This is a genomic window from Bacteroides caecicola (assembly GCF_023337095.1).
Lineage (GTDB): Bacteria > Bacteroidota > Bacteroidia > Bacteroidales > Bacteroidaceae > Phocaeicola > Phocaeicola gallinarum.
Genome location: NZ_JAMBLM010000010.1, coordinates 1 through 115343, shown reverse-complemented (window position 1 = coordinate 115343; position 115343 = coordinate 1). Strand labels below are relative to the sequence as shown.

Here is a 115343-nt window from a genome sequence, read left to right as displayed (position 1 = left end):
AAAAACTGAACAAAGAAGTAGATACACAGGGCAACCTTGAGAACGGTTCCGAACAAGAAACCGAGTAAAGAACCTATCCCGGATTTTAAAGCCTGTTTCAAGTCCTTGTCGCCCAGCAGTTCGCCGATAACCGCCCCGAGGAACGGACCCAATACGATTCCCCACGGCAGGAAGAACAGTCCGGCTATGCCTCCCCAAAACGAGCCCCAGCTTCCCCATTTCGAACCTCCGCTGTATTTGCTGCCCAGCATGGGGATGATGTAATCAATCAGTTGTGAAACCGCAACCAGTCCTAACCAAACCAACAGTTCGGTGGTAGTAAACTGTACGCGGTCGGTAAAATGAAGCAACAATAATCCTACGTACGAAATCGGAGTACCCGGAAGTGCCGGAAGTATACACCCGCCCAATCCGATGAGCAAACATAAAGCGGAAAGAATGATAAGAACGATATCCATAATGTATGTTTTAGCCTTTCATTTTAATGGTATTCGGACGTGCTTTAAAACCCCAAAAAATTCTACCCGAAGAGTGATTCATTTCTATGGGTAGAACCGCATGGTTTATCCCATAGCGTAAGGCAAAACTAACGGTAGCGTTTTGCAGCACAAAATCGTGATAAAAGTACTTCTTATTCTGATATGTTTTACCGCAAGAAAACATTTTTTAACCGGATGCGTCTTTTTCTCGAAACTTTACTCTATCTTTGAGGCAATGAAAAACCGCTAACAATAATTATTATGATTACATTTCCAAACGCAAAAATAAACCTCGGACTGAACGTTGTAGAAAAACGTCCGGATGGCTACCATAATTTAGAAACTATATTTTACCCGATAAACTTGCAGGATGCGCTTGAAGTTAACCGCTTGAAAGATACTGACCGCAGTTTTAATCTGAAAGTGAGTGGAACGACCCTTGAAGGAACGCCGGAAGATAATCTGGTGATTAAGGCGTATAATTTGTTGGGCAAAGATTATCAGCTTGCCCCGGTAGACATTCATCTGTTCAAACACATCCCGACGGGGGCAGGACTGGGAGGCGGCTCGGCAGACGGAGCGTTTATGATTAAACTGTTGAACGAAAAATTCAGTTTGCATTTAACCACAGAGCAAATGGAGATTTATGCGGCGCAATTAGGTGCCGACTGTGCATTCTTCATCCGTAACACCCCGGTATTTGCAACCGGTATCGGAAATATATTCGAGCCTGTCGAACTTTCTTTGAAAGGTTATCATATCGTACTGGTGAAGCCTGATACTTCTGTGTCTACGGGCGAAGCGTATGCCCATATCAAGCCTGCACGTCCGGCAATGTCGCTGAAAGAAATTGTAAAACAACCGATTGAAACATGGAAAGGAATCATGAAGAATGACTTTGAAGACAGCGTATTCCCCGAACATCCGGAGATAGCTGCCATTAAAGACAAGTTGTACGATTTGGGTGCACTGTATGCTTCCATGACAGGTTCCGGTTCTTCGGTGTTCGGCATCTTCCGTGAGCCGATAGCCAACGTAGATGAAAAGTTCGGCGAATGTTTTTGCCGCCAACGTGTGTTGGAGTAAAAACGGAATAGGTCTGTATGCAATTAAACGAAACCGAAAAGATTCATTATTTTACGTCGGTAGAAGGTATTACTCTGCCCGCACTGTTTACTTACCCGTTTCACTATACGCCCCATCCGCTGACGGAAAAGGCGGCACTCGAAGTGCAGCAATACCTGCGTACCCGTACCGATTGGGCGGACGAACTGAACGCCGGAAAGATGTTCGGGGTACTGATAGTCCGTACTTCGCAAGGACGCATCGGCTATCTGGCTGCTTTTTCCGGCAATCTGGCTGGGAGCAATAACCATGCTTTTTTTGTCCCTCCGGTGTACGATTTGCTCCGTCCCGACGGCTTTTTCAAACAAGAGGAAGCTGTCATATCGCGGCTCAATCACCGGATTAAAGAATTGGAAGAAAGCGACAGTTATCACCTGTTGAGGCTGAAGCAAGCCGATTCCGCCCGCCTGATGGAAGAACGTTTGTCTGCCGCACGTCAGGCTCTGAAAGAAGCCAAAAAGCAACGTGAGGAACGGCGAAAGAAAGGGATAGACGAGGAAGAAGAAGCCGCACTTATCCGCGAAAGCCAGTTTCAGAAGGCAGAGTACAAGCGGCTGGAACGGCTGTTGAAAGCGGAATTGGCAGAACAAGTGCGCCAGACGGAAGTGTTTGAGATGCAGATTCATCAACTGAAACAAGACAGAAAGTCCCGCTCCGCTGCCCTTCAGCAGAAACTGTTCGGAAAGTTCCGTATGCTGAACGCACGGGGCGAAGCGAAAGACCTCTGCGAACTGTTCCGCGACACGCCGCAAGGCATTCCTCCTGCGGGAGCAGGCGAATGCGCACTGCCCAAACTCCTGCAATACGCTTACCTTCATTCGTTACAGCCTTTGGCGATGGGCGAATTCTGGTGGGGGATGTCTCCTAAAAACGAACTGCGCAGACAGGGCGCGTTTTATCCCTCCTGCACAAGTAAATGCCGACCCATATTGCGTCACATGCTGGTAGGGCTGGAGGTGGAAAACAATCCTTTGGAAGAAGACATACACCGCGATACGGAATTGGCCATCGTGTATGAAGACGACTACTTGGTAGTAGTGGATAAGCCGGCAGGAATGCTTTCCGTTCCCGGCAAAAACGATTTGGATTCGGTGAGCCGGCGTTTGCGTCGGTTGTATCCGTCCGCCACCGGAACACTGGTAGTCCACCGCTTGGATATGGCAACGTCGGGTTTGCTGCTTGCTGCCAAAAACCTCGAAGTGCAACGTCAGTTGCAAGCATTGTTCGAAACGCGGGCGGTGAAGAAACGTTATACCGCACTGCTGGAAGGTGAACCTTTGCGTAACGAGGGGATTATCTCACTTCCGCTTATTCCCGATTTGTCTGACCGTCCCCGCCAAAGGGTAGATTACGAGCACGGAAAACCTGCCGTAACCCGTTATCAGGTAATCGGGCGGAGAGGGCAAAATGCACTGGTGTCTTTTTATCCTGAAACCGGACGCACCCATCAGTTGCGTGTACATGCTGCACATCCGGAAGGACTGAACTGCCCGATTGTAGGCGATATGCTGTATGGCACGAAAGCCGACCGTATGTATCTTCACGCTGCCGAACTTGTTTTCATCCATCCCGTAAGCGGAAAAGAGATACGTATCGTCCGCGAAGCCGATTTTTAGTCGAAACATGCAGCCGGAGTACAAAATTTAAATAGGCTCGATAAGGGTTTCGCTTTTTTGTATTACTTTTGCTGCTTGTAATAAAAATAAGCGAAATGGCAGAAACGAGAAGAACAACACGTGTCCCTAAGACTACAAAGACCAAACAAGTGGATGAGTACGGGCATCTGCAACCGCAAGCTCCCGAACTGGAAGAGGCGGTGCTGGGTGCATTGATGATTGAAAAAGACGCATATTCGCTGGTGAGTGAGATTCTCCGCCCGGAGTCTTTTTACGAACATAAGAACCAGTTGATTTATGCGGCGATAACCGATTTGGCTGTTCAGCAAAAACCGATAGACATATTGACGGTAACCGAACAGCTTCGTACGCGAGGTGATTTGGAGGAAGTAGGAGGACCGTTTTATATCACCCAACTTAGCGGCAAGGTGGCTTCGTCTGCCCATATCGAATACCATGCCCGGATTATTGCACAGAAGTTTCTGGCTCGCGAGCTGATTTCGTTTACCAGTGCCATTCAGACGAAAGCCTTCGATGCTACGCAGGATGTTGACGACCTGATGCAGGAAGCGGAAGGCAAGTTGTTCGAGATTTCCCAGCAGAACATGAAGAAAGATTATACGCAGATTAACCCCGTGATACAGGCTGCGTATGAGATGTTGCAGAAGGCAGCCGCCCGTACCGACGGATTGAGCGGACTGTCGAGCGGTTTCCATCAGTTGGATAAAATGACTTCCGGCTGGCAGAATTCCGACTTAATCATCATCGCTGCCCGTCCGGCGATGGGAAAAACGGCGTTCGTGCTTTCGATGGCAAAGAATATGGCGGTAAACAATCGCGTTCCGGTGGCACTGTTCTCGCTTGAAATGAGTAACGTCCAACTGGTAAACCGTCTGATAGTAAACGTATGCGAGATTCCGGGTGAAAAGATAAAAAGCGGTCAGTTAGCGCCTTACGAATGGGGGCAGCTCGACTACAAAATAAAAGAACTATACGATGCGCCCCTTTACGTAGACGATACGCCTTCATTGTCTGTATTCGAACTGCGAACCAAAGCTCGCCGTCTGGTGCGTGAGCATGGAGTGAAGATTATCATCATCGACTACCTTCAGTTGATGAACGCCAGCGGTATGTCGTTCGGCAGTCGGCAGGAAGAGGTCAGTACCATATCGCGTTCGCTGAAAGGACTGGCAAAAGAGTTGGACATCCCGATAGTGGCATTGAGCCAGTTGAACCGTGGCGTAGAGAACCGCGAAGGTATTGACGGAAAACGCCCGCAGTTGAGCGACCTCCGTGAGTCGGGAGCCATCGAGCAAGATGCCGATATGGTTTGCTTTATCCACCGTCCCGAATATTATAAGATTTATACCGACGAAAAGGGGAACGACCTTCACGGCATGGCGGAAATCATCATCGCCAAGCATCGTAACGGTGCGGTAGGCGACGTGTTGCTCCGATTCCGTGCCGAGTATGCCCGTTTCCAGAACCCCGATGACGATATGATAGTTCCGATGCCGGGCGAAGAGGCTTCAGCGCCTGTATTACGTTCGAGGATGAACAGCGGAGGCGGACAAGACTTTGTCCCGCCACCACCGGCGGATATGGCTCCTCAGCCTGAAAATCCGTTTGGCGCACCGGTACCGGATGTCCCTTTCTGATTAGAGTAAAATAAAATAGTTATGTTAGCCTATACTTATGTAAAGCGCGGAAAGTTCGAGTTGCTTGATAAACCCGTTCCGCAACTGATAGATTCGCAAGACGCGATAGTGCGTGTTACGTTGGGCAGTATTTGTACCAGCGACTTACACATCAAGCATGGAAGTGTTCCGCGTGCCGTACCCGGAATCACGGTTGGACACGAGATGGTAGGCGTGGTAGAGCAGGTAGGAGCGGATGTTACTTCGGTTCGTCCCGGCGACCGTGTGACTGTAAACGTGGAAACCTTTTGCGGAGAATGCTTTTTCTGTCGCCACGGCTATGTGAATAATTGTACTTTGCCCGACGGAGGCTGGGCATTGGGTTGCCGAATCGACGGCGGACAGGCTGAATACGTCAGAGTGCCGTATGCTAATCAGGGCTTGAACCGCATCCCGGATTCGGTGACCGATGAGCAGGCACTGTTCGTAGGCGATGTACTTGCTACCGGCTATTGGGCAGCAGACATTTCAGATATAACGGCAGCAGACACGGTATTGATTATCGGTGCAGGGCCTACGGGAATCTGTACCCTGCTGTGTGTGATGCTGAAACATCCCCGCCGCATCATTGTGTGCGAGAAGTCGCCCGAACGGATTCGTTTCGTTCGCGAGCATTATCCCAACGTCTTGGTGGTAACACCGGAAGAATGCAAGTCATTTGTAGAAGCAAACAGCAATCATGGCGGAGCAGACCGCGTGCTGGAAGTGGCGGGAACGGACGAAACCTTCCGTCTGGCGTGGGAATGTGCCCGCCCCAATGCCATCGTAACCATTGTTGCACTCTACGACCATCCGCAACAGCTTCCCCTTCCGGACATGTACGGAAAGAACCTTGTCTTTAAAACCGGAGGGGTAGACGGTTGCCGTTGCGATGAGATACTTCGTCTGATAGCGGCAGGAAAGATTGATACCCGTCCGCTCATCACCCACCGCTTTCCTTTGAACCGGATAGAAGAAGCCTATCGAATCTTTGAAAACAAACTCGACGGAGTGATTAAGATAGCAGTAACTGCGCCTTAACGTTTCGCGGGTAGAAAGATAGCTGAGGAGGAGGCTTCGGTACGGATAACTCTATTTGACAATCCGGATCGGGGCTTCCGTCTCCACTCCGTTCAGCCAGAAAGTATTTTCCGATTGCGGTTCATGGTTTTCCCACCAGAACCTGCGGCTGAATGTGATGGTATCTCGTTTGCTCCCGTCATTCCAATCCAATACAAGGGTTTCCCGCTCAAAATTAGTCTCTCCATTAAAGTCACCGAAACTCAATCCGTAAGTGTCGTTATACTCAAACGAGGCCAATCCGTAGAAGAAAGCAAGAATGGCCCTTGAATTACCGGCCACGGTCGAATCTTTTTCATACGTATTTCCCCGGAAGATAGCCTTGATACCATTGTCGGCAATGGAGTTTTCTGTTTCCGGATTCAACAAATCATTTCCCTGTTTGTCCGTTACGTAGATATTGATAGCGAACGGATAAATATCCCATATTGTATCCGGATCGGGACCGTCGCCGTCATCGCAACCTGTGAATCCCATAGCGGCACATAATAAGGACAGCATAAAAACTTTTTTGAACTTCATAGCTTCTTGGTCTTTGGTTGTGTCAAATGTAAGTATTTCTTCTTTAATAATCAAATGATTCTATCAGATATTCTGGGGCAATGGGATGTATTTCAATATCTATCTGGAAAAACTTAGGGTGATTGTCGCTACTTGGTGGTGCGTGAATTGTTAAATCTTTTATAGCCTGTTTTTCTTGTACTTAGCTTCATTCCGATTCCTGAAAAAACGCTACCCGTAGAACGGGTGTGTTCTACGGGTAGAAATGGTAAACGCTACCGCTTGAAATGGGTGATGCTAACGGTAGCGTTTTTACGCGGAGTTTGTCAGACTGATTTTCGGTTCATCCGGATAAAAACAGTCCGGCGCAAGTGTATCGAAAAGACTTGTATCCGGGCTGTCCTTTTTGTTAAAGTTTTTTATACTCTTCGTCGGTTACAGGCTCCAGCCATTCGTTGGAAGCATTCTCGCCCGGAATTTCGAAAGCGAGGTGAGCAAACCAACTGTCGGCTGCTGCCCCGTGCCAGTGTTTCACGTTGGCGGGGATGTGGATAACATCGCCCGGAAGCATCTGTACGGCAGGCTTTCCTTCTTCCTGATACCAACCCTTACCGGCTACGCATACCAGCATCTGACCTCCGCCTTTCGTGGCGTGATGGATGTGCCAGTTATTGCGGCAGCCCGGCTCGAAAGTAACGTTGGCAAACGGAATCTGTTCGCTCGATACGCGGGCAAGGTAACTGTTCCCGATGAAATATTGAGCGTATGCCGTGTTCGGTTCGCCGATGGGGAATATCATTTCGCGCTGGAAAGCAGCCTTTCCGTTATCTCCCGCGGCATCGTCTGCCCACACATCTTTAGCCAAGCGGAAAGCCCCCCATGCGTTAGGCCATCCGGCATAGAACGCGATGTGAGTCAATATCTCCGAAATCTCCGTGCGCGTAACGCCGTTCTGTTTTGCGAATTGCAAATGATGGGTCAGCGACGAATCAATAATTCCCTTTCCTATGAGGGTTGCGATGGTTACCATGCTGCGGTCGTGCGGACTCAGCCCCGGACGGTTCCATACTTCTCCAAATAATACATCATCATTCAGTTCGGCAAATTTAGGTGCGAACTCTCCCAACTGCACGTGTCCGGCAGTTTGTGTGATTTTTTCTTGTGCCATAATTCCTTGAATGTTAGTCATTGCTAAAATCAACAATAAAAATAATGTTTTTTTCATCTGTCTGTTCTTTTGGTTTTGTCACAAATGTAGCCGGTTTTCGGCAGATGGGATGTAGATATATTACAGATGTTTGTGTACGTTTTACAGATGTCGCTTCCGTGTGTCTGACGTTTCGCCCACATTTGTTTTATTTCACGCAGTTTGCCCGGCAAGTTTCACGAAAAACCTTTTTCCTTTCTCTTATATCCCAAATATTTATATTAACTTTGCGCATCATTCAGTAGAAATACATAAAAATATACATATATGAATATCTCTTATAATTGGCTGAAAGAGTATGTCAATTTTGATTTGACACCTGAAGAAACAGCAGCCGCACTTACTTCCATCGGTTTGGAAACAGGAAGCGTGGAAGAAGTTCAATCTATTAAAGGAGGTTTGGAAGGACTTGTGATTGGTAAAGTGCTGACGTGTGAACCTCACCCGAATTCAGACCACATGCACATTACTACCGTCGACTTGGGGCAGGGAGAGCCTGTACAGATAGTCTGCGGCGCGGCAAATGTGGCTGCGGGACAGAAAGTGGTAGTGGCTACGCTGGGCACGAAACTGTATGACGGTGATGAATGTTTTACGATTAAGAAATCAAAACTCCGGGGAGTAGAATCGAACGGAATGATTTGTGCAGAAGACGAAATCGGCGTGGGTACGAGTCACGAGGGGATTATCGTACTGCCGGACGATGTGACACCGGGTACGCTGGCGAAAGATTATTACAACATCAAGAGCGATTATGTACTGGAGGTAGACATCACACCGAACCGTGCAGATGCCTGTTCGCATTACGGAGTGGCGCGCGACTTATACGCTTGGCTTATCCAGAACGGCCGTCAGGCAGAACTGAAACGCCCTTCGGTAGATGCTTTCAAGGTGGATAATCACGACATGGACATCGACGTGGTGGTTGAAAATACGGAAGCATGTCCGCGCTATGCCGGAGTATCAATCAAGGGAGTAACGGTAAAAGAAAGTCCCGAATGGTTGCAAAACAAGTTGCGCCTTATCGGTGTGCGCCCCATTAATAATATTGTGGATATTACCAACTATATCCTTCACGCCTACGGTCAGCCGATGCACTGCTTCGATGCCGACAAGATTAAAGGCGGTAAAATCGTGGTAAGAACGTGTGAAGAAGGTACAAAATTCGTTACATTAGACGAAGTGGAACATAAATTGTCTGAACGCGATTTGATGATTTGCAACGCCGAAGAACCGATGTGTATCGGCGGTGTGTTCGGCGGATTGGATTCGGGTACTACCGAGGCAACGAAGGATGTATTCCTTGAAAGCGCATATTTCCATCCCACATGGGTGCGTAAAACGGCTCGCCGTCATGGCTTGAGCACAGATTCATCTTTCCGTTTCGAACGTGGTATCGACCCCAACGGCTGTATTTATGCTTTGAAAGAAGCAGCCTTGCTGGTGAAAGAACTTGCCGGAGGTGAAATCGCATCTGAAATAAAAGATAATTACCCCAACCCGATAGCCGACTTCGCGGTAGAACTTCCGTTTGAGTATGTGAACGGTTTGATAGGTAAGGAAATTCCGAAAGAAACGGTGAAAAGCATCGTGCGGAGTCTGGAAATGAAGATTGTAGAAGAAACAGAAAGCGGACTCTCATTGCTTGTTCCTCCTTATCGCGTTGACGTTCAGCGTCCGTGCGATGTAGTAGAAGACATTCTCCGTATCTATGGATATAATAATGTAGAGATTCCTACTACGTTGAAATCAAGTCTGAGCGTAAAGGGGGAAGTAGATAAGTCGGTAAAACTTCAGAACCTGGTATCCGAACAGTTGGTAGGTTGCGGGTTCAATGAAATATTGAATAACTCGCTGACAGCTGCTGCATACTATGAAGGTCTGGAGAGCTACAAACCGGAAAATCTGGTGAGACTGATGAACCCGTTGAGTAACGACCTGAATGTGATGCGTGCCACGTTGCTGTTTGGCGGACTTGAAAGTATCTGTCACAATGCCAATCGTAAAAATGCCGACCTGAAATTCTTCGAATTTGGTAACTGCTATCATTTCAATGCCGAAAAGAAGAATCCCGAAAAGGTATTGGCCGCTTACTCGGAAGAACTTCACATGGGACTTTGGGTTACCGGAAAACGTGTAAGTAACTCGTGGGCGCACGTGAATGAAGATTCTTCGGTATACGAATTGAAAGCATACGTGCTGAATATTTTCCGCCGTTTGGGAGTAAACTTCGGCGGACTGGTATTCGGAAACCTGACCAACGATATTTATTCGGTAGCCATTTCGGTTCATACGCGCGGTGGAAAACTTCTCGCCACGTTTGGTGTGGTAAGTAAGAAGATTCTGAAAGCATTCGACATTGATAACGAAGTTTATTATGCCGACCTGAACTGGAAGGAACTGATGAAAGCCATCAAGGGAAATGCGGTTTACTATAAGGAAATATCTAAATTCCCGGCTGTGAAACGCGATTTGGCATTGCTGATAGACAAAAACGTTCAGTTTGCCGAAATCGAAAAGATAGCCTACGAAACCGATAAGAAACTGTTGAAATCTGTTGAATTGTTCGACGTTTACGAAGGCAAAAACCTTGAAGCAGGCAAGAAGAGCTACGCAGTTAGCTTCATGCTGCAGGACGAAAACGCTACGCTGAACGACAAACAAATCGACAAGTTCATGCAAAAACTGATAACCAACCTGCAAAACAAGTTGGACGCAAAACTGAGATAAATATAATCAACAAGATAACTATTAAAACATAAATCCAATGGGAAGAGCGTTTGAATATAGAAAAGCTACTAAGTTGAAAAGATGGGGTCACATGGCAAAGACCTTTACACGTTTGGGTAAACAAATTGCAATAGCAGTGAAAGCCGGCGGACCGGAACCGGAAAACAATCCGACGCTGCGTTCGGTTATCGCAACCTGTAAGCGTGAAAACATGCCGAAGGATAACATCGAACGTGCCATCAAGAACGCAATGGGTAAAGACCAGAGCGAGTATAAAGGAATGACTTACGAAGGATACGGACCTCACGGTGTGGCTGTATTCGTAGATACATTGACTGATAACACAACACGTACCGTGGCAGATGTTCGTTCGGTATTCAACAAGTTCGGAGGCAACTTGGGTACTACGGGGTCATTGGCTTTCTTGTTCGACCACAAATGTGTATTTACCTTCAAGAAGAAAGAAGGAATCGACATGGAAGAACTGATTTTAGACCTGATTGACTACAACGTAGACGATGAATTCGACGAGGACACCGAAGAAGGAACAATCACTATTTACGGTGACCCGAAGAGTTATGCCGCTATTCAGAAACATTTGGAAGAATGTGGTTTCGAAGATGTAGGTGGTGAATTTACTTATATCCCCAACGACTTGAAAGATGTAACCGCAGAACAGCGCGAAACAATCAACAAGATGATTGAACGTTTAGAAGAATTTGATGACGTTCAAACGGTTTACACGAATATGAAGCCCGAAGGAGAGGAATAATCATCGTATTGAAATAATTATTCTCAGGCACGGATTTCGCGGATTCACACGGTTTCTTTTCAGAAAGATACGCTGTGAGGTGCGTAGTTCGTGCCTGATTTTTTATAAAACTATGAAGATAAATTATACTACTCAAGGAACGTGCAGCAAGAGCATTGAGGTGGAAGTTGAAAACGGTATAGTAAAGAATGTTTGTTTTACAGGCGGATGTAACGGAAACTTGCAGGGTATCGGAGCATTGGTAAAGGGTATGAAGGTAGATGAAGTGATAACCCGCCTTGAAGGAATCCGGTGCGGTTCTAAACTTACTTCGTGTCCCGATCAGCTCTGTAAGGCATTACATTCGTTAAAGGCATGAATATCCTGATACTGAACGGAAGTCCGCGCCGGAACGGTAATATAGCCCGCATGTTGAAGGCGATGCGCGAAGAAGCCGAGAGCCGTGGCATGAAGGTAACTTCAGTCTGCGTAGCCGATTTGCGCATAATGCCTTGTATGGGTTGCATGGTATGCCGTAAAAAGTTGGCTTGTGTTTTGCCGGACGATGATGCCCAACGGATGCTTGAATTGATACAGGGATGTGATGCATGGGTGATAGGTGCTCCCTGTTATTGGGGAAACATGCCCGGGCAACTGAAAGTGATGTTCGACCGCATTGTCTACGGCATGATGGGTGAAAGTCCGCGCGGAATCCCCATCCCTTTGCACAAGGGAAAGCGAGCCATATTAGTCAGCACTTGTACCACTCCGTTCCCCTTTAATATCCTTTTTAATCAGACGCGCGGCGTTATCAAAGCGTTAAAAGAAATCTTGAAGTGGAGCGGATTCAAGGTCATTTCCACCATCGAGGTAGGAGGCACAAAGCAACACGCCGTGAGCGATAAGGCATTGGAGCGTTGCCGCAAAGTTATCCGTAAACTATAATATGTCTATTTATGAAAAAAGCAAAACAACAAGCAAGCAAACAGTTGACTCCTGAACAGTATATCCGACAGAAAGCCCGTATGCTTCCAGTTGAAGATTGTTTCATGACTTCTGATTGGGAAAAAGTAGGAGAATCTATTGTGTTAGTAGTTCGTCGTCATGTGAAAGAAACTTATACCATAGGGGTATATTTGATTGATACGTTTTGTCTCGGATTGAAAGATTCGTATTATTATTTTAGTATAGATAAAATTGATTATGATAACCTTTTGGAAAGGTTCAGAAGAAACGAGTCTTTAGAAAAAATCTCTTATAATGAAGCTCACAATATGATATTCGGGGCAATAGCTTTTGCCGAAGAAGCAGGCATAACTCCTTCTAATTCATTTGAACTCACACAATATCTTTTGGAAGAAGATACAGAAGATGTTCCATTAATTGAATACGATTATGGTAAAAACGGTGAGCATTTCCTTTGTGCAAATAATCGTTTGGAATTGAATCGTTATCTGCCTTTGTTAGATAAGAATCTGGGTAAGGGGAATTATCATTATATAGTAAATGATGAGGATGCTGAATACAAAGATTCAATGGATTGGTTGGAGAATATGGAGAAAATGATGGAACGTACTGCTTCGATACCGGAAGAGAAATATTCTTATTGTCATCCTGAATATCCGGCGGTAATAAGGGTGAAAAACGATTGGCTGGTATCTTTGTTCTATGATCATAGAAACGCATGTAAGCTGTCCGAAGCAACTGTTCAGAAGATTTTGGCTTTGCCTCATGAAGAATTAAGAATAGATTTAGAACAGATTATACTGTATGAAACAGGATGTACTTGTGGTCAAATTTCCGAAAGCCAATGGAATACCGAATATGCTTCTGTGATCATTCACTGTTTGTTGTTGTTAGGTGCTTTGGGAGATGCGAGAAGTTTGCCTGTTGTTCTTGAAACGCTTTGTCAAAATGAAGATTATTATGACTATCATTTTGGTGACATCGCAGGTGAAATTTATACTTATGTTCTTTATCGGTTAGGAAAAGAACACCTTGATGAGCTGTTTGCTTATTTGCAGATACCGGGACTTTATTCGTATGCGCGTTACCATATCTTTCCTGCCGTGGCATTGATTCCTTTTTACCAGCCTGAACGCCGTGGCGAAGTGATTGATTGGTTTCGAAAAGTGCTTGTTTTTTATGCCGGCCGTTTGGAAAAGCAAGAGTGTTGCGATGGGATTCTTGTTGGATTGATGACTAAAGATTTGTTGGATTTGCAAGCGAAAGAATTGTTGCCCGAGTTGAAGGTTCTTTACGATACGGATTTGGTAGATACAGGATGTTGTGGAGAGTATTCGGAAATAGAAAAAGAAATGCTTCAAGGAGGAGATTCTGATTTTCGAGGTTCTGTCTTATTGGACATTAATGAAATCTATAAGAAGATAGGTTAATGATTGAATTATTATTGTAGGAATGTTCGCAGTTAACTTATGTAGGGGCGTATAGCATACGCCTGAAAACGTATTGTGGATAAATATTGTTTTTGTAATGTGTTGCTGTTATGAAAGATTACCTAACCTTAGCAAAAGAGAATCAGGAGAAGGCTTGGAGCATTATTCGGGATGCACAAATCATCGAGGCATGGCGAGGGGCGGGAGCGGAAATCAATCTTGTCGGGTCGCTCAAGCTCGGACTACTGATGAAGCATCGCGACATCGACTTTCATGTTTATTCGCAGGATTTGACACTCGAAAAGAGTTTCGCGGCGGTGATGCAGATTGCCGCTTGTCCGCGTATCCGGAAAATGGAATACACCAACCTGCTTGACACTTCCGAAGCCTGCATCGAGTGGCATCTGTGGTACGAGGACGATGAGGCGTTACTGTGGCAGATTGATATGATACACATGCCGAAAGGTTCGGCATACGACGGTTACTTTGAGAGGGTTGCCGAACGCATTGCTGCCGTGCTGACCGAAGAAACGCGCGATGCAATCCTACGCCTGAAGTACGAAACGCCCGACACCGAAAAGATTATGGGCATTGAATATTATCAGGCAGTGATAGAAGGCGGTGTGCGCACGTATGCCGAACTGACGGAATGGAGAAAGCAGCATCCCGTCGATGGCATCGTTACGTGGATGCCTTCCGAGACATTGCGCCACGCATCCGGAGCCGAGTTTTATGTGATAGACAAAAGCACGTGGGAGAGAGCCGTTTACTTCGACTATTATTATTCTCGGATAAAGTGTAAATATACGCTCAATGCGAATCTCGACATCACGCATCTGGTAGAAGGGCAGAGACAGCGCGGACTCAAGTTCTTCCCCGTAATGCTGTACGTTATCATGAGAGCCGTGAACCGCAACAAAGAGTTCCGCATGAGCTTTAATGAGAAAGGCGAATTGGGATATTGGGAGTATGTTGTCCCCAGCTACACGCTGTTCCATAATGAAACCAAAACCTTTACGGATGTATGGAGCGATTATTCGGACGATTTTGATACCTTTTATCAAACGGTTGTGGCGGACATCCGGACATACGGAAACATTACCGGCGTAATAAAAGCACGTCCCGACCAACCTCGTAATTTCTGCCCCGTATCCAGCCTGCCGTGGCTGAGCTTTACCGGATTTGCGCAAGATACGTATGCCGAGAGTTCCTTGCTGTTCCCGCTCATCAAGTTCGGGAAGTATTTCCAAGAAGGCGGGAAAATACTTTTACCTGTCGCCGTGTTTGTAAGCCATGCGGTGGCGGACGGATACCACACCTGTAAACTTATCAACGACATGCAGGAGATAGCACAAAGTTTGTGGAAAGAAGTATAGACTGCCGGAGGCGGATTCATGCAGATTATCCGCTGCGATAGCCTGCATGAACCGGTGTCCGTACGGTTAAAGTGCACAGGTTTCCTGCGTCCGCCGGAGCGCGGCGTTATAATCTTCCACCAACTCTTTCATCACCTCGTTTACGCTTTGCAGGCGGTGAATCATCGAAGCTCCCTGTCCGATTTCCAATTCCCCTTCAAAAATATCTCCTTCGAAGATACCTTTCTTGGCACGACCTTTGCCCAGCAGTTCGCGCAACTCGTCGGCAGAAGCCCCTTTGCGCTCGGCTTCTTCCACTTGCTTATAGAAATCATTCTTTATCAGGCGGGTGGGCGAGAGCTGTTTCAGCGTGAGTACCGTGTCGCCCTCGTTCAGCCGGAGGCAGCGGTCTTTAAACGTGAAGTGTGCCGAGCTTTCTTCGGTCAGTGCAAAGCGCGTGCCCATCTGTACGCCGTCGGCTCCTAACGTCATGGCGGCAAGGATTCCTTCGCCCGTCATGATGCCTCCCGCCGCAATCAGCGGAGCAGTACACATCCGTTTTACGGCAGGTATCAGGCAAAACGTGGTGGTTTCTTCGCGTCCGTTGTGCCCGCCGGCTTCAAACCCTTCGGCTACGATGGCATCAACTCCCGCCTCCTCGCACTTGGAGGCAAAACGGGTTGACGAAACCACATGCGCCACTTTTATTCCGGCGTTATGTAAATATTCTGTCCAAGTTTTAGGATTTCCTGCCGAAGTAAATACAATGGGCACTTCTTCCTCCACGATGATTTTCATGATGCTTTCTATTTCGGGATACATCAGCGGAACGTTTACCCCGAAAGGTTGGTCGGTGGCCTGCTTACATTTACGGATGTGTTCGCGCAGTGTTTCGGGATGCATCGACCCCGCACCCAGCAGTCCCAGTCCGCCCGCATTGCTTACTGCGGAAGCCAGCCGCCAACCGCTGCACCACACCATTCCGCCTTGTATAATCGGATAGCGGATTCCGAAAAGATGACATATTCTGTTCATGCGATGTTGTTTTTTTAAAAGATTCGTGGGGACAAGATACGAAAAAATCTGTGTCTGCGAAAGATTCTTCCGAAAAACTTGAGGCTGTTTCGGGCGGGTTTCGGGCGTGAAAAATTCTATTCGGAAGACCGGGTCGTTCTATGGGTAGAACAAGGCAGTTCTACCGCATGAAATAAGGAGCGCTACCCATAGCATTTTCGGGCTTGTCGATTCGTAAAATCAGGAAAAACACTTAAATGAAGGTATTCATTAAAATTTACATAAGCCATTATACGTATATTAAGTAAAAATTTCTATCTTTGTGGGGATACAAGGCGTGTGGTAGTTAAGAAACCCAAACGAAAGAAAAATGAAAGAAAAACGAAAAACATGTTTTAAGACATGGTTTTTTATTTGGTTGGGTGAAAAAAACGCCGCATCTTTGTGTCGTTATCCTGAAAACAATCTTTTTACCTTAAGAAAAAAAACTAATACCTATTGAAAACTTAAAAAAGGCTCTTTGTGAAAAGCGCCTTTTTTTATGCCTATACTTTTCCTTTTATTCCGATAGAAATGGTTATTTTTGTTCTCGTAATTACTAATCATTGAATCTATATGGCACAACCATTGGCAGAGCGAATGCGTCCGAAGACGCTGGATGATTATATCGGTCAGAAACATTTGGTGGGCGAGGGGGCTGTCTTGCGTAAGATGATTGACGCAGGGCGTATCTCTTCTTTTATTCTGTGGGGTCCGCCGGGCGTGGGTAAAACTACGCTTGCACAGATTATAGCCAATAAGTTGGAAACTCCTTTTTATACTTTAAGTGCGGTGACTTCGGGGGTCAAAGACGTGCGCGACGTGATAGAGAAAGCGCGTAACAGCCGCTTTTTTTCGCAGCAAAGCCCGATTCTGTTCATCGACGAAATTCATCGTTTCAGCAAATCGCAGCAAGACTCTTTGTTGGGGGCAGTGGAAACCGGGGTGGTAACGCTGATAGGTGCTACTACGGAGAATCCTTCGTTTGAGGTTATCCGCCCGTTGCTGTCGCGCTGCCAACTCTATGTGTTGAAGTCGTTAGAGAAAGATGATTTGCTGGAGTTGCTTCATCATGCCCTGACGCGCGACGCGGTGTTGAAAGAAAAAAACATCGAGTTGAAAGAAACCGACGCCATGCTCCGTTATTCGGGAGGCGATGCGCGGAAATTATTAAACATTCTGGAGCTGGTGGTTGAGGCAGACAGCGGCAATCCGATAGTGATAACCGATGAAAAGGTAGTAGACCGTTTGCAGCAAAATCCGTTGGCTTACGATAAAGACGGCGAAATGCACTACGATATTATTTCGGCATTCATAAAGTCTATTCGCGGAAGCGACCCCGATGGCGCACTTTACTGGCTGGCGCGCATGGTGGAGGGGGGAGAAGACCCTGCTTTCATAGCCCGGCGACTGGTGATTTCGGCATCGGAAGACATCGGACTTGCCAACCCGAACGCATTGTTGCTTGCCAATGCCGCCTTCGATGCTGTAATGAAAATCGGATGGCCCGAAGGAAGGATTCCTTTGGCTGAAGCTACGGTTTATCTGGCTACCAGCCCGAAGAGCAATTCGGCATACATGGGCATCGGTTCGGCACTGGAGAAGGTGCGGCAGACGGGAAATCTGCCCGTTCCGCTTCACCTGCGTAATGCTCCTACCAAGCTGATGAAGCAGTTGGGGTATGGAAATAACTATAAGTATGCACATGATTATAAAGGTAATTTCGTAAACCAACAGTTTTTGCCCGATGACATCCGTGAGGCTCGTTTCTGGCACGCACAAGACAATGCGGCAGAAGCCAAGCTGAAAGAACGGATGATAAACCTGTGGGGAGAGAGATTTAAAGAATAGAAAAACACAAATAGATATTGACATGAAGATAGTAGTTTTAGACGGATATACATTAAATCCGGGAGATTTATCTTGGCAGTCGCTTAAAGCGATGGGCGAAGTGATAGTATACGACCGTACGGCGGCAGAAGAAGTTGTAGAACGCTCTACAGGAGCTGAAGTTGTGTTGACTAACAAAGTGGTGTTAGATGCGAAAGCCATCCACGCACTTCCGATGCTGAAATATATTGGTGTATTGGCTACGGGCTATAACGTAGTGGATTTGGAAGCTGCACGCCAGCGCGGAATCGTGGTGACAAACATTCCGGCGTATAGCACCAATTCTGTGGCTCAGATGGTGTTTGCACACATCCTGAATATTACTCAGCGCGTGGGATATTATGCCCATGAAATCCGGAACGGAGCGTGGAGCGGACAAACCGATTTCTGTTACTGGAATACGCCCTTGCAAGAATTGGACGGAAAGAAAATAGGTTTGGTAGGTTTCGGAAATACGGGACAAGCTACGGCGCGCATTGCTTTGAGCTTTGGCATGGAGGTATCTGTTTATACCAGCAAGGAAGCCTCTCAGTTGCCTGCAGGGGTACGTAAGTGTGGTTCGGTTGATGAATTGTTCACCTCATGTGACATCGTGAGTCTCCATTGCCCCCTGACAGACGATACCCGGGAGATGGTAAATGCCCGTCGACTGAGCTTGATGAAGCGTACGGCGATTCTTATCAATACCGGGCGGGGTGGACTGGTTAATGAGCGCGACCTTGCTTATGCGCTCCGGAAAGGTACGTTGGCAGCAGCCGGAGTAGATGTACTTTCCAGCGAACCGCCCCGTGCGGATAATCCCTTGTTGAGGGTAGAGAACTGTTTCATTACGCCACATATTGCTTGGGCTACCTACGAAGCCCGCGTCCGCTTGATGAATCAGGCCATTGCAAATCTGAAAGCCTATCAGGAAGGAAATCCAATAAATAATGTAGCAAAATGACAAAAGAAGAATGTATTCAGCAAGCGGTAGCTTATTTTAAAGAAGGATATAATTGCTCACAGTCGGTAGTGCTTGCTTATGCCGATTTGTATGGGTTCTCAAAAGAGCAAGCCTGCCATATTTCAGCATCGTTTGGTGGAGGAATCGGACGTATGCGTGAAACGTGCGGAGCTGCATGTGGAATGTTTCTCTTGGCAGGATTGGAAAGATGTGCCCTTGAGGGTGCCGACCGTGCAAGCAAAGCCGCCAATTATGCATTGGTGCAAGAACTTGCGGGAAAGTTTAAGGCAGAAACCGGTTCGTTATGTTGCTCCGAACTGCTCGGACTTTCAAAAAAAGAACCTATCGTATCGACACCCGAAGCCCGTACACCCCAGTATTACGCCAAACGTCCTTGCCCGCGGATGGTAGAAACGGCAGCGCGGATTTTTGGCGATTTCTTAGAAAACGAAGGTAAATTGTAACAAGTAAAGGCTTTCTGCATAGGATAAAGAAAACTTTTTACGCTTTTTCGTCTTTCGGAATCTTTTTTTCTTTACTTTTGCAACGACACAAATATTTGATACTTAAAATAAAAGCAAAAGATTATGTTAGAAGAAAAAGCAGGTGTTATCGCCGGAAAAATCTGGGAAGCACTAAACGGAAACGAAGGCAAAACTCAAAAGCAGATTAAGAAAGCAGCTAAACTGAAAGCCGATAAAGACCTCTTTTTGGGATTAGGCTGGTTGTTGAGAGAAGACAAAATTGAAACAAGCGAAGTAGAAGGCGAACTTTTTGTAAAGTTGAAATAAAAAGAGCTTGGATAAACAGAAAAGAAGAGTGCAGAGACTTCCCGTCGCTGCACTCTTCTTTTGTTCTCTAACAGCATGATTCCTCCCGACACTTGCAGTCTTTCGTCTCACATTCTACGGTCACATGCCGGATACCCTTTTCACGTAATGCTTGTTTCAAAGCCTGTTTTACGTTTTCCATGTCTTTTAAATCCTTGATTACGGCATGTACGGTGGCTGCGTTTTCTGTTGTGCTGACTGCCCATACATGCAAATGATGCCATTCCTCTAATCCGGGAATGTCGGAAAGTGAACTCTCTATTTGTTTCATATTGATGTTCGAAGGTACGGCGTCTAAAGACAAGTACAGGCTTTCTTTTAGCAATTTCCATGTAGAAGCTAAAATGATGAGTGCAATGACCAGACTGATGAGCGTATCGATGATGACAAATCCGGTAAGTGTGATGATTATGCCCGATATCACTACGCCTACCGATACGAGTGTGTCCATAGCCATGTGAAGGAAAGCTCCTTTTACGTTCAGATCATGTCCCTGATTTTTCATAAGCAGCAAAGCGGTTATTCCGTTTACAATGATTCCTACTCCTGCCGTCCATGAGATGGCTTCTCCCGAAATTTCTTCCGGATGACGTAATTTGTAGATACTCTCGATAAGGATGGCTCCTACGGCAACGAGTAGTATAATTGCATTTGCCAACGAAACCAAGATGGTGCTTTTCTTATAGCCATACGTAAAGTGGATGTTTCCGTGGCGTTTTGCCATGCGGATGGCAAACAGTGAAAGCGTCAGGCTGAATACGTCGCTCAAATTATGTCCGGCATCGGATAGTAACCCTAACGAATTGTATGTCAGACCTACTCCGGCTTCAGTGAAGACAAATAAAAGGTTTAGTACAATGCAAAAAACGAATACTCCGCTCAGTGAGTTTGGAACAAAATTGTGTTCGTGTGTGTGATGATGAAGATGTGACATAATCAGATATTTTTTATAAGATTTGCTGCCAAAGATAGGTGATTTTTGATTTGGTTGAACCGCCTTCAGGATATTAACAACCGGGTTGCAAAAGTGGGGACGGGTGTAGAGGTGTGTTTGTTGCCAAGTATTGGAGCATAAAAAAGCGCGGAGATTACATCCCCACGCTTGATTATTCGGTATATGAAATATGTTTGTCAGAAACAGCTTGACCCGTCAAAACAGTGGGTGCACAGCTTGCATTTTGGAAGTCCGATGGATTCAACCAATATTTCCAGCGAATTAAAACGTAACGAGGTCAGTCCGAACCGAGCACGTATACGCTCAACCAGCTCCTTGTATTCAGGAGAATCAGTCGTGGCATATTTATCTAACTTGGCATTTTCATCGCCTTCTATTTCTTTGATAATGCGCCGTGTTATCAGTTCCATGTCGCTTTTTGAGGAGGTGAACCCGATAAACGGACATCCGTAAATCAGCGGCGGACAAGCTATACGCATGTGTACTTCTTTAGCACCGTAATCATAGAGAATCTTTACGTTGTCGCGCAACTGAGTTCCACGTACTATCGAGTCGTCGCAGAACAAAAGCCGTTTGCCTTGCAGCATTGCCCGGTTAGGTATCAGCTTCATCTTAGCCACGAGCGAGCGCATACTTTGATTGCTCGGCGTAAAGCTGCGCGGCCATGTAGGAGTATACTTGGCTATGGCGCGATGATAGGGGATGCCTTTTCCTTCGGCATATCCTAAAGCCATACCCACACCCGAATCGGGGATGCCACACGTGCAGTCTACTTCCGACTGGTCGGTCTGCCCCATTTTGTAACCGCTCAAGAAGCGTACTTCTTCTACGTTCCTGCCTTCGTAGCATGAAACGGGGAAACCGTAATACACCCATAAGAAAGAACAAATTTGCATCTTGTCGTTCGGTTTGCGAAGCTGTTCCAAGCCATCGGCACGCATACGGATGATTTCTCCGGGACCTACGTAGCGGTCTACCTCGTAATCCAAGTTCGGGAGGCTGCTTGATTCGCTGGTAGCAGCGTAAGCTCCTTCTTTTTTCCCGATGATGATAGGCGTGCGTCCCCATTTGTCGCGTGCCACGATGATTCCGTCTTCAGTAAGAATAAGCATCGAGCATGAACCCTTAATCTTGTTGAATACGTTTTCAATGCCGCTCACGAAATCTTTTCCCTGTACGATAAGTAGCGCGATAAGCTCCGTCTGGTTGGTTTTTCCCATGCTCATTTCCGAGAAGTGCATGTTGTTAGCCAACAGTTCCTTAACCAGTTCGTCTGTGTTGTTGATTTTTGCCACAGTAACAATGGCAAACTTACCCAAATGGGAGTTGATCATGATAGGTTGGGGGTCGGTATCACTTATAACGCCGATACCTGCCTTACCTTTGAAACCGGGGAGTTCATCTTCGAATTTTGTTCTGAAGTAAGAACTTTCCAGATTATGAATTTTGCGCATAAAGCCTTCGCCTTCGGCGTATGTTGCCATACCTGCGCGTTTCGTTCCCAGATGGGAATTGTAGTCTGTACCGTAGAATAAATCGGTTACGCATTCAGCTTTTGTAACTGTTCCGAAAAAACCACCCATTCTTTTTCTTTATTTATTATGTAATTTGAAATATGGTTGCAAAGTTACGAATAATTTTTGTACCTGAGAAGATGGAAAAACTAAGAACCTGTTTAATTTTTCCGATAAAGTAATTTGTTTGCCGTGATACACCCCTCGGTTTTTCCCTCAAAACGCTACCGTTAGTGTTGCTTGTTTCATGCGGATAAACCTCATGGTTCTATTCGGAAGGCTTGTCGGTTTATCGGGTAGTTTTCAGGGCTTGCAATCCGATGCTTCCAACCCGGATTATTCGAACCGGATGGATTTGGCAGGATGGATATGGCTTATCAGATAAGAGGGTGCGATAAGCATAGACACGGAAATCAGTAACGTGCCGATGTTTATCAGCAAATACCATCCTATATGCAATTCGATAGGCACGGTACTTACGTAGTATGTTGCCGGGTCGAGCCGGAAAGGATGGAAGTAATATTGGATGAGGCATACGGATATGCCGATGATGTTTCCCCATATCATGCCTCGTCCGATGAGAAATACCGATAGCGATAGGAAAATCTTGCGTATGGAAGCGTTGTCTGCACCTAACGCTTTTAATACACCTATCATGTTGGTACGCTCTAAAATGATGATTAGCAAGCCGGATATCATGGTAAATCCGGCTACCCCCGTCATGAGTATAAGGATTACCCATATATTAATGTCGAGTAAGTTGAGCCAATCGAATATTTGCGGATAGATTTCTTCCGACGTACGCGAGCAGTAGATTTCTCCGTATCGGTCTGTTTGGTCGTTTATCGACGAGCGGATGCAATCGTTCGCTTGGGTTAATTGACTATAATCTTTTACCGTTATTTCAATGCCGCCTACCTGTTCCGGTTTCCATCCGTTCAGCCGGTTTACAGTGTAAAGGTCGGTTATCAAGAAAAGGTCGTCGAAATAAGAGAAGTTTGTTTGATAAATTCCGCTTACCGTTAACCGGCGTGCCCGTATATTGTTTTCGATGTAATACGTATAGAGCTTATCGCCCACCTTGAGCGATAACTTGTCTGCCACGGAGCGTGAAACCAACACTCGGTTACTGGCGGCAGAATCAGTAAAAGTGGGTATTTCTCCCTCAAGTAAATGTTTCTGTAAGAATGTCCGGTCGTATTCCTGTGCCACTCCTTTCAGCATCATTCCTTGAAAATTGTCGGAAGTCATAATCATGCCCGGCTTGACGGAATACCGCTGCGTATGGGATATTTCGGGCATTCGGTTGATTACATCCATCAAGCTGTCGTTTCCTACGATAGGGGTCATTTGGTAAAGTTGGGCGCCGTCAATGCTGGATACGATGATATCGCCTCCCATTCCTACGACTTTATTACGCACTTGGTGCTTGAATCCGATGACTACCGAAACGGAGACAATCATTACCGCCAGTCCGATGGCAATACCTGCCGTGGCGATACGCACGGCAGGCTTTGATACTTTTCTCCCTCCTTCGTTACTTTTGTAGATGCGTCGGGCTATGAATAACTTCCAATTCATTGTTCAGCAGGTCAGTCGTCTACTCTTCCCGGATAGGCTTCGAGGGCTTTTCTTAATACGAAAAGAGCGCGAATCAAGTCTTCTTTCCGCAATACGTAAGCAAGGCGCACTTCATTTCGTCCGCCTCCGGGTGTGGTATAAAATCCGCTTGCAGGAGCCATCATGATTGTTTCTCCCTCGTAGTTGAAATCAGACAGGCACCATGCGCAGAACTTCTCGCAGTCATCTACCGGCAGTTTGGCCACGGTGTAAAAAGCTCCCATCGGGATAGGAGAATAAACGCCGGGAATACGGTTCAGCCCGTCTATCAAGCATTTACGCCGCTCTACATATTCATCGTACGTTTCGCGTGAGTATTCTGCCGGCTCGTCTAACGATGCTTCTGCCGCAATCTGTCCGATAAGGGGAGGACTCAACCGGGCTTGGCAGAACTTCATTACCGCTTTGCGTACTTCCAAGTTCTTTGTAATCAGCGCACCGATACGGATACCGCACTCCGAATAGCGTTTCGATACCGAGTCGATGAGCACAACGTTTTGTTCGATGCCTTCCAGATGGCAGGCAGATATATAGGGAGACCCTGTATAAATGAATTCACGGTATACTTCATCGGAGAAAAGGAACAAATCGTACTTCTTCACAAGGTCGCGGATTTGGTTCATTTCGCGGCGTGTATAAAGGTATCCCGTAGGGTTATTGGGGTTGCAGATTAAAATGCCTTTGGTCCGTTCGTTTATCAGTTCTTCAAATTTTTCAACCTTCGGCAGTGAGAATCCCTCTTCGATGGTTGTTGTTACGGTGCGAATCACAGCTCCTGCTGAAATGGCAAAAGCCATGTAGTTGGCGTAAGCCGGTTCGGGTACGATGATTTCATCTCCCGGGTTCAGGCAACTCAGGAACGCAAACAAGACGGCTTCCGAGCCGCCGGTGGTAATGATAATGTCATCGGCACTCAAATGGATATTGTATTTTTCGTAATAGCCTACCAGTTTTTCGCGGTAACTGCGGTAACCCTGACTTGGGCTGTATTCTAATACCGTGCGGTTTATATTGCGAATCGCATCAAGGGCCGCTCGCGGAGTAGGAAGGTCCGGCTGACCGATGTTGAGGTGATAAACATGGATTCCCCTTTCTTTTGCAGCTTCAGCAAGAGGCGCCAATTTCCGAATAGGCGACTCAGGCATTTCGTTTCCTCTGATGGATATTTGCGGCATAATTAAATTTTTAATTTTGTTTTCACTAATGTGTTTTAGTTGATAATGAGCTTATTATAAACTCTTTCGCTGTTTGGTCCGGAGCTTGAAAAACGCTTGCGGTAGAACCGGTCAGTCCTATGGGTAGAACCAGTCAACGCAACCGCATAGGATGAACAACACTAACGGTAGCGTTTTTCGGGGTATATGGCGGAGAATTTCTTCTTGTGCTTTCGCCGGACAAGAAAGTTCAAATAAGTTCACTGCAAATATAGCGCGAAACGATAAATCTGCCAACTTTTAGATGGAATAAAAACGCAAAGCGGGTGCATTCCCGAATCTTACAGAACGTAAATCTATGTTATCAAACTTCATTTTACGGAGATATTTAAGAAAAAAAACGTATGTTTGTTGGCGTAACCCTATAAGCAATCATCATGGAACTTTATTTAATTATATTTACATCGAAAAGTTACAAGGCGGAACAGATTTATGAAAGTCATAAAGCTCTTTTTGTAGAATTAGAGAAGCACTTCAGGCTTCACCTGATACATTATACAGAGGTAGACTCTATTCCGTCGAATGTATATAAAATGGCATTTATAGCAGATGGCTGTGTTTCTGATATCGTGATTCGTAATTTCAGCGTTTTCCCTTATCCCATTACTTTGTTAAGCGATGGACAGAACAACTCGCTTTCTGCTGCTCTTGAGATTGCGGCATGGGTAAAGTCGAAAGACATGCGTGCCCGGATTATCCACGGAACAGTATTCGAAATGGTAAAACAGGTATTGTTTCACCATAAGGCTTTTGCCGCCAAGCGTAAGTTGAAAGGAAAACGTATCGGGCTTATCGGAACGCCTGCTCCGTGGCTGGTGTCGAGCCATGCAGATTACTTGTTGGCGAACCGGAGATGGGGAGTGACGTATGTTGATATTCCGATGGAGGACGTATATAAATATTTTTACGAAATTACGGAGGAGGAAGTGGGGGTTGAGGCATCTCAGGTAGTTGCCCGTGCGCAGGCATGTCAAGACTCCACACCGGAAGATTTGCTGCGCGACATGCGGCTGTATCGTGCCGTAAGGCGGGTTTGCAAAGAACGTGATCTGGATGCACTGACGCTGTCCAGCTTTTCGCTCATCCAAGACTTGCACACCACCGGATGTCTGGCAGTATCGTTGCTGAACGATGACGGCATCCCTGCCGGAAGCGAGGGCGACTTGCAGGCGATTATGACCATGCTGATGGTGAAAGTGCTGACCGGGCAATACGGGTTTATAGCAAATCCGGCGTTTGTCGACGTTCAGAAAAACGAGATTCTGATAGCTCATGACACCATCGGCACGAAAATGGTAGACAGTTTCATCATCCGCAACCATTTTGATACCGAAGAGGGGATAGCCATTCAGGGAATCATGCACGAAGGAAATGTTACGCTGTTTAAGTGCGGAGGCGAGTGTTTAGACGAATATTACGTGTCGGGAGGATATCTTACAGAAAACACGAACTATGTTTCCACTTCGCGCACGCAGTTCCGTATAAAGCTCGATAAGCCTGCCGATTATTTTCTGCGGAATCCGCTGGGAAATCACCATATCCTCATCAAAGGAGATTACAGCGATATGATTCAAGAGTTTATGCAACAGAATCGGTGTAAATTGAGAGAGTAATTCAAAAAATCGTGTATCTTTGCATTAATAATTAATATATTTTTAATAAAAAGATTGTTTGACGATTATGATGCATAATTGGTTTGAATGTAAAATCCGTTACGAGAAAGTAGCAGAAAACGGAATGAATAAGAAAGTAACGGAACCCTATTTGGTGGATGCGCTTAGTTTTACCGAGGCAGAATCGCGTATAATCGAGGAGATTACCCCGTTTATCAGCGGAGAATTTACCGTGGCAGATATCAAGCGCGCCAATTACAGCGAGCTGTTTCCGTGTGAAGAAGATGCCGCCGACCGTTGGTTTAAATGTAAGCTGTATTTCATTACGCTCGACGAAAAGAGTGGTGCGGAAAAGAAAACGGCTACCAATGTGTTGGTACAGGCAGCCGACTTGCGCGATGCGGTTAAGAAGCTGGACGAAGGCATGAAAGGAACAATGGCAGATTACAGCATTGCTTCCATAGCCGAAACAGCAATTATGGATGTATATCCGTATTCGGCGGAGCCTGATGTGAAACCCGAATTTGCCGAAGCGGGTAACCGATAAATATAAAATTTATTATGGATATTGAAACTAACATTAAGGCTGTCCGGGCGGAACTTCCTGAGGGAGTACGCTTGGTTGCCGTATCCAAATTTCATCCTAACGAAGCCATCGAAGTTGCGTATGCTGCCGGGCAGCGCATTTTTGGTGAAAGCAAGGTGCAGGAACTGGTAGAGAAACACACCTCTCTGCCTGCGGATATCGAATGGCATTTTATCGGGCATTTACAGACTAATAAGGTGAAGTATATCGCCCCTTTTATTTCCATGATTCATGCCGTGGACTCTTATAAGCTGCTTGCCGAAATAAATAAGCAGGCGGCAAAAGTAGGGCGTATCATCCCTTGTCTGCTCGAAATTCATATCGCTCAGGAAGAAAGCAAATATGGCTTTACGTTTGATAGCTGTCGGGCTATGCTTGCTGAAGGAAGTTGGCAGACGTTAAGCCATGTTTCTATTCAAGGTGTTATGGGGATGGCTACGAATACGGAAGATGAACATCAGATTACTCGCGAGTTTGAATCGCTCCATCGCTTTTTCGGTGAATTGAAAGAGACCTATTTCAGCGGCAGCAGCGATTTTCGGGAAATCTCGATGGGAATGTCACACGATTATCCGTTGGCTGTGAAGGCAGGTAGCACACTGGTGCGTGTAGGCAGCAAGATTTTCGGGGAAAGGAACTATTAAATTTATAACTATGATACAAATTGCAACGAATTTCGCCGGACTGACTTTGGCGAACCCCATCATTGTAAGTAGTTCGGGGCTTACAGACAGCGTTGATAAAATCCGTCGACTGGAAGCTGCCGGAGCAGGAGCCGTGGTCTTGAAGTCTGTTTTTGAAGAACAGATTTCGATGCAAATAGGCAGTATGCAGGGATATGGGGCATCGGAAGCAGATGATTATCTCAGTGTGTATGTGCGTTCTCATGCGCTGAATGAGCATATTCATTTGATAAAGGAAGCAAAAAAGGTATGCCGTATTCCAGTCATTGCCAGCATTAATTGTTATACCGACAGCGAGTGGACTGACTTTGCGCAACTGATGGAACAGGCGGGTGCCGACGCTGTTGAGATAAACATACTGTCTTTGCAGACAGACAAAGATTATCAGTATGGAAGTTTTGAGCAGCGCCATGTCAATATTTTGCGCCGCGTAAAATCGGCAGTGAATATTCCGGTGATTATGAAGCTGGGTAGTAATTTCACTAATCCGGTAGCATTGATAGAGCAACTTCATGCAAACGGAGCAGACGGTATCGTTTTGTTTAATCGCCTTTATCGTCCGGATATTGATACGGAACATCTTTCGTTTACTACTTCCAATGTTATGAGTTCGCCTACCGAACTTGCCGACAAAATCCGGTGGACGGCTATCGCTTCGGCTAAAGTGCCGCAGGTTGACTATGCCGTTTCGGGAGGTGTGCATAGCGGGACGGATGTCGTCAAATCGATTTTGGCAGGAGCTGCTGCCGTAGAAGTGTGCAGCTTGATTTACGAACGCGGTGAACAGGAAATTGAGAAACTGAAGCAAGAACTCGGTTGCTGGATGGAGAGAAAAGGTTACGAATCGTTGTCTCAATTTAAAGGAAAACTGAATGCCAAAGAAGACGCTACACCGTTCGAGCGTACGCAGTTTATGAAGTATTACAGCAGCCACGAATAGCAGCCCGATTTTCTATGGGATGCGTTTACATAAACAAGCCCATGTGTTAGGTGAAACTACCAATAGTTTTCTCTAAGACATGGGCTTGCGTTTTATGGGTGTTCAGCCTTTATCTTATCTGAACATTTGTAATTTCTCCCATGTACATGGTGTACGATTTCGTTGTATCAATTGATTGGTTGAGCGACTTCAGTTCGTCGGCAGACATTTTTTGTGCCATCGACTTCTTACATTCGATAACCACGCCGGGCTGGGTGCTTCCTTCCGTGTAGAATGAAATCTGATAAGTATCGCTATGCTCCATAACGGCATTGATGGCTATACGGTTTTGGTCAACCAAGAGATAAGCTACGTTCTTGTTAAACAACTTTCCAAATCCTCCCCAGTTATCCGCTTTCAAGTCAATTTCTTCATCGTTTGCAGTAAGCGTGATTCTTCCCGAAGCGGCAATTTCGCTTAGGTTTTCAGGAAGTTGTTCAAATGTAATGTTTTTCAGTTCTCCTCCGGTCGACGGAACAACAGCAGGTGTTGCCGGTTGTAAAGTTGCGGCAGGAACCGTTTGGGGGGCATTTAAGGCATGAACACCTAAAGCTTCGGCTGCCGATTTGAACAGTTCATCCTTTAAGTCGATGGTTTCTCTGCGGAACTTGCCGCAAATAGGAGCCAGTTTGGTTTTCTTTTTGTTTAGCGCCATATCGTCGGTAATCCATTCCTCGGCTGTGTAACGTTCTCCGCCGTCTCGGTTCTCGTCATACCAGTAACGTATGCGCGTCATTTCCATGTTGCAAGCTCCCTGTTTGGGATAAATGAAAAGTTGATAATAGATGCGTGTACGGTCTAAAGAAAGAGCCGAAGAAGAAAACACGATATATTCTTCTGCCGTAGCTGCGATTTCGCCTTTTTCCTCATTCGAATACACTACCCGGCTTTGCAGGTCGCCTTCGGGTTTAAAGCGTTCGTTAGCCCAATTTAGCATCTGCGTATAGATTTCTTTTTGCGAAAGAGCCGGAGCTTTTAGCTCATAGTTGAAAGTTACTTTTCCATCGGTCAGCGTAACGGCTCCCGCCAAATATTTTGGATTGGAATTGTCTTTTTTATCCTTTGCAGAAAGGAAGAGGGGCATACATGCCAGTAAAATAAACAGAACTTTTTTCATGGTTTCTTATTTTATTAAATAGGTTTTTACTGTTTTCAGATAAATGACAGACAAATATAGCGATAAAAAAAGAGAAGCTCTTTTGAACTTCTCTTTTTTAAGTATTTTAAGATAGAATTTTATTTGACGGGAATCTTGTCGATACGCTTCTGATGGCGTCCGCCTTCAAACTGCGTATTAAAAAATTCTGTCATAATCTTGTCAGCCGTTTCGGTAGTGATGAAACGTCCCGGCATAACCAGTACGTTTGCATCGTTATGCTGGCGGGCAAGATGGGCTATTTCAGGCATCCAACATAATGCGGCGCGGATGCCCTGATGTTTGTTCAGTGTGATGCCGATACCTTCTCCGCTTCCGCAGATGGCAATACCGGGATAGCACTCTCCGGCTTCAACGGCGAGGGCCAGCGGATGAGCATAGTCGGGATAGTCGCAACTTTCGTTCGTATAAGTACCGAAGTCCTTATATTCCCATCCTTTTGCTTCCAGCCATTGTTTCACATACTGTTTCAGTTCAAATCCCGCGTGGTCGGATGCCAATCCTATCGTTTTCATTAGAGCATTGCTTTTACTTGGTTATACACATTTTCGGCAGTGAATCCTAATTTTTCGTCCAATACCTTGTACGGAGCAGAGAATCCGAACGATTCCAATCCCCATATCTTACCGTTAGCTCCTACCAGTCCCTGTAAGTTGACAGGCAGTCCGGCTGTCAGTCCGAAAACCTTTGCTCCGGCAGGGATGATGCTTTCTTGGTATTCCTTGCTTTGGTTGCGGAACAGTCCTTCCGACGGAACAGAAACGATGCGGGTCTTTATACCGTCTTTGTGGAGCAATTCGGCACCTGCGGCGAGGGTAGAAACTTCAGAACCGGAAGCAACCAGAATTACATCCGGATTTTCGTCAGAACCGGCTACGATGTAGGCACCTTTGGCAGCCTGACTGTAATCTGTTCCGGCGGGAAGCATGGTGATGTTCTGGCGAGACAAGATTAGAGCCGACGGAGTATCGACGTTCTCCATAGCCAGTTTCCAGCAAACCGTGGTTTCTTCAGCATCGGCAGGACGCAATACCAACATTGAGTTCTTTCCGTGATGGTTCTTCAGTTTTTCCATCAGTCGGATTTGTGCTTCCTGTTCTACCGGTTCGTGGGTAGGACCATCTTCGCCCACGCGGAACGCATCGTGAGTCCAAATGAACTTAACCGGAAGTTGCATCAACGCAGCCATACGTATGGCAGGTTTCATATAATCAGAGAATACGAAGAATGTACCGCAGGCAGCGATAACGCCTCCGTGGAGCGTCATACCGATGCAGCAGCAAGCCATAGTCAGTTCGGCTACTCCGGCTTGGAAGAATGCACCGCTGAAGTCTCCGTTTACAAACGCATGTGTCTTTTTCAAGAAACCGTCGGTCTTGTCTGAGTTCGACAAGTCTGCCGATGCACAAATCATGTTCGGAACCTGTTCTGCCAATACGCCGAGTACCGCTGCCGAAGCGTTACGGGTAGCATCGTTGGCTTTTTGTTGTACGCTTGTCCAGTCGATTTTCGGTGCAGCTCCGCTGAACCATTCTTTCAGTTGGGCTGCCTTTTCCGGATTGGCAGCAGCCCATGCGTTTTCTTCTTCATGGCGTGCGGCAACGATGGCTTTCAGCTCTTCGGCACGTTTCGCATACATTTCTTTTACGTCGTCGAAGATAACGAACGGGTTTTCGGGGTCTGCTCCCAAGTTAATCATGGTGTTCTTGTAAGCATCTCCTCCCAGCGGCGCACCGTGTGTCTTACAGTTGTGTTCGTAAGAGCTGTTGTCGTCTTTGCGAGCGCCTTTACCCATGATACATTTACCGATGATTAGCGTAGGACGTTTGCTTTCAGCTTTTGCTGCGTCTAACGCTTCGCGAATCTGCTGGCAGTCATTACCGTTGATTTCGATAACGTTCCATCCCCATGAACGATACTTCATGGCTGTATCTTCGGTAGTGACCGCACTGGTTTCGGTAGACAACTGAATGTCGTTTGAGTCGTAGAACATAACAAGGTTATCCAGTCCCAAGCATCCGGCAATACGTCCGCCACCCTGAGAAATTTCTTCTTGGATTCCTCCGTCGGAAATATATGCGTAGATGGTTTCTTTAGCAAATGTCGGGTTACCGGTACGCGCAGCTAAGAATTTTGCAGCGATAGCAGCTCCTACGGCAAAGATGTGTCCTTGTCCCAGCGGGCCGGAAGTATTTTCTATGCCGCGTTTTACGTCTACTTCAGGATGTCCCGGAGTAGGAGAGCCCCATTGACGTAATTGTTTTAATTCGTCAATGCTGAATTTGCCGATTAAGGCTAATTGCGAATATAACATCGGAGCCATGTGACCCGGGTCGAGGAAAAAACGGTCGCGTCCTTCCCATGTTGGATTTTGGGGATCGTATTGCAGGTATTCTGCATACAAGACGTTGATAAAGTCTGCACCGCCCATTGCACCGCCCGGATGTCCGGATTTCGCTTTTTCAACCATAGAAGCAGCCAAAATGCGGATGTTGTCAGCTGCGTGGTCCATTACTTGTTTGCTGTTCATATTGATAAAAATTGATTTTGAATGCTACATAAAGCGGACTAACGGCCGCTTGTTTTATTAAAAAATCGGACAAAGATAATTTATTATGCTTATAAAAGCAGCGTGAATGATGTATTTTCTTGTGTTTTTCATTCACTTGTGCCGTAAGAGCCTGTCTAAAGCCTTGCTGACCGCTTCTTTTCGGGGAGTTTCCGTCCGTCGGTTTCCTCCCGAAAACGCTACCGTTAGCGTTGGTCATCCCATGCGGTAGAATTGCCCGGTTCTACCCATAGAGTTGCCCGGTTCTATGGGTAGTGTTTTCAGGGGCTTCAGAAGCGGTTGTAGGCCGGATTTTAACGGCTCTCCGGGTGTCCTTTATTTTTTGTATTTAACGGCAGCTTCCTCGATGGGCAGACCTGCTTTATAGTGTTCTATATAAGCATTAAATCCAGCCACGTCTTCAGCCGTCGGCTTGATTTCAACGCCCACATCGCCGGCAAATACGTTCTCGTCCAAGAAGTCGGCAAGCGACAGTTTTTTCGGGTTGTTTACAAGGTAAGAACCCAGCAAGGCGATGCCCCATGCGCCGCCTTCACCTGCCGTCTCCATTACAGAGATGGGAGAGTCGATGGCTGCCGCCAAGATTCTCTGACCTACGCCTTTGGTCTTGAACAAACCTCCGTGTCCGGTAATTCTGTCTACTTTAATCTTTTCTTCTTTGAAAAGAATATCGTTTCCTATTTTCAGCACCCCAACCGAAGCATATAAGTGGGCGCGCATGAAGTTGGCGAGATTAAACTTGTCGTTAGCCGAGCGGATGAACAGCGGGCGTCCGTCTTCCAGTCCTGTCACCGGTTCTCCCGAAATGTAGTTGTACGAAATCAGTCCGCCGCAATCGGTATCTCCTTCGAGCGCATGGTTATAAAGTTTTCCGTATATTTCGTTCATGTCTACCGGAATGCCCAACAGTTCTTGGTATTCTTTGAACAGGTTCACCCACGCATTGAGGTCGGAAGTACAGTTATTGCAGTGTACCATTGCCACAAGGCTGCCGTCGGGGGTGGTAACCATATCTATCATTTCGTAAGGTTTCGACAGCTCTTTCTCCAGTACAATCATAGAGAATGAAGACGTTCCGGCAGAAACATTACCCGTACGCTGTTTTACGGCATTGGTTGCCACCATTCCGGTTCCGGCGTCTCCTTCGGGCGGACAAACCGGTACGCCGGCTTTCAAATGACCCGATACGTCCAGTTTCTTGGCTCCTTCAGCAGTAAGCGATCCGGCGTTTTCGCCTGCCAGCAAAACTTTCGGCAGAATGTCTGTCAGCGTCCAGCTGTATCCTTTCGGCGCGATTAGCTTGTCAAACTTGGCAACCATTTCGGCAGAATAGTTCTTCGTGTTGGGGTCGATGGGAAGCATACCCGATGCGTCGCCGATGCCCAATACCTTTTCGCCTGTTATTTGCCAGTGAACATATCCGGCAAGTGTGGTCAGGAAAGTGATGTCTTTTACGTGTTCTTCATTGTTCAAGATAGCCTGATAAAGATGAGAAATGCTCCATCTTAGAGGAATATTGTAAACAAATAGTTCGGATAGTTCGGCAGCGGCCTGAGCCGTATTGGTGTTTCTCCATGTACGGAACGGAATCAGAATTTCTTCTTTGTCGTTGAAAGCCATGTAACCATGCATCATGGCACTGATGCCGATGGCCGAGAGCGTTTCTATTTCAGTGTCGTACTGTTGTTTTACGTTAGCGCGGAGGTCGGCGTAGCAGTCTTGCAGCCCGTGCCAGATAGCGTCGATACTATACGTCCAAAGTCCATCGACCAACTGGTTTTCCCAGTTGTGGCTTCCTTGCGCTATCGGTTTGTTTTCTTGGTCAATCAAAACAGCCTTGATTCGGGTAGAGCCGAACTCAATACCAAGAATGGCTTTTCCTGTTTCGATGGTTGACTTTGCATCTAATTTCATGTTAAAACGGTAATTTAAGGTATGATATAAAGAATGGAAAAGAGAGGAAATTAAAAGTGCTGCCGGCGATAGGCTCGCCGGGCACTTTTAATCTTCAGACAGAAGCTAATAAATTAAAATTAGCAAAGAGCCTTATTCAGCATGTAGTAAACTTCGTTCATGCGGAGTTCTTTCTTAAACTCGCCGATAGTGGTATCTTTGTTGATGTGTACCATTTCGATTCCGGCAATTTCGGCATAGTCTTCCCAGTATTCAGCCGTCAAGTCATAAGAGAAACAAGAGTGGTGAGTACCTCCGGCAAGAATCCATGCTCCGGCACCGACTTCGAAGTTAGGCATCGGAATCCACAAAGCTGAAGCCACAGGCAGTTTGGGCAGCGGTTTCGGTTCAATACATTCTACGTCGTTTACAATCAGGCGGAAGCGATTACCCAAGTCGACCACCGTAGCTGTACATCCTTTTCCGGTCTTAGATGTAAATACAAGGCGTGCGGTCTGGCTCTTGCGGATACCGATTCCGAGGAAGTGAACCTCCAAGCGAGGCTTCTTGGCTGCGATAAGCGGACATACTTCCAACATGTGAGCTTGAAGAATGGCACTCTGTTCGCCGTTGAAATTCAAAGTATAGTCTTCCAAGAATGAACATCCATTGGGCAAACCTTGATTCATGACCCATACCGAGCGGTAGAGAGCAGCCGATTTCCAGTCGCCTTCTGCGCCAAATCCGTAACCGTCTGCCATCAGACGTTGAGAAGCCAATCCCGGAATCTGGTCGAAGTGGCTGCCGTCTGTCTGTCCGAGGTCGTCGAAGTTGGTAGTAAATCCTTTCGCACCTTTAGCTTTCAGAATGGCACGCAGAGCAAGTTCGGCTTTGGCTGCATTCCAAATCTTCTGATAAGCTTCGGTTGATTTGTCTTCTACCTCCGCGTCGTGGTCATATTCGTTGAAGTAAGTCTGAACCAAAGCGTCTACTTCTTCATCTTTCACCTGTTTGTGATATTCCATCAGTTCGCTTACCGGACAGTAGTCAACGTGGTATCCCATACGCTGTTCAGCTTCCACTTTGTCGCCATCGGTTACGGCTACGTTGTTCATCTGGTCGCCGAAGCGGATGATTAACATGTCTTGAGCGTCTGCCCAAGCTGCACAAACACGCATCCATACCGCAATCTTGTGTTGGGTATCTGCATCCTGCCAGTAACCTACCACTACTTTACGACGGATACGCATACGGGTACAGATATGTCCGAATTCGCGGTCGCCATGAGCCGACTGGTTCAGGTTCATGAAGTCCATGTCCATTGTATCCCATGGAATTTCTTTGTTGAATTGAGTGTGGAGGTGGAGCAACGGCTTTTTCAACTGTTGTAATCCGTGAATCCACATTTTGGCAGGTGAGAAAGTGTGCATCCATGTGATGACACCGATACATTTCTCGTCATTGTTTGCAGCTTTGAATACAGCTTCTACTTCTTTCGAAGAGTTTGCAGTACCTTTATATACAACTTTTACAGGCAGATTGCCGCTGGCGTTCAAGCCTGCTACCATTTCATTACTATGTGCGTCTACCGCGATGACAGCATCGCCTCCGTAAAGGAGCTGTGCTCCGGTTACGAACCAAACTTCATACTGATTGAATGTGTTCATGGTTGTTTAATTTTTGATGGGTTGATAATTATAAGAGTTATTTCTTTTGTCCGTAATAAGCATTAGGACCATGTTTGCGGCTGAAGTGTTTCTCAATCAGCAGCGGATTCATGGTGAGATGCGGATTAACAGTGTATGCAATGCTTGCCATCTTGGCAACCTGTTCCATGACAACGGCATTGTGAACAGCGTCGTGAGCATCTTTTCCCCAAGCGAAAGGACCGTGGTTCTTTACTAAAACCCCCGGCGTATGTACCGGATTGATACCTTCGAAACGTTTTACGATTACGTTTCCGGTTTCTAATTCGTATTCGCCTTTTACTTCAGCTTCGGTCATGTCTGCCGTGCAGGGGATGGCTTCGTGGAAATAATCGGCATGTGTAGTACCGATGTTAGGCAAATCGATTCCTGCCTGAGCCCAAGCCGTGGCGTAAGTTGAGTGAGTATGAACAACGCCTCCTATTTCGGGGAAAGCCTTGTAGAGTACCAAGTGGGTGGGGGTGTCGCTTGACGGGCGCAGGTTACCCTCTACTACATTTCCTTCAAGGTCCACTACTACCATATCTTCTGCCTTCATCTCGTCGTAAGATACACCACTGGGCTTGATTACCACCAAACCACTTTCGCGGTCAATGCCGGAAACGTTTCCCCACGTGAAAATCACCAGTCCATGCTTAACCAAATCCAAGTTGGCATGGAATACTTTTTCTTTCAATGCTTCTAACATACTCTTCTAAAGTTTGAATTTCGGGTCTTTTTGATAAGACTTATCATTGAATTTATAAAGATAAGCTCCTCTGCGAGATCCTGTTTTATCTATTTTATCTGTTTTTTCAATGAATCCCATGTCGGCGATTCGTTTGCGGAAATTCCGCTTGTCCATTGGCTCGCCATATATGGCTTCATACAAGCTTTGCAGTTGCGACAGGGTAAATAACTCAGGCAGCAAGTTGAAGCCAATGGGCGCTCTCGATGCTTTGTGTTTCATGCGCGTCCGGGCTTTTGCCACCATCTCCGAATGGTCGAATATCAAGTCAGGAAGTTCGTTTATATTTACCCAATAGGCATTATGCTGCTGAACTAATTCACGGTCGTATTCATTGATGTTTATCAGCGCATAATATGCCAGTGAGATTACTCGTTCTCCCGGGTCGCGATCTACTTCACCGAATGCGCCGATTTGTTCCATGTAAACATTCTCCAGACCGGTCAATTCACTTAATACACGTTTGGCTGCATCGTCCGCACTTTCGTTTTCTTGTATGAAGCCGCCCATGAGCGACCATTTCCCTTTTGCCGGCTCAAAGTTCCGTTTCAATAAAAGCAGGTTGAGTTCTCCTTTATCGAAGCCGAAAATGATGCAATCGATTCCGACATAAAATTTCGGATTTTGTTTATAATATGCAGTCATATAGTGTAATTGTTTTTCAGTACAGATTTTTATTTCTCTACACCGAATTTAAAGATACAGTGGCTGTGGTACGTTTGTCCCGGTTCTAACACAACTGAAGGCCAGTGTGCTTTGTTGGGGCTGTCAGGATAGTGCTGCGTTTCCAAACAAACGGATGCACGTTGCGGATAAGCGATGCCTTTCTTTCCTTTTACAGTACCGTTGAGGAAGTTGCCGGTGTAAACTTGGATACCCGGTTCGTCGGTATATACTTCCAGTGTGATGCCCGTAGTCAGACCCGTCAGTTTGGCTGCCACCTTATTAATGTCGCCTTTGGTATTTAGTACCCAGTTATGGTCGAAACCATTTCCGAATTTCACCTGTTCGTTGTCAAAGTTAGTCACGTCGGGAGCAATCGGTTTGGGAGTATTGAAGTCGAACGGAGTACCTTTAACAGCCATCATAGTGCCGTCGGTCATAAACGTGCTGTCTACCGGAGTGATGCTGTCGGCTGCAATGTATAAAACATGGTCGATTGCCGGTACCGACGGGTTGCCGTTCAGGTTGAAATAAGAGTGGTTGGTCATGTTGATAACCGTTTTCTTATCCGTTGTGGCATCGTATTTGATGTCGATGGCATTATCGGCCGTAAGCGTATAGGTTACGTTTGCCGTAACGTTTCCGGGGAAGTTGTTGTCTCCGTCCGGCGATTTCATGGTCAGTATGATGGTGCTGTCATTGGTCTGGTTGGCTTCATATACCTGATATTGCCATCCCGTAGGACCACCGTGCAGGCAGTGACCGTAGTTGTTCTGCGGAAGCTGATAAGTAGTACCGTCTATCGTAATTCTTCCTTGATTGATTCGGTTGGCATAGCGCCCGATGGCTGCACCGAAATCACTTGGTATGTTTTGGTAATCAGCTATGCTGTCGAAGCCTAAAACCACATCGGTCATGTTCCCATTTCTGTCGGGAACCATGATTGAAACCAAGCGTCCTCCGAAGTTTGTCACACACACTTCCATTCCTTGATGATTCTTCAGCGTATAGAGCTTTACCGGTTTCGTGCCATCTACCATTGTTTCAAAATTGGCGGGATTCAAGCCCGATAAAGTCAGCGTAGATTGTTCTTGCTTTTGCGCACATCCGCTAAATAAGATGAGAGCTGCGCTCATACCCAAAAGTGATTTTCTCATGTTTTCCATAACTTGTATTTTTCTTTGTTTTACTTGTTTTTTTTATTTATGGTGTAAAAGTAACACTTAAAATAATTCGTTGTGTATTCCCCGGTTATGTTATGCAACATAAATGTATATTTTTTATTCTGTATGCCCTGCAAAAAGTGTCGGATTAACAGGAAGATAGAGTAAATGGTGTATGGCTGGGGAGGGGATTGCCTGAGCTTTGTCCGGCTTTATGGAAGACTTGAAAAACGCTTGCGGTAAGACCGACTGACGCTATGGGTAGAAATGGTCAACGCTTCCGCATGGACAGGGCAACGCTAACGGTAGCGTTTTCCGGGTATGTCAGGAGGACTTTTCTTCTGCTTTCATAAGCTGTGAAAGTCTGAGCAAATCTAAAAATAAAGGGAGAACGTTACACAAAGTTCTCCCTTCGAAAATTTAGGCATATATAAATATTTAGGAATATTTACCAGAAATATGCATAGAAAGCGGCACAAAGTGCAACAACGCCTAACGTTGAAATAATATCCCACTTGTTCCAGCTTCTGAAAATTTCTTTTTTGTATTCCGGCGTGAATGTGATAGCTTCTACCTGAGCTTTTGACGGAGCAGGAGTGAAGAAAGAAACAACCACCATCAGCAGGATGATGAATACGAGCAGCCAGATTTCGAAAACAAGCCAGTTGGTTTGCCAGAACCATGTAGTGTTTTCCCAGAACGCTCCTTCCATCACAGCGTTTCCGTTTTTGGTAATCACATTGGTTATCAAGCGAATCATACCAATGATGAAACCTCCGATTAATCCCCACTGGCCGGCAAGCGGAGTGATTTTCTTAGAGAAAATACCCATTGTAAATACTGCCACCATCGCCGGAGCCAGCAGTGATTGGATATTCTGCAAATAGCTGTACAGTGTATCCATGCTCATCATGACCGGCATCCACGCCAATCCCAGCAATACTACGATTACGGTAGCGATACGTCCTACCAATACATAGTGAGCTTCACTCATGCCTCTTTTCATCGGCTTATAGAAGTCTTCGGTAAAGAGGGTTGCGCAAGAGTTGAAGAATGCAGCCAAAGAAGCTACAAGGGCGCAGATGAAACCAATGGTAACGATACCTTTCACGCCGGCAGGCAGGATGAATTTTACCATTTGGGCGAAAGCAGCATCGGTATCCGGGATGTTGGTTCCGGCTTTCATTGAGAAAGAGAATCCGCTTTCAGGGTCTTGTGCCAATGCTGCAGCAATCATACCGGGGATAAGGAACATAAACACCGGGAACAGTTTGAAATAACCGGCAGCAATCGTACCACGGCGTGCACGCTTCATCACTTCTTCGTTTGCCTCGCCTTTGGTCTGTCCTAACACACGCTGTACGATGTGTTGGTCGGTACACCAGTACCAGAAGCCGATGATACTTGCTCCGATGAATACAACGAATCCGGGATATTCTTTATACATAGGGTCGCCTTCTTCCCAGTGGAACATGTGGGTTGTTCCGTAGCCGTCATGCAACTGTCCGCAGAAGTCCATCATGGTAGTCCATCCGTCGGCAATGTTTCCTCCACCCAATGTGGCAAGACCGAGGAACAGCACGAGGAACGAACCGACGATAAGAATCGGGGTCTGGATAGCAGAAAGCGTCATTACCCCCTTCATACCTCCGAATACGGTAAAGATGGCAGTGATGGCAATCAGTCCGATGGCTCCGTACCAGAAAGAAATACCCAGCAGGTATTCAAAGAAGATACCGCCCGTAAACGCTGTAACACTCACTTTTGTCAGCACATAAGCCACAAGCGTAATAATAGACAGCCATGAGCCGGTGGTTTTCGTGTAACGGAATTTCAAGAAATCGGGCATGGTGATAATCTTACCCAGTTTGTTATTAAGTAATTGGTAAAACGGAACGAAGAGCCAGCCTAAGATAAGAATCATCCATCCTTGCATTTCCCAGTGAGCCATTCCCACGCCGTCTTTCGCTCCGGTTCCGGCAAGTCCTACCAAGTGTTCAGACCCGATGTTGGCAGCAAAGATAGCTGCACCGATGATGTACCACGGTTCGCCTTTACCAAACAGATAATCTTCACTGTTTGCCCCTTGTTGCAAACGTTTGTCCTTTTGTACAGAGCGATATACCGCCCATCCTACTAATATGACTCCCACTGCGATGATTAGCCAGTCGAGCCATACAAATTCTTGTGAATTCCAGTTCATGATTTTAAGTATTTAAATTATTTAATGTATCTGATTTCTTGGCTGTCAGAAGGTTTTGGTTATTCTTCCTATTGAGTGTATTTCTAACACTAATTCGACTGCAATATTAGGCATTATGTAGATAAGTTGTTTCATAAAAGCTTATGTTATAAAGCAGGTTTCTTGTTTTTTTTAATATCGTAAGTAGATTCTTGGTTTTCGGACGCACGTGTTATACAGTATGTCACCCGATTTAATGAATACGGATGGGATTTTTTGCTAAATGGATTTTTTTATTCGGATAATTGATTATCTTTGCGATATCCATGTTAAAAACATTGTACTTATGAATCCGAATAATAATCATTTGGTCATTATGGCAGGCGGTGTAGGAAGCCGTTTCTGGCCGATGAGTAGCACGCAGATGCCCAAACAATTTATAGATGTGTTGGGATGTGGACGTACGCTTATTCAACTCACTGTAGACCGTTTTAAAGATATTTGTCCGCCGGAAAATGTTTGGGTGGTTACATCTGCCGCTTATGCAGATATAGTAGAAGAACAGTTGCCTGAAATAGCAAAAGACCATGTATTGTTAGAACCCTGCCGGCGTAATACGGCTCCGTGTATTGCTTACGTAAGTTGGAAAATCAAGGCGAAAAATCCGAAAGCGAATATTGTGGTTACACCGAGCGACCATATTGTGATAGACGGACGTGAGTTTACCCGCGTAGTGACTTCTGCCATGAAATTTACGGCAGATTCGGATGCCATTGTTACATTAGGGATGAAAGCTACCCGTCCGGAAACGGGGTATGGTTACATTGAAGCTGATCTTTCGATGGCGTGTCCTTCGAACAAGGAGATTTATCGTGTAGATGCTTTTAAAGAAAAACCCGACTTGGAAACTGCCGAGCGCTATCTGCGCCGTAACAACTATTTTTGGAACGCAGGTATCTTTGTGTGGAATGTTAATACGATAGTAAATGCCATCCGTGTTTACCAGCCGCCGATGGCAAAGATATTCGAACGCTTGCTACCTTATTATTATACAGATAAGGAACAGGAATTGATAGATGAGGCTTTCCCGGCATGTGAGAATATTTCAATAGACTATGCCGTGATGGAGAAAGCTGATGAGATTTATGTGTTCCCGGCTTCTTTCGGATGGAGCGATTTGGGGACATGGGGGTCGTTGCATGAGAACTTAAAGAAAGATGCCCATAACAACGTGTGTATCGGTCAGAATATAAAGGTATACGAATCACGGAACTGCGTAATTCACACCACGCAAGAAAAGAAAGTGGTAGTTCAGGGATTGGATGAGTATATCGTGGCGGAGAAGAACGACATGCTGCTGATTTGCCGTTTGAGCGAGGAGCAGCGCATCCGCGAGTTCTCAGAAGATTAAGACCTGCTTGATATAAAAAAGGCACGTATTTCAACAAACGTAAACTGTGTGCGTTTGTATGAAATACGTGCCTGATTGGTTTATAAATTATCCTTTTTACTTAATAGCTGCCAAAGCTGACTCGTAATCGGGTTCTTGCGTGATTTCAGGAACCAGTTCGGTATAAACAACCTTACCCTCAGGATTAATAATTACTACGGCGCGTGCCAGTAAACCACACAACGGGCCATCGGTCATTAAAACACCATATTTTTCTCCGAAGTCTGACGTATATCGGTAGTCCGACAGTGGAACTACGTTTTCAATGCCTTCGGTAGTACAGAAACGTCCTTGTGCGAAAGGCAGGTCTTTTGATATAGCCAGAACTATCGTATTAGGCATCTCGGATGCCAGCTTATTGAATTTGCGTACCGATGCTGCGCATACACCCGTATCCATGCTCGGAAAGATGTTCAGCAAAATATTTTTGCCGGCGGCATCGGCTAAAGTAAAGTTTCCTAAATCGCCTTTTACCAATGAAAATTGCGGAGCTTGACTCCCAACTTTTACGAAGTCACCTGCCAATGTAACAGGAGCTCCCTTAAACGCAGTTGTTGCCATAATTGTTTTAACTTTTAGTTTGATTTATAGAAAGAAAACAAGTAAACCTCTTGTTTTGTTCAACCCTCATCGGAGATTTGTGAACTTAATGAGCGGTTTACTGATTCAATGTAATTCAGGATTTCATCGCGTCCTGTTTTCTTTTCAGAAGAAGAAATGAAATAAGGCGGCAGTTCCTCCCATTGTTCTTGCAGTGTTTTCAGATACAGCTCTACGTTTCTGTTTGTTTTCGATGTGCTTTGTTTGTCAGCTTTTGTAAAGATGATAGCAAAAGGAATGCCGTTTTCTCCCAGCCATTCAATGAATTTCAAGTCATTGTTTTGCGGGGATAATCTGCTGTCTACAAGTACGAACAGACAAGTCATTTGCTCACGTGTCAGAACGTAATCCTCTATCATCTTTTTGATTTTATCCATCATTTTCTTGCCGCGCTGCGCATAACCATATCCCGGCAGGTCCACCAAATACCATTCTTTGTTGACCAAAAAATGATTGATGAGCAACGTCTTGCCCGGAGTAGAGGAGGTCATTGCTAATTTAGAGCGTTGGGTAAGCATATTGATGAGGCTTGATTTCCCTACGTTCGACCGTCCGATAAAAGCATATTCGGGCAGGTTGGTTTTCGGACACATGTCGGCTCGCGAGTTACTTATAACAAATTCTGCACTGGTTATTTCCATATATCTTATTTTATTGTGATACAAACATACGCAAAATCTATGGAATATCCGCCGATTTTCAGCAGATTAACGCAATATAATCTGTGAATTAAGTAGTTAAGAAAGAATCACGGAAGTTGGACTAAGGACTGAAATCCGTTTCAAAGCGGATTAAATGAAGAAGAGCAGTTCCCAAGTCATTACTTGATGAAGGTGCCGATTTAACAGACCCGTTCCGCTTGCTCTGCTCTGCGTAGGTTTGCTTATCAAGGGTTAACTCGTTAATTTATAGTTTTGCAACCCCAAAAGGACGAGTATGACAAGAAGTACATTTTGTGTGCTTTACATGGGCAAACGCACCTACCGCAAGAAAGCCAACGCCGTGCGTCTGTGTGCCGATGACCTTATGAGTCGTGAACGGCACTCGTGTCGAAGGTAGGTTCTCTTTGGGGCAGCAATAAGTTTCTACAAGACAGGATAAAGGGCTGAAAATATAGAATGCACTCTAAAATCCATTTCCCAAGTAAAAAAGTACTATAAGATAGGGGATTATCGGAAAAATCTCCTACTTTTGTAAGCGGATTGAGGCAACTCTCTCCGGAATATACGGGAATAAAGAAGAAGCGTTATGCGCATCAAGTATTTGGGAACGTAGGAAATTTTCAAATTGCATACTCAGATGGCATAGTGGTTCTTACGCCATAGCGTGGGCTGCTATAACTACATCTGTATGCAAGGTTTCCTACGACCTCCAAATAAAGACGTGGCATAGTTGGCTCACGTTTTCTGTAACATCTAAATTAATATTCTTAGAGAGTCAATGAGAATTTTATAACGATGAGAATGAAAAAATATTTAAGGATGCTCTCTATGTTCATTGGCACTTTCCTGCTGATGTCTTTAACGAATTGTACCACATCTAAATCTGTTGTCTCGCAAAGTGCTGATTTGTCTAAGTACAAATATGTAGCACTCATAGATAATGATACGTATAGAATTCCACCTGAACTTATACAATATCAAATACAATTATACGATGCGGTTGAACAGTCTGGGTTAACATTGATAAATCAATATCGTATCAACGAATTGACACGGAACGAACAATCGGCATTATTGCTTGCAACTATTGGCGTTACTGCAAGTCAGGAAGAAACTGTTATCACCGTCAACTTTATTGACTTCGACAGCGACCGTCCCTTAGCATCTTGTCGAGGTGCTTATACTACGTTGGGCCTCAGTTCGAATGCCGATATTAAAGGTGCTATTAAACGTGTTGGCGAACAAATCTCAAAAACTTTTAAATAAACAGTCATGACTATCAAAAATCTTTCTCTCATTTTATTGGCAGCCTTAAGTTTTATATGGGGTGGTTGTGACAATGACGATACATTGGGTGATACCTATGCGGATATAATCATGTTGGTGTCCGAAACAACTGTTTATGAACCCGTATGGGGTTGTGACACTCCGGTGGAACATATGCTGGTGAAAGAACAATCTGCTACGGAATGGCAACCGCTTGTTATGGGTAGCATTGAAGGCTTTGAATACGTGCAAGGACATGCCTATGAGTTGAAGGTGCGAAAAACTACTCTTGCCAATCCACCACAGGACGGAGCGAGTTACACTTATCGGTTGCTTGAGGTAATAAGCGATACGCAACCCGACACTCCTGTTTCACCTGAAGAGTGGCCAGAAGAAGCAAAGTTCAAGTTTAAAATGGTGCAACTGAACCCGTTTATGAATTTAGACACGCCGTTAGCAGCACCTTTTGACCTTTTGACCTTTAGGATATTTGACCATCAAGACGAATATACTCCTTTGGGCTATCCCGAGTTCCTGCAATATTACGATTCGATTGTGATGTCAACTGCGGTCATGCCCGATACCTATTGTGTCTATCAAAAGAAAACGGATGAGAGTAGTACGTCCGAAAAATTCACATCTCAATGGAGTTCCTATTTCTTTGAGAAAAACGATTTCCCGATAATTCTAAAAGGATACAAAGACGGTGCTGTGAAATATGCATTTCAGATGAAACAAATCATGCGTGAAAGGGATTTCCTAGGGATCGATTGGAAAGATGGAGGCATTACGCTTGCCAATCCGCAATCCCATGTCGTTTATTGCGTACTTGATACTCGTTATGAGTTCCTGTTGACCGACACCCAACTACGGAACAACATCCCTTTCGTGAAAATCAAAGTGGCATTTGCATCTGACCTTACTGATGCAGAAAATCTGAAAAGGCAAGAAAACGGACTGCGCTGGTTGCTGGAAAAACATTTGGGATATAAAACTTTCGAGACTATTGCCGACTTCAAAACATTACCAGAAGATGCAAGCATCGTGGAAACTTATGGTAATGAGACTACACGTGCTGCGCTTCTTCATTTTAAGGATAATGATTTTCATGAAGAATGCTATTACATAATCGCCGAACCGAAATAATATCTCAAGTTTCGGATGACGATTTGTTAAGTCAATAGAATATCACAAGCAGGCAAAAAGAAAAATGAAGCCATTTTCTTTTTGCCTGTTATATTTCACTATATTTGCATCCGTAAGAGTTACCCCAATAAGCAAAGCGATGCAGACCACGGCAATTAGAACGGTTGCCAACTCATTACCCCAAATCGAGGTAATTCTTCTAACTCTCTTGATTTCAGAGAGGTTTATTCCTTATACAGATTTACATAAATCTGTGAGATAACAGCAGAAAAGGTGCAGGTTTGAGCAAATATTCTCTTTACGGCAAACGCTTAATCTAAACTTTTCTGGTGTAGCCACATTGACAAATGTTCTGCCACTTCTGCATTGTTTAAGTCGGACATGGGGAAATGCGTATTGCCATGTAACCCGATTTCAGGTAAATGAATAACTGTAACATCGCCACCTCGCTTCCAGTTCTTTTATCTCGTCTGCTGTGAATATTTCATTCCGATAAATTGGCTGCCGATGGTTTGCCTTCCGTACAGTATTGTGCCGATCAGCTCTGTCTTTCGCCAAACTATTTGGGCGATTTGCTGCGGAAAGAAACGGGGCTTTCTGCCTTGAAACATATTCAGCAGAAGACGTTGGAAGTGGCAAAAGAACGCTTGTTTGGTACGTCGAAAAGCATCAGTGAAATAGCTCACGAGTTGGGCTTCGCTTACCCGCAACATTTCAGCCGGTGGTTTAAGAAATATACCGGATGTACGCCAAACGAATATCGAGGGCAGACATCAATGGAATGATGGATAAACCTGTCTCTCTGATTGACATAAAGCAAAAAACGCTTGTATATTCTGTTATTAATGAATGCAGGCTGCAAATTGTTCAAACTTTATCGTATTTTTGCGCGAATTTTTTGGAGAAAGCTGTTCCGGAGCGGTTCTGAACGGGGTGGAATCCGTCGAAAAACGCTACCCATAGAACGGGTGAACGCTATGGGTAGCGTAAGGCAATTCTACCGCATGGGATGACTGACGCTAACGGTAGCGTTTTACCGGTGAACAGCCCGTCAGAAAAACAGGAAAAATATGGCACAATCAAAAGAAATGACATCGGGCGCATGTTTGCCGCTGATTCTTAATTTTGCGATTCCCCTGCTGTTAGGAAACCTCCTGCAACAGGCTTATTACTTGGTCGATTCGGCTATCGTGGGAAAGTTTTTGGGCATTGACGCGCTTGCTTCGGTGGGAGCCAGCACCTCGGTGGTATTTCTTATTTTAGGATTTTGTAACGGCTGTTGCGGCGGATTCGGCATCCCTGTGGCACAGAAGTTTGGTGCGCGCGATTACGTTACGATGCGCCGTTACGTGTCGGTCAGTCTGAAACTGGCAGGAGTGATGTCGGTAGTTATTGCCATTATCACCTCGTTGCTGTGCGGATACATCCTGCGCTGTATGCAAACGCCGGAAACGATATTTCAAGATGCATATTACTATCTGCTGATTACGTTTATCGGAGTTCCTTGCACATTTTTTTATAATCTGCTTTCCAGCATCATTCGTGCTTTGGGAGACAGTAAAACTCCTTTTTGGTTTCTGCTGTTTTCTGCCCTGTTAAATATCATCTTGGATTTGGTTTGTATCCTCCTGTTTGGTTGGGGAGTAGCTGGAGCGGCAATAGCTACTGTGTTTTCTCAAGGCGTATCCGCGTGGTTGTGTTATCATTATATGTATCGTAAGTTCGACATCCTGAGAGCCACGGCTTCCGACCGCCGTTTTCGTCCCGAACTGGCCCGGCAACTGTTGGCAATAGGCGTACCGATGGGACTTCAGTTTTCCATTACCGCTATCGGCAGCATTATGTTGCAGAGCGCGAATAACGCATTGGGTACGGCGTGTGTGGCAGCTTTTACCGCAGCCATGCGCATTAAGATGTTCTTTATGTGTCCGCTGGAGAGTTTGGGTATTGCGATGGCTACGTTCAGCGGACAAAACTACGGTGCCGGACGTCCGGAACGAATCTGGACGGGTGTAAAATCGGCAGCGGTTATCATGCTTAGTTACGTGGCGGTGGTAGCCGTTATCCTGTGGACACTTTCCGATAAGTTTGCGCTGCTCTTCATCTCTCCGTCGGAACACGAAATTATCTACGATACAGCGTTGTTTCTTCATGTGTCGGTATCGTTTTTCCCTGTGCTGGGACTGCTTTGCATCTTGCGTTATACGATTCAGGGAGCAGGTTATACACGGCTCGCCCTCTTTTCGGGAGTGTCTGAAATGATAGCCCGCATACTGGTCAGCGTGATAGCCGTTCCGTTATGGGGATATTGGGCTGTCTGTTTCGGTGACCCTACGGCTTGGGTGTTTGCCGACGCTTTCCTGATACCGGCCTTTATTTATGTCTACCGCCGGCTTTGTGCCATCGTGAAACGTGAGCGTGCTGTTGCCGCTTCCGCCTGAGGGTGAAGTTAGTTGCGGATGTTCAGACGTTTCCACAGCGGACGCGGAATCAGCCTCCAAAAGAATACCAGCAAGCAGTAACGCCAGTCGATGACCGCAATGCGCTTACGGCGTTTCAGCGCGCGGACGATGTGTTGCGCCACTTTCTGCGGGCTCATCATCAGCGGATAATGTTTGCCGTCGTTTAATAATCCGGTAGCAACGAAGCCGGGGCGTATGTCGGTAAAACGGATGTCGGCGTGGTGCATACGTGCCGATTGTTCCAACGCATCGAGGTAGATGTTTTGAAACCGTTTGGTGGCGGAGTAGGCAGGTGCGATACCCAGTCCCTTTGTTCCGGCAATGGAACTGATGACGGCAATATGTCCTTTCGGTTGTTGGCAGAAATAACGGAACGCCGCGGTAGTCAGTCGGACGAATCCGGCGGCGTTGGTTTCCACCGTATCCAGTTCGATGTCGGGGTTGAGGCTGAAATTCTGATGCCCTATGCCGGAACTGTGAAAGTATAAATCCATACCTCCCAAGTCGTCGATAAGATTGCGTAGTGCCTGTTCCGCCTCCGGCTGACGGACATCAAGTACACGGTAACAAATACGGTCGGGCGATAGCGACTGTAACATCTTCAGTTTCTCTTCGCGGCGTCCGGCGATGCCGATGCGCCATCCCTCGCTCACTAACAGCTTTGCTACCTCGTAGCCGATACCCGAAGTAGCGCCGACGATAACGGCACGTTTATTGGTTTCACTCATGGTAGGTTCGTATTTCATATAAAAATTCTTCAAAGTCGGGTGTCTGCGGGTTGTTCTTCTTATAATAAAACCGTTCGCAGTAAGGCATCTGCTCGTTCAGTGGTTTCATCTCCCTTGTCAGTCGGTTACAGAAAGCCAAGTATGCGTGTGGGTTGGCGCGCTGTCCGCTATCGTCACGATAAAACGTAACATATCGGTTGTACGGATACGCCTTGACCAAATGATTGACCCACTGTGCAAGGCTACATGCTTCACCGATTGAGATGCGGTCGAACAGATTGGAGAAATTCAGTACAATCAGTTCGGAACGTGCGGCATGGTTTGGCCAAAGACCGGAAGGCACTTCGTCGGGGTGCGCATAAAAGAAGGTCTTTGTGCGGCGGTATTCATCCGTGCGGAAAAAAGTGTCGGCAGTTTCCTGCAAACACTTCTCCGGACAAACTCCGAGGTAAGTCAGTCCGGTGTGCGGCAGATTCCGGCAAACATCGGCAAAAGCCAAGCCCGATGCCCCCGACTCATACGCAAAGTCGCAGAAAACAATGTGTTCCGAAGTGTTACGCAGCAGTTCTCGTAACCGACTTCCGAACACTTCGTACAGCGAGCGGGCAGCAGCGTATTGCTTGCACATATAATAATAATTGTACAGATGAACGTAGGCTGCGGTATCTTCTCCGCCGGCAGTGCGGAAATCGGAACGTCCGTAAGCGATGGCTTCCAACTGGGATGCGCGAGACTCTGGAGCAGGAGGCGGAACTGTTTCCCGGAACGTCCTCTGGAAATGTTCCGGAACAGGATAAACTTCGCTTTGCGTATACCATCCTTCTGCGTATTCAGGCAGTGTGAACGAAGCCCGGCAAAAATCAGAGGTAGTAGACTCTACGTACCCGTTGTTCAGCCGGATGTATTCCATCAACTTATAAAAGGTAAGGTTTGCACCGAGAATATTCGGATTGCCGGTCAGCAGAAGTTGTTTCCGTGCACGGGTTATAGCAACGTTCAGCTTGCGGTCGATGGTAAAACGCCCTTCCTGAAACGAATTAGCCGTAAGAAAATTCAGTTGGCTCAGGTTGCGCACTGTGAAAGAGTAAATGATAACATCGCACTGGCTTCCCTGATAACGCTCTACGGTGTCGATGGATATATCGTTTAACGCAGGGATTCCGAGGCGGGTCACTTCCTTGCGTATCATGGCAATCTGGTTGCGGTAAGGGACAATCACCCCTACGGTTTTGTGAGCATCGAAATATTTTTCCGTCAGTCGGTAAACCCGTTGCAGCAAAACGCTGACGATACGTGCCTCATTGAGGTTCGTCTTGTCGGACAAAGCTGTATCATCCGGAGCTTCGGCAGGAATGAAAACCATGCGTCGGGTAAGCAGCAGGCGGTCGATGTCATCGTGAGGCGTATGGGTATCAGGGTAGGGGTATATCTCTTCCTGATGAGGCAATGGCACCGGCTCTAACCGCTCGTTATAGTAAAAAGCATTGTTCGGAAATTCGGAAATGGCGGGGTGCATACGTCCCTGCTTGCGTAAGACACTGCGAAACGCTTCGCCGCTTTGCTTGTATAAACGTTCGAAGAGCGAGTTCCGGCAGTCGTCTAATCCGATAGACTGAAGAAGCGGGTCGGTAACGGAGGCTTCTTCTGCCTGCTGGAGCGCAACGGCAGGCAACTGCTTGTAATCGCCGACAAGAATAAACTTCCCGATGGCATTGGTTTGTTCATGCCGGGCAGCAAGGATGCCTATCAAGTCAGGTTCCAAGATTTGCGAAGCCTCGTCGATAATGGCAAGTTCGAAACGCTTTAGGTTAAACAAATACGAACGGCTGTTGAGAGCGGTCGTCGTCCCTACAAAAATGCGGGTTTGGTTTATCTTTCGGCGGATGTCTGTCAGTTTGGGGCAGTCTTTCAGACTGTTTTTCAGTAAATAGGGCAAATATCGCTTGTCGCACGAAAATTCATGTCCGATACGAATGAACGGGGTTTGCAGGGCGATGCCGGAGTCGACCAGCATACTGCAAATTTCGTCCACGGCGCGATTGGTGTACGAGAGTAGCAAGATGGAAACCGCCGGGTCAGTCAGCGCCTCTTCTACCATATATCGTAAGGCACACGAAGTTTTCCCCGTGCCGGGAGGTCCTACGAGAAGGAAATAATCGTCCGCCTGTTTCTCTTTTAAAATCAGTTCGTCAAACCGCCCGTAAGAACCGTTCAGTCGGCGTTCGGGTGTTCTCGATGGTGCACGCTGGCACAGCAGTAATGCCTTGCGCTCCTGCTGTGCATTGAGAAAAGCATATAAACCGCGTATGCTACCCGACGTTGATACGTCTGAAGTATCGTGTTCCACGGCAAAAGTTTCCCCGTTTGCACCGATAATATCTTTGTTCTGTTGCCCGTTGCGTAACAGCAGAGTTAGTCGGTCAGGCTGTATTTCTACGATGCTTCCTTTCAACAAGATCTGTTGGCGTACGTCAGGTTCTCCGTCATAAGCATAAAAAATGACAATATCTCCCGTACGGAAATTAGGCAAGAAATCTTCTCCCTGTTGCGGAATATTCAGTTCGATAAGGTCGTAACCTTTATCGGGCGAGCTTTTACGCTTGTCAAGAATCGTCAGTCCGAGCAAGATATTCCCGGCTTCTATTTTCTCGTGAAGCGGGATGTGCCATGTTCCGGCGAAACCATTAGCCGGGTCGTTTCTGCCTCCCGTCTTGCTCAAAACAGATTCTTTAGAGATGAATGTAAAGAAGCACTGGAAGTAGGCACGTTCCAGTTCCGTACCTCCCTTCAGTGTGTTGATAATTTTTTGCAGTTCCGGCTTTTGGAAATCGTTCCACAGTCTGCCGCCGAAATGAAACTCATTCAAGGTTTCTGTGTCAATATTTTTGATAACCGATTCAATGCTTCCTTCGGCAAAAGCCATCTCGTTGGCTACGATACGGTTTCGAAGACAGATACTTTCGCGGAACAGATTTTCGGCAAAGTGTTCCATCATCAAACCGTCGCTATACTTTGAATAAAGCAAGAACGTCTGTATGTTTTCAGGGTTGCATCCGAAGTTGTACATCAGCACACCCTGATACAGCATCATCTGTACGAAATGGTCTTCCTTGTGGCTATGATGGTTATACTCGTCTCGTTTGCCCGACTTCTGTTCTACCAGTACGTTAAAATCTTTCTGCAACATATCCGTTCGTCCCTGCAACCCCAGACGCTCGCATATAAAAGAGGCTTCGAGCAGGATGTTATGTTTGTTGAAGGTGCGGATGTTTCGGGGAAATACTTCATGGACAAACGAGCGGATGTTACTCATTTGTGTTTGAGCCTGCGCATGAAAGTTGTCGGGAAGTTGACACGTACAAAACTCCAGCGCCGAAGAAGCGAAAAACTTTTTTACCGTGTTCGGGTAACTTACCGGGGCGTCTTCGCGTTCGTTGATATAGTCGTCCAGAAACTGGCTGGCGAGGTTACCTAACAGGATGGGTGCAGTGTTGGCTCTGGGTTTCAGCTTGTTGATGAAGTAATTGAGCGGATGTCTGCCATATTCTCGAAAACATACGGCAAGCGAGCTGATGTCTATCAGGTAGTCGGGGTGGACGATAACGAGACCGGGGATATACTGACGTTCATCATCAATCCGCACATCGAGCAGGTTGATGGGCATATTCTCGGTAAGGATGTCTTTCAGGTAAAGCAAATCGCCATTGTAACCGCCTTTGGCATAGTTGATTATAATGAACGGACTTTCATCGTCATCGGTTGCCGCAAAGATATGTGTGTCGTCCCAGCTTGTAACAGATGCGCGCAGATAGGGAAGCTGGGTTTGGCGACTCTCCCTGTACGGGCGGTTGGAAGCAGGTATTTCGGCAAGCAACGATGATGGTATGGGAGTGTCGAAACTTGCCGAAACAAACTGTGCGATGGCGCGCAAATCGTAACGGTATTCAGAAAGGTCGGTTTGGTAGTTGCCTTGTAAGGCAGCCTTGCAATTTCTGCGCATGGTCTGGATGGCATACCGGTCAGAAGGAGTCATCTTTTTTGCCTTGCATATATAATCCAACCGCGAGAAGAGATTGGCAAAAGCAAGTGTGGTTTCGGCAGTCAGTTCGTAGCAGGCTTGCTCTAATACTTTGTAAAGTTTTATGTACTTATCTTGCAGGTTTTCGAGCGAAGCCGGCGGGTGGCTGTGAATTGACTCGATGCGTTTAAACCAGTCGAAAGACTGGAGTTCGATACGCGATGTTTCCGGAACAGACATCATACAATATTAAGGTTGAGTAATAACCGTAAAAATGAGTCGGGCACTCTCTAAGTCCGGATAAGTGGTTTGGTAAGTGGCAGTTACATCTTCTACCATGCTCATCGGAACGAGCGGACTCTCACGTGTGATATCAGTTTGAGACATTAACATCATAACGTGGCTTTCGTTTCCGGCAAGGGTAATCGCGTACTCAATGTAAGACGTGCCTGTATCTTGCGTGTATTTCAGTTCTTGAGTGAAAATGCCGTTCGAACTTTGTCCCGCTCTGTTGGGCGCAATCGTTACACTGCCTTCCGTCTGCTCCTTGTTGGTGTAAGTAAAAGTGAAAATACTTTCCACCGCAACCGGGCTGTCTGCTATGATTTGTTCTTCCAACAGTTTGATGCTCGCTTGTGTCATGTTGGGAGCTTCTATATCGGTTGTTATGCTTGTTGTTTGAAAAGATACCGAAGTATATTCCACAATAATCTTCAGGGTATAGCTGTTACCCGAATTGTCATGGATGGCAATAGTGGCTTCGCCTAAGGTAGAAGGCTTGATAATCAGCGTTTCACCATCGTAATCAAAGTCTACCACCTCTTGGTTGGAATTGCGGATGATGTATCTGCCTCCATCTCCTCCGCTGATATGGAAACTTACTCCGTCATTAAACGGATTAAACGTAAGGGTGTTGGTCTCCTCATTGATGGAAGGAGCTTGCTCAGATATGCTGATTAACGTAATGGGCGAATAGTCATCGTCAGAGCAAGATGTTGAAATAAATGTACATGCTGCTAAAGTAATGCCTGCTAAAAAGTGTTTGAGTTTCATATCTCTGGTAGTTTAATGATGTAATTAAACAAAGTTAGAATAAAAATCTTACAGTTAAAACAGTATTAACCATAATTTAAGAAATTAAGGTAATGAAGATTACTTTCTTGCTGTACTGTGTGGTAGGGATGTTATATGAGGAAGAGGGAAATTTTGTGTCTGAAAGGACATTGAAATTCTACCCATAGCGTAAACCCTTCCATGCGGATAGGATGTCTGTTTCATCCGCATGAAAGGGTTTACGCTACGGGTAGAAAAATGTGGGGGTATGAACTATTCTTCGTCTTCGTCGTCGAAATCAAAGTCGAAGTCATCCAGATATTCGGGCGTGAAAAATTCATCCAAGTCGCGCCGTTCCTTCTTGGTCGGGCGTCCCGTTCCACGAGCCCGGTCTATAAATCCGCTGATTTTACTCATTTCCAACAATTCATATTGGTCGGGGGTGGTGACGTTTTCCATGATTTCGGGCACTAACTTGGCTCCTACACGCTTCTCGATAGCCTGTAACACCTTGAAAGAATAAGTAACGGGAGGCTTTCTCACCTGAATAACATCGCCCGGTTTCACCATGCGGGCGGGTTTCGCCTGTGCACCGTTGATTGATATTCTACCTTTTTTGCAGGCCTCGGCAGCAATTGTGCGAGTCTTGAATATGCGGGCAGCCCACATCCATTTGTCTATTCTTGCTTCGGGCATAGTCTTTTAGTTATTTGTTGTTATACAGATTCATCGTATTGTTCAGTCCTGCCAAGCAAAAACTTTTTACGATTTCTCCTGCCGTTTCCAAACGTTCTGGCATCAGTTTCATGTCTTCTTCGCCGAAATGTCCCAACACATAATCAATCTGTCCGCCCCGTGGAAAATCATTCCCGATGCCGAAACGCAGTCGGGCATAATTTTGTGTGCCGAGGGTGGTAGCAATGTGTTTCAGTCCGTTGTGTCCGGCATCGCTTCCTTTTCCTTTCAGCCGCAGGCTACCGAAAGGTAGGGCAAGGTCATCTACCACGATTAATACATTCTCAAGGGGGATTTTTTCTTGTTGCATCCAATAACGTACAGCGTTCCCGCTCAGATTCATGTAGGTAGACGGCTTGAGCAATATCAGTTGGCGACCTTTTAATGACAATGTGCTGACAGCTCCGTAACGCTTATCGCTAAAAACAATATTGGACGCCTTTGCAAGAGCGTCCAATACCATAAATCCTATGTTATGACGGGTATCTCGGTATTCATCACCGATATTTCCCAGTCCTACAATCAAATATTTCATTGACAGAGGGATTTTTGTTTAAAAGCGTTGGAAATTATTTTCCGGCAGCAGCCTGCGCGCCACGTGCGGCACGAGTCAACTTAACAGCGCAAACAACGGCGTCTTTTGCGTTTTGGATTTCCAAGCCTTCGTAGCTCAATTCGCCCACCTTGATAGTTTTTCCTAAGCCCAAAGAGCTAACGTTGATAACCATACGTTCGGGGATTACGTTGTAAAGAGCTTTCACTTTCAGCTTACGCATCTGAAGAACTAACTTACCACCGGCTTTAACACCTTCAGCCAAGCCTTCCAACTGTACAGGAACTTCCATTACAATCGGGTTGTTTTCATCGATTTGGTAGAAGTCTACATGCAGGATAGCATCGGTTACCGGGTGGAACTGGATATCTTTCATTACGGCGTTTACGATCTTTCCGTCAATGTTCAGATCTACTACATAAATGTGCGGAGTATATACCAACTTGCGCAAACCATCTACTGTAACTGAGAAGTGAGTAGCGATTTGTTTGCCGTTCTCATCTTTTTGAGATCCGTACAATACGCATGGAACACTGTCATTTCTGCGCAAGTCGCGCGTGGCCTTTTTGCCTGTTTCGGTTCTTGCAGAACCCTGAATTTGGATTGATTTCATTTCTTTAATTTTTTGTGTTACTCTAAATTAAGTTTGTTGTTTTGCTTAATTCGCCATCACACGATGCAAATATGTCACACGATAGCTTAAAAAAGCGCGGCAAAGATAGATATTTTCTTTGATGTGACCAACAGATTCGACTAAAAATCAATATCTATTTTGATTTCGTCGGATTTTAATGGTTCATCATACCCTGCGTTTTTCTCTCTTTTTTGTGAAGATTCGGACTGAGTTTTTGGAGAGTTTTCCTCTATATAATTAATAGTTTGCTGAAGACTGTTCATAAATTTGTCAAAATCTTCTCTATATAAAAAGATTTTATGTTTCTCAAAACTAACCTGCGGTTCATTGCCTTCTTCCAAGAATACTTTCTTGCTTTCCGTTATGGCAAGAAACATTTCGTCTTTACGGCTTTTCTTTACATCAAGGTAGTAAATACGTTTGCCCGCTTTTACAGTTTTTGAAAAAACGATTTCTTTATCCTCCGCTTTGTTCTTTTTATTCAAATCTTCCATAATAGCTCGTTTGTTTCGTTAAAAAAATGCCCTCAAATTTGAAGATTTTTTCGGAATACGCAAAGAAATGGGTTGATAAAAAACTATAATCGCTAAAAAAATAGAAAAAATATCTTGCTACTATAGGCTGTATGAGGGATTTTGTTTACTTTTGCAGCCTGAAAATTTATGTTTATCTTTTATTGTTGTTATGATTAACAGAGTTCTTATTCGTCTTAAGATAGTTCAGATAATCTACGCTTATTATCAGAACGGAGGTAAAAACTTGGATACTGCAGAAAAAGAGTTGTTCTTTAGTTTATCCAAAGCGTATGATTTGTATAACTATCTTCTTCTTCTCATGGTGGAAGTTACAAAGTATGCTGCAAGGCGTTTGGAGGCAGGAAAAAACAAACTTGCACCTTCTAAAGAAGAGTTGTTCCCGAATACCAAGTTTGTAGAAAATCAGTTTATTGCCCAGCTGGAAGTAAACCGTCAGTTGAATGAGTTTGTTTCCGGTCAGAAAAAGACGTGGGAAAATGAAGCCGAGTTTATAAAATCACTTTGTGAACAAATCATGCAGAGTGATATCTATAAGGAATACATGGCAAGTGAAACTTCTTCGTATGAGGAAGATCGCGAAGTGTGGAGAAAGATTTACAAAAAAATCATATTCAACAACGCGGCTCTTGACGACGTGCTTGAAGACCAAAGTTTGTATTGGAACGATGATAAAGAAATAGTAGATACCTTTGTATTGAAAACCATAAAACGTTTCGATCCGAAAAACGGAGATAAGCAAGAGTTGTTGCCGGAATTTAAAGATGAAGAAGATCAGGATTTCGCACGCCGCTTATTCCGTCGCGCCATTTTGAATGCCGATTATTATCGCCATCTGATTAGCGAGAATTCCAAGAATTGGGATTTGAGCCGTGTTGCGGTGATGGATGTAGTCATCATGCAGATAGCTTTGGCTGAGATTCTGAGTTTCCCGAATATTCCTATTAATGTTTCATTGAATGAATACGTTGAAATAGCCAAATTGTATAGCACTCCCAAGAGTGGCGGATTTATCAACGGAACACTGGATGGAATTGTTAATCAATTAAAAAAGGAAAATAAACTGACTAAAAATTAATATATTTGCTGAGGTTTAATATTAATTTGATAAAAAGTAAAAACGTATGAATTTGTTAACTGTACCTTTGCAGGCACAAGGCGGTGCTGATTATTCTTTCTTGATTATGATGGTAGCTATCTTTGCTATCATGTATTTCTTCATGATTCGTCCTCAGAACAAAAAACAGAAGGAAATAGCTAATTTCCGTAAAAACTTGGAGGTTGGTCAATCTATTGTTACTGCGGGTGGAATTTACGGGAAAATCAAATCTATCGAAGATAATGCCGTTATCATTGAAATAGCACCGAGCGTAAAGATTAAAGTAGACAAGAACTCTATTTATGCAGATGCGCAAGCTCCTTCGGCGCAGTCAAAATAAAAATATGTGATGATTATGTTCGCTCGAAAGAACATAAAAAGATATTATTTAATAGGTTTAAGAAAAATCAGAAGTTTCCTGCTCAGTGCAAAGAGTAGGGAACTTCTGATTTTTTTGTTTTTCGTCATCGTATCGTTTTGCTTTTGGTTGCTTCAAACGATGAACGACACTTATCAAACCGAGTTTAAGATTCCGGTGCGTTTGAAGAATGTACCGAAGGAGGTTGTCATGACTTCCGAAATACCGAATGAGATACGGGTTAGCGTAGAAGACCGCGGAACGGTTCTGCTTAATTATATGCTTGGACGCACATTTTTCCCTATATCTTTCGATTTTCAGGACTATCAGGACAAAGGAGCTAAAGTAACCATACCTTTGGCGGAGTTTAACAAGAAAATCACTTCTCAGCTTGCCAGCTCTACCAAGCTACTGTCTGTTCGTCCTAATGTGATTGAATTTATTTATACGAGGGGAAACGCCAAGAAAGTTCCTGTTGCAGCGAAAGGACGTATGGTGGCAGGGCGGCAATACTATATTTCCAATATTTTGCTTGCTCCTGACTCGGTGGTAGTATATGCACCCAAAGATGTGCTTAATTCGATTACTACCGCATATACAGAGCCTCTTGATTTAGAGAATATAACAGATACGGTGGTTCAGCGCATTCATTTACAGGAAGTAAAAGGAGCGAAGTTTGCTCCTGCCTTTACAGATGTTACCATCTGCGTAGATATGTACTCTGAGAAAACGGTGGAAGTACCGGTTGTGGGATTGAATTTCCCGGCAGGAAAAGTGTTGCGTACTTTCCCTTCGCGTGTGCAAGTTGCCTTTCAGGTAGGATTGAAAAATTTCAAGCGCGTTTCTGAAAATGATTTCTTTATCGGTGTTTCTTACGAAGACTTATTAAATAACAAGAGCAGCAAAATTCCGCTTACCCTGCGTAGTAAGCCCGATTTTGTAAACCATGTCCGTATTGTTCCGGAGGAGGTTGATTACCTCATTGAACAGCAGCCGGTAGAAGAAGGAACAGAATAATCAAAATGATAAAGTTAGGTATTACAGGCGGGATAGGAAGTGGCAAATCTTATGTCTCGCGCTTGTTGAGAGCGAAAGGTATCGAAGTGTATGATACCGATAGCGAAGCGAAACGGCTGACGTTGTCTCATCCGCAGATTCGGCAGGAGCTGACTGCCTTGCTGGGAGAGGATGTTTATCAAAATAACATTCTTAACAAGCCTCTTTTGGCGAACTATCTGTTTGCATGTAAAGAAAACGCACAGCGCATCAATGCAATAATCCACCCGCGCGTTTACGATGATTTTGTCAGTTGGGCAAGGATGAAGGAAAAGGCTGGAGCCTCAATGGTAGGGATGGAGAGCGCCATTCTCTTTGAATCAGGTTTTAATCGTGCGGTCGACAAGGTATTATTCGTATATGCGCCTTTAGACGTACGTATCCGTCGGGCAATGGAGCGCGATAAGTCGACGGAAGAACAAGTGCGTGTCCGGATACTTGCTCAAGCCTCTGATGAAGAAAACCGCCGGAAGTCCGATTTCTTGCTCATAAACGATGGAGTTCGTCCGTTAGAATCCCAGTTAGAGCAACTGCTTCAGGCGTTAATACAGCGAAAACCTATCCGATAGCTTGTGTATGTCATTCGTGTATTGTATTTTTGCCCCCTGAATAATAAAATAATACTAAATACCTTAATACGATAAACATTATGTTGAAGACTATTTTAGCCATCTCTGGGAAACCGGGGCTGTATAAACTGATTTCTCAAGCAAAAAATATGCTGATTGTAGAAGCTGTTAGTGCCGATCGAAAAAGAATGCCGGTTTACGCAAGCGACAAAGTGATTTCTTTGGGCGATATCGCAATGTATACCGATGGCGATGAAGTGCCTTTGGGCGAAGTGTTGGAGTCTGTAAAGACAAAAGAAAACGGTGCCGTTACTTCTATCGACTATAAAAAGGCATCTTCTGAAGAATTACATCAGTTCATGGCAGAAGTGCTGCCTAATTACGATCGCGACCGCGTTCATACCGGCGATATCAAAAAACTGATTCAGTGGTATAACCTGTTGATTTCAAACGGAGAAACCGATTTCGTAGAAACACCTAAGAAAGCAGCCGAAGCCTGACAGCCGACATTCGGTAAGACTACTTTTAGAAAACATGCCTGTATCCTGATAGGGGATATGGGCATGTTTTTTTATCGGGTTGGGTTAAGAGCGTTTAAATTTTGCTCTGCCTGCGGTTTGAGAATTGTTTTCGGGGAAACAGACCGGAAACAAACTCAAAAAGGAGCAGATAAAAATACTTAATCGGAAAATTTAAATGAACAGGCTCTAAACTTTATTGGGCTTTTTCAGGGACTGAAAACACTACCCATAGCGCAGGTTAACGCTACGGGTAGAAATGGTGAACGCTACCGCATGGAATAATCAACGCTAACGGTAGCGTTTTCTGGGGGCATAACGGTGGAAATTTTTCTCATCAGAAAAAAATAATCGGTTTATTATGAACCTTTTTCAGACATGAGTTGTTATTATATCAAACTAAACAAAGGACTATCATATATAGGATTTATTGAATTGAGGGTTAACACACACAGATCACGTGGGCAAAGTGCGAATGAATCAAACGTGAAGTTTGCACTTGCCTGCGTGTAAGTGTGTGCCGTTGGGTGAAGGTATCTCTTTTTTTGAGCGTAGAGACGTTCTGAATGTCACAATAAATCCTTATTTTTGCATCATTCAATTCGATTATAAACAATACACTATATGAAATACGGTTTTGTGAAAGTGGCGGCGGCTGTTCCGGCGGTGAAAGTTGCCGACTGTAAATTTAACGCACAGCAAACTGAAACCCAAATTGTGGTGGCAGATGGAAAAGGCGTACAAATCTTGATTTTCCCGGAGTTGAATCTTACCGGCTATTCGTGCGGCGATTTGTTCGGCCAGCAAATCCTGTTGGAAGAGGCTGAGCTTGCCCTGATGCAGATTATGAATAACACGCGCCAGTTTGACATCATATCTATTGTGGGTATGCCGGTAGTGGTAAACTCTACGCTTTTAAATTGTGCGGTAGTCTTTCAGAAGGGCAAAATATTGGGGGTAGTGCCTAAAACCTATTTGCCTAATTACAAAGAATTTTATGAGCAGCGCTGGTTCGCTTCGGCAGACGCTCATCCTGATACTACGATGGTTCGTCTCTGCGGCCAGTTGGTTAAAGTTAGCAGGAATTTACTGTTTGATACCCCCGACGTCTGTTTCGGAGTTGAAATATGCGAAGATGTATGGGCGCCCATACCTCCCAGTTCGGAGCTGGTACTTAAAGGAGCCGAGATTATCTTCAACATGTCTGCCGATACGGAAAACATTTGCAAACACCAATATTTGCGCTCGCTGTTGAGCCAGCAGTCGGCACGCTGTCTTGCGGGGTATGTTTTTGCCTCTTCGGGTTTCGGCGAATCGACCACCGATGTGGTGTTTGCCGGCAATGCGCTGATTTATGAAAACGGTACATTGTTGGCTGCCTCTGAACGTTTTTCGTTCGAAGAGCAACTGGTTTCCACCGAAATAGACGTTGAGCGTTTGCGTGGAGAACGTCTGACGAATACCACTTTTGCTGCCGCCGTGCGTAAATATTCCCAGTTGGGCGGGCAGCATATATCCACCGAACTTGTTCCGTCGCGCGGGCTGATACTTACCCGTCCGATAGATGCGCATCCGTTTGTTCCTGCCGGTGGCAAACTGTTGGACGAACGTTGCGAGGAAATATTCTCGATACAGGTGGCAGGACTGGCAAAACGGTTGGTGCATACGAATTGCAGAAACGTGGTGGTAGGCATATCCGGCGGGTTAGATTCGACGTTGGCTCTGCTGGTTTGTGTGAAAACATTTGACAAATTGGGCTTGCCTCGCAAGGGAATTACCGGCATCACGATGCCGGGCTTCGGAACAACCGACCGTACGTATAACAATGCGATTGCGCTGATGGGTTCGTTGCAGGTAACCACGAAAGAAATCAGCATAAAAGATGCCTGTATCCAGCATTTCCAAGACATCGAACAAGATATGTCCGTTCATGATGTGACATACGAAAACGGGCAGGCGCGCGAACGTACCCAAATTTTGATGGACTATGCCAATAAAGTGGGCGGACTTGTTATCGGGACGGGCGACCTTTCGGAGCTGGCTTTGGGATGGGCAACCTACAACGGTGACCACATGTCAATGTATGGCGTAAATGTAAGTATTCCTAAAACGTTGGTGCGTTACTTGGTTAATTGGGTGGCACAGACGGGAGTGGATGTGCTTTCGCGAAACACGTTGCTTGATATCATCGACACGCCGATAAGTCCCGAACTGATTCCGGCAGACGAAAATGGAAACATTAAGCAGAAAACAGAAGACCTTGTAGGTCCATACGAGCTGCATGATTTCTTCTTGTTCCATTTCCTGCGCTTCGGTTCGCGTCCGGCAAAGATTTTCTACTTGGCAGAAATAGCTTTCAAAGGCGTGTACGACAGTACGACGATAAAAAAATGGCTGACCACTTTCTTCCGCCGTTTCTTCTCGCAGCAGTTTAAGCGCTCTTGTCTGCCCGACGGTCCGAAAGTAGGTTCGGTTTCTTTAAGTCCGCGTGGCGACTGGCGTATGCCGAGCGACGCAAGTGCGGCTTTATGGTTAAAAGAGTGTGAAGAATTACAGGCATAATCATTTTGATTATGCCTGATAAAAAGATAGGACAGGCTCTCTTTAGGGCCTGTCGTTTAAATTATCTTCAACAAAGCGTTTTACACGCTGTGTGTATTCCTCGGGATAAAGCAGGTAAGAGGTGGCATGTCCGGCATTGGGGACAATCCATAAGGCTTTCGGATCAGGTTTGGCTTTATATACTTCGTATACCATCCATGTAGGAACAAAGTCGTCTTTGTCGCCGTGGATGAAAAGCATGGGCTTATGGCAGCGAGCTATTTGTTTCTCAGCCGATGCTTCGTGAAAATTCCATCCGTTTTTCCATTGGCAGAGCCAGCTTGCCGTGTAAAGCAATGGGAAAGGAGGCAGCCCGAACCGCTCTTTCAGTTCTTTGCTGAACTGTTCCCATACGCTGGTATATCCGCAATCCTCTACAAAACAACGAACATACGCCGGAAGTTGCTCACCTGAGAGCATCATGGTAGTAGCCGCTCCCATCGAAATGCCATGCACCACAGCTTCTATCGAATCCCCAAAAAGGGCAGGAGCAGTATCGATCCACTGCATAACATCTTTGCGGTCGAGCCATCCCATTTGGAGGGCATTGCCTCCGCTTAAACCTGAGTAGCGCAAGTCCGGTAAAAGGATATTGTAATCAAGCGAACGATTATACATGTACCCGATGTGGAACATGCGAATAGCATTATCCGTATACCCGTGGACGATAACCGCAGTTTCTTTCCGCGGGCGTGAAGCACGAGCATAAAAGGCATGGAGGCGTGTTCCGTCGGGTGCAGTAATAAACGTATCGCGAAGCGCATGAGCATTTTGCAGGCTGTCTACCCACGGTGTTATCTGTGGGTACATCTCTTCCATATAGGTAAGAGAACCTGCCATATCCTTCCCCCGGTTTTCAGGGCTCAAGGCGTATTTAAGCATATAAAAACTGCCTCCCACAGTTCCGGCAATCAAGACCAGTAGCGTAATGCCTAAGCTAAGAGCGGTAGTTCGTTTGTTCATACACATTTACTCATTGATTCCAAATATCCCATGCACTGAACGCCTGAAGTAAAAGCATCTCAAGTCCGTTTTTAACCGTAGCTCCACGGTCTTCACCTTTTTTCATAAAAAGAGTAGTGTCGGGGTTATACAGCAAATCGTAAAGCAGATGTTGTGAAGTGAGGCAATCATAAGGAATATCCGGACAAACATCGGCTTGCGGATACATGCCCACGGGCGTGCAGTTGACGATAACTTTATATTCGTCCATGATTTCCGGCGTCAGTTCGGTATACGTAACCGTATTGTCATTATGCCGGCTCCGCGAAACGAACAGGGTTTGCAGGCCTAAATGCTTCAGTCCGCAATCGACAGCTTTCGATGAGCCTCCGGTACCTAAAATCAATGCTTTCTGATGGCAAGGTTCCAGAAGCGGCTCGATAGAGCGTGTAAATCCGATGACATCAGAGTTATATCCTACAAGTTTGATTTTGTTTTTCGAGTTGCGTACCAGCTTGATAACGTTCACAGCTCCAATAGCGGCAGCATCTTTGTCCAGTTCGTCAAGGTAAGAGATAACCTTTTCTTTATACGGTATCGTAACGTTTATTCCGGCAAGATTAGGTGTCGAATTAATAATCTTGGGAAACTCTTCGATAGTAGGGATTTCAAAATTAACGTATTCGGCGTCGATATTTTCGGAACGGAACTTCTCATTAAAGAAGTTCTTTGAAAAAGAATGTCCGAGCGGATATCCGATTAAGCCATATTTTTTCATCTGTGTAAAGGGTTAAAAAGATTATTTAGTAGCAAAATAGAGCGTACAAATCCCCAACGTGAGGCGTTCGAATTTAACTTGGCTGAACCCTGCCTTGCGTATGATTTCTGTCATTATTTCTCCTTGCGGAAAGGCTTTGATTGATTGGGGCAGGTATGTGTAGGCACTTCGGTCTTTCGAAAGCATTTTTCCCAATGTGGGGATAACTATTTTAGAGTAGAGTGCATAGAGTTGTTTCATGGGAAACTTCTCCGGCGTGGATAGTTCAAGTATAACTAAATGTCCGCCCGGTATGAGTACGCGGTACATTTCTTTCAATCCTCGGTCTAAATCTTCAAAGTTTCTTACTCCAAATGCCACGGTGATGGCGTCGAAGCGGTTTTCCTGAAAAGAGAGTGAGGTACAGTCTTCTTTTGCAAAAGAAATCCGGTTGCTTAGTCCGGCTTGTTTTACTTTTTCCCTTCCTATATTCATCATTCCTTCCGAGATGTCAGTTCCAATAAGCTCTTTGGGCTGGAGTACCCGACATGCTTGGATAGCGAAGTCGCCGGTTCCCGTGGCTACATCCATAATGTGTTGCGGGTGGAAAGGCTTTAACAGATTGATGGCTTTACGTCGCCAGCACTTGTCTATGTTCCATGACAACGCATGATTGAGCGTGTCGTATGCCGGAGCGATATGGTCGAACATCTTTTCCACTTGTGCGGCTTTACTTTCGCTTTTGTTATAGGGTTTGATGTTTTCTTGAGGGTAGTTCATGTTATGGAAGATTGAAGAAATTATAATTTCGGGGCGTGTATCGAAACACGTCCCGAAACGTATGTCGTAAGGTTGGATGGTATTGTTATTTCTCTAAAAAGTCGAGAACATTCTTTTCAATACGCTCTGCCAAATGTGCTGTATCAGCTTTTACGAATGTTTCGCCTGTGATATGTTCGTATAATTCGATATATCTGTCGCTGATAGAAGTTACGATTTGCGGAGTCATTTCGGGCACTTGTTGTCCTTCCCGTCCTTGAAATCCGTTAGCCATCAACCACTCGCGGACAAATTCTTTTGAAAGCTGTTTCTGAGGTTCTTCTTTTTCGAATCGTTCCTGATAGCCTTCCAGATAGAAGTAGCGGCTTGAGTCCGGAGTATGGATTTCATCCATCAGATAAATTTGTCCGTTATGCTTGCCAAATTCGTATTTGGTATCTACAAGGATAAGACCACGTTCGGCAGCCATTTGCGTACCGCGTTCGAATAAGGCGAGGGTGTATTTTTCTAAAGTGGCATATTCTTCGGGAGTAGCCAGTCCGCGTGCCAAGATTTCTTCTTTCGAGATATCTTCATCGTGCATACCCATTTCGGCTTTTGTAGTCGGAGTAATAATGGGGTGGGGGAATTTTTCGTTTTCACGCATTCCTTCCGGCAAGCGTACGCCGCAAATCTCACGGGCACCGGCTTTGTAAGCACGCCATGCGCTTCCGCACAAGTATCCGCGTACGATCATTTCTACCGGGAATCCTTCACACATAACGCCTACGGTCACCATTGGGTCAGGTGTAGCAAGTTTCCAGTTCGGGCAGATGTCTTGTGTAGCATCAAGAAATTTGGCAGCAATCTGATTCAGCATTTGTCCTTTGTAAGGAATACCTTCGGGCAATACTACATCGAATGCCGATATACGGTCTGTTGCAACCATTACTAACTTCTCATTATTGATGTTATATACATCACGTACTTTCCCGTGATACACGTTTACTTGTCCCGGAAAGTGATAATCTGTTTTTGTTAATGCTTGACTCATTTCTCTATTTGTTTTTTAGTGAAAGAATTTTCTTCGTATTTTTCGTACGCTTCTACGATGCGTGTTACCAGCTTGTGGCGTACAATGTCTTTTTTGTTCATTTCCACGAAACTGATGCCTTTTACATCTTTAAGTATCTTCATCGCTTGTTTCAGTCCCGATGTTTGTGACGCCGGAAGGTCTATTTGAGTCATGTCGCCCGTCACAATCATTTTAGTGTTTGTACCCATGCGGGTAAGAAACATTTTTATTTGTTGCGTGGTTGTATTCTGGGCTTCATCGAGGATGACCACCGCGTCGTTCAGCGTCCGTCCTCTCATGAATGCAAGTGGAGCTATTTGAATCACATTCAGTTCCATGTATTCTTTCAGCTTGGCAGCGGGAATCATGTCTTGCAGGGCGTCATAGAGCGGCTGTAAGTAAGGGTCTATTTTGTCTTTCATGTCGCCCGGAAGAAATCCCAGCTTTTCGCCGGCTTCTACGGCAGGGCGGCTCAAGATGATTTTGCGTATTTCTTTGTTCTTGAGTGCGCGTACCGCAAGGGCTATGGCGGTATAGGTTTTTCCCGACCCTGCCGGACCGATAGCGAATACCATATCGTTTTTTTCGAACTCTTTTACCAGTTTCTGTTGATTTTCACTGCGCGGAGTTATTGGTTTTCCGGTTACGCTAAATACGATGGCATCTCCTTTCCTTTCTATTTCGGGCGAATTGCCTTTGACGATATCTAACAATGCCTCTTCATTAAGCGAATTGTAAGCCACGCAATGTTTTTCCAAAGCAGTAATGGCATCTTCGAATGCACACATTTCTTCTTCATCTCCCATTACTTTGATAACGTTTCCGCGTGCTACGATTCGTAATTTTGGAAATAATGCCTTTATCATTTGTATATTAGCATTATTCACTCCGTAAAAAACAACCGGGTCTACGTCTTCTAAAACTATATGTTTCTCTATCATTTACCTATTTTGCTATGCTTGTCTCTGTTTCAATTTTCTGCAAATTTAATCATTACTTTTGATTGTTGGACGATTGCGAGTTTATATTTTGAAACATTTCTGCATATCGTGAATGTTTTCACCGGCGTTCCGCAGTACGATGTATAGTTAAAGTCGGCAAAAGAGAGATACGAAAAATGGCACGGAGAGGTCGATAAGGATACCGTGGAAAATAGCCACGGGTATCATTTCTTTCCCTGAAAAGCGTGAAATCATGGGTAGTACCACGTCCATCGAGTTGACTCCTGCTGCCGAGATGGGCGCAAGTTTACCGAAGTAGCGCACCAGCAGGGGTGTACCCAGCAGTGCCATCATTTCGCGGAAAATATTGGCGAGCAGGGCTATCGTACCCAGTTCCGTGGCAAGCTGGATGCCCAGCGATGCCTCTTTAAACTGTGTGATGAGGATGGACGACAGTGAGTAATAGGCAAATCCGCTGCCCACCGCCATGCAGTCGAACACGCTCCATTTCGTCAGCAAAAAGCTGGCACATGCCGAAAACAGCAGCGTGCCGCTTATTGTCGCAAGGGGGATGAGCAAAAACTTCCACCGGATTTCTTTCACAAGATTTTTAAGGTTAGGATTTGAACCGATATTCAGCCCCACTTGCAACATTAATGCGTAAAGTACATACGTAGAAAGATGGGAGTTTTGCCAATCGGCAGGAAGTATGCCGGTTGTACCCAATACACAACCTACTATGAAAACGCACAAAACTATTAAGCTACCTTTCATTGTTTGCCTCCTTTCTTGAAAAACAGTTTCAGTACCATCCACGATGCGAGGATACTACCACACGTTGCCGAAACAGCAATGATTGCCGCCTGCCACCCAAACGTGCCAAGATTGTCAATTATTTGTTTATTTGAGCCTATTGAAATACCTAAAATAAAAAGTAAAAGCACGATGGTACATGAGATGGTTTTTTCTGTTTTCTTTAAAAAAGAGATATTCTTGAACAGGTAGCCGATAGCCACACCTGTAAACATGATTCCTATGATGGTAAACATAACACAAACGTTTTTAAGTTTATACTTGCTTTTTACACGAAACAACACCGCGCCGGAAGTCTGTATGAGCTTTCGCGTGTGATACATAGTAATTATATGTGCAGAGAAACTTAGCGGAAACCGCTTACCCAGTGAATGCACGCAATGCGGTAACCGTGCGCCTCTGGTAAAGGCGTCATGTTTCGCAGACTTTTATATGTTAGCATTCTTTTCATGGGTTTAATCAGATTGTGTTATTTGGGTTTTGTGAGTGCAAAGATAAATACTTTCTGTATATTTCCCAAATATTTATAAGATTTAAGTGGCAAAAGAAAGCATTCAAGAGGGTATTCGTTTCTTGAATGCTTTTTAAGGTTGTGAGTTCTCGGTAGTGAAACTCGAAATATTATTTTACTTTTCTATTTGTCTCTTTTACGAACAAGCTTTAGCGATTCCAAAAAAGCGGAACTGTCTTGGGGGTGTAACACGATTTTTTCTTGTGCGTTGTAATAGATAATAACGCGATTGAACAGGAAACCTTTTTCCAAAATGATGTTATCTATTTCCAGAATATGAATGGTTTCATAAAAGAGGCTATATGAAAGTTTGTAGACCAGCTTTTTTTCATCGGTAATCATAATTTTCATTCTATGAATAAAGATATAATAGATGAATATGCAAGGAATCCCCCACGTTGGCACGTTATATAGTGTTTCGGTAATGTTCCGCGTGACTGCGTAATAAACCGAAAGAAGCAGGAGGAAGACAGCGAATAAGCCGAATGCATACCACAATTTATATTTGGGGTTGACCTGTATCACTTTCATAATATATGCTATGTGAGTTGTACATATTTCAAATATAAGAAGAAGTAAGTAAATAAGCAAAGCAGCTTTTTGATTTTTTTGTTTTTACTTTATTAATAAATAAATTCACTTTCTTCTATGACTATTGGGCAATTCGGTTATCGGCTGTAATAGTATACATGAATGATTTTTTCTGCTGGTTTACAGTTCTGATATATAACCCATTTTTGCCACGTTGCCCGATAAGTTTAAAATGCTACCGCAAGAAATTAAAGTTTATATGGTCAGAATCTGAAAAATTCTAAGTATCTTTGCACACATATATTATTTTACTTAGAACATATATGCAGGAAAAAATCATTATTCTTGATTTCGGCTCGCAGACTACACAGCTTATCGGGCGTAGGGTCCGCGAACTGAACATGTATTGCGAGATTGTTCCCTACAACAAGTTCCCCCACGATGACCCGTCGGTAATCGGTGTAATTCTTTCGGGAAGTCCTTTCTCGGTGTACGATGAGAAGGCTTTCAAGGTAGACCTTACCAGTATCCGCGGCAAATATCCCATCTTGGGCATTTGTTATGGCGCACAGTTCATGGCATATACCAACGGCGGTAAAGTAGAACCTGCCAACACACGCGAGTACGGACGTGCGCGGCTGACGAAATTCGACAACCAGAACCCGCTGTTGAAGGGTGTCCGTGAAAATTCGCAGGTATGGATGAGCCACGGAGATACCATCACTGCCGTTCCCGAAAACTTCGAGATTATCGCGTCGACCGACAAGGTTGCCGTAGCTGCTTATCAGGCAAAGGGAGAGAAATTATGGGGCGTACAGTTCCATCCCGAAGTATTTCATAGCGAAGACGGAACGCTGCTGCTGAAAAACTTCGTGGTTGACATCTGCGGAGGCAAACAAGACTGGAGTGCAGCTTCGTTCATCGAAACTACCGTGGCCGAACTGAAAGAACAGTTGGGCGACGACAAGGTGGTGTTGGGACTGAGCGGCGGTGTTGACTCATCGGTGGCTGCCGTGTTGCTGAACAAAGCTATCGGCAAGAATCTGACGTGTATCTTTGTCGACCACGGTATGTTGCGCAAAAACGAGTTTAAGAACGTACTCCATGACTATGAATGTTTGGGACTGAACGTGATAGGTGTAGACGCCAGCAGCAAGTTCTTTGCTGAACTGGCAGGAGTAACCGAACCCGAACGCAAGCGTAAGATTATCGGTAAAGGGTTTATCGACGTATTCGATGAGGAAGCTCATAAGATTAAAGATGTGAAGTGGCTGGCTCAAGGAACCATCTATCCCGACTGCATCGAGTCTCTTTCCATTACCGGAACCGTAATCAAGAGCCATCATAACGTAGGCGGTCTGCCCGAAAAGATGAACCTGAAACTTTGCGAACCGTTGCGTTTGCTGTTTAAGGATGAAGTTCGCCGCGTAGGTCGCGAATTGGGTATGCCTGAACACCTGATAACCCGCCATCCGTTCCCCGGACCGGGATTGGCAGTGCGTATCTTGGGTGACATTACTCCCGAAAAAGTGCGCGTGCTTCAAGATGCCGACGATATTTTCATTCAAGGTCTGCGTGACTGGAAGGTGAAAGATGCCGACGGAAACGAAACCTCGCTTTACCATCAGGTATGGCAGGCAGGAGTTATTCTGCTTCCGGTACAGAGCGTAGGCGTGATGGGCGACGAGCGTACCTACGAACGTGCGGTAGCTTTGCGTGCCGTAACCAGCACCGATGCCATGACTGCCGACTGGGCACACCTGCCTTACGAGTTTATGGCAAAAGTATCTAACGATATTATCAATAAGGTGAAAGGCGTAAACCGCGTTTGCTATGACATTTCGTCAAAACCGCCTGCAACAATCGAATGGGAATAAGATTAAGTTTTTATTTTATATTATCGGCATGTATCTGCGAGTGGGATACATGCCGTTTTTTTGTAAAACGGGCGAGTAGGAATGAGGGTGAAAAACGCTACCGCTTGCGTTGTATAACGGATGCGGTAGAACAAGAGAACGCAAGCCGATAGGCAGTCCGGTCTATCGGCTTGCGTTTCAGGACTGATTTTTAGTCTGCCTGATACTCCTCTTCATAGTTCAGATACGGAAGCGCATTTAGCTTATAATCAAATATTTCTTCGGGTTTGAAGAAACGCGCCACTTCCACTTTCGCATTCTCCGGCGAATCGGAGGTATGCACGATGTTTTCTTGTGCGCTGACGCTGTAATCGCCGCGGATTGTACCCGGAACGGCAACCCGTCCGTTTGTAGCTCCCGTCATCGAGCGGACTACCTGTACGGCATCTACTCCCTCAAAGCAGCAGGCAATGATGGGCGAAGCCATCATCGAATTTTTTATACGTTGAAAGAAAGGCTTGCCGGCAAGGTGGGCATAGTGTTCGTTCAGAATTTCGTCGGTAAGCTGCATCATTTTCATTCCGGCGAGACGTAAACCTTTGCGTTCGAAACGGTGGAGGATTTCTCCGATAAGTCCGCGCTGTACTGCGCTGGGCTTTAAAAGCACTAATGTTTTTTCAAGGCTCATAGTTGTATAAATTAGTAAGGTTGATACAAAAGAAATTGTTGGATTATCTGTTTTCAAATATACGCTTTATATTTTAAAAAACGCTATCTTTCAGTAATTTTCTTTTCCACTGCTTGCCTGAACAGGTCGGTTTGTGGTGTTTGTCCGGTTCTTTTCCGGACATGAGCCAAACCATGCAACTCCCTGTCGGGGAGAGTGGCAACTGTAAGATTTACAGTGTTATATAAATTCATTCTATATAAAGCCCGTAAGAGAAAGAAAATAGGGAGCGGAAGAAACAAGTAATTTTCAATCCTGCTATATTTGTTCAGAGAAATTTAAAAATAGCTATGTTACGTAAAATCAGACAGACACTCGCCATTGTGTTTTTTGCGATGGTTACGCTTTTGTTCCTTGACTTTACCGGTACGCTGCATGTTTGGTTTGGCTGGATGGCTGAAATCCAGTTCCTTCCCGCACTACTTGCTTTGAATATTGGTGTTGTGGTTTTCCTCTTGTTGCTCACTTTATTATTCGGCCGTATTTATTGTTCCATTATCTGTCCGCTGGGAGTTTTCCAAGACGTAGTTTCTTGGATCAGCGGAAAGCGGAAAGGGAAAAAACATCGTTTTGCGTATTCACCGGCACTCACGTGGTTGCGTTACGCAGTATTGGTGTTGTTTGTAATAGCTTGTATAGCCGGAATCAATTCTTTTGTGGCACTGCTTGCTCCGTACAGTTCTTACGGGCGCATGGCTTCCAATCTGTTTGCTCCGCTTTGGCAATGGGGGAATAATGTTTTAGCATATTTGGCTGAGCGTGTGGGCAGTTATGCTTTTTACGAAACAGAGGTCTGGATAAAAAGTCTTCCTACTTTCATTCTTGCTCTTATAACGTTTGTTGTAATAGGGGTGTTGGCTTGGCATAACGGACGCACATATTGTAATACCGTTTGCCCGGTAGGAACGCTGTTGGGTGTGGTATCCCGCTTTTCGCTCTATCGTCCGGTCATTGATGTGGAGCAGTGTAAAAACTGCCGGTTGTGTGCGAAAAAGTGTAAATCAGCTTGTATTGACCTTGAAAAACACCAGATAGATTATAGTCGTTGCGTGGCGTGTATGGATTGCTTGGATGCTTGCAAGCACGGTGCAATACATTACGAGAACCGTTTTCGGCAAGAAAGAGAGACGAATACGGGTAATTCTAAAGAAGCATCCGACTCTTCCCGCCGATCGTTTCTTACGCTGGCGACAACGCTTACGGTAGGTTCAGTGCTGAAGGCGAAGGAAAAGAAAGTAGATGGGGGATTGGCGCCGATTATTGATAAAAAGAAACCGGAGCGGCAGACACCGATATTGCCTCCGGGAGCAGGAGACAAGCGGCATTTTGCGCAGCATTGTACTGCCTGCCAACTTTGTGTTTCCGAATGTCCGAACGGCGTGTTGCGTCCTTCTGCCAACCTGACCACGTTCATGCAGCCCCAAATGTCTTACGAGCGCGGTTACTGTCGTCCGGAGTGTATGCGTTGTGCTGAAGTCTGTCCTACGGGGGCCATCAGCCTGAACACACTGGCAGATAAAGTTTCTACCCAAGTGGGACATGCGGTGTTTGTAAAAGAGCTTTGCGTGGTGCAGCGCGACGGAGTATCGTGCGGAAACTGTGCGCGCCATTGTCCCACAGGTTCGATACAGATGGTTGCCGAAAATCCCGACGACCCGGAATCGCCCCGATATCCGGTGGTAAATGTTGAGACGTGTATCGGCTGTGGAGCGTGTGAAAACTTGTGTCCGTCTCGTCCGTACAGTGCCATTTATGTAGAAGGTCACGAAAGACAACGTTTGGTTTAAAATGTTAATGAAAATGATTTATGGAGAAGAATAATAACCCGATAAACCGCAGAAAGTTTATCAAGATAGTAGGCATCAGTACGGCTGCATTGAGCGGGGTGTTGCCGGGATGTACTTCTGAGAAAAAAGAAACAGCGGGAAACAGTTCCGCTCCTCAGGCGAGCGGGGAAATGACGTATCGCACGGCTGCATGTGGAGATAAAGTTTCGCTGTTAGGATATGGCTGTATGCGCTGGCCTACGCTTCCTTCGCCTGCTCAAGACGGAAATGTTATCGATCAAGCGGCTGTAAACGACTTGGTGGACTATGCCATCGCTCACGGCGTGACTTACTTTGACACGTCGCCGGTTTACATGCAGGGATGGTCGGAAAAGTCGACCGGAATCGCCTTGAAACGTCATCCGCGCGAAAAGTGGCAGATAGCCACCAAACTGTCGAACTTCTCGAACTACACGCGCGAAAATTCGATAGCAATGTATAAGAAGTCGTTTGAAGATTTGCAGGTCGATTACATTGATTATTACTTGCTGCACTCCATCGGCAACGGAGGCATCGAGACTTTCCGCGGACGCTACATTGATAATGGCATGATAGACTACCTGATGGAAGAACGCAAGGCAGGACGTATCCGCAATTTGGGCTTTTCATTTCATGGGACGCAGGCGGTTTTCGATGAGGTTTTGGCAATGCACGACAAAGTGCATTGGGACTTCGTTCAGATTCAGTTGAACTATTCCGACTGGCGACATGCCACGGGAAGCAACGTAAATGCCGAATACCTTTACGGGGAATTGGAAAAGTGTAACATCCAAGCCATTATCATGGAACCGCTGTTGGGCGGACGACTGTCGAAACTGCCCGAACATATTATCGCGCGGTTAAAGCAGCGCCGTCCGGAAGATAGTGTTGCGTCGTGGGCATTTCGTTTTGCCGGTTCGCCGGAAAAGGTGCTTACCGTATTAAGCGGGATGACCTATAAAGAGCATCTGATAGACAACCTGCGTACATATTCGCCTTTGATTCCGTTGTCGGACGAAGATTATAAGTTCTTGGAAGAAACCGCCCAGTTGATTATGAAATATCCTACCGTGCCGTGTAACGACTGTAAGTATTGTATGCCTTGTCCGTATGGCATTGATATTCCGGGGGTATTGTTGCATTATAATAAATGTGTGAACGAAGGAAACATACCCAAAAGCCGGCAAGATGAGAATTATCGGCAGGCGCGCCGTGCGTTTTTGGTAGGGTACGACCGGAGTGTCCCTAAGCTGCGTCAGGCAAGCCACTGCATCGGTTGTGAAACGTGTAATCCGCATTGCCCGCAGAGTATTGACATCCCGAAAGAGCTTCATCGCATCGACGCATTTGTAGAACAGTTGAAGCAGGAAACTCTTTGACGGTGGGGAAGGTTGAAATAAAAAATGCTGCCCATACTGTCAGCGATTACTGGCGGTATGGGTAGCATTTTTTTGCCGATGCCGGCGGAATTATAATTTATTCAGTATCTTATCCATTACCCAGTTGGTAGGTGTGGCACTGATACCGTCGCATGTGCAGATCGCTTTCCCTTGCAGGTGCTCTACGACCGCCTGAATAAGCGGAAGCTGTACGTGGGGAGGATTCGGCGGAAGAATCTCTTCGCGTCCCCGTTCGGTATGAAGTCCGATAGGCTCGTACGTAAATACCGAGAAACAGAGCATTCCCTTATCGCCGATAATCTCAATACGGTCTTCTTTCGCCGATTCGTGTGCAACGAAACACCACGACCCGGAACCCGGCAATCCGGACTCGAACTTGAAGCAGGCACTGATGGTATCCTCCGCTTCGTAAAGTCCGCCCCGGTTGCTCTTATAACCTTCAGCCTCCAAAATACATCCGAACATGTCCTGTAAGAGGTCGAGCTGATGAGGAGCAAGGTCGTAGAAATACCCTCCTCCGGCAATGTCCGGTTGTACACGCCACGGCAAATTCTTGGAATTATAATCCAAATTACGCGGCGGCTGGGCAAAACGGATTTGGATATTGATAACGTTTCCTATCTCTCCTTCTTCAACTAATTGACGCACCTTCTGAAAATAAGGAAGATACCGGCGGTAATATGCCACGAAACAGGGAACGCCCGTTTCGCGTGAGATGCGGTTGATACGGGCACAGTCCTCGTAGCTGGCAGCCATTGGCTTTTCTATGTAAACGGGTTTGCCCGCTTTCATGGCCATGATAGCAAACGTAGCGTGCGAAGACGGAGGAGTAGCTATGTATATGGCGTTTACATCCTCATCGCCTATCAGTTCTTGAGCATCGGTGTACCAGCGCGGTATGTGATGGCGCATGGCATACGACTTGACTTTTTCTTCGTCGCGGCTCATAACGGCAACCACTTCCGAACCTTCAATCATATTAAATGCCGGGCCGCTTTTCTTTTCGGTTACTTCACCACAACCGATGAATCCCCATTTTACTTTATCTAATTTCATCTGAAGTATTTTTTATAGAGTTTGTGATATTTGTCGCTTTTCATGAATCCATCCAGCCAGACGTTCAGCGTATCTCTGAGCGCAGGCGAATGCTTGTTTACGCCCCACGCATAAAACTGGGTGAAACTGATGTCGGTATCTATATCCAAGTTGGGATAGTTGTCGATGGAAGCCCGTACGATGTTTTCATCGCACACGGCATAGTCGATATCTCCTCCTGCCACCATCGCAATCAGTTGCTCAGCCCCGTATAAATCCACTTCACGGATATAGATGGTATCTGCTATTTCATTGATCAGATTATGGATGCGTAATAGTGAAGGGGAGTTCTTGATAACATGCAACGTTTTGTTGGCAAGGTCGAGCTGGCTTCGGATATACAGACTGTCGGTTTCAGAGCTCGGTTTGCGTTGCACCAGTACCTGTTTTCCCAATAATAGGGTATGAGTGAAAAGCAATGAGTCTTTCAGACGGGTGGTAACTGCCGTTTCGGTGGCAAGAATATCATACCGTCCTTCGGTAATGCCTTCCAGTCGTTTTTCAAAACTCATTTCAGGTGTAAGCTCCAAACGCAAGTTCTGGTCTTTGGCAAACTCATTCAGCAGCTCATAGTCGAATCCCTGAACCGTATCGTTACTTGCGTAGTAACTTACGGCATTGTATTCCGTTACGGCACGCAATACGCCCGATTCTGCAATGGCGGGGTAATCTCTTGGTTCATAGGTTGGGAGTGTTTCCTCTCTCGAATTGAACACAATGATTCCTATTGCGAGAACAATGCCTATACAGGCGTAACGGAACAGTTGTTTTTTCATAAGCAATTCAATAAGATTAATAATATCAAGTCAACCGAGCCGCAATGGAAGCTATGTCACGCTTCTTTAAAAGAACATCAGTCAAAGAAGTTCCACGACAAGCCAAGTTTCAGGATGCGCGGATTAAGCGGGTAGTGCGGAGCAAGGAAGTAACCGTTTCCTCCTGTTCCCTGTACCAAATTATACATCTGAACAAAAATGCGCGTACGCTTTAAGTGAAGGTTTATGTATCCGTTAACCAATGGATATCCGCCCACTTTATAACGTGTTTCCGGGTTTTGCAGATAGAATTGTCCGATGGCAGGAGCATAATCGGGGGCATAATACTCTGTGAAGTAACGAATATCGGCACCCATTTCGATGCTTAACACCTTCTTAGCCAGTCCGAACTTAAGATAAAGATTGTGGTATAAAGTCAGTTTGGGTAAAGGCAGTATGTCTTGATTGCTCGAAGTCTGGTACGTAACCTCATTGTCAAGATGGAGTATACCTAATTTGAAATCCTGACGCAAAGAGGCACTGAACACTTGAATACTTCCTGAGTGCTGACGGACAGCCACGTTGTTTTTATAGCTGGTTGTAGCAGTTTCTCCTTCGCCCGTAGTATAACCTACCGAAGCATTATCTAAATACGTATAGTTCGTAATATTTTCTACTCCGGCTTTTAATCGGGTACGCCAACGGTCAATGCTGAGCTGTCCTTCGATGCGAGTACGCATGATTTTCGAAAGGTCTTCGTTATCCCACCAATAATGTTTGGAGTGGAAATGCCGATAATAAAATACCGGATTCAGGTTTTTAATGTATGCGTTAGCCTCTAAGCGTACCGTGTCATTGAATAATCGGAAGTTCAAGTCGCCCCGGCCTTCTATACTGAACTGGCCTGCATCTTCGCCTATCAGGGCTACCTCTCCCAATACGTTGTAATGGAATGTTTTCCCTTGTTCTTTTATAAGCTGTCCACCCACCGAAAGAATGTTTTCTTTATGGTCGGTAAGAATTCGCCTTCCCGCTGTTCCGTCAAGCGTATCAGTCAGTGTAAAGCGTCGGTGTTCGAAACTCATAAAAGCCGTAAGTCCCGCTTTGGCCCATTTGTTGAATCCTTCCCGCAAAGATATTCCGACTGTATTTTTTATAGAGAAATGTTTGGTAATGTCGGTAGAGTCATTGCCCAGATAGTTATGTTCAAAGTATTCCTGATTTTGATTGGTATCGTATGAAATGTACTTACGGCGGTTGATGTCGACTTTTAGCGTATGTATAAAGCTCGTAACAGGAACAAATACGGTTTTTGTGATTGTATCGTTTTCCTCTGTTACATCGCGATAGAAACCTAAGTTATAGCGGTGAGTTAGAAACGCATGATACCCTGTATTGTTATTCCATACATCCGAGAGGTTTACAGGCATGTCGTATGTATTATACGTTCTTCCGCCTTCCGCCATTCCTATGGGGTCGGTGATGTAACGGTCGTCTGTGATACCACCGTTTTCTGCAACTTTTAAGTTTTCATTGATAAAATTAAAGTGCATGTCGTACTTGTCTCCCCGATAATAGGCAAAAAGATTCCCGTTGAAGAGAGCGGTCGACTGGTTCATGTATTTTCCTCGCCCGTAAGTATAGTCAATATCGAACCCGAATCCCAAACGCTTGGTGGCATTTACGGCGAAATATGCCTTGAAACGTTCCTCTCCGTACCGTCCGTCTCCCTGTTTGTAATAGGTAAGATTGGTAAAAGGCGATTTTGTATTCGTGTATATTACATCTTGCGAACGGCGTACAGTGAAATCGTAAGGGTCGGTAAAGAAAAACTGGCTGGCTTCCCTTCTTTCGAAAAATACATGGGAGATACGCGGCGCTCCTAAGTTTCCTAAATAAGTGTAATGTCCTGTGGGGCCTCCTGTATCGTTTGTATTTTGAAAATTATGTTGTAACGTATCCACCGGAACTTGGGTTATCGTACCTAACCGGTCATCTACCGTCCACGAAAAGAGTCCGATAGGGATGGTGCTTGCGTCTATTACGGCTGTCGTATCGATAGGATTACCGTTACGGTCGTACCGGTTTGCGTCCAACCCGGAAGCCGAAGTACCGAATTGGCTGTATTGGTTAGATATGTTGGTTTGGGCGTATATACTCCCACATAATAAGAGGGATAACGCAACAAGAAGTATCTTTTTCATAATGCGGCAAAGATACTATTTTTAGTTGTAAGTACAAAAATGCTCCGTTACAGAACGTGAAAATTCATATAATGTAACGGAGCATTGATAATGGTTAAATGGGTTTGATGATATCCATGCCTATTTTGATGGCTTCTTCATTCATCGGGATAAGATGATGGTGGCGTTCCGGCAATGTTTTGCGCAATGCTTTGACGACACTTTCTATCGAAACCACGGGACGTATTTTCAGCAATCCTCCCAATACAATCATGTTGAAAGTTTTTGCCATCTTGCGTTCGTTGGCTTCATCCATAGCATCGATGCGATAGATGTGGATGTCTTTTCGCGTTGGCGGGTTGATGATTCCATATCCATCATAAATAAGTACGCCTCCGGGCTTTACTTTATCCTCGAATTTTGCAAGTGAAGGCTGGTTTAGGATTATAGCCGTATCGTATTTGCTTAAAATGGGAGAGGATATGCGTTCATCGCTTACGATAACCGTAACGTTGGCTGTTCCACCTCTTTGCTCAGGTCCGTAAGCAGGCATCCATGTTACCTCTTTTCCTTCCATCAGTCCGGAATATGCTAAAATTTTTCCCATTGAAAGTACACCTTGCCCACCAAAGCCTGCAATGATTATTTCTTGTTTCATGTTTTTTGTTTTTTACTTTCAATTTAAATATCTTTCAAGTCTCCTAACGGATAGAAAGGGAACATGTGTTCTTCCATCCATTTGTTAGCGGCATCCGGTGTCATTTTCCAGCCCGAGCTACATGTAGAAACAATTTCCACCAAGTTAGAACCTTTTCCCTGCATGGAGTTTTCAAAGGCTTTGCGGATGGCTTTCTTTGCTTTGCGGATAGCGGCAACCGTATGTACAGATTGGCGCGTTACGTAACATGTACCCTGAAGCGTTGCTGCTATTTCGGTCATTTTAAGCGGATAACCGTGGATTTCAGGGATACGTCCGTACGGACACGTTGCGGTTTTCATGCCCAATAGCGTGGTGGGAGCCATTTGTCCGCCCGTCATGCCGTAGATGGCGTTGTTAATGAAAATGATGGTGATGTTTTCGCCACGGTTTAATGCGTGGATGGTTTCTGCCGTACCGATACATGCCAAATCGCCGTCGCCCTGATAAGTGAACACCAATCGGTCGGGCCACAAACGTTTGATGGCTGATGCCAGTGCCGGAGCACGTCCGTGGGCAGCTTCTTGGCAGTCTATGTCAAGATAATTATACATAAATACGGCGCAACCTACGGGACTGATGCCTATGGCTTTTTCGCTCATGTTCATTTCGTTGATGACTTCGGCTATCAGTTTATGCACCACTCCGTGGCTGCATCCCGGACAGTAGTGCATGGGATTATCGTTAAGCAGGCGAGGTTTCTGGTAAACCAGATTCTCAGGCTTCATTATATCTTCTTTTGTCATAAGTCTTTTTTATTAGCGTAAAAGGAAACGTAAGACATATTCTACCATCTTGAGGAAGAGTGCCACGCAGCAGACGTAGAAAAACACCACACGGTCTACACCCGGTGAGAAATAGAGAATGACTGCCGCTAATGCCCCAATCATGAAAAGAATATTAAGTATGGTTCTTATCCGGTTGATATTCATAATTCTTTATTTGTTTATAAGTTTTTCTTTGATGGCTTCAATCACCTCGTCCGGATCGGGGACAATGCCACCTAACCGTCCGAAATGTTCAACCGGAATACTGCATTCTACGGCGAGACGGACATCCTCTATCATTTGTCCGCTGTTAAGTTCTACGGTCAATATTCCTTTGATGCGGGAAGCGCGCTCGCGCAACGCTTTAGTGGGGAACGGCCATAGCGTAATGGGGCGGAACAAACCTACCTTGATGCCTTCTTCGCGGGCATGTTCCATTGCTTTCTGGGCGATACGGGCGCATGAGCCGAAAGCTACGATGAGGTATTCGGCATCTTCACACTGTAACTCTTCGTAACGCACTTCGTTGGCTTCGATTTCTGCATATTTTTGTTGCAGATGTATGTTGCGCTGCTCCATAATCGCAGGGTCAAGTTCCAGTGAGGTAATGATGTTGGGCTTGCGTCCGTTTTTGCGTCCCGTCGTAGCCCACGGACATTGTGCAATGACCTCTTCATCAGTGCGGCGCGGACGGGGAGCGGGCAATACCACTTTTTCCATCATTTGTCCGATAACACCATCGGCAAGAATGATTGCCGGGTTGCGGTATTTGAAAGCCAGTTGGAAACCTAAGTCAACGAAATCTGCCATTTCCTGTACCGATGCAGGAGCGAGGGCTATCAGGTGATAATCGCCGTGTCCGCCGCCTTTGGTTGTTTGGAAATAATCGGCTTGGCTGGGTTGGATGGTTCCCAATCCGGGACCTCCGCGCATTACGTTCACGATGAGACAAGGCAATTCTGCTCCCGCGATATATGAGATTCCTTCTTGTTTCAGGCTGACTCCGGGGCTGGAAGAGGAGGTCATAACCATTTTTCCACTTCCGGCGCCTCCGTATACCATATTGATTGCCGCCACCTCGCTTTCAGCCTGAAGAACTACCATACCGGTTGTTTCCCACGGCTTTTGTTCGGCAAGTGTTTCCAATACTTCAGATTGGGGCGTAATAGGATAACCGAAGTATCCGTCTACGCCGATACGGATGGCGGCGTGGGCGATGGCTTCGTTTCCTTTCATAAGAACTACTTCTTCTGCCATATCGAATTTTAATTTTGTTTTATACTTTATTATTCCTCACATTTTGCCCTGTATACTGTCAGGCATCCGTCGGGACACACAATAGCACACGAGGAGCATCCGTTACAAGTGTCTTCTTTCACTTGCTGTACATAATTATATCCTTTTTGGTTTACTTTAGGGGTGAGCGAAAGCACGTGAAGAGGGCAGGCTACTACGCATAAATTGCAGCCCTTACACCGCTCGGTGTTCACCACTACCACACCTTTCATTTTAGCCATATCGTTACGTTTTTCTTTTAGTTATTGATTATACATGTCTTTATTGTAAAATTCCAATATGTCCATAATCATTTTTCGGGCTTCTGCTGCCGGACTTTCGGCATCAAGGTTTACTGCTTCCTGATAATTGTTCAATGCGCCTTGCCAGTCGCCTTGTTTGCGACATACGTTTCCCATTAAATAATAGGTATCCGCTTTGTTTACCCCGGGCAAATCTGTTAGCTGGTTGAGCTGCTCAAGGGCTATATGTATGTGTCCGTCTCTGATGAGCCGGTCGATGCTTTTTAGTCTATTATCCATAAGGCAATAGTTAAGTTTGTATACGGGCAAAGATAGTCTTTAATTTCATACCAAAGTTGTTTTTAGGCGACAAAAAACAAAGATTTTGCTGAAATATTTTTGAAAGATAAAAATAAACCGCTGATAATTAGTCTGTTTTTATAAGCCTCAAAAAGTATTGATTGAAAAAGTTGTCTTTTTAATTAATTACTTCTTCCGTTATGAAAAGTACGTTTTTAAGTGATAAATCTGTCAAAATCTGCATCGCAAAACTTTCGGATGTGATATTTTATGCTAACTTTGCGCGAGGCTATCGAATAACATGAAAATGAGGCTGTTTTAAACTTTCTCCGGTTTTGCCGGAAGACCGGAAAAACGCTACCCATAGAACCGGGGTGTCTTTCGAGTAGAACCGGGCAACGCATCCGCATGGAATGGACAACGCTAACGGTTGCGTTTTCGGGGTATGTACTTCCGGCAGAAGAGAAAGTATAATTGGCTAAAAATAACTAACTTACAATATTAAACGAACACAGAATGAATAAAATTCTTTCTAAAGAACATTTTTCAGAAAAGGTCTTCAAACTGGTGGTTGAAGCTCCTTTGATTGCAAAGTCTCGCAAAGCGGGACATTTTGTCATTGTCAGGGTAGGAGAAAAGGGCGAGCGTATGCCTTTAACAATAGCCGAAGCCGACCCCGTAAAAGGAACGATTACTTTGGTGGTACAGGAAGTCGGACTTTCGTCTACACGCTTATGCGAGCTGAACGAGGGCGATTACATTACCGATGTGGTGGGACCGCTGGGAAAAGCTACGCATATTGAAAACTTCGGTACGGTGGTTTGTGCCGGAGGGGGTGTGGGCGTTGCGCCGATGTTGCCTATCGTGCAGGCACTGAAAGCTGCCGGAAACCGTGTGATTACCGTGCTTGCCGGACGAACCAAAGAACTGATTATCCTTGAAAAAGAGATGCGCGAAAGCTCCGACGAGGTAATTATCATGACCGACGACGGTTCTTATGGGCAGAAAGGTCTGGTAACTCAGGGAGTGGAAGAGGTTATCAAGCGCGAAAAGGTAGACAAATGTTTTGCCATCGGTCCTGCCATCATGATGAAATTCGTGTGTCTGCTTACCAAGAAATACGATATTCCTACCGATGTGTCGCTTAATACGATTATGGTAGACGGTACGGGCATGTGTGGCGCGTGCCGAATCACCGTGGGCGGAAAGACACGTTTCGTATGTGTCGACGGACCGGAGTTCGACGGACATCAGGTAGACTTTGATGAGATGTTGAAACGCATGGGAGCGTTTAAGGACATCGAGCGGGAGGAAATCCACAAGTTGGATGAAAAACCGGAGACTTGCGAGGTTGACAAGCAGGCTGAGGACGGCAGGAATGCTCCGTGGCGCGAGGCGTTGCGCAAGAGCATGAAACCGAAAGAACGTACTGCCATCCCGCGTGTGAAGATGAATGAGCTTGACCCCGAATACCGTTCGCACAGCCGCAAAGAGGAAGTAAACTTGGGCTTGAACGAAGAGCAGGCGCTGACGGAAGCAAAGCGTTGTCTGGACTGTGCCAACCCTTCGTGTATGAACGGCTGTCCGGTAGGTATCAATATTCCGGGATTCATTAAAAACATTGAGCGCGGAGAGTTCCTCGAAGCAGCCCGCGTATTGAAGCAAACCAGTGCACTGCCTGCCGTATGCGGCCGTGTATGCCCTCAGGAAAAACAGTGCGAATCGCAGTGTATTCACCTGAAGATGGGACACGAAGCCGTTGCCATCGGTTACTTGGAACGTTTTGCTGCCGATTACGAACGCGAAAGCGGACAGATTTCCGTGCCCGAAGTGGCTGAGAAGAACGGCATCAAAGTAGCCGTGGTGGGTTCAGGACCTGCCGGATTGTCGTTTGCAGGCGATATGGCGAAATTGGGTTACAGCGTAACCGTGTTCGAAGCCCTGCATGAAATCGGCGGTGTATTGAAATACGGTATACCGGAGTTCCGTCTGCCCAACAAGATAGTAGACGTGGAAATCGAAAACCTGTCGAAGATGGGGGTTGAGTTCGTTAAAGATTGCATCATCGGAAAAACCGTCAGCGTAGACGATTTGGAACAAGCCGGCTATAAAGGAATCTTCGTGGCTTCGGGAGCAGGTCTGCCGAATTTCATGAACATTCCGGGCGAGAACTCCATCAACATCATGTCGTCTAACGAATACCTGACGCGCGTCAACCTGATGGATGCGGCAAGCGAAGATTCGGATACTCCCGTAACCTTCGGTAAACGTGTAGCCGTTATCGGTGGCGGAAACACAGCGATGGATTCCGTCCGTACGGCACGTCGCTTGGGTGCAGAGAGAGCCATGATTATCTACCGCCGCTCGGAAGCTGAGATGCCCGCCCGTATCGAGGAAGTAAAACATGCGAAAGAGGAAGGCGTGGAGTTCCTCACTTTGCATAATCCGATAGAATACATAGCCGATGAACAGGGAAAAGTGAAACAAGTCGTTCTTCAGAAGATGGAATTGGGTGAGCCGGATGCTTCAGGTCGCCGCAGCCCCGTACCCATCCCCGGTGCAGTAGAAACGATAGACATCGACATGGCGATTGTCAGCGTAGGTGTATCGCCCAACCCGATTGTCCCCAATTCAATTCCCGGATTGGAGTTGGGACGCAAGGGAACGATTGCCGTAAACGACAATATGCAGTCGTCCATCCCCACGATTTATGCCGGTGGTGACATCGTTCGTGGCGGTGCTACCGTAATCTTGGCAATGGGAGACGGCCGCCGCGCCGCAGCAGCTATGGATAAGCAGTTGCGTGGTTGATTCTGCGTTTCCGGATAAGCGATAATATAATAGGGACTATGTATGTTGGCTGTACATAAAAAGCAAATTCAGCCCAATATACATAGTCCCTTTCGTTTTACTGTTTTGATGCTACATTCTTGTAAAGAAAAATTTTATCGCACAGACCGGGTGGTTTATCCGTATATATGTATCTGAGTCTTTCGTAATCTATTGCTTGGCTTGGTCTTTCCATATTTTACGCTGGACTATCAGAAACAAGGTGATACTTACGCTGATTTACGTAGGTCAGCGCCGGATGCTTCAGTCGATAAACCGTTTGGTCAGCTCGCCGAACTCATCAATACGGCGGTCGCGGAGGAAAGGCCACCAGCGGCGCACGTTCTCGCTGCGGTTCATGTCGATTTCCACTACCAAGTTTTCTTCTTTCAGGTTACTTGCCTGTGCGATGATTTCGCCCTGCGGACCTGCTACGAAACTGTTTCCCCAAAACTGGATGCCGTTGGTTTGACCGGATGGATCAGGCTCATGGCCTACACGGTTTACGGCGATTACCGGCAGTCCGTTAGCTACGGCGTGACCGCGCTGTACAGTAACCCATGCACCTAATTGCCGCATTTTCTCCTCCTGCGTGTCGGTGCTTTCCCATCCGATGGCGGTGGGGTAAATCAGCAATTCAGCTCCCTTGAGTGCCATCAGGCGCGCACCTTCCGGATACCATTGGTCCCAGCAAACTTGCACGCCGAGTTTGCCTATTGAGGTTTCTATCGGATTAAAACCAATGTCTCCCGGTGTGAAGTAGAACTTTTCGTAATAGGCAGGGTCATCGGGAATGTGCATTTTGCGATACTTTCCGGCGATGCTTCCGTCGGCATTGAATACCACGGCGGTGTTGTGGTAAAGCCCTGCCGCACGGCGTTCGAAGAGCGATGTAACCAATACCACACGGTAGGCGGCAGCCAGTTCGCTGTAAAATCCGGTAGATGGACCGGGAATCGGTTCGGCAAGGTCGAACATGGCAGTGTCTTCCGTCTGACAGAAGTAAGGGGTATTATGAAGCTCTTGTAAGACTACTAATTCAGCTCCTGCTTGCGCCACGGTAGCGATGTTACGGTGGAGTTTTTCAAGATTCAGTTTGATATCGTTCGTACACGATTGCTGAACGATACCTACGCGGATAGTTCTTTTCATGAGTGTTTGTTATTTGGTTTTAATAGAGTCGGGATATTGCATGGTAACACAGTGAAGCGAACCGTGTTGCTTGATGAGAGCGCAACAGTCTACGCCTACGATTTCACGTCCGGGGAACGCCTCCGCCAACACTTGGGCAGCACGTGCGTCGTTTTCCGGTTGGGCATACGTAGGATAGAGTACGGCTTTGTTCATTATCAAGAAATTGGCATACGTAGCAGGCAGGCGTTCGCCATCCTCGTCGTATACGGCATCTGCCATCGGAAGCGGGAGCAAACGGTAGGGGTCTCCGTCGAGTGTGCGGAAGGTTTTCAACTGTTCTTCCATCGTGCGGAGCGCGCCGTAATGCTCATCGTTCTTGTCCGTACATTGTACGTAAGTGATGGTGTTGTCCGGACAAAGCCGAGCCAGCGTGTCTACATGGCTGTCGGTATCGTCTCCGGCAAGGTATCCGTAATCCAACCACAACACTTGTCGCAGGTTAAACTGTTCCATCAGGTACAGTTCGATGTCTTTGCGTGTCATCGTATCGTTCCGGTTCGGAGCCAGCAGACAGGTAGATGTGGTAAGCAGCGTGCCGTTTCCGTCGCTTTCGATAGAACCTCCCTCTAAAACAAAATTCCGGCAGTTGATGTAATCGCCGTTCAGCAGTCCGCTTTTAAAGACATGGCTGTTAATCAGATTATCTTTACATGCAGCAAACTTCATTCCCCAGCCGTTGAAACAGAAGTCGAGCAGCAAAGGGTCGGCATGTTGTTCCAACAAAGTAATGAACGCATGGTCGCGTGCCCACGTATCGTTAGTAGGACATGCAATAAAATGAATGTTTGTACGGAACGGAGCATCCTTCAGCTTGTCGGGAAACTCCGGTGCAACCAACAGCAGTGGCTGGCGCGTGGCGATTTCTCGTGCAAGATTGAAAAAACATTCTTCCACTTCATCAAGCATATATGCCCAGTCTGTTTCAGCATGAGGCCACGTTAATTGGATATAACTTTGCCGATGCCATTCGGCAGGTAAATAATACGTTTTTTCCATATTCTGTTATTCTTTTTTTGTTCTTTTCTTTTGAGCGGCAGGAAGCGCCTCTTTTTGCGATTTTTCGTAATTCATTTCATCTTCTTTCTTCTTCTTTGAAGTGCGCAGGCGTCGTCGGTGCAAGAATTGGTCTACCAGTTCTTTCCAATTGGTGAAATCCTTTTTATACATCAGGCCGATACCCTGTGTAGTGAGTGTCGATTTGGTGAAATAACGGTCGTTAGTCTGATTATATCCCCTCAGTCGCAAATCTCCGTTTTTGGTCAGCAGCCAGATGGCTTCAAAGTCCCCCACGAAATTGGTGTTACGCATCGTATTCTCCCGGTAACCGAAGTTTCCGTTGATGATAAGTCGGTTATTCAGCAAACGTCCCGACAAGATAGCTTCGGCCTCCACATCGCTCCATCCCTTTTCACCCGTACTGAGGTTTGTACCCACGTTCCAGTTTCCGTTGTTGATTACCTGCGAAAGCATGTTGTTCAATTGCCCGGACAAGGTACTGAATGCCAGCGAGCTGGTTGCATCAGACTGCGTAGAGTTATTTGCGTAATCATACGTGTAGAATTTGCCTACTCCTAACAGATAAATAATTTGAGTGTTCATCTGCTCTTCGGTACTTGTCAGACTTCGAACCAGTTCACGGTCTTCCTCATTCACCGTTGGCAGTTCAAGGTCGAACTTCAGATTCGGAGAAGTCAGGTTTCCGGTCAGATTCAGCAAACAGTTTACACGGACATTCCCTCTCGATGAGGCCGCATCAGCAATCAAGTCGTTCAGCGAAGCTGAATTGACCGTATACACCGCCTGCACATCGAGGTTAGCCTCACGCGGGTTTCCGTTGAAGCTGACCGTTCCTCCCGGTTGCAACACGAAATCTTTGCGGATAACATTCTGCATACTCATCTTGTAAATTCCCTCGGCTATGTTATACGTGCCGAAAATCTGGAAATCACCTTTATTGAAGAAATTGATACGCAAGTTCCCCGTTCCTTTTGCCGAGATATTATCTCCGGCGAGCGGGTCCATGATAATTTTCATGTTGGCCTGTTCAGTCGGTTCTATTTGTAAGTTGATACGTACATCGGCCGGCGTATCATCTTCATCTTTCTTATCCGGTTGGTTTAAGTAATGATACACCTCTGTTTCTATATCTTCTTGTTGACGGCGTGGCGTACGGTCGACAAAAGTGATAAACTGATTGCTGACAGCCTCTGATGTTCCTCCCAATACGTAAGCAAACGTTGTACGGTTATCAGCCCGCAGTGTGCCGTCGACGTTCAGCATATTGTCTCCTCCGCGCAGCCGGACATTGCCTGTGGTGTAAATCCGTCCGTAGAAAGGAAAGTCGGGAGTCTCACGTGCAGTGTTATATACCAGCATGTTATTCATATCAAAGCGGAATTGGTAAGAAAGGTTTTTCAGTTTTGTATGATGAAGCTCCCCATTAGCTGTTCCTAAATGCCCTTCAGGGTCGTTCAACTGTACGTTTTCGAAGTGGAAATTTCCCGATGTAATCCGCACAGAGTCGGCACTCGCTTCGAAACGTGTATTCAGGATATTGACCTTCATACCCATGTTTGCCTGTACAGACCCTTCCAAGTCAAGCCCGGAGAACGGTCCGAAAAGGCGCACGTTCCCGTATGCCCGTCCCCTTACGTCACTGAATATGTTTTTGATAAAAGGCTGCAAGAACGACATATCGGTTCCGCCCGCCTGAATATGCAGGTCCAATCCTTTCAGTTTGGGAGATACATATCCGTTGACGCGCGTAAACCGCGATTCATTTTCTCGTATGTCGGCAAGCAGACGGATACCGCCTATCTCCTTATCCCAACTGCCGGTTATGTCAGCCTGCCCCAACAGTGCATCGTTCAAAGAGAAATTGCCTACATCGAGCCGTGCCTGTATCACCGGGTCGTCCATTACATGATGCAAATGCACCTTGCCGCTGATGAGTCCGTAGAACTTCACGGCGTGGAATTGAATCATGTCCATGATGTATAGCAGATTGATGTTACGTAAGTCCACCAAGCAAGAGTCTGAAGCCTTTTTCCCGATTCTTCCATTTGCTTTCAGGTGCTGGTCGGCATGTTCGAACAAGAAATTCTGTATTTCAATGCTGTCTTTGGCGACGGTTATAGTAGCCGGATGCACATTCCACACCGTATCGTTTAAAACAATCTGACTGGGGCGCAAATCTATTTTCGTAAGTAATTGCTTCGTGTTTTCCATTTTGCTGAATCCTGCCACGGCATCCACTTTCCCGCTATACGTAATATTGGTATTGTTTCCCCAGTAGAGCGTAGTCTGCAAATGGTCGTTTTTAGCCCGTGTGTGCAAGGTAAAATTAAACATTGCACCTTTTTTCATCAGCGTACCTACCCTGACGCGGCATTGAAGTTCGTTGGAAGGGTTTTCGCAGATAATGTTTCCCGATTCATATTCTTTTCCATTGTAGCTGAATTGAGGGAAATACGCATTGATGCCCATCCGCGCAAGGCTGTCGTTAAAATATCCTTTGATTGTTGCCGGCATTTTTAACGTCAGCGGAATGTCGAATACTTTTGAAGCGAAGTCGCTGTTTTCAACATATAAATCGAAATTGAAATTGTTGTTTGGGGTGTCTGTCTGTGCCTTTTCCGGTAAAATAGATGGCAAATATTGGCGTATTACTCGCTGGATACTTGCCCAAATACTGCGGTATGAATAGTTCCCTTTTACGGTTCCTCTCATAAATGGCGAGTGAATGCGGATTTCTTTTTCTCCATCCGTATTTCCGGCTGTGATGTTCAGATTCTGTAAGAAATAGTCGCGTTCATTATCTGGAGCATCAACGGAAAGGCTGTCAAGATTGATTTCTCCTTTCATGTCGTCGACCGAATGTCCGGAGAAGTCGGCTGTCAGGTTCAGTGAAATATCTGTATCTTGATATTTTTTGGTCAGATTCAGATTGTTGGGACGTAAATTGCGGACAATGGCACGTAAGTTGAAGTCCGGAGTCTGTTGTTTGGTGACGAACTGTCCGTTGACTTCAATCGTTCCGTTTTCATCATTCAATGCTATTTTTCCCTGAAAACCTCCCGGCTGATATTGCCCGTCAAGTAAAATGTTCTGGTAATTGTATTGATTGTATTCTAACGATGAAATAACTCCTTTTACGTATGATTCCGGTCGGTCGTTCTGATATCTCAACCCTTTTAGTTCGATGTCAAACGCCGCTTTTCCCAATGTATTCTCCTTGTTTAGCAGTTTCCCGATGTTAAAGTCTTCGCTTAAAATCTTTCCGGAGTAGCTGTTCAGGTTGGTTATCGTGTCTTTGTGCATTGTGACGTTTGCTTTCAAGCTGCCTATTGCCGAACGGAAATTGCCATACACCGTAAGTTGGTGCATGAATCCTGATATATCTCCTTCGAAGTCTAAAAACTCCACCTGCTTCAGCACATTAGGCATTTCGTCTTTTCCTGTCAGGTTGCGGAACAGCCAGCCGATACCCTGCTCACTGAAGGCTGCCTGTGAGATTTTTCCGAACAAATAGGGTGGGCGTGACGCTCCTTCGGCATTCACCATAGCCTCTGCTTTGATGCGCAACAGGTGGCGGACGTCGGAAAGAGAAAAGTTGGTACAGCGTATATGCTTCCCTTTGCCTTCAATGGCTAATTGCAGTGTAAGCGGTTCTTTGAAATGGCGGAAAGCAGGTACAAACGGAGACAGGTCGGCAAGAGTAACCGAAGCATTTATATTTCCCTGATAAGTGATGGGGTTTTCAATCGAGAACGGCTTGCTCATGTCTTCTGCCGAAGCAGCCAGTGTGTCGATGACAATCTCTGTATCGGGAAGCCCGATAGAGAAGTTGGCAAGTTGGACTCCCTTATTGTTCGCCGCCAGTTTTGCTGAGAATCGTTTCAACTGGAAACCGCTCTGTTCACTGAAACTCATGCGCCGGATCTGGGCATTCAGCGAATCTTTCTGCAATGTTTTTAGCGCAAGGGTTGCCGACAGGTTCTTGATTTTTATATGCGAAGGGTTGAACTTTTCGGGAGTCTGCTCCTCCGAGCGAACGTCATAAGCGAGCTGTCCGCGCCGGATAAGTATCGTATTGATACGTAAATCAATGTTATTTTCTTTTTTTACCGTATCTTTCGGGGCAAAAGTATCAATGATAAACTGGAAGTTTGGTTTACTTTCGGGGGTCTCTTTCTTTAATTGCGCATTGAGTCCGAATAGCTGTATGCTGCTGATGCGTATCTGTCCGTGTAGCAAGGGCGAGATGTCAAACTTAGCCGAGAAACGTGAAATCTTCAGCATTTCTTCTCCTTCGCGGTCTTTCAGCGATACGTTTTGAATAATGATGCGGTTCAACAGTCCCAAATTGATATTTCCGATGCTGACCTCCGTTTGAAACAGTTGGCTGAGTTCTCGCGTAGCGTATGCAGACAGTTGTTTCTGAATGAACGGAACATTCAGAAAGGCAATTATTCCGAAATAAAATACAAGTATCAGAATAATAAAGAAGCGTGTACTATGTTTGATACGGTTTAGCTTACCCATGCAGATTTAAAAATTGAACAAATTTACGAAGTTTGCCGGAACTAACCGATAATTCAACCGCTTATTTCAAAATTTTTAAAGGAAGAACTTTAAATTCCGATACCCTGAAAACGCTACCCGTAGCGTTGGTTATCCCATGCGGTAGAATGACCTGTTTCTACCCATAGAAATGACCGACGCTATGGGTAGCGTTTTTCCGGCTTCCGACCGTGCCGTAAAAGGGCATAAAAAGGCATGGAAACACGGGGTTCGCAGGTCGGTTTACGGTAGAAGGATACTAAAAAAATAAAAAAGAAGCGGAAGGTTAGACTGTATGTGGAAATTTATTCAGACCTTTGCAGCCGTTTTTGAAAGTTTTTGCAGCAACGGCTGTACGTATGCTATTGAATCAATAATAATGTATAATTATACACCGATAAACGAATGACTAAAGTTACTAAGTATCCTTCGCCTCTTGTTTCATTACTGCCCATTTTTGTTTTAATCATCCTTTTGTTTTTTACGATACGCTTGTTCGGAAGTGATGCGTTGGGCGGCGGAAGCCAGATTTGTCTGCTGACGTCTACCGCCTTGTGTGCCGCTATCGGGATGGCAGGCTACGGCATACCGTGGGGAGACATCGAGCGTGCCATAGTCAATAACATAGCCGGAGTGGGCAATGCAGTCATCATCCTGCTGATCATCGGTGCGCTTTCGGCGGTATGGATGTTGAGCGGTGTGGTACCTACGTTAATTTATTACGGAGTACAGATTATCCATCCCAGTATCTTCTTGGTTTCTTGCTGTTTGATTTGTGCCGCAGTGTCGGTAATGACCGGAAGCTCATGGACTACGATTGCTACCATTGGCATCGCACTGATGGGTATCGGGAAAGCGCAGGGGTTTGCCGACGGATGGACGGCTGGTGCCATTATTTCGGGAGCTTATTTCGGCGATAAAATTTCACCCTTGTCGGATACCACTATATTGGCTTCTTCGGTTACCGAAACACCCTTGTTCAAGCATGTACGTTACATGATGTATACTACGGTTCCTTCGATGGTGCTTGCATTGATTGTATTTACGATAGCCGGTTTTGTCTATGTATCGGATGCAAACATCCACTTTTCTTTATTTACGGATGCACTTGCCGAGCGTTTTCATATCTCATTATGGTTGTTGATAGTGCCGGTCATAACAGGAATCTTGATAGCCCGTAAGGTTTCTTCCATTGTAACCTTGTTTGTTTCCACGCTGCTGGCTGTGGTTTTCATGCTGTTATTCCAAGCCGATATTGTTCGCGAGGTGGCAGGCGAGGGGGTGTCAGGCAGTGAAGCCTTGTTTAAAGGGACATGGATGATTCTGTATGGCGGAACAACGTTAGAGACGGAAACAGAGGTTTTAAGCGAACTGATAGCAACAAACGGAATGGCGGGAATGATGGATACCATTTGGCTGATTATATGTGCCATGTGCTTTGGTGGAGCTATGACGGCGTGTGGCATGTTGGGAAGCATCACTTCGTTGTTTATCCGTTTCACTCACCGCCTTACAGGTATGGTGGCATCTACAGTTGGAGCCGGCCTTTTTTTGAATCTTGCTACAGCCGACCAGTACATCTCTATCATTTTGACGGGAAATATGTTTAAAGATATTTATAAGGGAAATGGTTACGAAAGTCGCCTGTTAAGCCGTACTACCGAAGATGCCGTGACTGTTACTTCGGTACTGATTCCGTGGAACACGTGCGGAATGACTCAGGCAACTATTTTAAATGTTCCTACGCTTGTGTATCTACCCTATTGTTTTTTTAACTATATTAGTCCGCTGATGAGCATACTGATTGCTTCCATCGGATATAAGATTGTAAAACTTAAAAAGTAACTATATTTATATTATGAGAAGACATATTACATTTGCTTGCCTGTTTGCTTTGGCATTAGGCGTACAGGCTCAAGAGGGGGGAATAACACCCGAAATGCTTACCCAAATCAAGGGTGCGTATAAACATACTTCTGCAGACAAGGCGATTCATAACGCAATGGCAGGGACGAGCATCGCTGTATTGGCACGTAATCAGGAGCGTCTCGCCAATTTCGACACGAACTTCTCCGACAAGGTAGTTTCGCATGGCATTACCGACCAAAAGCAGTCGGGCAGATGCTGGCTCTTTACGGGGCTGAACGTGCTGCGCGCTCAGATGATGGCGAAGTACGGACTGAGTGAACTGACGTTCTCGCAGAATTATTGTTTCTTCTACGATCAGTTAGAGAAAGCAAACCTTTTCCTGCAAGGCATCATCGACACCCGCATGAAGCCGAAAGATGACAAGATGGTGGAATGGCTCTTTAAGAACCCTATTAACGACGGCGGGCAGTTTACCGGAGTGTCCGATCTGATTCTGAAATACGGGTTGGTTCCCTCATCGGTTATGCCCGAAACATATAGCAGTGAAAATACTTCCCAGCTTAGCAACCTGATTGCCCTGAAGCTGCGCGAGTTCGGATTGCAGTTGCGCGACGACGCTGCTGCCGGGGCAACCGTGGCTGCGCTCGAAGCTAAAAAAACAGATATGCTTGCCACCGTATACCGTATGTTGGCTTTGGCGCTGGGAGAGCCGGTACAGAATTTTAAGTGGACGATGAACGGGGTGGAGAAAGAATACACGCCTCTGTCTTTTTACCGCGAGTTCCTCGGAAACGACCTCGATAATAATTACGTGATGCTGATGAACGACCCCAGCCGCGAATATTACAAGTGTTACGAGATAGATTACGATCGTCACGTATACGACGGAAAGAACTGGACGTATGTCAACTTGCCGGTAGAAGATATCAAACAGATGGCTATCGCTTCCATCAAAGACAGTACCATGATGTATTTCTCATGCGATGTAGGTAAGTTTATGGACAGCCAGCGCGGAATGCTCGATGTTAATAATTACGATTATGCTTCACTTATGGGAACTGAGTTCGGTATGGATAAGAAACAGCGTATCCAGACTTTTGCCAGCGGTTCTACCCATGCTATGACGCTGATGGCGGTAGACCTTGATGCGAACGGGCGTCCCAAGAAATGGATGGTGGAAAACAGTTGGGGACAAGATGCCGGATTCCGTGGTCACATGATTATGACCGACGAATGGTTCAATGAATACATGTTCCGCCTCGCAGTAGAAAAGAAATACGTTCCGAAAAAAGTTCTTGACATATTGAAGCAAAAGCCGGTACGTTTGCCTGCATGGGACCCTATGTTTGCACCCGAAGAATAACCGCATAAATACATAAAGCTATGAATACATTGTGTATAAAAAAAATTCAGGCGGTGGCAGATATTTCTGCTTCGCAAGTTCCTGCGTTGCTTGATAAGGCACAGGCAGAATGGCATCGGATAGATACCGTAAATTGGGACGCCTATCCGTATAAACCCGAAGTGAGTTTCCGCATCGTACATACGGGAGACAAACTGTTGGTTCATTACCGGGTGACAGAAGAAAGTGTACGTGCCGTTGCTGCGCATGACGACGGCCGTGTATGGGAAGACTCCTGCTGCGAGTTCTTCGTAAGTCCCGACGGTAATGATGTGTATTATAATTTGGAATGTAACTGTGGCGGAACGCTTCTGCTTCACGGCGGACAGAAAGGCGGTGAGCGTCCTTCGGCACCGGTTTCTGTACTGGAAAGCATAGACAGATGGGCCTCATTGGGCCGTACTCCTTTCGAAGAGCAGGTAGGAGAGCGCACGTGGGAACTTGCATTGGTAGTTCCCGCTTCGGCATTCTTTTTACATGCAATAACAGATTTCAGCGGTCTGGTGATGCGTGCCAATTTCTACAAGTGCGGTGACCTGTTGCGTACGCCCCATTTCCTTTCATGGAGCTCTATCGACTTGCCGCGTCCCCAGTTCCATTGTCCGCAATACTTTGGTGAAATACGTTTTGCCGAAGATTGATTCCCGCTAAAAAACATCTCATAGTTTCTTATAATCCATTGGGTAGAATCAGGTTATTCTTCCCAATGGATTTTTTATTCGCATGAGTTCAGGCTCTAAAGCGCGCTGATTATTAGTTCTCCTTTATCTTTCCATTTGCCAATCCGGTTCTTTTTGTTGTTTGTCGCATTCTGTTGTGATGTAATACTTTTGAAAACATTTCAACAATTAGTAACTGAATGTTCATTAATATTCTTTCTTATATTTTTACAATATGCGGCTTAAATCGTGCGAACCAAACGCTCTTTTTTCTTGTTGGTAATAATCGGATAACACAGAAGTCACCTTTGGAGTGATAAACAGGTATTTTGAATTATTGTTTCTTTGTGTGAAATATTATTGAAGTATTAGTTTTTTTAATGTAAAGATTGTGAACACCCGATTTTTATTTAACCAGATGTTCTTTTTGTTGTTTTCAGTGATAATGATGGCATGTTCCGATTCGGGAACCGAAGTAACAGGCGATGTCGAAGTTGCCGCTGTAACCGTATCGCCTGCTACTCTTAATTTAAATATAGGAGAGACACAACGTCTGACACTTACCATACAGCCCGAAAATGCGAGTGCAAAGAGCGGCGTGTGGAGTTCGTCGGATGAAAGTGTGGCAACCGTGTCGGATGATGGAACAGTGACGGCACAAGCCGAAGGAAATGTTACGATAACCGTAAAGGTTGGCGATAAAAGCGCAACGTGTGAGGTTACGGTGGCTGCTTCTGCTTCCGAAGAGGAGGATAACAACGATGCAACCCTTTTCGATTTGACAAAGTTGACGGGAGCAGAGCTTGCAAAAGCTATTGCCGATGCTTCGGCTGCGGGGATAACTCGCTTCACGCTGAAAGGTGATTATGCGGCTTTAAATCTCGTAGAGAATAATCCTTTTGTAGGTATTTATATGGAATCACTCGATTTGAGTGGTGTAACAGGCTGGCCGGAAGTGAGCAACGGGCAAGCCGGAGTGCCTCGTCATGCTTTTTATGACAAAGATATCCGGATACAAGAACTCGTACTCCCTGAAGCGGTAAAAGCGGTAGGCAGTTATGCTTTCAGCCAATGTGTGATGTTGACAAGCGTAACAGCGCCGGGTTTGCAAACAGTAGAGCCGTATGCTTTCCAATATTGTTCGGCATTAAAGAAGGTGAGTATGCCTCAGGTCACTTCGATAGGGGAATCTGCATTCTTTAATTCGGCATTAGTTGAAGCCGATTTCCCCGTACTGACATCTGTGGGCAATCTGGCGTTTCACCAATGCGCTTCGCTGGTTTCGGTCAATATGCCTCAACTTACCGCATTAGGAGAAATCGCACCATTGTATGCTGACCAACCAATTGAAGCATCTGTGTTTGGCAAATGCAGTGCGCTTGTGTCAATTTCACTACCTAAAATGACTGTTGTAGGCGACATGGTATTTGAATCTTGCAAGTCATTGATGAAAATCGAATTGCCTGAAGCTACGGATATTGGCATTTTCTCTTTCCGTGGTTGCAGTGCTTTGCAGGAGGTTTCACTCCCGAAGGCTGTAAACATAAACGATTATGCTTTTGCCGATTGTCCGGCGTTGCGAACTATTCAGTTGGTAACTCCGAATAACATTGCTGTGTATAGCTCGGCTTTCGGTGAATCTAACTCACAAACGCAGAATATAACTCTTACCCTTGCTTCGCAGAACAGTTCGCAGGTAGACCAAGTGGAAACTCCCGATGGTAAGATTACTTATACGTGGAACGGTTACGAATGGAAACATATTTCTTATAAATAACCCAAAAACACTCTGAAAGCAAAACACTTATCACGTTGTGTGCTCGTGTGTTGCCGACAGCGGGAAGATAAGAGATTCGGGATGGTGAGCGCCACAGTAACGCTCACCATCATTTTTTTATAGGCAAGAAAGCTATTTCAACAGTGGCAACCGGCTGAGCATATTTTTGAGCCGGATAGCAATACGCGGCATTGGCTCGGCGATGGTCAGTCCTACGATTTCTTTTTCTTGGGCGATATCGTTTATCACCCGCACCACTTCTGCCATTTTCATTCCGTCGGGAACCACTCCTACGGCTGCGATGATTTCGTTTGGGTCGAGTACATCCATATCGAAGTGAACCACCACTTTAGATGCTCTACAGGCTCTCAGCCACTCACGTACAGGGTTGCTGTTTTCCCTTACCTCCTCCGGAGACAGGTGCTTGATTCCGTATTCTTGTTGGCGTATTTTGATTTCTTCCCGTTCCCAGTCTCTGATTCCTACCATCAAGATTTTGTCCGGCGAGATGGTAGCCGGGAGTTCGTCCATGATTTTCCGGTCGCCCACTCCCATGCAGGCAGTAACAGCCATTGCGTGATAACCCGTATACACATCGCCGGGCAGGGTAATATCGGGGTGTGCATCAATCCAGACCATAGCCACGTCGCCATTATATTTATGGGCGAGGTACGTAAACGGGACAACGCTGGTCGAGCATTCTCCGCCCAGTGTCACTATCCGGTCTGGATTTTCTGTGTTCAGAATATCTAACGCAGCTTTTGACTGTCGGTAGATAACCTCACGGTCGAGCACTCCACCGGCACATTCGCGCTTGGAGATATCCGTTGAAACGGGAACGGTCACGGTTTTCTGTCCGCTGTCGGGAGCCAGAAAATTCAGCAGTTGTGCACCTAAGTAATATCCTCTTGCCGCATCGTCGGGATTCGGAATTTCAGGCAGCCAATGATTAATGTCTCCACCCTGCCATTGAGGATAAATCAATCGGATTGTAGTCTTTGCTTGTTTCATAATCTTTACAAATTGTAGGTTGTTAATCTTGTTCTGGTTTTTCCGGATTATGTTGCCGGTATGTCCCGAAAAACGCTTCCGTTAGTGTTTGTAGTTTTTAGCCGATAAGTTCCCCGGTTCTACCCATAGAACACCTTCATCCTTCGGGTAGCGTTTTGTCAGGTTCCGGATTAAAGCCGGGAAAACCGATGCAGATTTTTGTTCTTTTTGTTAATTACTTGGATATGTTATTTTTAGGTTTCCGCCCGCCATCATTGGGGCGGTTGATTACAAAAATAAAAGTTTTATGTTTTTTTGCCAAACTAATATCCTTTTAAACAAAGGGTATTAACAATAAAAGCATTACATTTGTAGTAATTAATTATACCATTTTTTGAAAGATAAAATGGGGGCTTGCAATTATTGAATCCAAATTGATTATAATGAAGAGAATAACAAAGAATGTATTCGGCATTTCGGCAGGTGTCCTTATGGTTTTGTTTGCCGGGTTAGGGATAGCTACGTGGATAAACAAAGAAGAGAGCAGAAAGGCGCTTGATGAGGTAGAAGTGACCGACTCGGCAGAAGTCAGCGAAATTGTTTATAAATACGGTATTCCGGTAGATAATTATAATGTACGCTACGGAATAGTGCAGGCAAATCAGAATTTGTCGGTCTTGTTGCAAAAGCATGGATTGTCTGTGGGCGAAGTACACGAGTTGAATAAGCTGTCTGAAGGAATTTTCGATGTCCGTAAGATTCGGAGCGGACAGGCATACGCTGTGTTCGAAACCAAAGACAGCTTGCCGAGAACGAGCTTTTTCGTATACGAAGAAAATCCGAAATCTTACGTGGTGTTCGATGTAAGAAACCGGAAATACGAAGTGCGTAGAGGGGAGAATCCCGTGGAATGGAAACGCAAGCAGGTAAAAGGGAAAGTGGAATCATCACTGTGGGTTGCCATGCAAGAACATGACACGTCGCCTCAGTTGGCAATGATATTGTCGAATATATTCGGATGGACCATCGACTTTTTCGGCTTACAGAAGCAAGACGAATTCCGGGTAATTTACGAACAGGAGTACGTGGAGGGAAAAGAACTGCCCAACTTCCGTGTGCTGGCTGCTTCCTTCAATCACGAAGACAGTCTTTATTACGCCATACCTTTCGTGCAAGACGGCGAAGAGCTTTACTATAACGAGAAAGGAAACAGCCTTGAAGGAGCTTTCCTGAAAGCCCCGTTGGATTTTTACCGCATCTCATCGCGCTTTTCGAACAGCCGCTTCCATCCCGTGTTGAAACGTTATCGCGCCCATCACGGTGTAGACTATGCTGCACCTACGGGTACGCCTGTTTATGCGATAGGAAACGGAAAGGTTATAGCAAAAGGCTTTCAGGCAGGAGGTGGAGGAAACTATGTGAAGATACGCCACAACAGCGTTTACGAAACTACTTATATGCATTTGTCCCGTTTTGCAAAAGGCTTGAAGGTAGGGAATGAGGTGAAGCAAAAAGAAGTTATAGGTTACGTCGGGGCAACGGGGCTGGCTACTGGGCCTCATCTCGACTTTCGTGTTTACGAGCATGGAAAGCCGATAAACCCGCTGCATATAAAATCGCAGCCGAAGAAACCCATCAGCCCGATGAATATGCCACAGTTTACCGTTGTGCGCGATTCGTTGGTTAATGAGTTGTCTCGTCTGTAATCAGACTTTACAACTCTTCATTTTCTTCCGCGCAGCGCAAAATCAGGGTGGTAGCTCCCAATGTGAAAATAGCACCATCCTCAATGCGGGCGCGTTCTTTCGCTCCTAAAAGTTCGTTCATAAGGAAAGTTCCCGTGATGCTGTCGTTGTCGCGCAGGGTGTAGATGAGTTTTCCCTGTTTGTTCCGCTTTACATTGATGATGCAATGACGGCGGTCCATGCTGGGGTCGTTGGTTTCGATAGGTACGTCAATGTCCATACCCTTGCTTCGGCGTCCTATTACGTTATCGCCTTCGTGAAGCGGCAGTACCTGTTTGTAAGCAAACGTGTTTTCAATTACCACCACATTTCCACATTCCTGCATACCTGTCGATTCATCTGCCACTTCCTGACGTTGGTTGGCAGCGTTGAGTTTGGCTTTTCCAATGCGTATGCTGAACTGCTTGTGGCAGTTGTCACAGATAAAGACCAATGACTGGCCGATTTCGTATTTTGTTTCGTCAAATTGAATATAATTATCGCATTTGGGACATCTGACTCTCTTCATAAAGATGTATTCTCTCTGTATTTATTTAGCGGTGAATACCCACGCATTTTTAAATTGTTCGTTTTTTCTCAGTTGGTTGACCTCTTGATAAGCCTCGCTGCTGCTGGTACCTTCATGGAGGGCAATACGGTAACGTCCGTTCGACTCCAATATTTGTACGTTCTTGTAGCCATTCTCGCGGTATTTCTTCACTTGCTCATCGGCATCGGCTTTCGTAGCAAGGCTGGCAATGATGATGTAAGAACCTTTTTGAACAGCAGGTTGGGAAGCCGGTTTCTCTTTGGGCGTAACTTCTTTTTCTTGAACTTGAGCTTGAGAAGTCGGATTCTTTTGTGCGGGGGCAACCTCTGCCGCCGGTTGTGCAACCGGTTTTACTTTTTCAGTTTTTACGGTAACGGGTTTCAGTGTATTGATGTTGTTACGTATCCGTTTCTTTTTCTCTTGTTGGTTTTGTTGTCCTTCACCGGATAAGGTAGTAGCTACCGATTGGTTACGGATTGCATCAAACATAGCTGTAGAACCGAGTGAAGCATAACTTGCTTCGTCAATATAAGTGTTTTCAACCGGAATGGAGAGAACAAAAAACAGTAAAACGGCTGCTACCGTTGCCACAGCGTTGCGTGCCCAACTGCGTAGCGGTATATGTTTTTTCTCTTTCCGAGACGACATCTGGATAGTCTTGACTGTCGGTGCAGGCTGTTGAGGCTGTACTTCTTTACTTAATAAAGGCAACGAGAACCGTTCTAATCCATACAGGTTCGGCGTGAAAAAAGCATCTTTTAGCGGCTCGAACTCATATCGTCCTTTTATATTATAGTAAAGCGTACCTACTCCGTTCAGCTCAAACTGCCCGTTTTCGTAGAGCTGTTCTTTCAGTTGGATAACCGTTTCTTCGATTTTGCGCGTTGCGTCCGGAAAGTCGGTACTATACGTTTTCATATACGACTGAACCAAAAGTCCGTCGTTCATTACTAACTGGGGATTAAAACCGATGGTTCGTGTAGGAGGATAAAACTCGTTATCTTCCTCTTTATACATGGCAGGACGGTTGTGGGCGATAAATCCGCCAAATCCCGGAACGATTACGCAATCGTTTTCTAATAATAAGACTTCTATATGTTTTGCCAATTCAATCATATTGCAAAATTAGCATTTTTTCTGTAATAAGCCCTACTGTTTGTATTGGAAAATTTGGAGTTTGTCGGGGAAAAATTGAAATTTGTCGGGTAGAATTTAAACGGCAGGCTCTAAATGAACTTCTTTTGTCAATATCTATTTTTTTTCTATTTTTGCGGAGCGTTCAAGGAGTAGGAAATGCTGCTTGAAACTCAACAAAAGATAAAAAGAGGATTTTATGAATATAGCAATAGTCGGAACCGGATACGTTGGTTTGGTAACAGGCACCTGCTTTGCCGAAACAGGGGCGAATGTGATATGCGTGGATACGAATAAGGAGAAAATTGAAGCCCTGAAAAAAGGAGTGATTCCTATTTACGAGCCGGGACTGGAGGATATGGTATTGCGTAATACCAAAGCCGGACGTTTACGCTTTACCACTTCGCTGGAAGAATGTCTTGATGAAGTGTCGATTGTATTCAGTGCAGTGGGTACGCCTCCCAACGAAGACGGAAGTGCTGATTTGCAATACGTGCTTAACGTAGCTCGAACCATTGGGGCATGTATGAACAAATACGTATTGGTGGTTACGAAAAGCACAGTTCCTGTGGGTACGGCAAAAAAGGTAAAGGCAGTTATCCAAGAAGAACTTGCGCGTCGTGGCGTATCCGTCGATTTCGATGTAGCTTCTAATCCGGAGTTTCTGAAAGAAGGCAATGCTATCAGCGACTTCATGACTCCCGACCGTGTGGTGGTGGGCGTAGAATCGCAGCGGGCAAAAGAGTTGATGACCAAGCTATACCGCCCTTTCCTGTTAAATAATTTCCGTGTGATATTTATGGATATTCCTTCAGCCGAGATGACAAAATATGCGGCGAATTCGATGCTTGCCACACGTATCAGTTTTATGAACGACATCGCCAATCTTTGTGAACTGGTGGGAGCCGACGTGAATATGGTGCGTGCAGGTATCGGGTCTGATACACGTATCGGTAGGAAATTCCTTTATCCCGGCTGCGGATACGGTGGCTCTTGTTTTCCGAAAGACGTGAAAGCCTTGATCAAAACGGCGGAAGAACACGGTTATACCATGCGCGTGCTGAAGATGGTGGAGGAAGTAAACGAAGCTCAGAAGGATATTCTGTTCCGGAAACTTTCGGCTTTCTATGAAGGTAATCTGAAAGGAAAGGTTATCGCACTTTGGGGATTGGCTTTTAAACCCGAAACCGACGACATGCGTGAAGCTCCTGCATTGGTGCTGATAGAAAAACTGAAAGCAGCCGGTTGTGTGATTCGTGCTTACGACCCCGCTGCTATGGACGAGGCTCGCCGACGGGTGGGTGACAGTATTTATTATGCACGCGATATGTATGATGCCTTGCTCGATGCCGATGCCTTGCTGATGGTGACAGAATGGAAAGAATTCCGTCTTCCGGCATGGGGTGTTATCAAGAAAACCATGAATCGCCCTGTTATTTTCGACGGACGCAATATTTACGATGCCGAAGAATTGAAAGAGTTGGATATCGTTTATCATTGCATCGGAAAATAGAAAATAAAGGCAAAATAGGCAGCATTGGCTAAGAAAAACAAGTGTTGACTTGGATTTTATGCTTTCTTTTTGTATATTGCCCTCCTTATGAAAGGAGGGTAGTATGGACGAAAAACTAACATTCTATCAGTTATCGTCGGAAGTTGCCAATGAAGTATTGGAACGTGTCGAGGCATTTAATAGAGGAAGAACACGCGAGCGAGGGGCTTATGTCATCAGTCTTGCTACGGCTTACCGTCCTTACTATGCGTTATGGCGCATATTTCCTGATTCAGATATTCCTTTGTTCATACGCACGCTGGCAGTTACGTTTGATGTGGCGGCAGAGCGGGCCATGAAGCTGTTGCAAAATTGCAATGTCGTATTGTCGGTGGCAGATAACGCTGTTTTTGAACGTTGTTATGGATTGACTGACGATGTGATTCCTTTCGGTAAATATAAGGGAAAACGCTTGGCTGAAATTTATTATCTTGCCCCGTCTTATGTGTTGTGGCTGGCAAATAAATTTACCCCTGATACCCGCCGCTATGACCACTTAATCGAATTAGCGAAACAATTTGCGTATGTTCATTTCGAATTGACTGTACAGAAGCGTCAGATATCATCTGTCAGCCGGTTTGTAGGAAATAAAGGCGATAAACTGAAAGACTTGAGTTTGACGGTACTGAATATTCGTCTGCAAGTAGACACCTACAAGCCGGATTTTTATGTAGACCAGAACATATTGGCAGCGGATAGGGATGGCAATCGATTTACGTTTCTTGTAAAGGCGGCGGGGCAGAGCCTGACCCCAAAAGCCCTACACTGCCGGTCTCGGAAAATAAACCGTCAGGAAGTGTTACACCTGTTATCGGCAAAGGTAATGGGACACTATGAAAGTCACGGTGTAAGATATACGCGCTTGGGGTATGTGAAAATACAGTCTGTTTAGCCGGACGGAGATTCTCAGATAAGAAGCATGGCGCGGCGTACGTAGTTCTTTTTCATGTCTTCAGGCTTTAAGATTTGTCCGTTAAACTCCAGCAAGTCGATGTCTAAGGGAATGATGCCCGTGCGTTTGCTTTCGGCAGTTCTTCCGTTTTCAACTTCCACCTGTTTCAGAATATGCTGAACGGTTTCCATATCTAATGATGTTTGAAATTTGGCGATGCGGTTCAGGTAGGTCGTTTCGCAGACCGTATCCCCTTCAGCCGGAGTTTTCAGAATCTTCCCCCACCGTATGAGCGGGAAAAAACGGTTCAAGGTTTTCTCGGCATTTTTCAGGTGAACCATCCCTTCCGTATTCGAACCCAAACAAAGCAGACACTCGTATTTCTTTTCCATAAATCAAAATGTTTACATGCAAAAGTAGAAAACTTTTCGTATTTTTGTTGCCTTATTAATTTAAAATTACAATGTCATGAAATTTATAGGAATTATTCCTGCCCGATATGCTTCCACCCGTTTCCCTGCCAAACCATTGGCTGTATTGGGAGGCAAAACCGTAATTCAGCGTGTGTATGAACAAGTAACCGGAGCTTTGGATGAGGCTTACGTAGCAACCGACGATGAACGCATCGAAGCTGCCGTAAAATCTTTCGGCGGAAAGGTGGTGATGACGTCGGTTCACCATAAAAGTGGAACAGACCGTTGTTATGAAGCCTTTCAGAAAGTAGGCAAGGGGTACGATGTAATAGTAAATATTCAAGGTGACGAACCTTTTATCCGACACGCTCAATTAGAAGCCGTCAAAGCCTGTTTCAATGATGATTCGACGCAGATAGCTACATTGGTTAAACCTTTTGTACCGACCGACGGTTTTGAGGCTTTGGAAAATGTAAATTCGCCCAAAGTGGTGGTAAACAAATCCATGCAAGCACTGTATTTCAGTCGTTCCATTATTCCGTATCAGCGGAACAAAGACAAAGCGGAATGGTTGAGCGGACATACCTACTATAAACACATCGGTTTATACGCTTATCGGGCAGAAGTCTTGAAAGAAATAACAGCCTTGCCCCAATCGTCATTGGAATTGGCGGAATCATTGGAACAACTTCGCTGGCTGGAAAACGGATATACTATAAAGGTAGGAGTCAGTGACGTGGAAACCATCGGGATAGATACACCGGAAGATTTGGCACATGCTGAGCTATGGTTAAAACAACACGGGGAGGTGAAATGATAACAGTTGACAGAACGATAGCACCCAAAATTCGCCAGATAGAGCAATTCTCTATTCCGCAACCCGAGCAGATGACCATGCGAAACGGTATGCCGCTTCATGTAATTCGTGCCGGGAGTGAAGATGTTATTCGCTTTGATTTGATAATAAAAGGAGGACAGTTACATCAAACGCTGCCGCTTCAGGCACTGTTTACCAATCGTATGCTGCGCGAAGGAACGCGCACGATGACTTCTTCCGAAATAGCCGAAAGACTGGATTATTATGGAGCATGGCTTGATCTCTCTTCATCGGTAAACTGCGCTTTTGTTACGCTCTATTCGCTGGGTAAGTATTTCCCGAAAACGGTTGAAATTTTGGCATCCATTATAAAAGAACCTGTTTTCCCGGAAAAAGAATTACGGGTGGTAACGGAGGCAAATAAACATCAGTTTCTTGTCAATAATCAGCGGGTGGATGTGTTGGCACGTAAGCAATTAAACCGTTCTTTGTTTGGCGTTTCGCATCCATTAGGACGTTATGCTGAATGGGAAGATTACGACCGCATTCATGCCGATGTACTGAAAGACTTTTATGCTTGTCATTACCGCTCGGACAATTGTTCTGCTTATGTTTCGGGAAAAGTAACGGACGAGATTGTGCGCTGCATTGAAGAAAATTTCGGAGATGAAGCGTGGGGCGTATCGAATCATGCCGTTTATAATCGGATTTTCACGCCGGAGACCGATCAGCGGAAGCGTGTGTTTATCGAGAAAGAAGATGCTCTGCAAAGTTCGTTGAAGATCGGAGGTTTTTCTTTGTCTCGTCAGCATCCCGATTATTTGAAACTGCGTGTACTTGTAACGCTGTTCGGTGGGTATTTCGGCTCTCGGTTAATGTCGAACATCCGTGAAGAAAAAGGATATACGTATGGTATAGGGGCAGGACTGGTGGCTTATCCTGATACCGGTATCTTGGTTATCAGTACCGAAACGGCAAATGAATACATCGAACCGGTAATTACAGAAGTTTATCGGGAAATGGATAAACTGAGAGATGAATATGTCTCAGAAGAAGAATTGACGATGGTACGTAATTACATGTTAGGCGATATGTGTCGTTCGTACGAGAGTGCTTTTTCATTATCCGATGCGTGGATTTTCATAGAAACAGCCGGATTGGATAAAGAATTTTTTGTCCGCAGTGTGGCTTCAATTCGAGACACGTCGGCAGAAGATATTCGCAGGCTTGCCCAAAAATATTTCTGCAAAGAAAACTTAATAGAAGTAGTAGCAGGTAAAAAAGTTTGAAATGATGCCGCCTGAAAAGGCTAAAAAACTTTATTTTTGGAGCGCGAAATATAAATCTTAATGTGAATATGGTGTTACCAGTGTGTAGGTAGCGGTAAAAACAGAATAATCGAATGAATAAACATACTTTATTATTATGTGCTTTTATGGTGTGGGGCGGTGTTACAGCCTCAGCTCAATTGTCTTTAGGATATTATAAATTTAAAGATGGTTCTGAATATACGGGAGAACTGAAAGGGAAACGTCCGAACGGAAAAGGAAAAACCATCTTTAAAAACGGAGATATCTACGAAGGCGAATATGTAAAAGGGAAGCGTCAGGGAAACGGAACCTATACTTTCAGTGACGGAGAGAAATACGTCGGCGAATGGTATCAAGACCAGCAGCACGGAAAGGGAACATATTATTTTATGAACAACAATCGTTACGATGGAATGTGGTTTGCTGATTTCCAAGAAGGAGAGGGAACTATGTTTTATTACAACGGCGACCTCTACGTCGGTTCATGGCATCATGATAAGCGTAACGGCAAAGGTGTTTATACATGGAAAGGCGGCGCAAAATATGAAGGCGAATGGAGAGATGACCTGAAAAACGGAAAGGGGGTGATGACTTGGGAAGACGGCTCTAAGTATGAAGGCGAGTGGAAAAACGGTGAACGGCACGGAAAAGGTACTTTTTATTACACCAATGGCGATAAATACATAGGCGATTGGGTAAATGATGTACAAAACGGAAAAGGGGTTTATTACTTTCAGAATAATGAACGTTACGAAGGTGATTATGCCGACGGTGAACGTACCGGACAAGGTATTTATACCTATCCTAACGGTGACAAATACGTCGGGCAATTCCGGGGAGGATGGCAAGAAGGCGAAGGGACGTTTACGTGGGTGAGCGGTGCTGTTTACGAAGGACAATGGTCGAAAAATCAACGTTCGGGAAACGGTAAATATAAATGGGCAAACGGTGACGAGTACGAAGGGCAGTGGAAAAACAATATGGCAGATGGCGAAGGTACACTGCGTATGACGGATGGCTCTGTATATACCGGCCATTTTGTGCGAGGTAAAGAAGACGGACAAGGAACGCTGGTAACGAAAGACGGAACACGGTTTGAAGGTTTCTTCAAGAAAGGACAGAAAGACGGACCGTTTATTGAAAAAGATGCAAACGGCAACGTAATCCGTAAAGGTACATTCCGCAACGGACGTTTGTTGGAAGAAAAAAAATAAAAAGACTATGGATTTGCTTGAATTGACTGACGATGTACGCCAGATAGCATTGGAGGCGGGTCGCTTTATTCGTGAAGAACGAAAAAGGTTTAGCCGCGAAAGCATCGAGAAGAAACATGCACATGATTATGTTTCTTATGTAGACAAAGAGTCGGAAAAAAGAATCGTAACCCGCCTGAAAGAATTGCTTCCTGATGCAGGCTTTATTGCTGAAGAGGGAAGCGGGAGTATGACTGATGAAAAGTATTGCTGGGTGGTAGATCCGCTGGATGGTACAACTAATTTTATTCATGACAATTCCCCTTATTGCGTAAGCATCGCCCTGCGGGATGAAAAAGAACTCCTTTTGGGCGTGGTTTATGAAATCTGCAGAGATGAATGTTACTGGACGTATAAAGGTGCACCTTCTTATTTGAACGGTAATGTAATACATGTTTCATCGGTCAATACGTTAGACGATGCTTTTATTGCAATAGGATTCCCTTATCGTGCCGAAGAATACAAACCCTTTGCTTTGCGTTTTATAAAAACATGTTATGGCAATGTGGCAGGTTTACGCTTGGTCGGAGCTGCGGCAGCCGAGATGTGTTATGTTGCCGCCGGACGTTTCGACGCCCGTATCGAATCCTACCTCGGGCCGTGGGACATTGCAGCCGGATGCCTGATACTTCAGAATGCAGGAGGTAAGGTTACGGATTTCAGCGGAGGGGATACGTTTTATTCAGGACATCAAGTGCTTGCCTCAAATGGAAAAATACATGATTTTTTGTTGAATATTATTGAAGACCGGTAATTTTCCCGGTCTTTTTTCGTTTTATATAAATAATTTTTGTATGTTTGTTCGTCTAAAGATACAATGACAGGTATGAATATATCGGGAATCTTGAATTTCTTGAAACTTTTGGCGGCAAACAATAATCGCGAATGGTTTTTAGAGCATAAATCGGATTATCTGAAAGTACAGTCCGATTTCGAAGATTTATTAACAGTAGTGATAGCCCGTATTTCTTTATTCGATGAAAGTGTGGCTCATGTCCGCCCTCGTGATTGTACGTATCGTATTTACCGGGATATACGGTTTTCGGCAGATAAATCTCCTTATAAGACGCATATTGGCGGATATATTAATGCCCGAGGGAAAAAATCCAATCACTGCGGGTATTATATTCATTTGGAACCGGATAATTGTATGTTTGCAGGGGGAAGTTGGTGTATGCCTCCTGAAATGTTGAAAGCAGTCCGTCAGTCGGTATGTGATAATATAGATGAATACCGTTCTATTGTAGAAGATAAGGCTTTTCGTAAATATTTTCCGGTGGTGGGAGAACAATTCTTGAAAAACATTCCGAAAGGGTTTCCGAAAGATTTTCCTTATCCGCAATATATCTGCTGTAAAGATTATACGGTAGCCTACCGTGTACCGGATTCTTTTTTTGAAAACCCGAACTTTGTTGACGATATAGCTGATATATTCATGCAGTTAAAACGTTTTGCTGATTTTACGAATGAAACGATTGATGAGTTGGAATAAATCGGCTATAATGAATCATTGAAAAGTTATGATTATAGATAGAATAGAAAATTTCGAGCAGTATGTTGGGGTACACCCATTGTTTGCACAAGTGCTTGACTTTTTTAAATCGGCAGATTTGAAAATGGCGGCAACAGGGAAAATAATCATGCAAGATGGAAATCTTGTCTTTAATTTTACCGAATCGGCTCCGAAAAAGAAGAAAGAAGCACGTTTGGAAACGCACAACGAATTTATTGATATCCAATTGCCTCTTTCAGGTATCGAAATGATGGGATATGCACCGCGTAATGTACTTGCAGAAACACCTTACGATGCTGAAAATGATATTTCGTTTTATGATATAAATGCAGATATTTATTTTACTGTAAAGCCGGGTATGTTTGTGATATTCTTTCCTCAAGATGCTCATGCACCGGCTATAACATCTGCTAAGTTAAGGAAATTGATTATAAAGATTAAGGCTAATGTATAATTAATAACACTGATACTATGGATGAAGTATTGAAAATTATTAAAAACGACCCGTGGCTTGAACCATATTCGGATGCCATTAAAGGAAGACATCAACATGTTATCGACAAGGAAAAAGAACTGATTGGCAAAAGTGATCTGACCGGATTTGCGTCAGGATATCTTTATTTTGGCCTGCATCAGACGGATAAAGGGTGGACTTTCCGTGAATGGGCGCCCAATGCCACTACTATTTATTTGATAGGTGACTTTAATGGATGGAAAGAAAGTCCGAAGTATCGTTTGAAGAGAATCCGTGGTAAAGCCGGAAATTGGGAAATTAATTTGCCGGCAGATGCTTTGAAACATGGCGATCTTTATAAGTTAAAAGTATATTGGGACGGAGGATGCGGCGAACGAATCCCTGCATGGGCAAACCGTGTTGTTCAGGACGAGGTAACTAAAATATTTAGTGCGCAGGTATGGAGTCCGGAAAAGCCTTATAAATTTAAGAAAAAAGTATTTGTCCCGAATGTAGCCCCACTGATGATTTACGAATGCCATATTGGTATGGCTCAGGATGCGGAACGGGTAGGTACATATAATGAATTCCGGGAAAACGTTTTGCCGAGAATTGTTAAGGATGGCTATAACTGCATTCAGATAATGGCTATCCAAGAGCATCCTTATTACGGTAGTTTCGGTTATCATGTATCCAGTTTCTTTGCTCCGTCTTCTCGTTTTGGAACGCCTGAAGAATTGAAACAACTTATTGACGCGGCTCATCAGATGGGAGTGGCTGTTATTATGGATATTGTTCATTCTCATGCCGTAAAAAATGAGGTGGAAGGTTTAGGAAATTTTGCCGGAGACCCCTGCCAGTATTTCTATCAGGGCGATCGGCGTGAACATCCGGCATGGGATTCTCTTTGCTTTGATTACGGAAAGAATGAGGTGATTCATTTCTTGTTGTCTAACTGTAAATACTGGTTGGAAGAATTCCATTTCGATGGTTTCCGTTTCGATGGAGTTACCTCAATGCTTTATTACAGTCACGGATTAGGAGAGGCGTTCTGCAATTATAACGATTATTTTAACGGACATCAAGACGATAATGCAATCTGTTATCTTACGTTGGCTAACCGTTTGATTCATCAGGTAAATCCGCGGGCAATAACAATAGCCGAAGAAGTTTCCGGTATGCCGGGATTGGCTGCTCCGTTTGAAGACGGTGGTTATGGTTTCGATTACCGTATGGCTATGAATATCCCTGATTATTGGATTAAAATCATCAAAGAGCGGAGGGATGAAGACTGGAAGCCGTCGAGCCTGTTCTGGGAAGTGACCAACCGTCGTAAAGATGAAAAAACAATTTCGTATTGCGAGAGCCACGATCAGGCTTTGGTAGGCGATAAAACAATTATTTTCCGCCTTATTGATGCTGACATGTATTGGCATTTCAAGAAAGGGGATGAAAATGGAGTGGTAGAACGCGGTATAGCTCTTCATAAGATGATTCGTTTGCTTACAGCCTCTACTATTAACGGAGGATATCTGAATTTCATGGGTAATGAGTTCGGTCATCCTGAATGGATTGATTTCCCCCGCGAAGGAAATGGATGGTCATATAAATATGCGCGCCGGCAATGGCATTTGGTAGACGACAAGAGCCTATGTTATCATTATTTAGGTGATTTTGATTCTGCTATGGTGCATTTGATTGAGAGCGTGAAAAATATTCAGAAGAGTGATGTCGTTGAAATCTGGCATAATGATGGAGACCAGATATTGGCTTACCGCCGTAAGGACCTGATATTTGTCTTTAACTTTAATCCTACTCGTTCGTTTACTGATTATGGTTTCCTTGTTCCGCGTGGAGCATACGACGTAGTATTAAATACCGATAGTAAGGATTTTGGCGGCTTCGGGTTCGCTGATGATTCAATGCGCCATTTTACGTGTGCCGATCCATTGTATGCAAAAGAAAAGAAAGAATGGCTGAAGTTATACGTACCGGCGCGTTCGGCTGTAGTTTTGAAACGAGTGAAAAACTAATTTGTAATGGGTAAATATACAAATGTACTTTATGAGAAAGCCGCACGCATGACAACCGTGGTGTGCGGTTTTCTTTTCTCTCTATTTAGTTTCGTTTATTTATATGTTTTCCAGCGAGATGTATTAGAGGCTTTACACTTCTCTTTGGCTCACGGGAAAACACATTTTGCCCCGATGGGCAGTGCTGTCGTTATTACGCTTATACTGCTCTTGCTGCGTTGGGGGGTAAACAGCCTTTTAGGATTAAAAGGCTATATACGTTCGCTTTCTTACCTGCCTTCATTTCTCGTTCTCTGTGCTTTGACCGATGTAGGTAGAACCGTGTATATGTCTGCTTATCACACGGTATGGAGTTGGTTGCTTCCGGTTCTCATCCTGATTTTTGTTGTGTTTGCATATTGGTTGCGCGGCTTGTATCGCAATCAGTTGAACACAGAAGGCAGTAGGCTGGGGTTAGTGAATTATAATCTGCTGATACTTTTCGTCCAATGTTTGATGACCGTGCTGGTGGGGAATACCAATCGGGCGTTTCATCATGAATTAGAGGTAGAGCGTTACTTGCGTGACCGGGAGTATGTAGAGGCATTGGAAGTAGGCAAACGTTCGTTAGAATCTACGCATACATTAACAGCACTTCGGGCAATGGCGATGGCTCATGCGAAATTGATGGGAGAAAAACTTTTTGAGTACCCCCAGTATTACGGGGTAGACGGTCTGTTTTTCGATGAAGACTCAACGGCTGTTTTGCGTTTTACGAACGATTCGGTTTACGATCTTTTGGGAGGAAAACCCTATGTAGGAGATAAGCCGTTAGATTATTTGAGCGAACTTTGTTATACAGGCCGTGGAAAATACATTGCGTTGGATTATTACTTGGCGGGACTTCTGCTTGATAAACAGATAAATAAGTTTGCACAGACCATTGACGACTTTTATGAATCAGAAGATTCTCTGCCGCGATATTACCGTGAAGCGATGGCCATATATCGTTCAAATCATTCCGACTCTGTTTTCGTGCGGAATGATTCTGTAATGCAAGAAAAATATATCAGATATAAAACCCGTCAGACGGAATTTGCCTCGCCGTTAGAAGAACAAAATTATATGAAACGTGAGTTTGGAGACACTTATTGGTGGTATTTCGATTATCAAAAATAAAGAAAGATTGCATGTAAGCAGGATGCTAATTACATTTTTTACGTCTTTTCGCTCATAAAAGCTCAAAAACAAAGGTTAGAATAAATCTTTTTCGTAATTTTGTGTCCGTAAATCCATTGAAACATAAAAAATAACTGCATAACAAAATTATGGCAAAAGAATTAAAAGACCTTACCAAAAGAAGTGAAAATTACTCACAATGGTATAATGATTTGGTTGTAAAAGCTGACCTTGCAGAGCAGTCGCCTGTTCGCGGTTGTATGGTGATTAAACCTTACGGATATGCGATTTGGGAGAAAATGCAACGTCAGTTAGACGATATGTTTAAAGCAACGGGGCATGTGAATGCGTATTTCCCGCTGTTGATTCCTAAATCATACCTCAGTCGCGAAGCAGAACACGTAGAAGGCTTTGCCAAAGAGTGTGCGGTGGTGACTCACTACCGTCTGAAGAATGCCGATGACGGTTCGGGAGTGATTGTAGACCCGGCAGCAAAACTGGAAGAAGAATTGATTATCCGTCCTACTTCAGAAACAATCATTTGGAGTACGTATAAAAATTGGATTAATTCTTACCGCGATCTGCCTATCCTGTGTAACCAGTGGGCAAATGTAGTACGTTGGGAAATGCGTACGCGCCTGTTCTTGCGTACAGCCGAATTCTTGTGGCAAGAAGGACATACAGCTCACGCTACGCGCGAAGAAGCAGAAGCAGAAGCACAAAAAATGTTGCATGTATACGGAGACTTTGCTGAAAAATATATGGCTGTTCCCGTTATCAAGGGTGTGAAATCTGCTAACGAACGATTTGCCGGGGCGCTTGACACGTATACGATTGAAGGATTGATGCAAGACGGAAAAGCACTTCAGTGCGGAACGTCACACTTCCTCGGACAGAATTTTGCAAAAGCGTTCAATGTTCAGTTTGTTGATAAAAACAATAAGTTGGATTATGTTTGGGCTACTTCATGGGGTGTATCTACCCGCTTGATGGGAGCTTTGATTATGACTCACTCTGACGATAACGGTTTGGTACTTCCTCCGCATCTGGCTCCGATTCAAGTGGTTATCATACCTATTTATAAGAATGATGAGCAGTTGAAGCAAATCGATGCAAAAGTAGAAGGCATTGTAAACGCGCTGCGGGCTTTGGGTATTTCCGTGAAATACGATAATGCCGACAATAAGCGTCCGGGCTTTAAGTTTGCCGATTATGAATTGAAGGGTGTTCCGGTTCGTCTTGTTATGGGAGGTCGTGATTTGGAAAACAATACGATTGAAATCATGCGCCGCGATACGCTGGAGAAAGAAACCCGCACGTGCGACGGAATTGAAGCCTATGTGAAAGATTTGTTGGAAGAAATCCAAGCAAACATTTATCAGAAAGCCTTGAAGTATCGTAACGAACACATTACGAAAGTGGATACGTATGATGACTTTAAAGAACAGATAGAGAAAGGAGGCTTTATTCTTGCTCATTGGGACGGAACTACCGAAACCGAAGAGCGCATTAAGGAAGAAACAAAAGCAACGATTCGTTGTATTCCTTTCGATGCCGACGAAGAAAGCCTTACTCCGGGTGTGGATATGGTTACAGGTAAACCTTCTGCGCGCCGTGTGTTATTTGCTCGTGCATATTAATAATAAGTAGGCGAAATCGTATTTCCCGATATTCAGGCACAGGTATGTGTTCTGTTTGCTCTCAGTAATTGGAGTACAGAATATATATCTGTGCCTTTTTTTGTATCCTGATGTTCCGGAAAACGCTACCGTTAGTGCAGGTCATTTCTATGGGTAGAATTGTCCGGTTCTACCCGTAAGACGCATCGGTTCTACGGGTAGTGTTTTTCACCCCTTTTGACCATGCCGGATGGAGTTCAAGCAAAAGGCTATACCACGATGTTATTCTTTTGCTCGTATTGTTTTTCAAAA

Annotated in this window: 100 protein-coding genes and 3 pseudogenes (1 of these 103 running past the window's edge); 51 read left to right on the top strand and 52 right to left on the bottom strand. The window is 45.2% G+C overall.

Features of this window, described 5'->3' with window-relative positions:
* A protein-coding gene (locus M3085_RS10845) for a DUF456 domain-containing protein (RefSeq protein WP_178256228.1) crosses the window boundary here: on the bottom strand, positions 1–461 show its 5' portion. The gene continues 16 nt to the left of window position 1, outside the view; the window shows 461 of its 477 coding nt (coding positions 1–461); the start codon lies at positions 459–461; its stop codon lies beyond the left edge, outside the window.
* A gap of 279 nt (positions 462–740) precedes the next feature.
* Here M3085_RS10845 and ispE point away from each other — a divergent pair, with 279 nt between their 5' ends.
* The 4 genes from ispE (at position 741) to M3085_RS10825 (ending at position 5937) form a co-directional block, all read left to right on the top strand.
* Positions 741–1565 (top strand): 4-(cytidine 5'-diphospho)-2-C-methyl-D-erythritol kinase, encoded by an 825-nt coding sequence (gene ispE, locus M3085_RS10840; protein WP_178256207.1) that lies wholly within the window; start codon positions 741–743, stop codon positions 1563–1565.
* A gap of 17 nt (positions 1566–1582) precedes the next feature.
* Positions 1583–3220: an RluA family pseudouridine synthase gene (locus M3085_RS10835; RefSeq protein WP_249052993.1), complete on the top strand. Its 1638-nt coding sequence runs from the start codon at positions 1583–1585 to the stop codon at positions 3218–3220.
* A gap of 95 nt (positions 3221–3315) precedes the next feature.
* Positions 3316–4878 carry a replicative DNA helicase gene (gene dnaB / locus M3085_RS10830; RefSeq protein ID WP_178256205.1) on the top strand — a complete coding sequence of 521 codons (1563 nt, stop codon included), beginning with the start codon at positions 3316–3318 and terminating at the stop codon, positions 4876–4878.
* Between the two features lie 21 nt (positions 4879–4899).
* A complete protein-coding gene (locus tag M3085_RS10825) occupies positions 4900–5937 on the top strand; it encodes an alcohol dehydrogenase (RefSeq protein ID WP_204498817.1) in 1038 nt (345 codons plus the stop codon).
* A 51-nt stretch (positions 5938–5988) separates the two neighbouring features.
* Here M3085_RS10825 and M3085_RS10820 read toward each other — a convergent pair whose 3' ends face one another.
* Positions 5989–6498 carry a hypothetical protein gene (locus M3085_RS10820; protein WP_249052992.1) on the bottom strand — a complete coding sequence of 170 codons (510 nt, stop codon included), beginning with the start codon at positions 6496–6498 and terminating at the stop codon, positions 5989–5991.
* A 388-nt stretch (positions 6499–6886) separates the two neighbouring features.
* Positions 6887–7702, bottom strand: a complete 816-nt coding sequence (locus M3085_RS10815; protein ID WP_249052991.1) for a carboxymuconolactone decarboxylase family protein — start codon at positions 7700–7702, stop codon at positions 6887–6889.
* Positions 7703–7951: 249 nt separating this feature from the next.
* Here M3085_RS10815 and pheT point away from each other — a divergent pair, with 249 nt between their 5' ends.
* The 7 genes and pseudogenes from pheT to M3085_RS10780 all read left to right on the top strand — a co-directional run bounded on the left by pheT (position 7952) and on the right by M3085_RS10780 (position 14937).
* Positions 7952–10414, top strand: a complete 2463-nt coding sequence (gene pheT, locus M3085_RS10810) for a phenylalanine--tRNA ligase subunit beta (protein ID WP_249052990.1) — start codon at positions 7952–7954, stop codon at positions 10412–10414.
* Between the two features lie 37 nt (positions 10415–10451).
* Positions 10452–11186, top strand: a complete 735-nt coding sequence (locus M3085_RS10805) for a YebC/PmpR family DNA-binding transcriptional regulator (protein WP_178256201.1) — start codon at positions 10452–10454, stop codon at positions 11184–11186.
* A 112-nt stretch (positions 11187–11298) separates the two neighbouring features.
* On the top strand, positions 11299–11544 hold the full coding sequence (locus M3085_RS10800) for a TIGR03905 family TSCPD domain-containing protein (protein WP_178256200.1): 246 nt from the start codon (positions 11299–11301) through the stop codon (positions 11542–11544).
* The gene (locus M3085_RS10795) at positions 11541–12110 is read left to right on the top strand and encodes a flavodoxin family protein (protein WP_249052989.1); all 570 of its coding nucleotides are present in this window, start codon (positions 11541–11543) and stop codon (positions 12108–12110) included. Before M3085_RS10800 ends, M3085_RS10795 begins: the two co-directional genes overlap by 4 nt.
* Before the next feature lie 11 nt (positions 12111–12121).
* Positions 12122–13561, top strand: coding sequence for a DUF1186 domain-containing protein (locus M3085_RS10790; protein ID WP_249052988.1), 1440 nt, complete (start codon positions 12122–12124; stop codon positions 13559–13561).
* Positions 13562–13671: 110 nt separating this feature from the next.
* Positions 13672–14256: pseudogene (locus M3085_RS10785) on the top strand (hypothetical protein); the annotation flags it as partial.
* Complete coding sequence (locus M3085_RS10780) at positions 14251–14937, top strand: CatA-like O-acetyltransferase (RefSeq protein WP_178256226.1); 687 nt, start codon at positions 14251–14253, stop codon at positions 14935–14937. The pseudogene M3085_RS10785 and the gene M3085_RS10780, both read left to right, overlap by 6 nt.
* A gap of 66 nt (positions 14938–15003) precedes the next feature.
* On the opposite strand, the gene M3085_RS10775 is transcribed toward M3085_RS10780, so the two are convergent.
* Positions 15004–15951, bottom strand: a complete 948-nt coding sequence (locus tag M3085_RS10775; RefSeq protein WP_249052987.1) for an NAD(P)H-dependent flavin oxidoreductase — start codon at positions 15949–15951, stop codon at positions 15004–15006.
* 594 nt (positions 15952–16545) lie between these two features.
* Here M3085_RS10775 and M3085_RS10770 point away from each other — a divergent pair.
* From M3085_RS10770 to M3085_RS10755, 4 genes are all read left to right on the top strand, one after another.
* Positions 16546–17820 carry a replication-associated recombination protein A gene (locus tag M3085_RS10770; RefSeq protein ID WP_204498830.1) on the top strand — a complete coding sequence of 425 codons (1275 nt, stop codon included), beginning with the start codon at positions 16546–16548 and terminating at the stop codon, positions 17818–17820.
* A gap of 22 nt (positions 17821–17842) precedes the next feature.
* Complete coding sequence (locus tag M3085_RS10765; protein ID WP_249052986.1) at positions 17843–18802, top strand: D-2-hydroxyacid dehydrogenase; 960 nt, start codon at positions 17843–17845, stop codon at positions 18800–18802.
* A complete protein-coding gene (locus tag M3085_RS10760; RefSeq protein WP_249052985.1) occupies positions 18799–19266 on the top strand; it encodes a C-GCAxxG-C-C family protein in 468 nt (155 codons plus the stop codon). Before M3085_RS10765 ends, M3085_RS10760 begins: the two co-directional genes overlap by 4 nt.
* 123 nt (positions 19267–19389) lie before the next feature.
* Positions 19390–19593: a winged helix-turn-helix domain-containing protein gene (locus M3085_RS10755; protein WP_178256193.1), complete on the top strand. Its 204-nt coding sequence runs from the start codon at positions 19390–19392 to the stop codon at positions 19591–19593.
* 67 nt (positions 19594–19660) lie between these two features.
* Here M3085_RS10755 and M3085_RS10750 read toward each other — a convergent pair whose 3' ends face one another.
* The 4 genes from M3085_RS10750 to M3085_RS10735 all read right to left on the bottom strand — a co-directional run bounded on the left by M3085_RS10750 (position 19661) and on the right by M3085_RS10735 (position 24896).
* Positions 19661–20566: a cation diffusion facilitator family transporter gene (locus tag M3085_RS10750; protein WP_178256192.1), complete on the bottom strand. Its 906-nt coding sequence runs from the start codon at positions 20564–20566 to the stop codon at positions 19661–19663.
* Between the two features lie 197 nt (positions 20567–20763).
* On the bottom strand, positions 20764–22170 hold the full coding sequence (locus M3085_RS10745; protein WP_178256191.1) for an amidophosphoribosyltransferase: 1407 nt from the start codon (positions 22168–22170) through the stop codon (positions 20764–20766).
* 267 nt (positions 22171–22437) lie between these two features.
* Positions 22438–23682: an ABC transporter permease gene (locus tag M3085_RS10740; RefSeq protein ID WP_178256190.1), complete on the bottom strand. Its 1245-nt coding sequence runs from the start codon at positions 23680–23682 to the stop codon at positions 22438–22440.
* A gap of 11 nt (positions 23683–23693) precedes the next feature.
* Positions 23694–24896 carry a pyridoxal phosphate-dependent aminotransferase gene (locus M3085_RS10735; RefSeq protein ID WP_178256189.1) on the bottom strand — a complete coding sequence of 401 codons (1203 nt, stop codon included), beginning with the start codon at positions 24894–24896 and terminating at the stop codon, positions 23694–23696.
* 416 nt (positions 24897–25312) lie between these two features.
* On the opposite strand from M3085_RS10735, the gene M3085_RS10730 reads away from it, so the two are divergent.
* The 4 genes from M3085_RS10730 (at position 25313) to M3085_RS10715 (ending at position 28757) form a co-directional block, all read left to right on the top strand.
* Complete coding sequence (locus tag M3085_RS10730; protein WP_178256188.1) at positions 25313–26548, top strand: fucose isomerase; 1236 nt, start codon at positions 25313–25315, stop codon at positions 26546–26548.
* Positions 26549–26612: 64 nt separating this feature from the next.
* Positions 26613–27095, top strand: coding sequence for a DUF4494 domain-containing protein (locus M3085_RS10725; protein ID WP_178256225.1), 483 nt, complete (start codon positions 26613–26615; stop codon positions 27093–27095).
* 14 nt (positions 27096–27109) lie between these two features.
* A complete protein-coding gene (locus M3085_RS10720) occupies positions 27110–27778 on the top strand; it encodes a YggS family pyridoxal phosphate-dependent enzyme (protein WP_178256187.1) in 669 nt (222 codons plus the stop codon).
* A gap of 10 nt (positions 27779–27788) precedes the next feature.
* Positions 27789–28757 carry a dihydroorotate dehydrogenase-like protein gene (locus M3085_RS10715; protein ID WP_249052984.1) on the top strand — a complete coding sequence of 323 codons (969 nt, stop codon included), beginning with the start codon at positions 27789–27791 and terminating at the stop codon, positions 28755–28757.
* A 109-nt stretch (positions 28758–28866) separates the two neighbouring features.
* Here the strand turns inward: M3085_RS10715 and M3085_RS10710 are convergent, their stop codons facing one another.
* The 9 genes from M3085_RS10710 to M3085_RS10670 all read right to left on the bottom strand — a co-directional run bounded on the left by M3085_RS10710 (position 28867) and on the right by M3085_RS10670 (position 40876).
* Positions 28867–29913 carry a DUF4468 domain-containing protein gene (locus M3085_RS10710; protein WP_249052983.1) on the bottom strand — a complete coding sequence of 349 codons (1047 nt, stop codon included), beginning with the start codon at positions 29911–29913 and terminating at the stop codon, positions 28867–28869.
* 119 nt (positions 29914–30032) lie between these two features.
* Entirely contained in the window at positions 30033–30467 is a 435-nt protein-coding gene (rpiB, locus tag M3085_RS10705) for a ribose 5-phosphate isomerase B (RefSeq protein ID WP_178256184.1), read from the bottom strand.
* Positions 30467–32482, bottom strand: coding sequence for a transketolase family protein (locus tag M3085_RS10700; RefSeq protein WP_249052982.1), 2016 nt, complete (start codon positions 32480–32482; stop codon positions 30467–30469). The genes rpiB and M3085_RS10700 overlap by 1 nt, the downstream gene beginning before the upstream one ends.
* 354 nt (positions 32483–32836) lie before the next feature.
* The gene (locus tag M3085_RS10695; RefSeq protein WP_249052981.1) at positions 32837–34435 is read right to left on the bottom strand and encodes a xylulokinase; all 1599 of its coding nucleotides are present in this window, start codon (positions 34433–34435) and stop codon (positions 32837–32839) included.
* A 119-nt stretch (positions 34436–34554) separates the two neighbouring features.
* Positions 34555–36081: an L-arabinose isomerase gene (araA, locus tag M3085_RS10690; RefSeq protein ID WP_178256180.1), complete on the bottom strand. Its 1527-nt coding sequence runs from the start codon at positions 36079–36081 to the stop codon at positions 34555–34557.
* 37 nt (positions 36082–36118) lie between these two features.
* A complete protein-coding gene (locus M3085_RS10685) occupies positions 36119–36808 on the bottom strand; it encodes an L-ribulose-5-phosphate 4-epimerase (protein WP_178256179.1) in 690 nt (229 codons plus the stop codon).
* A 6-nt stretch (positions 36809–36814) separates the two neighbouring features.
* Positions 36815–37492: an NUDIX hydrolase gene (locus M3085_RS10680; RefSeq protein ID WP_178256178.1), complete on the bottom strand. Its 678-nt coding sequence runs from the start codon at positions 37490–37492 to the stop codon at positions 36815–36817.
* A gap of 29 nt (positions 37493–37521) precedes the next feature.
* Positions 37522–38667 carry an aldose epimerase family protein gene (locus tag M3085_RS10675; RefSeq protein ID WP_410554622.1) on the bottom strand — a complete coding sequence of 382 codons (1146 nt, stop codon included), beginning with the start codon at positions 38665–38667 and terminating at the stop codon, positions 37522–37524.
* A 454-nt stretch (positions 38668–39121) separates the two neighbouring features.
* Positions 39122–40876 (bottom strand): sodium:solute symporter, encoded by a 1755-nt coding sequence (locus tag M3085_RS10670; RefSeq protein ID WP_191709266.1) that lies wholly within the window; start codon positions 40874–40876, stop codon positions 39122–39124.
* 325 nt (positions 40877–41201) lie between these two features.
* On the opposite strand from M3085_RS10670, the gene M3085_RS10665 reads away from it, so the two are divergent.
* Entirely contained in the window at positions 41202–42266 is a 1065-nt protein-coding gene (locus M3085_RS10665) for a mannose-1-phosphate guanylyltransferase (protein ID WP_178256175.1), read from the top strand.
* Between the two features lie 96 nt (positions 42267–42362).
* On the opposite strand, the gene tpx is transcribed toward M3085_RS10665, so the two are convergent.
* Together tpx and yihA are read right to left on the bottom strand one after the other, a co-directional pair.
* Positions 42363–42866 carry a thiol peroxidase gene (gene tpx / locus M3085_RS10660; protein WP_178256174.1) on the bottom strand — a complete coding sequence of 168 codons (504 nt, stop codon included), beginning with the start codon at positions 42864–42866 and terminating at the stop codon, positions 42363–42365.
* A 59-nt stretch (positions 42867–42925) separates the two neighbouring features.
* The gene (yihA, locus tag M3085_RS10655; protein WP_178256173.1) at positions 42926–43546 is read right to left on the bottom strand and encodes a ribosome biogenesis GTP-binding protein YihA/YsxC; all 621 of its coding nucleotides are present in this window, start codon (positions 43544–43546) and stop codon (positions 42926–42928) included.
* A gap of 295 nt (positions 43547–43841) precedes the next feature.
* Here yihA and M3085_RS13875 point away from each other — a divergent pair, with 295 nt between their 5' ends.
* From M3085_RS13875 to M3085_RS10645, 3 genes are all read left to right on the top strand, one after another.
* Complete coding sequence (locus tag M3085_RS13875; protein ID WP_262921566.1) at positions 43842–43964, top strand: hypothetical protein; 123 nt, start codon at positions 43842–43844, stop codon at positions 43962–43964.
* A gap of 404 nt (positions 43965–44368) precedes the next feature.
* A complete protein-coding gene (locus M3085_RS10650) occupies positions 44369–44833 on the top strand; it encodes a hypothetical protein (RefSeq protein ID WP_239466458.1) in 465 nt (154 codons plus the stop codon).
* A gap of 6 nt (positions 44834–44839) precedes the next feature.
* Positions 44840–45979: a DUF4377 domain-containing protein gene (locus M3085_RS10645; RefSeq protein WP_249052980.1), complete on the top strand. Its 1140-nt coding sequence runs from the start codon at positions 44840–44842 to the stop codon at positions 45977–45979.
* 311 nt (positions 45980–46290) lie between these two features.
* Here the strand turns inward: M3085_RS10645 and M3085_RS10640 are convergent.
* Positions 46291–46431 (bottom strand): annotated as a pseudogene (locus tag M3085_RS10640) (alpha/beta hydrolase); the annotation flags it as partial.
* Positions 46432–46488: 57 nt separating this feature from the next.
* Here M3085_RS10640 and M3085_RS10635 point away from each other — a divergent pair.
* Positions 46489–46764, top strand: a pseudogene (locus M3085_RS10635) (helix-turn-helix domain-containing protein); the annotation flags it as partial.
* Between the two features lie 285 nt (positions 46765–47049).
* The gene (locus tag M3085_RS10630; RefSeq protein ID WP_249052979.1) at positions 47050–48420 is read left to right on the top strand and encodes an MATE family efflux transporter; all 1371 of its coding nucleotides are present in this window, start codon (positions 47050–47052) and stop codon (positions 48418–48420) included.
* Positions 48421–48428: 8 nt separating this feature from the next.
* On the opposite strand, the gene M3085_RS10625 is transcribed toward M3085_RS10630, so the two are convergent.
* From M3085_RS10625 to M3085_RS10595, 7 genes are all read right to left on the bottom strand, one after another.
* Complete coding sequence (locus tag M3085_RS10625) at positions 48429–49169, bottom strand: SDR family NAD(P)-dependent oxidoreductase (protein WP_191709836.1); 741 nt, start codon at positions 49167–49169, stop codon at positions 48429–48431.
* Positions 49162–53430 (bottom strand): DEAD/DEAH box helicase, encoded by a 4269-nt coding sequence (locus M3085_RS10620; RefSeq protein ID WP_249052978.1) that lies wholly within the window; start codon positions 53428–53430, stop codon positions 49162–49164. The genes M3085_RS10625 and M3085_RS10620 overlap by 8 nt, the downstream gene beginning before the upstream one ends.
* A 6-nt stretch (positions 53431–53436) precedes the next feature.
* Positions 53437–54240 (bottom strand): hypothetical protein, encoded by an 804-nt coding sequence (locus M3085_RS10615; RefSeq protein WP_249052977.1) that lies wholly within the window; start codon positions 54238–54240, stop codon positions 53437–53439.
* A 273-nt stretch (positions 54241–54513) separates the two neighbouring features.
* Positions 54514–54936, bottom strand: coding sequence for an RNA-binding S4 domain-containing protein (locus M3085_RS10610; RefSeq protein ID WP_178256169.1), 423 nt, complete (start codon positions 54934–54936; stop codon positions 54514–54516).
* Positions 54937–54946: 10 nt separating this feature from the next.
* Positions 54947–55510 carry an aminoacyl-tRNA hydrolase gene (gene pth / locus M3085_RS10605; RefSeq protein WP_204498851.1) on the bottom strand — a complete coding sequence of 188 codons (564 nt, stop codon included), beginning with the start codon at positions 55508–55510 and terminating at the stop codon, positions 54947–54949.
* A gap of 34 nt (positions 55511–55544) precedes the next feature.
* Positions 55545–56141, bottom strand: coding sequence for a 50S ribosomal protein L25/general stress protein Ctc (locus tag M3085_RS10600; RefSeq protein WP_178256167.1), 597 nt, complete (start codon positions 56139–56141; stop codon positions 55545–55547).
* Positions 56142–56281: 140 nt separating this feature from the next.
* Entirely contained in the window at positions 56282–56656 is a 375-nt protein-coding gene (locus M3085_RS10595; RefSeq protein WP_178256166.1) for a DUF3276 family protein, read from the bottom strand.
* Positions 56657–56846: 190 nt separating this feature from the next.
* Between M3085_RS10595 and nusB the strand changes: the two genes are divergently transcribed.
* The 6 genes from nusB to M3085_RS10565 all read left to right on the top strand — a co-directional run bounded on the left by nusB (position 56847) and on the right by M3085_RS10565 (position 62857).
* On the top strand, positions 56847–57773 hold the full coding sequence (gene nusB / locus M3085_RS10590) for a transcription antitermination factor NusB (RefSeq protein ID WP_178256165.1): 927 nt from the start codon (positions 56847–56849) through the stop codon (positions 57771–57773).
* Between the two features lie 46 nt (positions 57774–57819).
* Positions 57820–58134, top strand: a complete 315-nt coding sequence (gene yajC / locus M3085_RS10585; RefSeq protein ID WP_178256164.1) for a preprotein translocase subunit YajC — start codon at positions 57820–57822, stop codon at positions 58132–58134.
* Positions 58135–58149: 15 nt separating this feature from the next.
* Complete coding sequence (locus M3085_RS10580) at positions 58150–59169, top strand: CdaR family protein (protein ID WP_178256221.1); 1020 nt, start codon at positions 58150–58152, stop codon at positions 59167–59169.
* A gap of 5 nt (positions 59170–59174) precedes the next feature.
* Positions 59175–59777 carry a dephospho-CoA kinase gene (gene coaE / locus M3085_RS10575; RefSeq protein WP_249052976.1) on the top strand — a complete coding sequence of 201 codons (603 nt, stop codon included), beginning with the start codon at positions 59175–59177 and terminating at the stop codon, positions 59775–59777.
* 80 nt (positions 59778–59857) lie between these two features.
* Complete coding sequence (locus tag M3085_RS10570; RefSeq protein WP_178256162.1) at positions 59858–60277, top strand: DUF5606 domain-containing protein; 420 nt, start codon at positions 59858–59860, stop codon at positions 60275–60277.
* Between the two features lie 642 nt (positions 60278–60919).
* Complete coding sequence (locus M3085_RS10565) at positions 60920–62857, top strand: NAD(+) synthase (RefSeq protein WP_249052975.1); 1938 nt, start codon at positions 60920–60922, stop codon at positions 62855–62857.
* A 42-nt stretch (positions 62858–62899) separates the two neighbouring features.
* On the opposite strand, the gene M3085_RS10560 is transcribed toward M3085_RS10565, so the two are convergent.
* From M3085_RS10560 to M3085_RS13900, 8 genes are all read right to left on the bottom strand, one after another.
* Positions 62900–63859, bottom strand: a complete 960-nt coding sequence (locus tag M3085_RS10560; protein ID WP_191709270.1) for an alpha/beta hydrolase — start codon at positions 63857–63859, stop codon at positions 62900–62902.
* Positions 63860–63869: 10 nt separating this feature from the next.
* Complete coding sequence (locus M3085_RS10555; protein WP_178256159.1) at positions 63870–64616, bottom strand: shikimate dehydrogenase family protein; 747 nt, start codon at positions 64614–64616, stop codon at positions 63870–63872.
* A 21-nt stretch (positions 64617–64637) separates the two neighbouring features.
* Positions 64638–65375: a bifunctional demethylmenaquinone methyltransferase/2-methoxy-6-polyprenyl-1,4-benzoquinol methylase UbiE gene (ubiE, locus tag M3085_RS10550; protein ID WP_178256158.1), complete on the bottom strand. Its 738-nt coding sequence runs from the start codon at positions 65373–65375 to the stop codon at positions 64638–64640.
* Between the two features lie 85 nt (positions 65376–65460).
* Complete coding sequence (locus M3085_RS10545; protein ID WP_178256157.1) at positions 65461–66408, bottom strand: phosphoribosylaminoimidazolesuccinocarboxamide synthase; 948 nt, start codon at positions 66406–66408, stop codon at positions 65461–65463.
* Positions 66405–67370 carry a PhoH family protein gene (locus M3085_RS10540; RefSeq protein WP_178256156.1) on the bottom strand — a complete coding sequence of 322 codons (966 nt, stop codon included), beginning with the start codon at positions 67368–67370 and terminating at the stop codon, positions 66405–66407. The genes M3085_RS10545 and M3085_RS10540 overlap by 4 nt, the downstream gene beginning before the upstream one ends.
* 147 nt (positions 67371–67517) lie before the next feature.
* The gene (locus M3085_RS10535) at positions 67518–68144 is read right to left on the bottom strand and encodes a lysine exporter LysO family protein (RefSeq protein WP_178256155.1); all 627 of its coding nucleotides are present in this window, start codon (positions 68142–68144) and stop codon (positions 67518–67520) included.
* The gene (locus M3085_RS10530) at positions 68141–68419 is read right to left on the bottom strand and encodes a LysO family transporter (RefSeq protein WP_178256154.1); all 279 of its coding nucleotides are present in this window, start codon (positions 68417–68419) and stop codon (positions 68141–68143) included. The genes M3085_RS10535 and M3085_RS10530 overlap by 4 nt, the downstream gene beginning before the upstream one ends.
* 398 nt (positions 68420–68817) lie before the next feature.
* Positions 68818–69036: a PH domain-containing protein gene (locus M3085_RS13900; protein ID WP_410554598.1), complete on the bottom strand. Its 219-nt coding sequence runs from the start codon at positions 69034–69036 to the stop codon at positions 68818–68820.
* Between the two features lie 512 nt (positions 69037–69548).
* On the opposite strand from M3085_RS13900, the gene guaA reads away from it, so the two are divergent.
* Positions 69549–71102: a glutamine-hydrolyzing GMP synthase gene (gene guaA / locus M3085_RS10525; RefSeq protein ID WP_249052974.1), complete on the top strand. Its 1554-nt coding sequence runs from the start codon at positions 69549–69551 to the stop codon at positions 71100–71102.
* A 190-nt stretch (positions 71103–71292) separates the two neighbouring features.
* On the opposite strand, the gene ndk is transcribed toward guaA, so the two are convergent.
* On the bottom strand, positions 71293–71769 hold the full coding sequence (ndk, locus tag M3085_RS10520; protein ID WP_249052973.1) for a nucleoside-diphosphate kinase: 477 nt from the start codon (positions 71767–71769) through the stop codon (positions 71293–71295).
* Between the two features lie 329 nt (positions 71770–72098).
* On the opposite strand from ndk, the gene M3085_RS10515 reads away from it, so the two are divergent.
* Positions 72099–73595: a 4Fe-4S binding protein gene (locus M3085_RS10515; protein ID WP_249052972.1), complete on the top strand. Its 1497-nt coding sequence runs from the start codon at positions 72099–72101 to the stop codon at positions 73593–73595.
* A 20-nt stretch (positions 73596–73615) separates the two neighbouring features.
* The gene (locus M3085_RS10510) at positions 73616–74992 is read left to right on the top strand and encodes an aldo/keto reductase (RefSeq protein ID WP_249052971.1); all 1377 of its coding nucleotides are present in this window, start codon (positions 73616–73618) and stop codon (positions 74990–74992) included.
* A 90-nt stretch (positions 74993–75082) separates the two neighbouring features.
* Here M3085_RS10510 and M3085_RS10505 read toward each other — a convergent pair whose 3' ends face one another.
* The 9 genes from M3085_RS10505 to M3085_RS10470 form a co-directional block, all read right to left on the bottom strand.
* Positions 75083–76069 (bottom strand): Gfo/Idh/MocA family protein, encoded by a 987-nt coding sequence (locus M3085_RS10505; protein ID WP_178256149.1) that lies wholly within the window; start codon positions 76067–76069, stop codon positions 75083–75085.
* The gene (locus M3085_RS10500; protein ID WP_178256148.1) at positions 76066–76884 is read right to left on the bottom strand and encodes a transporter substrate-binding domain-containing protein; all 819 of its coding nucleotides are present in this window, start codon (positions 76882–76884) and stop codon (positions 76066–76068) included. Before M3085_RS10500 ends, M3085_RS10505 begins: the two co-directional genes overlap by 4 nt.
* A 77-nt stretch (positions 76885–76961) precedes the next feature.
* Positions 76962–79067 (bottom strand): putative porin, encoded by a 2106-nt coding sequence (locus tag M3085_RS10495; RefSeq protein ID WP_249052970.1) that lies wholly within the window; start codon positions 79065–79067, stop codon positions 76962–76964.
* 94 nt (positions 79068–79161) lie between these two features.
* The gene (locus M3085_RS10490; RefSeq protein WP_204498874.1) at positions 79162–79704 is read right to left on the bottom strand and encodes a 2-oxoacid:acceptor oxidoreductase family protein; all 543 of its coding nucleotides are present in this window, start codon (positions 79702–79704) and stop codon (positions 79162–79164) included.
* Positions 79705–79727: 23 nt separating this feature from the next.
* The gene (locus M3085_RS10485) at positions 79728–80489 is read right to left on the bottom strand and encodes a thiamine pyrophosphate-dependent enzyme (protein ID WP_249052969.1); all 762 of its coding nucleotides are present in this window, start codon (positions 80487–80489) and stop codon (positions 79728–79730) included.
* 12 nt (positions 80490–80501) lie between these two features.
* Positions 80502–80633, bottom strand: coding sequence for a hypothetical protein (locus tag M3085_RS13870; protein WP_262891991.1), 132 nt, complete (start codon positions 80631–80633; stop codon positions 80502–80504).
* 48 nt (positions 80634–80681) lie between these two features.
* Positions 80682–81767, bottom strand: a complete 1086-nt coding sequence (locus M3085_RS10480) for a 3-methyl-2-oxobutanoate dehydrogenase subunit VorB (protein WP_178256144.1) — start codon at positions 81765–81767, stop codon at positions 80682–80684.
* A gap of 29 nt (positions 81768–81796) precedes the next feature.
* Positions 81797–82027, bottom strand: a complete 231-nt coding sequence (locus M3085_RS10475; RefSeq protein WP_178256143.1) for a 4Fe-4S binding protein — start codon at positions 82025–82027, stop codon at positions 81797–81799.
* A 21-nt stretch (positions 82028–82048) separates the two neighbouring features.
* Positions 82049–82327, bottom strand: coding sequence for a tetratricopeptide repeat protein (locus M3085_RS10470; RefSeq protein WP_178256142.1), 279 nt, complete (start codon positions 82325–82327; stop codon positions 82049–82051).
* A gap of 516 nt (positions 82328–82843) precedes the next feature.
* Here M3085_RS10470 and M3085_RS10465 point away from each other — a divergent pair.
* Positions 82844–85138 carry a bifunctional dihydroorotate dehydrogenase B NAD binding subunit/NADPH-dependent glutamate synthase gene (locus M3085_RS10465; protein WP_178256141.1) on the top strand — a complete coding sequence of 765 codons (2295 nt, stop codon included), beginning with the start codon at positions 82844–82846 and terminating at the stop codon, positions 85136–85138.
* Between the two features lie 282 nt (positions 85139–85420).
* On the opposite strand, the gene M3085_RS10460 is transcribed toward M3085_RS10465, so the two are convergent.
* The 3 genes from M3085_RS10460 to M3085_RS10450 are packed head-to-tail and all read right to left on the bottom strand — an operon-like array spanning position 85421 to position 91894.
* Positions 85421–86308: a carbon-nitrogen hydrolase gene (locus M3085_RS10460; protein ID WP_178256140.1), complete on the bottom strand. Its 888-nt coding sequence runs from the start codon at positions 86306–86308 to the stop codon at positions 85421–85423.
* 9 nt (positions 86309–86317) lie between these two features.
* Positions 86318–87346 carry an agmatine deiminase family protein gene (locus tag M3085_RS10455; protein ID WP_249052968.1) on the bottom strand — a complete coding sequence of 343 codons (1029 nt, stop codon included), beginning with the start codon at positions 87344–87346 and terminating at the stop codon, positions 86318–86320.
* Between the two features lie 6 nt (positions 87347–87352).
* On the bottom strand, positions 87353–91894 hold the full coding sequence (locus M3085_RS10450) for a translocation/assembly module TamB (RefSeq protein ID WP_249052967.1): 4542 nt from the start codon (positions 91892–91894) through the stop codon (positions 87353–87355).
* A 423-nt stretch (positions 91895–92317) separates the two neighbouring features.
* On the opposite strand from M3085_RS10450, the gene M3085_RS10445 reads away from it, so the two are divergent.
* The 4 genes from M3085_RS10445 to M3085_RS10430 all read left to right on the top strand — a co-directional run bounded on the left by M3085_RS10445 (position 92318) and on the right by M3085_RS10430 (position 97619).
* Positions 92318–93757, top strand: a complete 1440-nt coding sequence (locus M3085_RS10445; RefSeq protein WP_178256137.1) for a Na+/H+ antiporter NhaC family protein — start codon at positions 92318–92320, stop codon at positions 93755–93757.
* Between the two features lie 13 nt (positions 93758–93770).
* Positions 93771–95144: a C1 family peptidase gene (locus M3085_RS10440; protein ID WP_191709281.1), complete on the top strand. Its 1374-nt coding sequence runs from the start codon at positions 93771–93773 to the stop codon at positions 95142–95144.
* A 20-nt stretch (positions 95145–95164) separates the two neighbouring features.
* Positions 95165–95824, top strand: a complete 660-nt coding sequence (locus M3085_RS10435; RefSeq protein ID WP_249052966.1) for a carbohydrate-binding family 9-like protein — start codon at positions 95165–95167, stop codon at positions 95822–95824.
* Between the two features lie 436 nt (positions 95825–96260).
* Positions 96261–97619 (top strand): leucine-rich repeat protein, encoded by a 1359-nt coding sequence (locus M3085_RS10430; protein WP_249052965.1) that lies wholly within the window; start codon positions 96261–96263, stop codon positions 97617–97619.
* 132 nt (positions 97620–97751) lie between these two features.
* Here M3085_RS10430 and M3085_RS10425 read toward each other — a convergent pair whose 3' ends face one another.
* A complete protein-coding gene (locus M3085_RS10425; RefSeq protein WP_249052964.1) occupies positions 97752–98630 on the bottom strand; it encodes an arginase family protein in 879 nt (292 codons plus the stop codon).
* 422 nt (positions 98631–99052) lie between these two features.
* Here M3085_RS10425 and M3085_RS10420 point away from each other — a divergent pair, with 422 nt between their 5' ends.
* Complete coding sequence (locus M3085_RS10420; RefSeq protein ID WP_178256132.1) at positions 99053–100315, top strand: peptidoglycan DD-metalloendopeptidase family protein; 1263 nt, start codon at positions 99053–99055, stop codon at positions 100313–100315.
* A gap of 7 nt (positions 100316–100322) precedes the next feature.
* Here M3085_RS10420 and M3085_RS10415 read toward each other — a convergent pair whose 3' ends face one another.
* Together M3085_RS10415 and M3085_RS10410 are read right to left on the bottom strand one after the other, a co-directional pair.
* On the bottom strand, positions 100323–100862 hold the full coding sequence (locus tag M3085_RS10415) for an FHA domain-containing protein (RefSeq protein ID WP_178256131.1): 540 nt from the start codon (positions 100860–100862) through the stop codon (positions 100323–100325).
* A gap of 21 nt (positions 100863–100883) precedes the next feature.
* Positions 100884–101999 (bottom strand): SPOR domain-containing protein, encoded by a 1116-nt coding sequence (locus tag M3085_RS10410; protein ID WP_178256130.1) that lies wholly within the window; start codon positions 101997–101999, stop codon positions 100884–100886.
* Positions 102000–102216: 217 nt separating this feature from the next.
* Here M3085_RS10410 and M3085_RS10405 point away from each other — a divergent pair, with 217 nt between their 5' ends.
* Positions 102217–103530, top strand: a complete 1314-nt coding sequence (locus M3085_RS10405) for a UDP-glucose dehydrogenase family protein (protein WP_178256129.1) — start codon at positions 102217–102219, stop codon at positions 103528–103530.
* 103 nt (positions 103531–103633) lie between these two features.
* Entirely contained in the window at positions 103634–104461 is an 828-nt protein-coding gene (locus M3085_RS10400; RefSeq protein ID WP_191709284.1) for a hypothetical protein, read from the top strand.
* A 14-nt stretch (positions 104462–104475) separates the two neighbouring features.
* On the opposite strand, the gene M3085_RS10395 is transcribed toward M3085_RS10400, so the two are convergent.
* Positions 104476–104853: a 2-amino-4-hydroxy-6-hydroxymethyldihydropteridine diphosphokinase gene (locus tag M3085_RS10395; protein WP_249052963.1), complete on the bottom strand. Its 378-nt coding sequence runs from the start codon at positions 104851–104853 to the stop codon at positions 104476–104478.
* A gap of 76 nt (positions 104854–104929) precedes the next feature.
* Between M3085_RS10395 and kdsB the strand changes: the two genes are divergently transcribed.
* The 9 genes from kdsB to proS all read left to right on the top strand — a co-directional run bounded on the left by kdsB (position 104930) and on the right by proS (position 115052).
* A complete protein-coding gene (gene kdsB, locus M3085_RS10390; protein ID WP_249052962.1) occupies positions 104930–105691 on the top strand; it encodes a 3-deoxy-manno-octulosonate cytidylyltransferase in 762 nt (253 codons plus the stop codon).
* Positions 105688–106980, top strand: coding sequence for a M16 family metallopeptidase (locus tag M3085_RS10385; RefSeq protein ID WP_249052961.1), 1293 nt, complete (start codon positions 105688–105690; stop codon positions 106978–106980). The genes kdsB and M3085_RS10385 overlap by 4 nt, the downstream gene beginning before the upstream one ends.
* Positions 106981–107126: 146 nt before the next feature.
* Positions 107127–108215 (top strand): phosphatidylinositol-4-phosphate 5-kinase, encoded by a 1089-nt coding sequence (locus M3085_RS10380; protein WP_178256220.1) that lies wholly within the window; start codon positions 107127–107129, stop codon positions 108213–108215.
* A 7-nt stretch (positions 108216–108222) separates the two neighbouring features.
* Entirely contained in the window at positions 108223–109008 is a 786-nt protein-coding gene (locus tag M3085_RS10375) for an inositol monophosphatase family protein (RefSeq protein WP_191709288.1), read from the top strand.
* A gap of 72 nt (positions 109009–109080) precedes the next feature.
* Positions 109081–109746 carry a DUF2461 domain-containing protein gene (locus M3085_RS10370; RefSeq protein WP_249052998.1) on the top strand — a complete coding sequence of 222 codons (666 nt, stop codon included), beginning with the start codon at positions 109081–109083 and terminating at the stop codon, positions 109744–109746.
* Between the two features lie 28 nt (positions 109747–109774).
* Entirely contained in the window at positions 109775–110221 is a 447-nt protein-coding gene (locus M3085_RS10365; RefSeq protein ID WP_178256123.1) for a YhcH/YjgK/YiaL family protein, read from the top strand.
* A gap of 17 nt (positions 110222–110238) precedes the next feature.
* Positions 110239–112254 (top strand): alpha amylase C-terminal domain-containing protein, encoded by a 2016-nt coding sequence (locus tag M3085_RS10360; RefSeq protein ID WP_178256122.1) that lies wholly within the window; start codon positions 110239–110241, stop codon positions 112252–112254.
* A 6-nt stretch (positions 112255–112260) separates the two neighbouring features.
* The gene (locus tag M3085_RS10355; protein WP_178256121.1) at positions 112261–113412 is read left to right on the top strand and encodes a DUF6057 family protein; all 1152 of its coding nucleotides are present in this window, start codon (positions 112261–112263) and stop codon (positions 113410–113412) included.
* Between the two features lie 149 nt (positions 113413–113561).
* A complete protein-coding gene (proS, locus tag M3085_RS10350; RefSeq protein ID WP_178256120.1) occupies positions 113562–115052 on the top strand; it encodes a proline--tRNA ligase in 1491 nt (496 codons plus the stop codon).
* The last annotated feature ends 291 nt before the right edge of the window (positions 115053–115343 follow it).

Bases quoted from the DNA above. Each gene is read 5' to 3' on its own strand.
- ispE (WP_178256207.1), top strand. From the start codon at position 741: ATGATTACATTTCCAAACGCAAAAATAAACCTCGGACTGAACGTTGTA.
- M3085_RS10835 (WP_249052993.1), top strand. From the start codon at position 1,583: ATGCAATTAAACGAAACCGAAAAGATTCATTATTTTACGTCGGTAGAA.
- dnaB (WP_178256205.1), top strand. From the start codon at position 3,316: ATGGCAGAAACGAGAAGAACAACACGTGTCCCTAAGACTACAAAGACC.
- M3085_RS10825 (WP_204498817.1), top strand. From the start codon at position 4,900: ATGTTAGCCTATACTTATGTAAAGCGCGGAAAGTTCGAGTTGCTTGAT.
- M3085_RS10820 (WP_249052992.1), bottom strand. From the start codon at position 6,498: ATGAAGTTCAAAAAAGTTTTTATGCTGTCCTTATTATGTGCCGCTATG.
- M3085_RS10815 (WP_249052991.1), bottom strand. From the start codon at position 7,702: ATGAAAAAAACATTATTTTTATTGTTGATTTTAGCAATGACTAACATT.
- pheT (WP_249052990.1), top strand. From the start codon at position 7,952: ATGAATATCTCTTATAATTGGCTGAAAGAGTATGTCAATTTTGATTTG.
- M3085_RS10805 (WP_178256201.1), top strand. From the start codon at position 10,452: ATGGGAAGAGCGTTTGAATATAGAAAAGCTACTAAGTTGAAAAGATGG.
- M3085_RS10800 (WP_178256200.1), top strand. From the start codon at position 11,299: ATGAAGATAAATTATACTACTCAAGGAACGTGCAGCAAGAGCATTGAG.
- M3085_RS10795 (WP_249052989.1), top strand. From the start codon at position 11,541: ATGAATATCCTGATACTGAACGGAAGTCCGCGCCGGAACGGTAATATA.
- M3085_RS10790 (WP_249052988.1), top strand. From the start codon at position 12,122: ATGAAAAAAGCAAAACAACAAGCAAGCAAACAGTTGACTCCTGAACAG.
- M3085_RS10780 (WP_178256226.1), top strand. From the start codon at position 14,251: ATGCCTTCCGAGACATTGCGCCACGCATCCGGAGCCGAGTTTTATGTG.
- M3085_RS10775 (WP_249052987.1), bottom strand. From the start codon at position 15,951: ATGAACAGAATATGTCATCTTTTCGGAATCCGCTATCCGATTATACAA.
- M3085_RS10770 (WP_204498830.1), top strand. From the start codon at position 16,546: ATGGCACAACCATTGGCAGAGCGAATGCGTCCGAAGACGCTGGATGAT.
- M3085_RS10765 (WP_249052986.1), top strand. From the start codon at position 17,843: ATGAAGATAGTAGTTTTAGACGGATATACATTAAATCCGGGAGATTTA.
- M3085_RS10760 (WP_249052985.1), top strand. From the start codon at position 18,799: ATGACAAAAGAAGAATGTATTCAGCAAGCGGTAGCTTATTTTAAAGAA.
- M3085_RS10755 (WP_178256193.1), top strand. From the start codon at position 19,390: ATGTTAGAAGAAAAAGCAGGTGTTATCGCCGGAAAAATCTGGGAAGCA.
- M3085_RS10750 (WP_178256192.1), bottom strand. From the start codon at position 20,566: ATGTCACATCTTCATCATCACACACACGAACACAATTTTGTTCCAAAC.
- M3085_RS10745 (WP_178256191.1), bottom strand. From the start codon at position 22,170: ATGGGTGGTTTTTTCGGAACAGTTACAAAAGCTGAATGCGTAACCGAT.
- M3085_RS10740 (WP_178256190.1), bottom strand. From the start codon at position 23,682: ATGAATTGGAAGTTATTCATAGCCCGACGCATCTACAAAAGTAACGAA.
- M3085_RS10735 (WP_178256189.1), bottom strand. From the start codon at position 24,896: ATGCCGCAAATATCCATCAGAGGAAACGAAATGCCTGAGTCGCCTATT.
- M3085_RS10730 (WP_178256188.1), top strand. From the start codon at position 25,313: ATGGAACTTTATTTAATTATATTTACATCGAAAAGTTACAAGGCGGAA.
- M3085_RS10720 (WP_178256187.1), top strand. From the start codon at position 27,110: ATGGATATTGAAACTAACATTAAGGCTGTCCGGGCGGAACTTCCTGAG.
- M3085_RS10715 (WP_249052984.1), top strand. From the start codon at position 27,789: ATGATACAAATTGCAACGAATTTCGCCGGACTGACTTTGGCGAACCCC.
- M3085_RS10710 (WP_249052983.1), bottom strand. From the start codon at position 29,913: ATGAAAAAAGTTCTGTTTATTTTACTGGCATGTATGCCCCTCTTCCTT.
- rpiB (WP_178256184.1), bottom strand. From the start codon at position 30,467: ATGAAAACGATAGGATTGGCATCCGACCACGCGGGATTTGAACTGAAA.
- M3085_RS10700 (WP_249052982.1), bottom strand. From the start codon at position 32,482: ATGAACAGCAAACAAGTAATGGACCACGCAGCTGACAACATCCGCATT.
- M3085_RS10695 (WP_249052981.1), bottom strand. From the start codon at position 34,435: ATGAAATTAGATGCAAAGTCAACCATCGAAACAGGAAAAGCCATTCTT.
- araA (WP_178256180.1), bottom strand. From the start codon at position 36,081: ATGAACACATTCAATCAGTATGAAGTTTGGTTCGTAACCGGAGCACAG.
- M3085_RS10685 (WP_178256179.1), bottom strand. From the start codon at position 36,808: ATGTTAGAAGCATTGAAAGAAAAAGTATTCCATGCCAACTTGGATTTG.
- M3085_RS10680 (WP_178256178.1), bottom strand. From the start codon at position 37,492: ATGACTGCATATTATAAACAAAATCCGAAATTTTATGTCGGAATCGAT.
- M3085_RS10675 (WP_410554622.1), bottom strand. From the start codon at position 38,667: ATGAGAAAATCACTTTTGGGTATGAGCGCAGCTCTCATCTTATTTAGC.
- M3085_RS10670 (WP_191709266.1), bottom strand. From the start codon at position 40,876: ATGAACTGGAATTCACAAGAATTTGTATGGCTCGACTGGCTAATCATC.
- M3085_RS10665 (WP_178256175.1), top strand. From the start codon at position 41,202: ATGAATCCGAATAATAATCATTTGGTCATTATGGCAGGCGGTGTAGGA.
- tpx (WP_178256174.1), bottom strand. From the start codon at position 42,866: ATGGCAACAACTGCGTTTAAGGGAGCTCCTGTTACATTGGCAGGTGAC.
- yihA (WP_178256173.1), bottom strand. From the start codon at position 43,546: ATGGAAATAACCAGTGCAGAATTTGTTATAAGTAACTCGCGAGCCGAC.
- M3085_RS13875 (WP_262921566.1), top strand. From the start codon at position 43,842: ATGACAAGAAGTACATTTTGTGTGCTTTACATGGGCAAACGCACCTAC.
- M3085_RS10650 (WP_239466458.1), top strand. From the start codon at position 44,369: ATGAAAAAATATTTAAGGATGCTCTCTATGTTCATTGGCACTTTCCTG.
- M3085_RS10645 (WP_249052980.1), top strand. From the start codon at position 44,840: ATGACTATCAAAAATCTTTCTCTCATTTTATTGGCAGCCTTAAGTTTT.
- M3085_RS10630 (WP_249052979.1), top strand. From the start codon at position 47,050: ATGGCACAATCAAAAGAAATGACATCGGGCGCATGTTTGCCGCTGATT.
- M3085_RS10625 (WP_191709836.1), bottom strand. From the start codon at position 49,169: ATGAGTGAAACCAATAAACGTGCCGTTATCGTCGGCGCTACTTCGGGT.
- M3085_RS10620 (WP_249052978.1), bottom strand. From the start codon at position 53,430: ATGATGTCTGTTCCGGAAACATCGCGTATCGAACTCCAGTCTTTCGAC.
- M3085_RS10615 (WP_249052977.1), bottom strand. From the start codon at position 54,240: ATGAAACTCAAACACTTTTTAGCAGGCATTACTTTAGCAGCATGTACA.
- M3085_RS10610 (WP_178256169.1), bottom strand. From the start codon at position 54,936: ATGCCCGAAGCAAGAATAGACAAATGGATGTGGGCTGCCCGCATATTC.
- pth (WP_204498851.1), bottom strand. From the start codon at position 55,510: ATGAAATATTTGATTGTAGGACTGGGAAATATCGGTGATGAATACCGA.
- M3085_RS10600 (WP_178256167.1), bottom strand. From the start codon at position 56,141: ATGAAATCAATCCAAATTCAGGGTTCTGCAAGAACCGAAACAGGCAAA.
- M3085_RS10595 (WP_178256166.1), bottom strand. From the start codon at position 56,656: ATGGAAGATTTGAATAAAAAGAACAAAGCGGAGGATAAAGAAATCGTT.
- nusB (WP_178256165.1), top strand. From the start codon at position 56,847: ATGATTAACAGAGTTCTTATTCGTCTTAAGATAGTTCAGATAATCTAC.
- yajC (WP_178256164.1), top strand. From the start codon at position 57,820: ATGAATTTGTTAACTGTACCTTTGCAGGCACAAGGCGGTGCTGATTAT.
- M3085_RS10580 (WP_178256221.1), top strand. From the start codon at position 58,150: ATGTTCGCTCGAAAGAACATAAAAAGATATTATTTAATAGGTTTAAGA.
- coaE (WP_249052976.1), top strand. From the start codon at position 59,175: ATGATAAAGTTAGGTATTACAGGCGGGATAGGAAGTGGCAAATCTTAT.
- M3085_RS10570 (WP_178256162.1), top strand. From the start codon at position 59,858: ATGTTGAAGACTATTTTAGCCATCTCTGGGAAACCGGGGCTGTATAAA.
- M3085_RS10565 (WP_249052975.1), top strand. From the start codon at position 60,920: ATGAAATACGGTTTTGTGAAAGTGGCGGCGGCTGTTCCGGCGGTGAAA.
- M3085_RS10560 (WP_191709270.1), bottom strand. From the start codon at position 63,859: ATGAACAAACGAACTACCGCTCTTAGCTTAGGCATTACGCTACTGGTC.
- M3085_RS10555 (WP_178256159.1), bottom strand. From the start codon at position 64,616: ATGAAAAAATATGGCTTAATCGGATATCCGCTCGGACATTCTTTTTCA.
- ubiE (WP_178256158.1), bottom strand. From the start codon at position 65,375: ATGAACTACCCTCAAGAAAACATCAAACCCTATAACAAAAGCGAAAGT.
- M3085_RS10545 (WP_178256157.1), bottom strand. From the start codon at position 66,408: ATGAGTCAAGCATTAACAAAAACAGATTATCACTTTCCGGGACAAGTA.
- M3085_RS10540 (WP_178256156.1), bottom strand. From the start codon at position 67,370: ATGATAGAGAAACATATAGTTTTAGAAGACGTAGACCCGGTTGTTTTT.
- M3085_RS10535 (WP_178256155.1), bottom strand. From the start codon at position 68,144: ATGAAAGGTAGCTTAATAGTTTTGTGCGTTTTCATAGTAGGTTGTGTA.
- M3085_RS10530 (WP_178256154.1), bottom strand. From the start codon at position 68,419: ATGTTTACCATCATAGGAATCATGTTTACAGGTGTGGCTATCGGCTAC.
- M3085_RS13900 (WP_410554598.1), bottom strand. From the start codon at position 69,036: ATGATTACCGATGAAAAAAAGCTGGTCTACAAACTTTCATATAGCCTC.
- guaA (WP_249052974.1), top strand. From the start codon at position 69,549: ATGCAGGAAAAAATCATTATTCTTGATTTCGGCTCGCAGACTACACAG.
- ndk (WP_249052973.1), bottom strand. From the start codon at position 71,769: ATGAGCCTTGAAAAAACATTAGTGCTTTTAAAGCCCAGCGCAGTACAG.
- M3085_RS10515 (WP_249052972.1), top strand. From the start codon at position 72,099: ATGTTACGTAAAATCAGACAGACACTCGCCATTGTGTTTTTTGCGATG.
- M3085_RS10510 (WP_249052971.1), top strand. From the start codon at position 73,616: ATGGAGAAGAATAATAACCCGATAAACCGCAGAAAGTTTATCAAGATA.
- M3085_RS10505 (WP_178256149.1), bottom strand. From the start codon at position 76,069: ATGAAATTAGATAAAGTAAAATGGGGATTCATCGGTTGTGGTGAAGTA.
- M3085_RS10500 (WP_178256148.1), bottom strand. From the start codon at position 76,884: ATGAAAAAACAACTGTTCCGTTACGCCTGTATAGGCATTGTTCTCGCA.
- M3085_RS10495 (WP_249052970.1), bottom strand. From the start codon at position 79,067: ATGAAAAAGATACTTCTTGTTGCGTTATCCCTCTTATTATGTGGGAGT.
- M3085_RS10490 (WP_204498874.1), bottom strand. From the start codon at position 79,704: ATGAAACAAGAAATAATCATTGCAGGCTTTGGTGGGCAAGGTGTACTT.
- M3085_RS10485 (WP_249052969.1), bottom strand. From the start codon at position 80,489: ATGACAAAAGAAGATATAATGAAGCCTGAGAATCTGGTTTACCAGAAA.
- M3085_RS13870 (WP_262891991.1), bottom strand. From the start codon at position 80,633: ATGATTGGGGCATTAGCGGCAGTCATTCTCTATTTCTCACCGGGTGTA.
- M3085_RS10480 (WP_178256144.1), bottom strand. From the start codon at position 81,767: ATGGCAGAAGAAGTAGTTCTTATGAAAGGAAACGAAGCCATCGCCCAC.
- M3085_RS10475 (WP_178256143.1), bottom strand. From the start codon at position 82,027: ATGGCTAAAATGAAAGGTGTGGTAGTGGTGAACACCGAGCGGTGTAAG.
- M3085_RS10470 (WP_178256142.1), bottom strand. From the start codon at position 82,327: ATGGATAATAGACTAAAAAGCATCGACCGGCTCATCAGAGACGGACAC.
- M3085_RS10465 (WP_178256141.1), top strand. From the start codon at position 82,844: ATGAATAAAATTCTTTCTAAAGAACATTTTTCAGAAAAGGTCTTCAAA.
- M3085_RS10460 (WP_178256140.1), bottom strand. From the start codon at position 86,308: ATGAAAAGAACTATCCGCGTAGGTATCGTTCAGCAATCGTGTACGAAC.
- M3085_RS10455 (WP_249052968.1), bottom strand. From the start codon at position 87,346: ATGGAAAAAACGTATTATTTACCTGCCGAATGGCATCGGCAAAGTTAT.
- M3085_RS10450 (WP_249052967.1), bottom strand. From the start codon at position 91,894: ATGGGTAAGCTAAACCGTATCAAACATAGTACACGCTTCTTTATTATT.
- M3085_RS10445 (WP_178256137.1), top strand. From the start codon at position 92,318: ATGACTAAAGTTACTAAGTATCCTTCGCCTCTTGTTTCATTACTGCCC.
- M3085_RS10440 (WP_191709281.1), top strand. From the start codon at position 93,771: ATGAGAAGACATATTACATTTGCTTGCCTGTTTGCTTTGGCATTAGGC.
- M3085_RS10435 (WP_249052966.1), top strand. From the start codon at position 95,165: ATGAATACATTGTGTATAAAAAAAATTCAGGCGGTGGCAGATATTTCT.
- M3085_RS10430 (WP_249052965.1), top strand. From the start codon at position 96,261: ATGTTCTTTTTGTTGTTTTCAGTGATAATGATGGCATGTTCCGATTCG.
- M3085_RS10425 (WP_249052964.1), bottom strand. From the start codon at position 98,630: ATGAAACAAGCAAAGACTACAATCCGATTGATTTATCCTCAATGGCAG.
- M3085_RS10420 (WP_178256132.1), top strand. From the start codon at position 99,053: ATGAAGAGAATAACAAAGAATGTATTCGGCATTTCGGCAGGTGTCCTT.
- M3085_RS10415 (WP_178256131.1), bottom strand. From the start codon at position 100,862: ATGAAGAGAGTCAGATGTCCCAAATGCGATAATTATATTCAATTTGAC.
- M3085_RS10410 (WP_178256130.1), bottom strand. From the start codon at position 101,999: ATGATTGAATTGGCAAAACATATAGAAGTCTTATTATTAGAAAACGAT.
- M3085_RS10405 (WP_178256129.1), top strand. From the start codon at position 102,217: ATGAATATAGCAATAGTCGGAACCGGATACGTTGGTTTGGTAACAGGC.
- M3085_RS10400 (WP_191709284.1), top strand. From the start codon at position 103,634: ATGGACGAAAAACTAACATTCTATCAGTTATCGTCGGAAGTTGCCAAT.
- M3085_RS10395 (WP_249052963.1), bottom strand. From the start codon at position 104,853: ATGGAAAAGAAATACGAGTGTCTGCTTTGTTTGGGTTCGAATACGGAA.
- kdsB (WP_249052962.1), top strand. From the start codon at position 104,930: ATGAAATTTATAGGAATTATTCCTGCCCGATATGCTTCCACCCGTTTC.
- M3085_RS10385 (WP_249052961.1), top strand. From the start codon at position 105,688: ATGATAACAGTTGACAGAACGATAGCACCCAAAATTCGCCAGATAGAG.
- M3085_RS10380 (WP_178256220.1), top strand. From the start codon at position 107,127: ATGGTGTGGGGCGGTGTTACAGCCTCAGCTCAATTGTCTTTAGGATAT.
- M3085_RS10375 (WP_191709288.1), top strand. From the start codon at position 108,223: ATGGATTTGCTTGAATTGACTGACGATGTACGCCAGATAGCATTGGAG.
- M3085_RS10370 (WP_249052998.1), top strand. From the start codon at position 109,081: ATGAATATATCGGGAATCTTGAATTTCTTGAAACTTTTGGCGGCAAAC.
- M3085_RS10365 (WP_178256123.1), top strand. From the start codon at position 109,775: ATGATTATAGATAGAATAGAAAATTTCGAGCAGTATGTTGGGGTACAC.
- M3085_RS10360 (WP_178256122.1), top strand. From the start codon at position 110,239: ATGGATGAAGTATTGAAAATTATTAAAAACGACCCGTGGCTTGAACCA.
- M3085_RS10355 (WP_178256121.1), top strand. From the start codon at position 112,261: ATGGGTAAATATACAAATGTACTTTATGAGAAAGCCGCACGCATGACA.
- proS (WP_178256120.1), top strand. From the start codon at position 113,562: ATGGCAAAAGAATTAAAAGACCTTACCAAAAGAAGTGAAAATTACTCA.